Origin of the sequence: Clostridium sp. UBA1056, assembly GCA_002316385.1 — a bacterium.
GTDB lineage: Bacteria > Bacillota > Clostridia > Clostridiales > Clostridiaceae > Clostridium_J.
Genome location: DCDL01000054.1, coordinates 27039 through 116027, shown reverse-complemented (window position 1 = coordinate 116027; position 88989 = coordinate 27039). Strand labels below are relative to the sequence as shown.

Sequence of the window (88989 nt, the reverse complement as noted above, 5' to 3'; positions counted from 1 at the left end):
GCTTTAGTAAATCAATATTCCAAAACGGCTGAGCGTTAATAATATAAGTGCTTATTCAATATTTATTTAGATTAGCTTTTTTGCGAAAGCCCCTCTTATTTATAAATATACCTACTCTAGATTATTTATATATATTTTTTTATTTCTTCAACTTTATTTAATTGCTCCCATGGTAAATTTAAGTCATTTCTTCCAAAGTGTCCATAAGCAGCAGTTTGTTTGTATATAGGTCTTCTCAAGTCTAGCTCTCTTATAATAGCTGATGGTCTTAAATCAAAGACTTTATTAACTATATCAACTATCTTATCTTCTGAAAGCTTTCCAGTTCCAAAAGTATCGATCCCTATAGATACTGGTCTAGCAACGCCTATAGCATATGCAAGTTGTATTTCTAATTTATCAGCAACACCAGCAGCTACTAAGTTTTTAGCTACCCATCTTGATGCATAAGCGGCAGATCTATCTACTTTTGTTGGATCTTTTCCTGAAAAGGCTCCACCACCATGTCTACCATATCCTCCGTAAGTGTCTACTATTATTTTTCTACCTGTAAGGCCTGAATCTCCTTGAGGTCCTCCAATAACAAATCTACCTGTAGGATTTATATAGTATTTTGTGCTTTCATCTAATAAATCAGAAGGTACTACAGCAGCTATAACATTTTCTTTTAGATCTTTTTCAATTTGTTCTCTTGTAACATCTGGACAATGTTGAGTTGAAATTACTATAGTATCTATTCTAACCGGCTTATTGTCTTCGTATTCTACAGTTACTTGAGTTTTTCCATCTGGTCTTAAGTAAGATAAAGTTTCATTTTTTCTTACTTCTGTTAATCTTCTTGATAATTTGTGAGCCATAGCAATTGGAAGTGGCATATACTCTTCTGTTTCATTTGTAGCAAATCCAAACATCATACCTTGGTCTCCAGCACCTATAGCCTCATCATTATTCATTTGACCAGCTTTACTTTCTAATGCTTCATCAACACCCATAGCAATATCACCTGATTGCTCATCAATACATGTTAATACTGAACATGTATTGTAATCAAATCCATATTTTGCTCTAGTGTATCCAATTTCTTTAACTGCATTTCTAACAACCTTTTGGAAGTCTACATAACAGTTTGTACTTATCTCTCCCATCACAATAACCATACCTGTAGTAGTTGCTGTTTCACAAGCTACTCTAGCATTTGGGTCTTTTTCTAATATAGCATCTAGTATTGAATCCGATATCTGGTCACACATTTTATCTGGATGTCCTTCAGTTACTGATTCTGACGTAAATAATCTTTTCATTATAATTTCCTCCTTAAATATTCTAATATTACCGGCACTTAAAATTAAAACCTCTTCTTGTCTGACAAGAAGAGGTTAGTATATTTCAAACTAAGCTTTCTTATCTTGCAAAAATATTGCAGGAATTGGCACCATTGCTTTTAATAGCCGGTTGCTGGGTTTCATTGGGCCTTTCTCCCTCCACCACTCTTGATAAGAGTTATATCATTAATTTATACCTAGATGATAGCATAGGAGAATATAACTGTCAACACATCTAAGAATTAATAAAAAATATTAGTTATTTAACAATTTTCTTAATATTCTATTAGAAAAAAATAAGATACTAAATTAATTTAGTATCTTATATGGTGGAGGAGGACGGATTCGAACCATCGAAACGAAACGTAACAGATTTACAGTCTGCCCCCTTTGGCCACTCGGGAACTCCTCCACTTTATGGAGCTGGCAATAGGAATCGAACCTACAACCTGCTGATTACAAATCAGCTGCTCTACCGTTGAGCCATGCCAGCATATTATAGTTTAGTTAATTTTTAATGTATTTCTTAAAATCCATTTGAATTAAAATGGTGGTCGCAACAGGGATCGAACCTGTGACCCCCTGCTTGTAAGGCAGGTGCTCTCCCAGCTGAGCTATGCGACCCTATGGTGGAGGAGGACGGATTCGAACCATCGAAACGAAACGTAACAGATTTACAGTCTGCCCCCTTTGGCCACTCGGGAACTCCTCCATAATTGTAATAAAATCAGAAGTTCACATTAGCTTGACCTTAGCTAATCTCTAATCTTTTACACAAATAAAAATGTCACTAAACTGACAAGACTTAGTATACAATTATATTGATTATTTTTCAACCCCTTTTTCAATATTTTTTTAAAATTTTATTGTTTTTCTTCTGTTTAACCTTAAACTCTTAATTTTAAGTATCCTATTAATTAAATTTAACTTATTATGCTTCTTTAAATAGTCATATATTTAGTTTCCTTCAACCTTATTCATATCTATATATTTGGAAAATATTCCCTTTAATTCCTCAACTCCAGCTTCATCTACCTTACTTTCTACTACATTAAGAGTTCTTAGCACCGCTAATCTCTCGTTTTTATAGGTGAGAAATTCATTTATTTCTGAATAATCATTAGCATCTAATCTTTTGCATATACTCATTATTTTTGCTTTTTCTGATATTGTTAGCTTATTAATTATCTCTTCTGCTGGCACCTTCATTACTTTATTTTTTTCTCTAATTTCCTTATTGTATTTATTGAAATCTATTTCATCTACATTAACTATCCCTATATCAGTCTCATAAATTTCATTTGATTGGTTCTGCCTTTTTCTATTTACCTCTGTTCTTTTTTTATCTAAATCTTTAGTTGTCACACATTCATCTTCAATTTTATCCTTTCTACTTGACTCCTCAGAACTATTAGTCTCTTTATACTTTTCTTCTGTATTCAAAGAACTATCTTTATTATTATAAACCTCATTTTCTTCATTATTTTTAGATATAGCATTATTAACATCTTTATACTTTAAATTATCATTATTTATATTAAAGCTTACTAAAGCTGTTATATTTATTATTGTATATAAGATTACTACCACAGAATATACCTTTTTATTCATAACATATCCTCCATTAAATAAAAACTATTTAAATTATTCCATGTTTTTTAGAATTTATACCAAAGTCGCTTCATATAAATTCTTATGGAGGTGTTTCTGTGAGCAAAGTTAAGATTCATTACAAAGATCCATTAGGTTATTATTCCTTATCCAATTTTTTAAAAGATGAATTAAATGCAGATACAATAATTGTCTGTATCGGAACTGATAGATGTATTGGAGACTGCTTAGGTCCTCTTATCGGTAGTATGTTAGAAGAAAAATTTTTCCCTTTGCCTATTTATGGTACTGTATCTAATCCTATACATGCATTAAATTTAGATAGAAAACTGTCTGATATAAAATTAAAACACCCAAATTCTAAAATTATTGGTATAGATGCTTGTCTTGGTCCTCCTAGTAAAGTTGGTGAGATACAAGTTCGAAATTACCCCATTAATCCTGGCAAAGGTGTTGGTAAATGCCTTTCCCCTGTAGGTGACATATCTATAATAGGCATTGTTGATTCTAGCGATATTGATGAACCATTCACTAGTAGAAACATAAGATTAAATCTAATTTTAGAAATATCTAAAGTTATAGCTCAAGGGCTTATTCATGGGTATTATCTTAATTCTTTATGTGATTCCTAGTTAGGATTTTTTATTCTTAACGTTATATAAATTTATAAAATAAACTCTATACTTATTTTATATTTACAATCAGAATAAATTAAAAACTCCTTACCTAAAATACACTTATAGTTATTTTTAATATTAAATAACTATAAAATAAAATATACCTAGTATACAAATATTATCCGTATACTAGGTATATCTAATGACTTTTTAAATCTATATTTATATAACCTTTATTTTTAACTTCTATTGTTATACATAAACTAACATATCATTACTGATGAAGTATAAACTTATTTAAACAATTTAAAATATAGGTTTAATATTCTAACTTGTACATCTTAACCATTTATTGAAACATTATATCCTGTAAAAGAATCATCTAGTTTATCTACATAATCTAACATCTTTCCTGTTCCAATAGCTACACAAGACACGGAATCCTCAGCTACATATACTGGCACATGGGTAACTTCTTCAATAAGTTTATCTAAACCATCTAATAAAGCACCTCCACCAGTCATTATTATGCCTTTGTCAGCTATGTCAGCAGCGAGTTCCGGTGGTGTTTTTTCTAGTACAGAATGTGCACATTCAGCTATAGAAGTAACCGCTTCTTTTAAAGCTTCTTTCATTTCACTAGAACAAACTGTAATATTTTTAGGTAGTCCAGTTATAAGATCCCTTCCCCTTATCTCTGTTTTTATTTCCTCTTCTTTAGGATACGCGCATCCAATATTTATTTTCAGTTCCTCTGCTGTTCTTTCTCCAATCATTAATTTATGCTTTTTCCTTATGTAACGAATTATAGCATCATCAAAATCGTCTCCAGCAACTTTAATAGATTCTCTTACAACCATTCCTCCTAGAGAAATCACTGCTATGTCTGTGGTACCTCCACCTATGTCAATAACCATATTACCGCTAGCCTTAGTTATATCTAATCCTGCTCCTATGGCCGCTGCTAAAGGTTCCTCTATTAATAAAACCTTTTTAGCTCCCGCATTCCTTGCAGCATCTTCAACAGCTCTTCTTTCTACTTCTGTAGCCTCACAAGGTACGCACATTACAACTCTTGGAGTTGACATCTTTCTCTTACCACAAGCTTTTTTTATAAAATGCTCTAGCATCTTTTCTGTAACATCATAATCTGATATTACACCATCTCTAAGTGGACGAATTGCAACAATATTGCCTGGCGTCCTACCTATCATTTTTCTAGCTTCTTCGCCTACTGCTAAGACCTTATTAGCACTTTTATCTATCGCTACAACCGAAGGTTCTTTTAGCATTATCCCCTTCCCATTCATGTAAACAAGTACCGTAGCCGTACCCAGGTCTATTCCCATATCTGTTCCTACTCTAAAAAACATCTTAAAATTCACTCCTGCTCTTTAGTATTTTCATCATATTGAAATACTATACAATATTTACTAAAATAATATACACCTATTATATTACTATTCTAACTAACCTTCAATTGTTTTATATTTCATTTTAGTAGCTTTTCCACCTCTAATGTGTCTTTCAGCTTTATTTAAATCTAAGATGTTCTTCGCTTCTTCTGCTATTTGAGCATTTATTTTAGGTAATCTTTCAGTCATATCCTTATGAATTGTACTCTTACTTACGCCAAATACCGATGCTGTCTTTCTTATTGTAGCCTCGGACTCTATTATATATTTTGCTACTTCTAGTACTCTATCTTCAATATAGTCTTTCAAAGTGTTACCTCCTTAACCCTTCTATAATTATAAATATGCTAACTTCCTTATTTAAATTACATTCTTGCTAGCCTTTTACCTTAAAGTTTAAAAAGCCAGCAAGAAAGTTAATTTTATTTTAGTTATTTCTCATAACTAACATATTTAGCTGGGTCTACTTCTTTTCCATCTTGTAATACTTGGAAATGAAGATAATCTCCATACTCCTCATATGCAAGGTTTGTAGTCTTACCTACAGCGCCTATTTCTTGACCAGCTGTAACCTTATCTCCAGCTTTAACTGAGACCTGTTCTTTTAGGTTTCCATATACTGTAGTTAGTCCATTTTGATGGTCTATCTCTACATAGGTACCCTCTGTACTTACATCTACTTTTTTAACCACACCAGCACTTACTGCTACAACTGCTGTTCCTTCTGTAGCTTTAACATCCATAGCTAAGTGATTTTTATAACTATTAGTTGTTGCCCAATATACTGGATCTTCAGAATATGATCTACCCAAAGTACCTTCTACTGGATTTTTAAAACTAACTTCAGTTTGAGATGAAACTGCTGCAGTATCATCATCATTCTGAACTGTAGGTACAGGTTCAAGATTTTCTTGAACTTGTAACGAGTTTTCAGGTTTTTCTGGTTGAGTTACAACTTCTTTTTCTGTTTGTTCTAATGCTACGTTATCTTCTTCAGAACTTTTACTGTTATTTCTTCCAGCTGTTACAGCTGCAACTGTGGCAACAGCACATAGACAAACAAATAAAATTACATAGAAGCCTTCTTTTTTTAAGAACTGCTTCACTTTATTAAGTTTATTGTTCATAAAAACACCTCCATCAGTATTGTGGACGTATATTGGGAAATTAATACACTATAAGAAAAATTTTTTCTTATATATTTTATTTTTTGCTTATTTTTTTACTTTTAAACAAAAAAAATAGAGCCAAAGCTCTATTTTTTATTTATTTTTCATTAATATTTTTTATTTCAATACCTGTATAATAGTGTTTTAGAATTTCTTCACACATTTTACCTTCATTGGCCATTACATTGGCACCCCACTGACTCATGCCTACTCCATGTCCAAAACCATTGCAATTTATTACTATCTGATTATTCAAAAACTCTAAAGAAAAGTTAGCAGAATTTAATCCAAATAACTGTCTAAACTTAACTCCTGTTATGGTAACATTCCCAAGGGTTATTTCTTTTACTGAGCCACCATCTGTATAGTTATTTATTTTAATTTCATTCTCTAGGTTAGCCGGTGACAACTTTGCATCACTATAACCATTATTCACTATTTGTGCAAATCTATTTACGTCTATAGTTTCCGTACTTTTATATCTTGGGGCAATGTCTTCTCCTAAACTTTCAACACTCCTAAGATAAGGTAGCGCTGTTGAAAATACATCTTCAACATTTTCAGTTTTTCCACTACTTGTAGAAAAATAATATGCTCCCGTTACTAATTCATTATTATATGTTAATACCATGCCTTTAGTTTCATCTACAACTTCTTCAACTAACTTCCATTTATTTTCTCCATCTACACCCAATTGAGCTATTTTTTCTTCCTTTGGCGTGTATACCTGACAATGGACCGTATCACATAAATCTGCTCCTTTGCCATTAGCACATCCACTAGATACAGCTTTGGTATGAGCTAAGGTGTAAGTCCTTGCTGCTATGGATTGAGCCTTTAAAGCCTCTTTATTAAAGTTTAATGGCATTTCGCTACATACTACCCCTTTAATGTATTCTTCTAAATGTACATCAATAGTCCTATTCTCCTTTGTCAAATAAACCTTTATGCTATCTACATCGATATTAAATGGAACGCTATTATTTGATGTCACAGATGCCTCCTCATTAGATTTCATTGTTTCTACAGCTTCCAATGAATCATTTCCTTTTTGAGATACCTGGCTATTTCCACCTAATATTAATTTATAAGATAATATTAAAAAGCCTAACAACAATGATGAGTATATAACTATTGTCAATATAGGTTTAACAATGATTAATACCTTGTCATAGTTTAAATTAAATTTCACCCTTCCATAGTACTTCACTTTTCTTCCTCCTAATAAATAAACTTATCTGCTGTACTCGATATAGTTATATTTATTATTGAATTTATAGTAATATGCATATAATTTTCTATAAGTCACTTTAAGGCATGTGAAAATAAATAATAGACCAAAGATTCGAAGTATATTTGTCATGAGACAAGGAGTTAAAATCCNNAAATAGGCGAGAAAACTGATCTATTATTTATTTGATAGTGCCTAAAATAAAAATGCCCAGCTTTTCTTTAAAAGCTGAGCTATATGAAATACTATTATATTCTAGTTATATCTGCACCTAACGCAGTAAGCTTATCCTCTATAGTCACATACCCTCTATCTATATGATATATATGATCTATTATGGTCTCACCCTTAGCACATAATCCTGCTAAAATCAGTCCTGCTCCGGCTCTTAAGTCTGGCGCTACCACTTCTGCTCCTGTGAGTTCTCCCACACCTTCTATTGTAGCAATCCTTCCATTGACATTAATATTTGCACCCATTCTTCTTAATTCGGCTACTTGCATAAATCTATTTTCAAATATAGTCTCTGTGACACTGCTTCTACCTGGAGTAATGCTTAATAATGTCATCATTTGAGATTGCATATCTGTTGGAAATCCTGGATAAGGCATGGTCATAATATCTGTAGGTTTTAATTCTACATCTCCATCCACAATCATTTTATTTCCTGATACCTCAATCTTAACACCCATTTCACATAATTTAACTATCACTGGCTTTAAATGCTCCTCATCAACTCCCTCTATAGTTATCTTACTTTTTGTAATAGGTGCTGCTATTATAAATGTTCCAGCTTCTATCCTATCAAATATAGGAGTATATGAAACTCCATTTAATTTTTTTACTCCTTTTATGCATATCTTTCCACTTCCTGCACCTTCAACCTTTGCTCCCATCCTGTTTAAGAAATTGGCTAAATCTACTATCTCAGGCTCTTTAGCTGCATTTTCTATATAAGTATCCCCTTTTGCAAGGGTAGCAGCCATCATCAAATTCTCTGTAGCTCCTACAGATGGAAAATCTAAATAAATTGTATTACCTATTAATTTGTCTGCAATTACTTCAACATATCCATGCTCTTCTTTAATAGTAGCCCCTAAAGCCTTTAATCCTTTTAAATGCAAATCTATAGGTCTAGATCCTATTCTACATCCTCCTGGTAAAGAAATTTTAGCCTTTCCAAATCTAGCTACCATAGCACCTATAACTAAGAAAGATGCCCTCATTTTCCTCACTAAATCATTATCTATACCTTCGTATTTCAAGTTTCTTGTATTAATATTAATTCTATTATTATTCCTATCTATATTGACCTCTGCTGAAAGGGATTTTAATACCTCACATAGTACAAATACATCTTCTAACATAGGTGATCCATTTATAGTTGATACACTGTCTGTTAGTATAGTCGATACTAGTATTGGTAATACAGCGTTCTTAGATGAACTTATGTTTACACTTCCTTTTAATCTACGGTTTCCATTTATATAAAACTTACTCATGTTAATCCTCCATTTTAAATGCTATTTCTTAGTATGTTACCCCGATAACAGGTGTCCCCATTATTAAATAGCATCCTGAGGAATATCTAACTATAGCACAGTTAAAATCTATTTCCTTACCTAGTATTATTTGTTTATCATACAAGTTTGTATTACCTATAATACTATATCCATTATTTATTTTTACTTCATCAATATTTTGTGCTTTATTCAAATTCAATTGCTTTAAAACCACATCTCTTGTTTCATCCATTGTACCACTTAAGATTTTACTTTTTACGTATAGTGAGTATTCCACATTACTATTAATTGGGGATAAAATCTCTTTAATCTCGTTTCTTATAGACTCTTCCTCTTTAATGTCTAAATTAGGTTTACAAATAGAAATTCTTAGTATAACATTATATCCTTCAGCATAATCCGCTATTGAGATACTACCATCATACTCTCCTTGGTTATAATATATTTTAAAGCTTAAATCCTCATTAACTTCTTGATAAACTTGTCCCATAGTCTTCTCTATGTTAGCAACTATTCTTTTATATATATCTTTTTTACTGTCTTGACTATAAAACCTTCCCTCTACTACATATTCTTCAGTAGAGACATTTACATTATCTAATATTCCACTAAACATATCTTCTTTAATATTTCCATAAAAGGTTTCGTCTCTTATAACTAATATGCTTAATGTGAACATAATCATAATTAATAACTTACTATATAACTTCATACATATACCACCTTAATATAAGAATAAATTACTTAGTATAGATTATTGACTTATTTACTTTTTTTATTCCTATTTGAATATAATGTAATAAAGAATATTTGTATTTATACTAATAATATATAATAACTTTCAAAATGTGTTCATAGAAAACTATATTACTTATTAAAAATTATTATCATTAAAACTTTAAAAACTAAATTTAAAAAAGATAATTCATGTTCAATACATAAATCATCTTTTTAGCTTCATATTATATCTTAAATTATTTTTATGCCAGCATACTTATAAAACTGCTCTATTAAACCAACATAAAGTTCTCTTCATTTATAATATAACTTTTTAACTCTTCCTTTAGTTCCTTAACCTCTAATGCCTCTTTAAATGCTAAACTAAAAGGCTTTCTCGAATAGCATAAAGTATATAGAATTTTCACTATGAAACTATATAAAAAGTTAGCATTTTATATAGCTTACATTTTAAAAAGTTATCTTTTTTCCTATAAATCTATTCAAAAAGTTAACATTTTAAATATTTAACCTTTTGCACAATTGTCACATTGATGTAAGCCTTGATATATTTATCATTTAATTTTGAATAGTGTCATTAAATACCTTGTAAAGTATGAAGTACTCATAGTAGTAGTATCTATGACCCTTAATTAGCATAGCCAAATTATTTTCTTATTGATTTATATTTAAAAGGAGTACATCAAATAATTTATAGATTATTTAATGTACTCCTTTTAGATTATACAAATATTTGAAATATATGGTACCCGAAATTTATTCTGCCCACTGTGCTGTAGTACAAAGCATACTAACACTATTTTTTCTTACCTTTAAAATTCCATCTGAAGTATTAACTTTGTGCTTCTTGCCATCAGCATCCTCAAAGGTAGTTATTGTTGGTACAAGTCCTGCAATAACAGCAGAATGGTCTGGAAGAATTCCTAATCTTCCTTCTGTAGTTTCACAGTTTAAAGAAACTACATCTCCTTTAAAAAACTCACTCTCTGGAGTTATTATCATAAGCTTAAAGACCTTTTTCATATTTTATCACATCCAAAATAGTATTAGCCCAAAGCCTTAGCCTTCTCTATAACATCATCTATTGTTCCTGCAAACAAGAATGCTGACTCTGGTAAATTATCATATTTACCCTCTAATATTTCCTTGAATCCTCTTATCGTTTCTTTTATAGGAACATATTTACCCTTAAATCCAGTGAATTGCTCTCCTACTGTAAAAGGTTGAGATAAGAATCTTTGAACTCTTCTTGCTCTATTAACAAGAACTTTATCTTCATCTGATAATTCATCTACACCTAATATAGCTATAATATCTTGAAGTTCTTTATATCTTTCAAGAATATATTTTACTTGAGTAGCTATTTCATAATGTTCTTCTCCAACAATTCTAGGGTCTAGTACTCTTGAACTTGATTCTAGAGGATCAACAGCTGGATATATTCCAAGTTCTACTATAGATCTAGATAAAACTGTAGTAGCATCAAGGTGAGTAAATGTAGTAGCTGGTGCTGGGTCTGTAAGGTCATCGGCAGGAACATATACTGCTTGAACAGAAGTAATTGAACCACTGTTAGTAGATGTTATACGTTCTTGTAATGCACCCATCTCTGTTGCTAGAGTTGGCTGATATCCTACCGCACTTGGTATTCTACCTAATAATGCAGAAACCTCTGAACCAGCCTGAGTGAATCTAAATATATTATCTATAAATAATAATACGTCTTGACCTTGATCTCTGAAGTGCTCAGACATAGTAAGTCCTGTAAGTGCAACTCTCATTCTAGCTCCCGGAGATTCATTCATTTGACCAAATACTAAGGCGGTTTTATTAATAACACCTGACTCTACCATTTCATTATATAAGTCATTTCCTTCTCTTGTACGTTCTCCTACACCAGTAAATACTGATAATCCACCATGTTCTTTAGCTATATTGTTAATCAATTCCTGTATAAGTACAGTCTTACCAACTCCGGCACCACCGAAAAGTCCAATCTTTCCACCCTTTTGATATGGTGCTATTAAATCTATAACCTTTATACCAGTCTCAAACATTTCTGGCTCTACTGATTGTTCTGCAAAACTTGGAGCTGGTCTATGAATTGTGTAATATTTATTAGTTTCAAGAGGACCTTTTTCATCTTTAGGTTGACCTAATACATTAAATAATCTTCCAAGTACCTGTTCTCCTACAGGTACTTCAATAGGTCTTCCTGTATCTATAGCCTTAACTCCACGCTTAAGTCCATCTGTTGACTCCATAGATATAGTTCTAACTATATCATCTCCTATATGTTGTTCAACTTCAGCAACTATAACTCTACCATCCATCTTTATTTGGATAGCATTATAAATGTTAGGCAATGAATCTGTATCAAATTTTATATCTATTACTGGTCCAATAATTTGAACTACCTTACCAATACGTTGTGCCATATTAATCTGCTACATATAACTATGTTACAATACAAGTTAAATGTAACTCCTCCTATCTATACTTTTTATAATATCAAGTGAAACTAAGCTTTTAGATGGAGTTTGATCCCCTTCTGAAGTTTAGTTGAACTTATCTAGGGTCTAATCACTGTAACACTTCCATCTTAATAAAAGTCAGAAGTGTTACAGTAACTAGACATCAGATAAATTATTTAGGCTATTATATAATAACTTATTAACTTTGTGCTTCTGCTCCACCAATAATTTCAGAAATTTCTTGAGTAATAGCACCTTGTCTAACCCTATTATATTTTAACCTTAAAGAAGCTATTAAGTCGTCTGCATTTTGAGTCGCACTATTCATTGTTTCCATTCTATTTCCCTGCTCTGATGCTTTAGAATTTATCATTGCATTAAGTATCATTGCGTTACAATAGGATGGAACTATTGACTCTATAAGCTCTTCCTTATTCCCTTCTATATCAAATTCATCTTCACCAATATGGTCTTGTTCACTTTCTTCAAAAGCAAGAGGTAGTAATCTATATTCTTTAGGTTCCTTTACTATCGGATTTTTAAACCAAGTATAAAGTATAATTACTTCTCCTACTTTTTCTTCTCTAAACATATTGAAGCTATATTCAAAGATACTCTTAGCTTCACTAGATGTAGGTACATCAGAAATAGTTTGATTATACTCATCTAATGTTTTAAGTCCATGTCTTTTAACTAAGCTTTTACCTTTTTCACCAATAACTGCTATTAAATAATCTTCTTCATGGCCTTTAGTTATTTCTTCAAGCTTATCTATAACATTATTATTATAGGCACCGCACATCCCCATATCTGAAGTTATAACTATAATTAATTTCTTTTCACTTCCATTAGATTGCATATATCTATTTTCCTTTGGTAGTGACGGAATTATTTCGTTCATAACTTCTTTATAGTTTCTAAAATATGTGTCATTTGTATATAACGATACTCTTACCTTTTTTAGCTTAGATGTTGCTACTAAAGCCATAGCCTTAGTAAGCTTTTTCGTATTCTCTATAGATTTTATTCTCTTTTTTAAAATAACTAATCCTGCAACGCCCATATTGTCACCTCCTAAAAATTTAGGTGATATCTCTAAATTCCAGCCAAAAATACCTTTTTAAATTCAGCTATGGCCATATTAAGTTTTTCTTCTATTTCTGAATCTAATTCTTTTTTTTCTTTTATAGCATTGGGAATATCCCTATGATGAGTATATATATATTCTAAGAATTCCTTCTCAAAAGCTTTAACCTTATGAACTGGAACGTCACTTAAGAAATCATTTACTCCACAGTAGATTATTATTACCTGCTTCTCTACATCCATAGGAGCATATTGCTCTTGCTTTAATATCTCTATAAGTCTCTTACCTTTTTCAAGTCTCTTAACTGTTTCCTTATCCAAATCTGATCCGAATTGAGTAAAGTTTACAAGCTCCCTATATTGTGCAAGTTCTATTCTAAGAGTTGATGATACTTGCTTCATAGCTTTAATTTGCGCATTTCCTCCAACCCTAGATACTGAAATACCAGCATTTACTGCTGGTCTTTGACCTGCATGGAATAAGTCAGCTTCTAAGAAAATTTGACCATCTGTTATTGATATTACGTTTGTAGGGATATATGCTGTAACATCTCCTGCTAAAGTTTCTATTATCGGAAGAGCAGTTAATGATCCTCCTCCTAAGCTGTCAGAAAGCTTTGCAGCTCTTTCTAGAAGTCTTGAATGAAGATAGAATACATCTCCTGGATAAGCTTCTCTTCCTGGTGGTCTACGAAGTAATAATGACATGGTTCTATAAGCAACAGCATGCTTAGACAAATCATCATATACTATAAGAGCGTCTCCACCTTTATACATGAAATATTCAGCCATTGAACATCCGGCAAAAGGTGCTAAATATTGAAGTGATGCAGATTGTGATGCTGTTGCAGCTACAACTATTGTATAGTCCATAGCACCCTCTGCTTTTAGTGTATTAACTATATTAGCAACAGTTGATTGCTTTTGACCTATAGCTACATAAACACAAGTTACATTCTTACCCTTTTGGTTTATGATAGCATCTATAGCTATTGCACTTTTACCTGTCTGCCTATCTCCTACAATTAACTCTCTTTGACCTTTTCCAATTGGAATCATAGAATCTATAGCTTTAATTCCTGTTTGCATAGGACTTTTTACTGATTGTCTTTCTATAACTCCTGGAGCTTCTATTTCTACAGCCCTATACTCTGAAGCTACTATCGCTCCGTCACCATCGATAGGATTTCCTAGAGAATCTACAACTCTTCCTACAAGAGCTTCTCCAACAGGTACTTCTACAACTCTACCTGTTCTTTTTACTATATCTCCTTCTCTTATCCCTTCTTCGGAACCTAATAATACACATCCAACGTTATCTTGCTCTAAGTTTAGGGCAATTCCATATACATTATTAGGGAACTCTAGTAGCTCGCCTCCTAAACAATTATCTAATCCATAAATTCTAGCTATACCATCTCCAATTTGAATGATGGTTCCAGAATCTATAGTGTTAATATGACTTTCATATCTATCTAATTCTCTTTTTATAATAGACGTTATCTCACCTGGTTTAATATGCATGATTCCACCTCTATTCTTACCACGATTTAAAGCTTCTACTCCATGTCATTTGTAACATATCTAAGCTTACTTTTTAATGTTCCATCAGTAATATCATTTCCTATTTTGACTAATACTCCACCAACTATACTATCGTCTATCTCTTCATGGATTACTATTTTTCTATCATAGAACTTCTCGAGTCCCTCTTTTAACTTAATTCTTTCTTTTTCAGTTAGAGGGATTACCGTTCTAACTGTAGCATTAAGTATCTTACCCTTTTCCTCTAAGTCTATAATACAATCTTCTGGTCTTACTCTTTTTATTTTAGTTCCTTCACTATTAACTATCTCATCAATTGTAGCTTTTGTAGTTACATCTTCACCTATGACAATTTTGATGCCATCCTTATAAGATTCATCTACTATGTTATCTATAATGATTTCCCTGTCATAAAATTCTATTAACCAGCCTCTTATTTTTTTTAGTTCCTCTTCATTCAGAGGTTTGTTTGTTATAACATCTGCTAATAATTGTTTATTAAGCTCATTGAAATTATATCTACTTACATTACCTTCTGATATATTCTTAAGGTCCATAAGTTTAGTCTTAATAGTTCCATCAATTGTCTCATCTCCTACATTGATGAGTAATCCACCTATGAGAGTTCTATCTATTTCTTCTTCTATTATTATTTTCTTTTCATAGTGTTTTTCTAATTTATTTCTGATAGCTTCTCTCTCTGTATCATTTAATGGAATTACAGACTTAATTTTAGCTACAACAGTATTATTATTCTTAAGGTAAATTATTCTAAATTGAACATACTTTTCTTTTAAATAAAGGATTCTTCCCTTATCTATAAGTAATAGTAAAAAGCTTAAAAGCTCATCCTCTATCTTACCCTTAAATAACTCTTCGAATATTCTCTTTTTATTATGTTTATTAATTTGAGGATTTCTAATAATTTTTTTAAGTCCTTCATTATTATCTAATTCCTCAACTATTTCACCTAACTCTTCTAAAACAGTTTCTACATTGCCTGCTTCTTTACATGTTTCATAAAGTGCTAGAGCGTATCTCCTATCTAAAAATTCATACATTTTTAAATACCTACCTTAGTTATAAACTTATCAATTAATTCCCTATGATTTTCTTCGTCGATTTCTTTTTCTAAAGTCTTCTCAGCAAGTTTCATTGATAGGTCTATAATCTCTTGTTTAATCTCTTTGTTAGCTTTTTCTCTTTCTCTTTTGATTTCCTTAGTAGCTCGCTCTTTTATGTTAACTACTTCTCTTTGTGAATCTTCAATTACCTCAGCATAGATTTTATCAGCCTTTCGCTTATAACTCTCTACTAATTCCAAGCCATCATTTCTATATCTTACAACATCTTCGTCGTATTTTTGCTTTAATAATTCTGCTCTTTTTTCTTCATCTCTAGCCTTTTTAAAAGCACTTTCTACTTCTTCTTTTCTAGAATTGATAACTGCCAAAGTTTTATTAAATACAAACTTTCTTAGTATTAAATAAAATATAAAGAAATTGATGGTTGCTGGTATTATCATACCTAAATCAATCTTCATAAAATTCATTCCACCCTATTTCATTAATCATTAATATAATAAAATTTAAACAAGCTTAATGCCTTATACTATTAAAAATATTAACTAATTAAGATATGGAATCTCACCCTCCTTCTCAATATTTTTTACTAAGATATTAGCCTTTTACTCCGAATAATATTAATAATAATCCAAGTAAAAATCCATATATAGCTGTAGCTTCTGATAGAGCTCCCCCTACTATTAAAGCACTCATTATCTTACTGCTTGCTTCTGGTTGTTTAGCTATACTTTCTACTGCTTTACCAGTAGCATTTCCTGTTCCTAATCCTCCACCTATAACTGCAAGAGCTGCTATACCTGCTCCTATTGCTGACATACCTGCTATAAAAGCTGCTGAATCCATTTGTAATTCCTCCTTAAACGTAAATATTGTATATACTTATAATAATTAAATCTTAACTATTTATACTAGTATTTAGATAAAATTAAATTTAAAACTTTAGTGTTCCGCTGTAATTTTAATATTAATCATTGTTAACATTACAAAAATAATCATTTGTATAGTTCCATCAAATATATCAAAATAGAAATGGAACGGTATCGGTAAGCCTATTGCAGCAATAAAGTTTATTCCTGTAAGAGCGCCATACAAAAGTTCCATGATCATTGTTGCTGCAAATATATTTCCAAAAAGTCTCAGACTCAATGATATTGGAAGCATAAATCTCTCCATTATGTTTATTGGTAGCAATAATGGCACAGGAGATGCATATCCTTTGAAATAACCCGAAAGTCCTAGCTTCTTTATAGTGTATCCCTGAATTACAAAAAAAGTTGTAAGTGCAATTCCCAAAGTTACACTGTAATCTGAAGTAGGCGGTTTTATTCCAAATAGTCCTACCATATTTAATAAAAATAAATAAATTCCTAAGGATCCAATGTAAGGAATAAAGGCGCTTGACTCTGGCCCCATATTGTCTTTGACTACGTTAGATAAAAATTCTATTCCCATTTCTACAACACTTTGTATTTTCCCAGGAATTCTTTTAACTTTCCTACTATATAGAATAGATAAAACCAATGCAATTGCAATGACTACCCATTGGATAAATAATGCAGACGTAACTTGATATTCATACCCAAATAGATTAAGTGCAAACAAAGGCGCCATCTCCTCCATAACATCACACTCCTTCCTGGCTCTTTAAGCTAAATCCATAGCATAACACAGCTAATAGCTGAGCCGTATATCCTGCAATAAAAATAAAAAAGCTCACCTCACTTTCTTTAATGATAGCGAGAGATATTCCACATACAAGTCCTATCCTAACAACATAAGATAAAAGTATTAATAGGCCTTTAAATCTCTTATCCCTCATAATAATCATTTGAGTTGTAAATGAATTAACAATAAAATTTACAAAACTACAAACTATCCCTAATAGAAAAAACCAGGATATCCCCCCGAAGAATAGCATTAAAATTAATGAAACTATAATTCCTATAATAAAGTCAAATAAACCAACAAGTTTGGTAATATCTAAGCATTCTTTATTCATTGGATTGGATCACCTCGCTTTTTTCATATATGCTATTATACATCTATGTGGACATCTTCTAAAACCTAAATTTTCACCGAATTAGGGCAAATTACTCCTAAACAGATAAATATTCAATAATAGTGCAAGCTATCTCTGCTTTACTACATTTTTTGAGCTTTTGTAATAAAAGGATTATAAACAATGACTTTTATTCATTTTTCTGTTAAGACTGAAAATTTACAATAAGCAATCAAAAGAATTTAAAGTATCATTTTTTTTCTTAATTAAAAGAATTGTAAACAAAACAAGCCTTAGTAGATCCTAATAATTCTACTAAAGTCCATTAACTATAATTTATAGTAATAAAAATACATTAATATACACATATTGTATACATAAACTATTTATCGTATACAACTTTCTTTTAATATGGACTCTTATGAAAATAACTATCTACGCTAATATTACTCGATATTGATTAAATTAATATTTATTCATTCAAAATTCTAACTAATAAGAGCCATTACCATATATAGAATCATTATTTTCTATATAATTTTCTATTTTTATTCATTTAAACTTGTTTTTAGTGTACCTTATTACTAAGTTTTCTATACTTAAATTAATTACAAATGTTTTGCATAGCATTGTATATTTTATCATTTATACATCTACTATATAGTATGCTTTCTCTAATATATTATCTTATTATTTATATGATAGTACTTTACTATTCATGTATTAGTTTGCTTAACTTACATCAATGACACTATTACAAAGCCACCACCAAAGGTAAATGCACTGAGGGAAAAAGTTGACTTAAATAGTTACCATAATACTTTTGAATATTTTTTTGACGCATTTTCCATGATCTTAAATCTCCTATCTTTATTTTTCGTTATTGTACGAATTGTTCTCTCACTTTTATTCTAAATAGGAATAATGTATTTGTAAAATATATATATATTATCATTATGATAGGTATTTTATTATATATAATGAGAAAAAATAAAATTTAAATTAAAGATGTATGATTTAAAATAAAAATGCAGTAAGCCTTAATTAGAAAAACAAAGGATTACTACATTTAACTATGATAAACAATTAAAAGCTTTATTTAATTTACTTATACTAAATTTTCTTTTTATGTCTCTGCTATATTTAAGATCTCTATTTTATAGCTTTGCTCATCAACACAACTAAATCTTGCTTTTATCACTATTGTGTATACCCATAGAAATTCCTTCTTCATTCTTAAGAATGATAACTCATGAGTTTTTAAGTATACTTATTATTATATGTACCTATAAATATAAAACCAGTAATTATTTTATACCTATTTATAATATTCTTTTTCTTCTAACTTTGATACACACAATCCTCTTCAATATCAAATTCTTGTAATTTAAATATATAAATCTTAATTATGTAAATAAACCTTTGAAATCGATATCTATATTCTATGTAAGTTTGAACTTTATATTAAAATACCGCATATACTGTGGCATTAATACAACTATATAATATAATAATCTTATAGTGTTTTTCATTGCTCTTAAAAAAATATTAAAAAATAATAATTTTCTATTGATAATTATTATTTAATAGTATATAATGAGTTCATAAGATAAATACAGCAAGAGAAATACAATAAAAATTAATATAATAAAAGATTTAAGGAGGAAATATTTATGAAAAAATTTGTATGTACAGTTTGTGGTTATATTCACGAGGGAGCTTCAGCTCCAGAGGTTTGTCCAGTATGTAAGGCAGGAGCTGATAAATTCGTAGAAAAATCAGAAGGAAACCTTGCTTGGGCTGATGAACACAAAATCGGAGTTGCATCAGAAGTTGATCCAGAAGTAATCGAAGGATTAAGAGCTAACTTTACTGGAGAATGTACAGAAGTTGGAATGTACTTAGCAATGAGCCGTCAAGCAGATAGAGAAGGATATCCTGAAGTAGCTGAGGCTTATAAGAGAATAGCTTTTGAAGAAGCTGAGCACGCAGCTAAATTTGCTGAATTATTAGGAGAAGTAGTTGTGGCTGATACAAAAACTAACTTACAAATGAGAGTTGATGCTGAGCACGGTGCTTGCCAAGGTAAGAAAGATCTTGCTACATTAGCTAAAAAATTAAACTTAGATGCAATCCATGACACAGTTCATGAAATGTGTAAAGATGAAGCTAGACATGGTGCTGCTTTCAATGGTTTATTACAAAGATATTTTGGTAAATAACATCCCTTTCCCCCAATATAATAAAAAATTTACCTACTTATATAAAAACAAGCTCTAGTAATTGCTAGAGCTTGTTTTATTTATACAAGAAAGCACCCTGAATAGAAATTTAAATCTAATCAGGGTTCTACTATAAGCTTAATAATATACTATTTAGTTCCGAATAAACGGTCTCCAGCATCACCAAGTCCAGGAACAATATATCCATGTTCATTTAATTTTTCATCAATTGATGCTAAATATATATCTACATCTGGATGAGCTTCCATAACAGCTTTTATTCCTTCTGGAGCTCCAACAAGACACATAAGTCTTATATTTTTAGCTCCTCTTTTCTTAAGAGCATTTATTGCATCTATAGCTGAGCCTCCAGTCGCAAGCATTGGATCAGTTACTATAATATCTCTCTCTTCTATATCTTGAGGTAACTTACAGAAGTATTCTACTGGCATTAAAGTTTCCTCATCTCTATACATACCTATGTGTCCAACTTTAGCTGCTGGTATAAGCTTAAGCATTCCATCAACCATTCCAAGTCCTGCTCTTAATATAGGTACTATAGCTAATTTTTTCCCTGCAAGAACTTTACATTTTGTAAGGCCTATAGGAGTTTCAATTTCAACTTCTTCTAGTTGCATATCTCTAGTAACCTCATATGCCATAAGCATAGCAACTTCCTCTACCAACTCTCTAAAGTCCTTAGACCCCGTATTTTTATCTCTCATAAATGATAATTTATGTAGTATTAATGGGTGGGCAATTTGTGTAACTTTACTCATATGTTCCTCATCCTCCTAAGATTATTTATTATATTTTTTTTCTATTTCCATTATCTTGTTAACCCTATTTTCGTGTCTTCCACCTTCAAAGGTTGAACCAAGAAATGCATCAACTATATCTAAGGCGAGACCTATTCCTACAACTCTTTCTCCCATGGCTAATATATTTGCATTATTATGCTCTCTGGTTGCATGTGCACTAAAAGTATCACTGCAAAGGGCAGCTCTTACCCCTGGTATTTTATTGGCTGATATACTTATACCAATCCCTGTACCACATATTAGAATTCCATAATCATACTCCTTAGCCACTACAGCTTCGCTTACTTTTTCTGCAAAATCTGGATAGTCACAAGAATTCTCTGTGTATGTACCATAGTCCTTAACTTCTATGTTCTTTTTCTCTAGGTGTTTAATCACTTCTTTTTTTAGTCTTAATCCACCATGATCACTGCCAATTGCTATTTTCATATTCTTACCTCCAATTACACATTTAATATATTAAATCCTGCACTTTTTTTAAGCCTATTCATAACAGCTGTGCCTACTCCGATTTCTTCAAAAGCTTCGCAAAGAATTATATCAATATCTAAGCTATCAAAACCTCTTAAAACTCTAAATAAATTTTTACCTACATCTTCTATGTCACATCTTGCGCCAACAGAAACAACAGCTCCTCTATTATACATATTCTTTGTTTCATCAGTAGCAATAATTCCAACATTTTTACCCTGCTCAATATAATTTAATACCATTTCATTAATTTTTGCAACTACCTTATCTATATCACCATCTACTATCTTCACTGGTGCTTTTGGTGCATAATGCCTGTATTTCATTCCAGGTGCCTTAGGCTTAAAGTCTTTTGTCGGCTTTGATAATATAGATGGATCTATGTAAACCTGATCCTCTATTTCTCTTAACATCTCTAAAGTTATAGCTCCAGGCCTCAATATACATATAGGAGAAACTGTACAATCTACTATGGTTGATTCTACACCAACAATACTATTCTCTCCACCTAATATGTAATCTACCTTCCCTTCTAAATCCTCAACACAACTTTCCATATCTGTAGGACTAGGTCTACCAGATATATTAGCTGAAGGTGCTGCTATAGGTACTCCAGCCGCTTTTATTAAATTTATAGCAATACTATTTTGTGGCATTCTAATTCCTATTGTAGACAGGTTTGCACTAGTAACCTCAGGAATTAAATCAGTTTTTTCAAGTATTATAGTTATTGGTCCTGGCCAAAACTTATTCATTATTTTCTTTGCTACAGTTGGTATATTTTTAACGTATGGATTTATATTATAATCTCCCACATGGATTATAAGCGGATTGTCCTGTGGCCTACCCTTAGCTTCAAAAATTTTAGCTACAGCTTCTCTATCCAATGCATTAGCACCTAAGCCATATACAGTTTCTGTAGGGAAGGCTACAAGTCCACCATCTCTTATAACTTTTCCTGCTTCCTTTATTACATTCTCATCTGGAGCTTTCTCACTTAACATCACAACTTTTGTTTTCATCCCTATTAACACCTACTTCAATAATACCTTAAAATAAATTTATCATTACAAATCCAAATATGATTCCCAATATAATCCACATGGCATTTGTATAACTGCTATGCAATTCATTACTTTCTGGAAGCATCTGTCCAAAGGCTACATAAAGCATAATTCCACTGGCAAAAGCAATACTATAGCCTAAGAATGCAGATGATATAGAATTCACTAATATACCTATCCAAGCTCCTATAATAGTTGGAAAAGCTACTAAAAAACTGTACCACAGAACTTTAAAGCGACTCTTCCCAGCAGCTATTAATGGAGCAGCCATGGCAATTCCTTCTGGTACATCGTGAATAGATATTAATATACTCATTTTTATACCTAATCCTGACCCCTTAACAAATCCAAATCCCATTATAATGCCTTCTGGAAAATTATGCATCATTAAGCCCAGAGCCATAAGTATTGCAACCTTGGTATGATTTATCATATTAGGATTTCTATTATCTCTATTGCTACTTACTTTAATTAAACAGTCTATGGAATATATAACTATTATTCCAATAATTATAACTATGAGAGTTTTAATAAAGCCTATCTTGTCAATTGACTCTGGTATAAGTTCTAAAAAAATTATAGATATAATTATACCTGTAGCAATTGCTAATAAAATTCCTAATAACTTGTCAGTAGGATTTTCTAAGGACACTCCAATTAATGCACCAACCATAGTTCCTATTAAAGATATTACAGCAGAAAAAATTCCTATTATAAATATAGTACTATTCATAATTCCTCCTGGAAAATTATTGATAGTAAAATATATTTATAAATCCTATATTTTATTCTGTTTTCTATATTCTTTTATATGCATTATAGCATTTTCAGTAAAAACAGCACTTACACAATACTTAAAAATAAGATCTAATAGCATATATTTCTTTATGCCACCTCTTTTTACCACAAAATAATAATAATCGCCATCATTAGGCATTTTTACTTTAGTATAGTGTTTTCCTATGTCTGGAAATCTATCTAACACCTTATTAGTAACAATTCTCAACCTTTTATTTCTGAACTTAGACTTTGTTATTATTAATATATCAAAGTATTTTTCTTGAGGTATAGTATGAATAATTACCACTTTATTACAATGGATTTTATATTTTATTCTACCACCTAAAATAGCTATGACCATTTTATCTTCATACACTTCAAATTTTAAATACTCTTCATTATATCTTATTACTACAGAAACGAATATTAGCCCTTCAACAATACAAAGATAAATAATGAAAAATATATTTATCTGTCTAGTTATAAACAATACTGTGGGCAATACTATAAAAATAAAGCCCATAGATAGCATAAACCTTTTGTAAGATTTTTTTTGCTTCTTTAGGACTTTATCTATATCCATCAAGTAATCCTCCACCTTACAGAATTTAAGACCTAAATACTATTTCCCATAGCTTTCATTTTCTCAGCTTGATCAGCAGTTATTAAAGCATCTAGCATTTCATCTATCTCTCCATCTAGGAAAGCTTCAAGTTTATAAAGAGTTAATCCTATTCTATGGTCTGAAACTCTTCCTTGAGGATAGTTATAGGTTCTGATTCTTTCACTTCTATCACCAGTTCCAACTTGGCTCTTTCTGTCATCAGCAATTCCCTTAGCTCTTTCTGCTTCTGCTGCTTCATATAGTCTAGCTCTCAATATCTTCATAGCTTTTTCTTTATTTTTAAGCTGTGATTTTTCATCTTGACATGAAACCACAAGGCCTGTTGGTAAGTGAGTCATTCTTACTGCTGAATCTGTTGTATTAACGCATTGTCCTCCATTTCCTGAAGCTCTAAATACATCTATTTTTATATCATTCATATTAATATCTATATCTACGTCTTCAACTTCTGGAAGTACTGCAACAGTGGATGTAGAGGTGTGGATTCTACCACTAGATTCTGTGTCTGGTACTCTTTGAACTCTGTGTACTCCACTTTCATATTTTAATTTGCTATAGGCTTTATCACCCTTAACCATAAATACTACTTCTTTAAATCCACCGATATCAGTTTCATTAGCACTCATTATTTCAACTTTCCATCTGTTACGCTCTGCATATCTTGTATACATTCTAAATAAGTTTGCAGCAAATAGAGCAGCTTCGTCTCCACCAGCTCCACCTCTTATTTCTATAAATACGTTTTTATCATCATTAGGATCTTTAGGTAGTAATAATATTCTTATTTCTTCCTTAGCCTTCTCACACTGCTCTGCTAATGCTTTTATGTCCTCTTGAATCATCTCTCTCATTTCTCTGTCTGATTCTTCATTTAACATTTCTTTATTTTCAGCTAATGAATTTTCAGCATCTCTGTACTCTCTGTACTTTCCTACTATTAGCTCTAACTCTGCATGCTCTTTACAAAGCTTTTGCCATTCCTTTTGATTAGCCATCACGCTAGGATCACTAATTTTATTTGACAATTCATCATATTTGTTCTCTAAAAAATCTAATCTCTCTAACATATATATAACACTCTCCGTAATCTAATCATAAATCTACATTTTTTACATCATAATATTATATCATAAAAATATGACTTATGGTAATTTTCCTATAACCACACGATAGTTTTGACTCAAGTCCTTTAAACTATATATATCAATAAATCCTTCATTTTCCATGATATATTTTACTTCTTTTTCTTGGTCATGCCCTATTTCAAAGCATAAATATCCACTAGGGTATAATACACTCTTACCCTCTCTACATATTCTTTTATAAAAGTCAAGACCATCCTTTCCTCCTGAAAGAGCTAAATGCGGTTCATAATCCTTAACGTCTTCCATAAGTGTAGGAATTACTTCTTCCTTAATATATGGTGGATTCGATACTATCATATTAAACTTTAAGCCTTCTCTTATTGGTAATTGAAATAAATCACTCTTATTTACATTGGTATTTTCTCCTAAATCTAGATTAGAAACATTTTTTTCAGTTACATGCAATGCTACTTCACTTATGTCATATAGCCACAATTTACTATCTTCTACATAATGCCCTACAGAAATTCCAATAGCCCCACTTCCACAACACATATCACATATTAAATTTAAGTTATTTTTCTTTATTATAGAAATGCACTCTTCTACTAGAATTTCTGTATCTGGCCTTGGTATCAGTACCCCTTCTTTTATATAAAAATCAATACCCATGAATTCAACTTGCTCTAAAATATATGCCATAGGTCTCTTCTGACTTCTTAAATTCACAAATCTAAAGAACTCTTGCTCCTTATCAGGAGCTAACTCCTCAGACCTATTTATAATTATATACAATTTTTCTACATTTAAAACTTTACACAATAGAAGTTGTGAATCTATCATGTATGATTCGATATCATTGCTCTTTAATATATCATATGCTTTTATTAATGCTTCATTTATATTCATATTATTCCTCATTCACTATAATTCATTCTAAGCCCTCAGCCGCCTTCAATGAAGTTATTGCAACTTCTAGCATAGATTCATCTGGTTCTTTTGTTGTTATTTTCTGTAAAAGCAGTCCTGGCCACGCAACGATTTTAGCTATTTTACTCTCACTCTTTCCAAGCCATTTTATAACCTCATAAGTTACTCCAGATACTACAGGTAATAATAATACTCTTGAAACTATTCTTCCACCTATAGATTGCCATCCTGTGAATGAAAATATAACTATACTAATAACCATAACTAAAAATAGAAAATTAGTTCCACATCTTGGATGGAGTCTACCAAATTTTTTAGCATTCTCTGGTGTTAATTCTATACCACTCTCATAACAGAATATAGTTTTATGTTCTGCTCCATGGTATTGATACACTCTTTTTATATCCTCTAATTTTCCAACAAGAAAGATATACGCTAGAAATATTATAACTCTTATTATTCCTTCTACAACATTTAACACAATAACATTAGATGTTATTTTTATCTTCACCAAACTAGTTAATGCTGTTGGTAAAATGAAAAATAATAATACAGCAAAGGTTAAGGAAATTACTAATGATATACCCATAAGCACACTACTACCTTTATCTTTAAAAGTTTTATCAAACCACTTATCAAATTTAGATTCTGATTCTTCATCATCCTCAAAAAAGGATGCTGAGAATTCCAAGCTTTTTATCCCTATAATTAAAGATTCTATAAGAGATATAAAGCCTCTAATTATAGGAAGTCCAAAAAATTTGTTTTTCTTAGTTAAGCTTTTACTTGATTCTTTCTTTACCTCAATGTGACCATTTGGAAGTCTTACCGCAGTAGCAAGACCCTTAGAGCCTCTCATCATTACTCCTTCTATAACCGCCTGTCCGCCAACCGTTGTCTTTTTCTCCATTCTAACACCTACCTTCTGCTTTATTTTTAATTTCTTAATATTGTTTTGTTATAAGTAATCTATTATTCTAGCTATTGCTTACTCCTTGATGCTTCTTCTTGATATTTAATATAGCATTGTGGACAAAGAGATTCATACTCTACATTATCTTCATTATCAATAGCAACTTGGTTTCCTTCAAAGACAAATTTTCCATTAATCTTTCTTCCGTTCAATATAGCCTTTTTACCACACTTACAAATTGTTTTCAGCTCCTCTAAACTATGAGCAATTAATAAAAGCCTTTCACTTCCTTCAAACCCCTCCATTTGAAAATCAGTTCTTAATCCATAACATATCACAGGTATATTTAATTTAACTGCTATCATAAACATTTCATCAATTTGATTTCTTGTAAAAAATTGAACTTCGTCTGCCAATATGCAATGAACTTGTCCATTTTCTTCTATATAACTTTCTACAGTAGTAAAAATATTTTCGCCTTTATTAAAGCTTAAATCTACTTCCTTTGTAACCCCAAGTCTAGATACAATTTTGTTGCCACCTTTTGTATCCGTCTTAGGTTTAATTATTATCGCTTTCATTCCTCTTTCTTCATAGTTATAAGCTACTTGAAGAAGGTTAGTAGATTTCCCACAATTCATTGCTCCATACCTAAAATACAGTTTACTCATAGTAATATTCCTCCAAAGTCCATCAATTAATCATATAATATTATTTTATTAGAAAAAACTCCATTAATCAAATTAATATTGTGAGTATATTTTTTTAAATATTATATATAGTATAATATTGATAATTAATTTAGAATGAATAGAATACTGGTATTTTGCCTGAAATAAATTCTTAATTTAACACCATTATAAAACCTTGATATAATTGTATTAAAATTAAATTTTAGACAAATAATTTATATATTAATACAATTAATAATCATATTGACCTTATACTATCTCTATGTTATAATCTAATAGTTGATAATACGGGTATATATGTTATATCGAAAGAGGTGAAATGAAATGCAAGAAGGAATACATCCAAACTATAACAGCGAAGCTGTAGTTAAATGTGCTTGTGGAAATACTTTTGTAACAGGTTCTGTTAAGCCAGAATTAAAAGTTGATATTTGTTCAAAATGTCATCCATTCTTTACAGGTAAACAAAAGAATGTTGACGTTGGTGGAAGAGTTGACAAGTTTATGAAAAAATTCAACCTTAAAAGCGAATAATCATATATATTTTTATGTAGGAGAAGATTACTTCTCCTATTTTTTTATATTTCAGGCACGTGAAAATAAATAATAGACCAAAGATTCGAAGTATATTTGTCACGAGACAAGGAGTTAAAATCATGTCATAGTGGCGATGACATGATTTTAACGGCGCAGTATTCGTGGCAAATAGGCGAGAAAACTGATCTATTATTTATTTGATAGTGCCTTAAAGGGTCTGTCTCAAAATAAGCTCAACCTTCTATAAAGTTTGGTGAATTATTTTGAAACAGACCCTTTATATAATTTACTTTAATATGTCTTGATTTTTAGATACAGTTTCAAAAAACTCTTCATTATTATTAGTTTTTGATAATATACCTATAAGCTTTTCAGTAACTGCTTGAGGGTTACCTGTTTTATACATAATTTTTCTTATGCTATAACTAACTTCAAGCTGTGACTTTGTAAGAAGTAAATCTTCTCTACGAGTTCCTGATTTATATATATCTATAGCTGGGAATATTCTTCTCTCTTGTAACTGTCTATCAAGATGTACTTCCATGTTACCAGTACCCTTAAACTCTTCAAAAATCATGTCATCCATTCTGCTTCCAGTTTCAACTAGAGCTGTAGCAAGAATTGTTAAACTTCCACCTTCCTCAACGTTTCTAGCTGCACCAAAGAACTTTTTAGGCATAAGTAAAGCTCCTGTATCTAATCCCCCTGATAATGTTCTACCAGTTCTAGTTATCGTCAAGTTATAAGCTCTGGCTAATCTTGTTAAACTATCTAAAAGAATTATTACATCTTGTCCTTGTTCCACCATTCTTTTCGCTCTTTCAAGTACCATATATGCAACCTTAGCATGATGTTCTGGTTCTTCATCAAAGGTTGAATATATTACATCACCCTGAATAGATCTCTGCATGTCTGTAACTTCCTCTGGTCTTTCATCAATAAGAAGTACTATAACCTTAACTTCTGGATGATTAGCTGCTATGCTGTGGGCTATTTTCTTTAAAATAGAAGTTTTTCCCGCTTTAGGTGGAGCAACTATTACACCTCTTTGACCTTTTCCTATAGGCGCTAATATATCCATTAATCTCGTAGATAAATCTTTAGAGTCCTCAGTTTCTAATTTTAATCTCTCTGTAGGATATATAGGTGTTAACTTTTCAAAAGCTGCCCTGCCAACAGCTCTCTCTGGATTTTCACCATTTATTTTTATTACCTGTAGAAGAGCTTTGTATTTTTCCCCTTCTTTAGACATCCTTACTTTACCTTCTACTTCATCACCAGTCTTAAGATTAAATCTTCTAACTTGAGATATTGAAACATATATATCATCATTGCTACTTAAATAGTTATTCATTCTAAGCAATCCAAAGTTAGCATTATCGCTTAATTCAAATACCCCTTTAGCTGTTTCTGATTCACTTATTAAACTTTTTAATCTTTCACGTTTTTCTTCTATACTATCAATTTTTTCTTCCATTACAATTTCCTTAATTTCATTTAATTCTTCACTATCTAGATTCTTGTTTGCAGATTCATTGTAGATTTTCTTAGTATAACCATTATCTTCTTTAGTTAATGGTCTATTATTTTCATAAATATTAACTCCTTCTGCTACCTCTCTCTTAGTGAGTTTCTCCTTAAGAATTACACCTTCCTTTTCTATTTGAGCAGGTTGTACTTTTTCATTAGCCTTATGGCTATCTTCTCCATTTTTAATCTCATTAGATTTTGAAGATACTCTTTTAATTTCTTCAATTAATTCACTCTTTTTAAACTTAGCAATATTTTTTATTCCTAATTCCTTTGCAATACCCTTCAATTCTATAACATTCATGCTATGTAAATTTTCACTATTCAAAGGATCACCTCCTAATCATATATTTCATTTAATCGTAACTTTGGAAATAATATTTATATGCTTAATGTAGGTTGTTATTATTAATAAATGATAGAAGTTTTATACTTCCTCTTAAAATGTATTAATATTGTTATATTGTTGTTAAAGTTTTTCATTTAATTATTTGTATAATTATGGATATATTCTTATTTTGTTATAGTATATATTTTACTATATTAAGTATACACCATATTTTTTAAAAATCTATTACTAAGTAAAAATATTTATTTTTATAGCTATAGGGGTGTAATATCAAATAATCCCTGCCCATTAATTTCTATATTAACCACATACTCTATATTTATACATAACTTTAAATATTTGATAAGGTCAACTATAAACATAAAAAGTAGAAATTTTAGAAAAGCCATATTTTATATCGGAGTTACTTTCTTTATTCTATCATTACTCTTTTCATCTAAACTTCCTTATGAAGGTGTATTTTTTCTTATAGGTATATTACTTATGTGTTGTTATCCCATTAATGATATTAAAAGAAAAAAACTATAACTATAGACTTTAAACTACTTCTCACTATCTATTAAATCCATTATGTTGTATTTAGATATTTTATATTGAAGAGTTTGTCTTGGTATATCTAAAAACTTGCTTGCCTTACTTACATTATTACCATGAATAATTAAAGCTTCTTTTATGTACTTAATTTCCATACTTTCAAGTCTTTCCTTAAGAGATAAATTTTCAATAGTCCTTTTTAACTGTAAATCTGAGGTTTCTATAATTCCATGTCTTTTATAGTTTAAAGCCCCTTCGATTATATGTTCTAGCTCCCTTACATTACCATCATAATCTTTTTTCATTAAAAGTTCCAATGCATAGCTATCTATACCACTTATGCTAGTACCTAGCCTTTCATTGTGCTTTTCTATAAACATTTCTACTAATAAAGGTATATCTTCTTTCCTAGCATTTAATTCTGGCATGTTAATTCTTATAACATTAAGCCTGTAATATAAATCCTTTCTTAACTTATTACTCTTAACTAAAAAATCAGGATCTTCATTTACTGATGCTATTATCCTTATATCTGTCTTCCTAGTATTAGTTTCACCTATTCTTCTAAATTCACCTTCTTGAATTACTCTTAAAAATTTACCTTGAAAAATTATATCCATAGAATTTAACTCATCTAGGTATAAAGTGCCACCATTAGCCGCTTCAAATAAGCCTTCTGATTCTATAGCTCCAGTAAAACCCCCTTTACCTACTCCAAAAAAAATACTTTCCAATAGATTATCTGGAATTGCTGCACAGTTCTGAGCTATAAAAGTTTTTTTCTTTCTCCTAGAGCTATTGTGTATAGCTTGTACTATCAATTCTTTTCCTGTACCTGTATCACCATAAACAAAAATTGGAGATTTTGAATTACATACCTTCATAGCTAATTCTTTAACTTTGTTTATTTCTTTACTATTTCCAATTATATCTTCAAAGCTATACAAAATTTACATCTCCCTTAAAAATAGAAGCTATGCATTATAATTCTGCATAGCTTCTAAGTAAAATCCCTTTAATCTTATAATACACATATTTGTCTTAAATTAATATAAAGATCTATATACTATAAATTTTCATATTTATTTAACATCAATGGTAGCTACAAGCTTAGTATTAATAACTTGGTCCTTAGCTATTATAACATCATAGTCAACTTTAACTTTTCCACCATCTTCATTTATGTCTATGTGTACATCATTAGTTTTAATTTTAATACATAATCCACCATGAGGAGTATTATATAGAATAGATGAACTACTTCCATTTTTAAACTCCATATTGGTATTTACGTCACCTTCTCTTATAAGGTTAAAGTAATTTTTTCCTATTCTAAAGGTTGTCAATGTATCCCCTAGGCCTGAAAGTTCTGTTTCCTCATAAGTAGCTACATACTCATCCTCTTCTTTTAAAAACGATCCTGGACTAACAATTTCAATACGTTCATCCTCATCATTATTCTGTATACTACTCACTCTAATTACAGCATCCTTATCCATAATACTTCCCTCTATTCTTCCTTAGAATCTTATTAAAAATATACTTCAATTCTAAGATTAATATAAAATTTCTTAAAAACAATATATTATTTTTAATTTATCCTACTAAAAATTCTTCTATATTTATATAAGATAAGAATTTATTTCTTCATCAGTTGCACAAGTCTCTTCTATAATCTTGTGTTCTTTACTACCAAATTCTGAATATCTAACTGTAGCTTTTGGTTCATCTTTTCCTTTACTATATCTTATAGCAATTTTAGCTGCTGCAGATATTACTTCATCTGAAGCTTCTCCTATAATCACTATCATAGAACCATTAAAATCTTGAACTAGAAGTATTGTGTCTCCTTCTTTAAGAAGCTCTTTAATCATTTCTCCCTCATCCTGAGTTCTTGTAGATATAACCTTAGCCTTAGGAGTAATTCTGAAATGACGTCCTATTCTAAGTAATGCAAGTTCTCTCTCCTCTGGATTTTGGTTGTGAGATAAAAGCTCTTTAAGTCTAACTGAATAGTTTGGCTCTGTTAACTTACATCCACCTGCTGGTGATGGATATTCCTTTATTCCCCATTCTTCAGCAAGTTCCATTTGGATTTTTCTTGATCTACCTTGGATATTTAAAAGTTTTTCTCTATCTACAAGTCCGTTTTCTTCCATCTCCGTTGGTTTAAGGTTTTTAGCACAAAGAGGACGAAGAATTTTACTTCCTATTCCACTTTCATTTTTAACCTTATCTAAAGCACTTCTATTTTGAGACATAGGTCTTTGATTTAAAACTTCCCCAGTGATAATAAAATCTGCATTTAACTTTTCTAAAAGCTCTCCACAGTACTTCATCATCATAGCATGGCAATCAATACAAGGATTCATATTCTTTCCATATCCATGCTTAGGATTCTTAACCATCTCAAAATGGTCTTTTCTAAAGTCTACTACCTCTAAAGGTATTCCTATTTGTTTTGTCATTCTTCTTGCATTTTCTTCATTAAAGAAATGAGATTTAAAACATATTCCTATAACCTCAATTCCTTGATCTTTAATTAATCTCGCTGCAAGAATACTATCTAATCCACCTGAAACCATAGCTAATGCTCTTGTCATTTTCTTCTTCACCTAACTCTCTTAGTATTCCTTATCCTGTATCTTTTACTTTAATCTATAGTATATTAATCTACTTATATCACATTAACTTATAGAAATATTTAAAATAATATATATGATAATTTTACTATTTTCTTTTATTACTATCAACTTAAAAGTAATGGTTAATAATAAATTTTATTTATTAACCTCTCTCAACCGATAATTCAATTAATTCATCTATAAGATTACTATATGGTAGCCCTGTAGCTTCCCACATCTTAGGATACATACTTATACTTGTAAATCCTGGTATAGTATTCACTTCATTTAAATATACTTCTCCACTTTCCTTATCCACTAAAAAGTCCACTCTAGCCATACCTGCGCAATCTAACTTTTTATAAATCTTAATAGATAAATTTCTTATAACATCCATTTCTTCGTCATTTAAATTAGCTGGAATTAGAAGTTTAGACTCTGCATTAGCATACTTAGCTTCATAATCATAAAATTCTTTAGCTGGAATTATCTCTCCTGGAATTGATGCTTTAGGGTCATCATTTCCAAGTACTGCAACTTCAATCTCTCTAGCATTTAATCCTTCTTCTACAAGAATCTTTCTATCATGCTTTAAAGCTTCCACTAATCCATTTTTAAGACTTTCTCTATCATGAGCTTTAGTTATCCCTACAGAAGATCCACTATTTGCTGGTTTTACAAAGCAAGGATATCCTAATTTCTCTTCAATTTTATTTATAAACTTTTCACTATCATTTTTATAATCAAAAGCATTTACAACCACATATGCTGCTTGTTTTATACCTTCATGTTCAAGAAGATATTTTGTATAAACCTTATCCATACATACAGCTGAACTCATAACTGAAGGTCCTACGCATGGTAATTTCATTAATTTACATAGACCTTGAATAGTACCATCTTCACCGTACATACCATGAAGCACAGGAAATACTAAATCTACCTCTTTATTTAATAATAATTTAATTCCATCTTCAACTTTATTATTATAATCTTCTTCCCATTTTCCAGTTCCTATGTTATCTATATCACCTTTATAAAGAAACCATTTTCCCTCTTTAGTTATGCCTATTGGAAATATGTTATATTTTTCTTTATCTATATGATTTAAAACAGAAGTTGCCGATACCCTAGATACCTCATGCTCTGTTGATTGTCCTCCAAATAGTATTGCCACTTTCTTCACATCTATCACTCCTAACAATAATTTTATCCTTTGTACAATCTATTCACTATAAAAATAAATAGTGAACATAAATAAATTATACTCTTTATATTTTATATATGTTCACTACTATATTCAATATTATTTAAATAGTTTTTTAAATATATCCCCTATTTTAAATTTTATTACTATATTGTTATCCTTAGTATTATCAACTATATTACCACTATTATCTTTATTTTCTTCCACTTTCTTAGCATTTATATCTTTTGAATGAGTATTATCAACCATATTAAATTCTTTATCATCAAGAACTCTCTTCATTTCTTCTTCAGTTTCTTCATATGCAATTTCTCCTTTAGTTATATCCACAAAACATATTGGAGGGAACATAACACACCACCAATTTTGCCCTTCTCCAGTACCAATCATTATTCTATATGCTTCATACTCACCTTGAGGTAAAGTAATATTGCCATAGGTTTTAACTGGGAAGTACTCTTTGCTTAAAGTAGATTCTACTGAATAATTATATCCATTTTCTTTTATAACTTCTCTAGCTATTTCAAGAATTTTTCCATCTTCTCTTTTCAAGATCTCTCTAGACTCTTCTATATCTTTACTATCCTTTAAAAGCGGTTGTATATATTCCAAAACCTTATCCCTAACTTTAAGCTTTAGATTTTGATCCTTCTCATTATCACTATTTGCAATAACATGAAATCTAATTAATTTACTTGATATATCTTCTACTGAAACCTGCTCATATATATTTTTTCCATTATCAATATTAATTGCCTCAACACCTTGTACCTTACCTAAAAGCATAAATAAAATAAACATGGTAACAACTATAGATATAATTTTTTTCATTGTTTTCTCCTCCTAAAACTTAAAATCATATCTTAATTGTTACCATATGGACAAGTTATATTCACTTTAATTCGTATTTTTTATCTTTTTTATATTCTTATTTATCGCATTAGCTAATATATTTATAAATGACACTATCAAAGGCTCTATATTTTACCGTTAGTCTGAATGATAAATTTCCTCTCTTCCATGGAGCGCAACATTTTAAAATGTTAAAATGTTAGAATGTTAAGATGTTAAATATTTAAATAGTTCCCTTATATAACTTTTTAAAATGTTAAAATGCTTACATGTTTAAGTGTATATCTAATGGTATTTTCACTTTAATTAATAATTAGTTTGATAACCCTATATTCCTTATATCATTATTCACCTTAATTGATATCTCTGCAGTCCGTAGTGCTTCTGGCCAATTATTTTCTACTTCACTCCAAATTCCCCTATGAAATCTTCGAATATCACTTCCAATATCTATAACATCCAATTTTAAACTATTACTAGTAAAGTTTATGATTTCTTCAAAGTCTTTTTTCATAGATTCATCAAATTGTTTCTCAATTTCTTCTATAATCCCACTGTCTAATCTCTCGGCTTCAGTATAATATCCTTTTAAAGTTCCCTCTGTGTTAATTACATATTCTAACTGTAGTTTATTATTTTCATAACCTATATGTAAACTTTTATCTACATTTTTTAAATAATAATCTATATTATGCCCATCTCTATTTATAGCTTTCCTACATGCTCCAATATCTCCTCTAAGTATTTGAATATCTGTTATTTGATTATTATTTAAATAATCCTTAATAGTGAAGTCTTTTATAACAGCCATACCTTTAAGTTCTATGTCCTTTTCATTTTCAAGAGAAAATACTGGTAACATGCTTATATCATAAGATTTAAGCATATCAATATATTTTGTTAAGGTTATAGGTGCTACTGTACCATTCTTGCTACTATTTCCCATAAGACTAGTTATGTAATTATGAATGTTTTCTTCCATTTCAGGTTTAACTTTTGCATAATCTTTTGCTTTTCCTTTAACTATGATCATTGTAACACTTCTATTTAAACTTGGTTCTCTTTCAATATAATCCATTATTTCTTTCAAAATTTCAGGGTATTGAAATAACTCATCACTTAAAAGCAAAAGTTTACTATGCCCAAAGTGTAGTGTTCTACTACTCTTCCCAATAGCTTTAAAGTATGCGTCTGTCATAGAATATCCATCCACTGTTATCGCAAGTTCTGAGGCAGTTCCCTTTTTAGCGTTCATATTTCTAACATCTGGAAATCCATAGGTTACCTTTAAAGTATTATTATTCTCAATGCTCTTTTCCGATGTACTCTCTTTAGAATTTATCATTTTGCTTCTAACATCAATATCATCACCTATATCTATTCCTATGGTGGATACAAATGCTTTTCTATCAATTTCTACGCTATCCCAGCATCCAGTAAGAAGTAAAGATATCATCATTACAGGAATAAGTTTTATTATCTTATTCTTCACTTTGTATCCTCCTTTTCTTTATATAGCTTAATAGTAGGGTTATTCCTATTACAATAATAATTGTTGCAATAAATCCAATTCTTAAATATCTAAATTTTAAATTTCTAACTTCTATGATGCTTTTAGGAATCATTGCTGCCAAGTATACTATAGGTACATATATCATGGATGCTGTTCTAATATCCTCTAAGTTAAACGCATCTTTTAATATAGAAGATGTAAAGTAGTATATATTGGCAAAAGATGTAAAATAAAATATTACCCATAATGCCATAACCAAACCATCCCATTTTTCTAGAAATCCACTTCTGGAACTTACAGATTGTAGCATAGTTATAGTTGGAAATATACTTTCAGCAGTCTGTGCTGATGATAAAGTAGCTGATACTAGAATAAATATTATTACATAGAATAGACCTACAAAAATACTGCTTCTTCTTATTATTGAAGGAATCTTTCCGTTTTCTCTCACATAAGGTATTAAAATAAATGCCATAGAAAAACCATTAAACAAAAATAACATTTCAAAACTAGATGTAAAGTAATTTTTAATAGGAGCAGATCCTATTGGTAAGAGATTTTTAAAATTTGCTTCTGGTAAAGTTAATAATAAAATGATGGCTAGAGGTAAAAACATAACCCAGAAAGCTATTTCGTTAAAATGCACCACATTAGCAAGCCCACCCCTGCTTAAATACATTCCTACAAATACAAAGGTTATTATAATTACTTCAGTTGGCGTATTAACTAAAAGATACATAGTTATAACCTCAGAAAATATTCTAAGAGAAAATGATAATACAATTACTATTACCAATGAATATATCAATGAAATAATTGTACCTAAAATTCCTCCATAAGTATCTTTTAATATTGGAGTAATATCTTTATATCTATTTAATTTTATTGTTTTATATATGCAAAGAAGAATTAACCAGATTGCGATTCCAGATATTATTGCAGATATCCAGCTATCTGCTCCTACATATTTAGCCACAATAGCGGGAGCATAAAAAATACCTACTCCTATCATGGATACTGATAAGCTGGCAAAGAGTGCAAATTCTTCAATAAAGCCGTTTTCTTTCATATCTTAACCTCCCTACTTTAGTACTATGTTATTCAGTACCCTTTTGTCTTTCAGTTTTCTGCCTTACTTGATTTCGTGGTTTTAAGAAATGAGGTCTGTCTTTAAATACCTTAAGTGGCATTCTTACATATAAATCTTTTAAGTCACTCCAAATTAAATCTACAGCTGGTGCAAGATAAGGTATCCCAAAACTTTTTATTCTTGTTAGGTGGATTATTAATAATATGATACCTAACATTATTCCATACAAACCAAAAATTGCAGCCAAAATAATAATCATTAGTCTAAAGTAAGTAAAAGCCGAAGTCACCGTATAGTTAGGTATTAAAAATGTTGTTATAGCTGTAAGTCCTAAGATTATTACCATTATAGGACTCACCAATCCTGCTTCCACAGCAGATTGCCCTATTATAAGACCTCCAACTATACCAATGGTAGATCCAACGGGCTTTGGTAGTTTTATAATAGCTTCAATTAAAAAGGCTAAACTTGCCTCCATGAGCAATACTTCTACATATGCAGCAAAAGGGACTCCTTCTCTAGACGAAGCTATCGCATAGGCTAATTTTATAGGAATTAAATCCGTATGAAAGGTGGTTACTGCCACATATAAAGCTGGCAAAATTAAAGATACCATTATTCCAGCAACTCTAAGAAATCTTACCATACTTCCACTTATCCAGCTTGTATAATAATCATCTGGCGATTGAAAGAAATCTACCAATACTGCTGGAACAATTAATGCAAATGGTGATCCATCTACAAGTATTCCTATCCTTCCTTCATATAAAGCAGCGGCCACAACATCTGGTCTTTCTGTACTTTGTACTTGAGGAAAGGGTGTTTTATCATTATCTTCAATAAATTGTTCAATATATCCACTATCTAAAATTGCATCAATATCAATTCTGTCTAATCTACTCTTAAGCTCTTCTAGCACCTCAGTATTTACTATATCATCTATATATACTATGGCCATATCAGTTTTAGATCTAGTACCACATTGCCTTGCTTCAATTTTAAGCCCTACATCTCTAATTCTTCTTCTTAGAAGTGCTGTATTAAATCTTATAGTTTCTGTGAATCCTTCTCTTGAACCACGTATTACAGTTTCTCCTGAAGGTTCTCCAACTCCACGATTAGGCCAAGCCCTATTAGCTACTGTTAAAGCTCCTGATAAATTATCTATTAAAACTAAGCTTTCCCCTGATAGTATTGCATTGATTCCATCACTTAGTTTATCAATTGACTTCATGTCAGATATAGCTATAATTCTATCTTTTATTTCTTCAGGGTCTGTTACCTCCCCACTCATCTTCATCATAGGCTCAAGCAAAAAGTCATTTAATAACTCCTTATCCGCCATAGCATCTATATAGACGACTCCACAAAGAATATCTCCAAACTTAAATTCCCTAAATACCATATCTGATGTATCTTTAAACAATCCCTTAAGATAATCCATGTTCTCTCTTGTACTCTTAGAAATGTTTTCACGAACCTGTCCCTTCATATAGCTATCTCCTTCCCTTTAAGCTAATATAATTTGAGTTTCTACAATTTCTACATTTATTTTCTAGATTAAAATTCCCCTTAGAATATATAACCCAACAACAATTACCATCATAGTTATTCCTATGGCTAAACTTTGTTTTTTTGCTCTATGCTTATCTTGTCTTGAAAAATATCTTATATCACCACTTACCATCATATATCCAGATACTAATACCAATATCACTAGGTATATATCAGATCTTTCAATTAAAACCCTCATCATAAATTATCATCCTTCAAATTCATATTTTAGTTTTTATATACTTTCCTGCTAACCTAGTTTTACCTTTGTATGAGTTTTATATGCATAAATTTATTCCTAACCTTTATCTCAGCACACTAAAAAATAAGAGTGCAATTTACATTTAAATTGCACTCTTATTTCCTATCATTTCTTCTATAATAATATATTAAACTAACCCTAGATAGTCTTTGTAACAAAAACTTCCTTATACTTATCTCTTAACTTATCTGCACAGTGATTTGCTTTATCAATATCATTAAAAAAGCTGAAAACCGTAGGTCCACTTCCGCTCATCATTGCTCCTAGAGCACCTTCCCTGCGCATAAATTCTTTTATATCTTTAATCTCCCTATACTCTTTTATTGTTACAAGCTCTAGTAAATTCATCATATTATCAGCTACATACTGAATATCATCCTTTGACATAGCTTCTATAATATTATCTATCTTTGGATGTTCCTTTACATCATTGAGATTAAAACTTTTATAGGTCTTTACTGTAGATACCCCAAAATTAGGCTTTACTACCACCATTAGTTTATCTTTAAAACTCTTGAGTGGTGTTATAACTTCTCCAATCCCTTCACAAAGAGCCGTTCCCCCTTCTATGCAATATGGTACATCTGCTCCTAATTTAACACCTAATAATCTAAGTTCATCATTACTAATATCTGGTCTATATAAATCCCTCATTGCCCTTAAAGCTGCTGCCGCATCAGTACTTCCACCTGCCATCCCTGCTTCCACAGGAATATTTTTTTCTATATGGACCTCTACTTCTCTTTTTATATCATAGGTATCACAAAATAAGTCTATTGCTTTATACACAAGATTTTTATCATCTGTAGGAACAAAATCTTTATTACTTGTAATATGTATACCTTCTTCTCCTTTTTTAAAGGTTAATTCATCATATATGTTAACAGTCTGCATAATCATTTTTAAAAGATGATATCCATCTTCTCTTTTTCCTATAACATCAAGGGCTATATTTACTTTGCTATAAGCTTTTATTTTCATATATTCATACACCTCACTACAAATGAGAATAATCCTTTTCCCTCTCTACGTCAAGAAGTTTAGTTGAACTTGATAATTCTATCAACAGCCCTCACCTTTATATAAAATAAAATGCCATATCAGACAGTATAAATTACTATCCTCCATGGCATATTTACTTAATCCAAAGATACTACATTTTAATCTATTTAATCTCAAGCCTCTAAACTATAGCTCTTCCTGGTATAATTAACTTTTGAGAAGCTTTAACTTCTTCCCCATCAGATAATTCATTAATATTCATAATTTCTTCAACTGTAGTCAAGTACTTCTTTGCTATACTCCAAAGAGTATCCTCTGGCTGAACTACATATATTATTACACTTGCTTTTTTCTTCGGAATTTCTCCATCATCGATAGCCATATTAACAACAAATTTATTTTTTATGCTGTAATATACCTTGCAGTGAACTTTCACAACTGCTCTAATAGATATATTTCCTGCCTCTAAACTGCCTTCTACCATCTCTAGAGATACCTTAGCATTAGATTGCATATTTGGTTTTGTTCCAGCTATATCAACCTTGCAGCTGAAAGGAATTTCATCATTTACAGTAGATAAATACCTCTCCTCATCCTCAGTTGAATATAGCACATTAACCTTTAATAGTCCCTCAATTTCTGTTTTATCATTTTTAATATTTTTATCTGTAATACAAACGGTTCCTGTAGTCATTATAACTTTATTAGGTTTTAGTTGTTCATCTTTTACATCAATATCACCCTTAACTAAGCTTTCATTATATCCGTGACCTTGTATCACATTAATATTATTTTCTTTAATATCCATGTTTAATAGTTTTGTAGGACAATATACATCTTGTATTACTTCAACTTCTTCTTTATACATTACCTGAGTAATGGCCTTAACTACAAAATCTACATCAATTATCCTACTTTCACCCATGTCATCTTGTCTAACGTCATGTTCAAAGGATTGTACTTCAAAATTAGTGAAATATTCCATATTGGGCTTTAACTCATCAACGGTAACCTCTTTATATAATGGCACATTTTCTGATATACAGAATAAGTCCCTTCCATTTTTACCTTTATATAATATAGATACATTAGCCATAGATTCTATTTTAAGTCCACCATCATATACTCTTACATCTTTTTTACCAATAGTAACATTATATTTTATAACCTTTAAACACTCATTTTTGTCCATATCAATTTTAACTTCTGCTTTTCCAGCTAACTCAGTCTCAATTGGCTCCATAACCTTATCTACAGTCATAGGATTCTTCAAGAACTGAATATTCTTTCCTTCATGTACATCCTTAACTATTTCAAAGGAATTTATATTATATCCATTGCACTTACATATAATAAATCCTTGAATAGCTATTTTTCTTTCATTAATAATAACACAATCCATATGTTCAATATTTAACTCTATATCGCAATACATGTTTGATTGGGCACCAACCATATCAATAGACTCAGAAATATTGCCATTGTATACTACTGAATGAGCCTCAGTAGCTCCCCCATCCCTAGCCATATAAAGGATAGTATACTGAAGTTGACCCTCTAAATTCACTCTATCTGTTCCAACTTCTCTATTAGTTATCATAGGTTTTACATCTAACATTAGTATATTATCCACATCTGGTAGCGTATCAGGTATAACATATTCTTCCTTTATGAACACTTTTGTGTCATTTTCAGCTATTGATTGCTCATATTCTATATAGTCCTTTATCAAATCCAAATCCATAACTTTCCCTCCTAAAATACCTACTAATAATGTATATATGAGAATGTTATGAAATATAACTATTTATACTAAATTTTCCCTAAAGCAAAGATGATTTATTTGCATAATAAAAGAGGCATTCTTAAAAGAATGCCTCTTTATCAGATGACTACCAGCTCTAATACTCNNTTCTAAGTATCAAAAATACTGATACTAAGAATTCTGTTAGTAAGCTTCATAGAAGCTAAGAACTCTGTTTATATTACCCTGCGAATACTAGCTGAACGGTTTTTGTTAGTACATCACTATAGCTGTAGCTAACAGTACGTTGCGAACTACTATCAAGCCTAATTACAAATATACTGTCATATGTTTTTTCTAAAACACCGTCATTTACTACTACTTTACGTCTTCCTCCATTTGCCCTTAATGTCACTTTTTCGCCAACATGACTTTCGATATCTTTTTTTATCGTAGTCAATACATTTCCCATTTTCACAGTAGACACCCTCTTTCTAATATTTCCATAAAGGCTTCCAACTATATTGTAACAGTTATCCACTCTCATGTCAAGCAAACTAAATATTTTACAACATTTTATTAACATTTGTCAATGTTAAATATTCGTTAATTTTTTATGTATTACTTTGATTTTTTAAATATTATGTCGTTTATTTAGCTAAAATGAACGTAAATCAACTTGACATTAGTATGTGTATTAATTGTTTAGAATATTCACATATAAATATATAATTTTATATTTTCGAAGAAAGAGGCTTTCGCAAAATATATTACTAATCTTATATAAAATATTGAAGATGCACTTTAATATTATTACGAAAGCCCCCTAAACTTATCTACGACATAAAAATAGGATGCCAAAATAAATTTTACTATTTTGAAACATCCTTTAACTATTTATTTTATATACTGTGATTTAGGATATCCTGTTCTGTATTTACCTCTAGTTTGTAATCCTCCTACCCCTTTAATACCTGTAATTGTATTCTGAATTACATCTTCAATATTTACTATATCGTCTATATTGGTATAAGCTACCTTTTCACATATAAGCACAGGATCTAAACAATGAATCAACACTCTGCTGGGAGATGATGCAAAATTAGCACCCGCATCTAGTAAAGCTTCATAATTTGATTGACATGCTCCTGCAAAAATAACTAAATCATCATAATTGGAATTATAGCTTCGCAGTAAGGAAACGCACTCTACAAAATATCTTGAATTTCTATAATTACCCAAATCCATATAGTCTGAAATATTCTTACTCATTCCATCATGTCCTGTGATTACAACTATATCCGGATTTACTTCCTTCACTAAATCTAATATTACCGAGGGTTGGTCCTTTTCTGCTATTACTTTACCTACGGCCTCAATAGATAGTTGCTTGTATGTTTTTAAACAAATATCTAAATATTGAGGATCACCATCAATATGGAGTATTTTACCCGGTCTTCCAAAAAACAATTCACTATTTTTAATAGATGAACTCTTTTTTTCTTTTCTACTAACTTCATTATCTATAACCCTTAATGTAGCTGAATTTCCTCCTGGAACTGATCTTGTCAACAAAACTTTCTTTAGCGCGGTATTTACTTTTTTATTAAATACCTTATCCTTCTCTCCTACAACTTCATTGTCGATAATTTCCAAATCCTCCTCTACACTATCTGCCTCAATTCTTATATTTAAACCTTTTAGTAAATACTTTTTAACACCGTCCTCATCAATTTCTATATCTATTATTTTAAAGACTATATCTTTATTATAAGACTTTCTGACTACTCTATCGCCTATATTCATGTATACATCCCCTTATGATTTCCTATTTATATAATATGAACTTTATTTAGTAATTGTGAAATATTAGCGTTATTGTATAAGTATAAAATTTTGATAAAATTTTAACGAAATATCTTGAATTTTTATTTTTTCGCGTTATAATATAATTAGTTAAATAAATAACAAAGTTTGGGGGTATATTATAAAATGTCTACTGAAAACATTACTGTAAAACCTATTAATAAGTCTAGTTCTACAACTGATTCAAACTCATATTCACCAACGGATATTATATCTACTGTAGATTCTGAAATTAATGAGCTTGTTAAAAATGCTCGTTGTGCCTATGAAGATTTTTTGACTTTTGACCAAACTTCTATAGATAATATAGTTAAAAAAATGACAATATCAGCTCTAAATAAGCATCGCGAACTAGCTAAAATGGCTATAGACGAAACACAAATGGGCGTATATGAAGATAAAATAACAAAAAATATATTTGCTTCTGAATATGTATATAACAGTATAAAGAATTTAAAAACTGTAGGTATTGTAAATGAAGAAGAAGACTATATGGAGGTTGCGGAACCTATCGGAGTGGTAGCTGGAGTTACTCCAGTTACAAACCCAACCTCAACTACAATATTTAAATCACTAATAGCTATAAAAACTAAAAATCCTATAATATTTAGTTTTCATCCTAAAGCTCAAAAATGCAGTATAGCTGCTGCTCAACTACTTTTAGATGCGGCCATTGAAGCAGGTGCTCCTAAAAACTGCATTCAGTGGATAAACAAACCTTCTATTGAAGCTTCTCAGAAACTTATGCTACATCCTGATGTGGATATTATTCTTGCCACTGGTGGACCTGGAATGGTTAAATCAGCTTATTCTACTGGAAAACCGGCCCTTGGAGTTGGAGCTGGAAATGTTCCTTGTTATATAGAAAAAACAGCTAACATTAAAAGATCTGTCAATGATTTGGTCCTTTCAAAGTCCTTTGATAATGGTACAATCTGCGCATCAGAACAAGCCGTAATTATAGATAGAGAAATTAGTGATGAAGTAATATCTATATTAAAAGAACGTAATTGTTATTTCCTTAATAAAGAAGAGATGTTAAAACTTCAAAAGATTGCTATAGATGAAAAAAGACATAGCATGAATCCAGATATCGTAGGTCAAGATGCTAAAAAAATTGCAGATATGGCTGATATTAAGGTTCCAGAAGGAACTAAAATCTTAGTCTGTGAACCAGGGGGAATTGGAATTGATTATCCTCTTTCAAGAGAAAAGCTTAGCCCTATTCTTTCAATGTTTATAGTTGATAGTACTGAAGATGGAATAAAAGCTTGTGAAGATATGATTAATTTTGGTGGCTTAGGCCACTCTGCAGTTCTTCATTCTACTAATGATGAAGTTATTCAAGAATTCTCTAGAAGAGTTAAAGTTGGAAGGATAATAATAAACTCACCTTCATCTCAAGGAGCTATTGGAGATATTTATAATGTGAATATCCCATCTTTAACTCTAGGTTGTGGAACTATGGGAAGAAATTCAACTACTCAAAATGTTAGTGCAAACAACCTAATAAATATCAAACGTGTAGCTAAAAGGAGAGTTAATATGCAATGGTTTAGAGTTCCTGAAAGAATTTTCTTTGAGCCTGGCTCTCTTTCATATCTTGAAAAATTACAAGGAAAAAGAGCCTTCATTGTAGCAGATAAATTTATGGATAGACTTGGTTATGTATCTAAGGTAATGCAGCATCTAAAAAAAGCTAACTTTGACATAAATGTATTTTTAGATGTAGAGCCAGACCCATCTACAGAAACAGTCATGAGGGGAACTGCACAAATGAATAGTTTTGAACCGGATGTTATAATAGCCCTTGGTGGTGGCTCGGCTATGGATGCTGCTAAAGGTATGTGGCTTTTCTACGAAAATCCTGATATAGATTTTAACGGTCTTAAACTTAGATTTATGGATATCAGAAAAAGAGCTTTTAAATTTCCTCATCTAGGTAAAAAGTCTAAATTAGTAGCTATCCCAACAACTTCTGGGACTGGTTCTGAGGTTACCTCCTTTGCTGTTATAACTGATAAAGAAAATAATATAAAATATCCTTTAGCTGATTATGAACTTACTCCTGATATTGCTATAATAGACTCTCAATTGGTTATGACTGTGCCTCCATCAGTTACAGCTGATACTGGATTAGATGTTTTAACCCATGCTATAGAAGCTTATGTATCTGTTATGGCTTCTGACTATACTGATGCTTTAGCCCTTAAGGCTATTGAAATTGTATTTAAATACCTACCTATAGCCTACAAGGATGGTAGCAATGCTCTTGCTAGAGAAAAAATGCACAATGCTTCTTGTATAGCTGGTATGGCATTTACTAATGCCTTCTTAGGTGTTAACCATAGTATAGCTCATAAATTAGGTTCAGAATTCCATATACCTCACGGAAGAGCAAACGCTATTATGCTTCCACATGTTATAAAATATAATGGAAGTAATCCAAGTAAACTAGTATCTTTCCCTAAATATGAATATTATAAAGCACCTGAGAAGTTTAAAGAAATAGCTAAATTCCTAGGCTTAAATCACTCTACCTGCGAAGAAGCTGTAGATAGCTTGGTAGAGGCGGTTAGAAACCTTATGATAGAGCTAAATATCCCAACTACCCTTAGTCAATGTGGTGTCACTAAGGAGCATCTGGACTCTATATTATATTCATTAGCAGATGAAGCCTTTGAAGATCAATGTACTACAGCAAATCCTAGACTACCTCTTGTTTCTGAAATTGCAGATCTGATAAAGGATGCATTCTAATCTAAAATTTAAGATAAAAAGTTGTGGGTACAATGTATTCCACAACTTTTTTATCTCATCAAGGAAATCTCCTTAAATATTATATGCTTCTTTGAATTGTTTCATAAACTTCTCAAAGTTTTCTCTCTCCTGTATAAGCTCTTCCATTTTCTTATTAAAAGTATTTTGTACCCAGTTAACTTCATTATAATAATACCTATTGCATATTCTCCAATACCTTTGAGGGAACATTAAAAAAGCATATAATACCATATATTCATCCTCTTCTAATGGAGATATCTCATTATAGTTGTTAATAATAAGTTTTGCTATCTCAAAATCCCAATCTCTTCTCTTCAAAACCTTAATCATGAAATTGGATAGATCAAAGGCTCTAACCTCTCTCTTACAATAGTCAAAATCTATTATGCTTACTTCATTCTTTTCATCTATTATTATATTATGATAAGTAAAATCGTGGTGGCAGAAACTCTTTTCTTCCTCGGATATTCTACAAATATTATAATAATTAGATTGATTTAAAGTTTCCAAGGCTCTTTGCCCCAAATTTTTATAATAATCCATGGATTTCATATAATTTAAATCAAACTCGGTTTTATGATTTTTCTTCTTTCTAACCATTTCCTTCATTTTATCAAAGGATTTTATTCTTTTTTCCATTAAATGAGGCCATCTACCTAAGTCTGATTTTAATTTACTATTCTCAGATGGTTCATATCCCTTTGACGCTAAATGAAAATTAGCTAAAGCTTTAGATGCCAATATTAAATCGTCATCTCTATGAAAATCACACTCTCTCCCTTCTATCCATTGCGATAAAGTATAAATATCTTCATTTACTAAAGCATATGGCTTCTCTTCTGTATTAAGATAATATCTATCTATGTTCTTAAACCCATTATAGTATAGATGTTCTTTAGCACCATATACAAAGAGTAACTTTTGGGTACCATAACTTATCTTCTTTAAGCACCTGACACCTTTATTTGTTTTTAATTGATATACACCCTTATTGGGTTTAATAATTTCAATTTTAATATCAAACTGACGTTCAATTTCAAACTCTCTCATCATAATTCCGCACCCCCTCTATAATTTATATGTATTAGTATCATAATTTAGAATAGTTCATAACATATTTGAGTTTAATTGAATAGTATAGATTATAATAACCTATTATAAAGGAGTATTTGTATGAATATTGGTATCGACATCAGAGCTGCCAAATGGTATAGAGGTACTGGTATAGGGACCTATGCATATCAACTTATAAATGCCATTAATAAAGTTGATTCTGTAAATAAGTACACTCTATTTAATGATGGTAACTCTACGCCTATTAACTTTAACTCTAATTTTAAAATTTCTTCTATTTTTAATAACAATACTGATAACTTTTGGGAAAGTGTTAGTCTCCCTATAAACTTAAATAATGAAGATTTAAACATATATCATGTACCTCAAAATGGTATTGGCTTACCTTTAGACCACAAACTCCCTTTTGTTATTACTCTTCACGATACAATACCAACTCATATGCCTGAAACCGTTGGTGATAAATATCTTAACCTTTTTAATAAGGAAATGGAGAATATAGTAAGTAGATGTGACGGTATAATTACTGTTTCTAATTTCTCAAAGGAAGATATTTCAAAGGACTTTAATTTTCCTAAAGAAAAAATATACGTTACCTACTTAGCTAGTGAAGATATTTATAAACCCCTTGATAAAATTCTATGCAGCACTATAATGAAAAAATACTATTCTCTACCTAAAAATTATATTTTATATACAGGAGGATTTAGTCCTAGAAAGAACATTTCTGGTCTTATTGAATCCTTTAGCAGGATGCATAACAAGCTTCCTAATGATATGAAATTAGTTATAGCAGGAACTAAGGGTAAATCTTATAGCATTTATAAAGGCCTTTGTGAAAAGCTAAAGATTGATGACAAGGTTATATTTCCTGGATTTATAGCTATGGAACATATGCCTTACCTATATAATAATGCAGCTCTCTTAGTATATCCCTCCTTCTATGAAGGCTTTGGACTTCCACCTATAGAAGCTATGGCATGTGGTATACCTGTAGTTGCATCTAATGTAACTTCCATACCTGAAATTTTAGGTGACAGCGCTATGCTTTGCTCACCCTATGACATAAATGAACTTACAGAAAGTATTTTAACAACACTACTAGATAATGAAGTTCGAGATGATTTAATTCATAAAGGCTTTATAAAGGTAACCTCCTTATCTTGGGAAAATACTGCAATAAATACTTTGGAAAGTTATAAAAAAATAGTTTCATCATAGGGTAAATAGAAACTACATCATTTTGTATAATAAATAATTCAACTTCATATTTCCATAAAAGAAAGGGTCTGTTGCACCTAATGCAACAAACCCTTTTCTGCTACACTCTAGGGGGGACTAGGTTGTAGCTAACACGTAAACATTTTTGAAGCTTTCTACCATCTCTTGTCTTTCTTCTATATCTTGCACTCTTTTTTCAATTTTATACAGGTAACTATCATATTTCCAAAGTTTTTTTCTATAAAAATAATCTCTTGATATAGAATAGAAACTTTCTGGGAATAAAAGCATTCCATACAACACTTGATACTCTTCCTTTAATAGCGGAATTTCCTTATTATATTCATCCATAATTTGCTTTAATACATTAAAATCATAGCAACTGTGCTTTGTAGTTTTATTTATAAAATTACATATATCATGTATTCTTAAATCTATTATAGAGTAGTCAAAATCTATAAAATATCCTTTATTATCTTTTATTAAAATATTATGATAAGCTAAATCATGATGACAAAGAATAAAATTTTCTTTATCCTTACATAACTCCATATAACGGGAATTTTCTAATACATCTATACTATTCCTCATTCTTTCAAGGAAGTAATCTGCATGTTTAAGAAATATTTCATGAAACTCATTTTTATTCTTATAGCTTAAAGCTATAGCTTTCATTTTTTCCAAATCCTTAAGCTTTTCCTTATAACTATCTATAAGTTTAAACCCTCTAAACCTGTCACCTTCCTTGCAAAACCCTATTCCTTTTGATGCTTTATGCATATCTGCTAAACTATTAGTTGCTATATTAATATCCAAAGGATTATTATATTCACACTCTCTTCCTTCTATCAAATCCATAACTACATAGGTACTTTCTTTCCACTTTGTGGTGATATGTCCCATATTATTTCGATAAAAATTTATGATTCTATCAAATCCATTGTTTATTAAATAATTTATTCCATATACTATAAAATATAAATCTTTCTTAGCATAATCTACTTTTTTTAATATTTTATTTCCCTTATCTGTTACAAGAATAAATACCTTTCTTAAGGGAATTATATCTGTTACTAAAAAATCATAGTTATCAAAAAACCTTATGTCTAAATAGTACTTACTCAGCCATTCTTTATAAGAAAATCTATTTTCCATAGCCTTTAAGCCCACCTCCTTATATTAAAGACATCTCATCCTCCTTAATGCCATTTAATAACCTTCTTATATATTCCTCTTCATTCCAATTCTTTTTATTCTTTTTGTACTTCTCATATATTTTAATAAATTCATAAGGATAAGATAAAAGTGCTTTAATGAAAATTTTACTATTCTCTTCTAATCCTTCTAGTTTACAAAATTCATCTATACATCTATTAAAATCTACCTTAAATCCCTTTCTCTTAAGTTTTACTAAGAAATAGTAACAATCCATTTCTACCATGTTATATGCTATATCATCGAAATTTACAATTTCTATAGTTTCACCTTTTCCTAGATTATCAAAATCTACATCAGTTAAACATATCTCCACATTATCCATACTTCTTGCAACTAAGTCCATGTATCCATTGTTCATTATGGTATCAATAACATTCTCACCTCTAGCTAAAATCTTGTATCCTCTTTCTAGAACTATTTCTTCTATTCTATCTGCTGGTCCATTTTCCTCAATCTTCTCTAAGCTTCTTCTGAGCTTATTAAGTTGAATTTTATCATCTTCTATTAATTTACAAGTATGATTATTTATTCTCTTTCTTAGATATCCATTAAATCCACAAGATAGTTTATGGACTTCATTTATAATATGAATCTGGTCTAGTACCTTTCCCTCTAGTATTCGCCTGTTTAATGTTTCATTATTTTTAAGCATAAAATTTACTTTTTTAACGCCCATAGTAGTTAAATATTGCTGGAAGCTATCATAAAAAAATCTATTCATTTTATCACCTCTACTTGTGTTTATTCTTTTCCACTTTATTTATCTTCTTGAGTATTTCTTCCTTCTCCATTTGAAGCTCCATCATCTTCTTTTTTCTTTTCTTAATCTTTTTTAACTCTTTAATATAAGCCTCCATATCTTCTAATCTTTTATCGTAATCTTCTAAGCTTTTTATTTCTTCCATATTTTCTATATATTCATCGTAATTTTTATTTTCATTCTTACTCACATAATCCCCTCCCTAAAGATTATTCAACTTAAATTGTCTAAACTCATTTATAAATTCCTGTCTTTCATCTCTATCATCAGCATAGGACTTTAGTTTTCTTAAAAAGAATTCCTCGCCCCACATTTTTTTCTCCCAGTAGTATTGAATACCCCGTTGCCAATAATCTTGAGGAAACTCCATAAAAGCAGCCATGATTTTAATATCATCTTGCTCTAATTTATGAGCTGATTTGTAATCCCTTAAAATGATTCTTACTCTTTCTTTATTCCATCTACCATATTTCATCGCCCTAATTAATAGACTTGCTAAATCATGCAAATGAGTATCTAAAATGCAGTAATCAAAATCAATGATATTTATTTTATTGTCATCACCTATAAGCACATTATGATGGGCGTAGTCATGATGACAAAAACCTCCTAATCTTATCTCATCAAGCATTTTACTTTCATATTTTGTATTACAAAGATTATCTATAGCCCTATCACACCTTTGAATCTCATCTTTCATCATACTCAAATAATATAAATCTACCTCTGTCTTTTGAGGGTTTCTATCTATTATATCTTTGAAACTCAATATTTCTCCCTTTCTTGTCCTATATACTTCTATCCACTTAAACCATCCCACTCTAGGTTTCATATCTTTACTTATTACAAATCCTTCACTAGATTTATGAAGCTGACCTAGTTTTTTAGCAGCTATAGAAAGTTCAATTGGATTCTCATAAGAACTTTCCCTTCCATTAATCCACAATGTTACATAGGCAAAATTCTCATCAAATTTTATATAATCGCTCCCTCTTGTTGTTTTTATTATGTTTGGTACATATTCAAATCCATTATTATTTAGATGTTTCATAGCTCCTAATATGAATAAAAAATGTGGAAGTTCATATTTTATTATCTTTAAGCAGTATATCTGTTCATTTGTCTCTACTCTATAAACACTTTTTATTTTTTCTATAGAAGTTACTAAAATGTTATATTCTTTTTTTAATATTTCTGCTATCTCTAAATTTTCCAAAAAAACCTCCTCCATGAACCTTCTATAGGTAATATATGATAGTTGGAATAAATGTGTGTTTAGTTTTCAAGTATTTGTAACACTTATTTATTCCCTGATTAATATGTAATATATGGTTTTTAAAGGAGTGAAAATTATGAAATTAGCCATAGATGGTAGAGGTATAAACTGGTATAACGGCAGTGGTATTGGAACATATACAGAAAACCTTTTGAAAAATTTACTTAACATAGATAGAAATAACTTTTACCAAATTTATTGGTCTGGTGAAAACTATCAAAGCTATCAAAAGGAAAATACAAATTTAGTTATGTGCTCAAAAAAATATCAAAGATTCTTCCAAGATAGCTTTTTCCCAGAAGATTTAAAGAGAGAAAATATAGATTTATATCATATCCCGCAAAACGGTATAGGATTGACATCTGAAGTCAATTGTAAAAAAATAGTTACAATTCACGATTTAATTCCTTATATAATGCCTGAAACTGTAGGTAAAGGATACTTGCTTAAATTCTTAAAGGAAATGCCTTTTATAATAGAATCAAGCAATGGAATTATTACAGTATCTGAATACTCAAAACAAGACATCCTTAGATTTTTCCCAGTGGACGAAAATAAGGTCTTTGTTACTCCACTAGCTGCTGATAAAAAATATAGACCTTTAGATAAAGAGCAATGTAGAAATATAATAGAAGAAAAATATGGAGTAGATAAACCTTTTATCCTTTATCTTGGAGGCTTTAGCAAGCGTAAAAATGTATACTCTCTAATAACCTCCTTTAGTAAGTTAGTGAAGCATATGCATAAGGAATATAACTTAGTAATTGTAGGTTCTTATAGAGATGAATCCCAAGAACTTGTAAAATTAGTTGATAAACTTAATATGAGTAGATATATAAAATTTACAGGTTTTGCTCCTGATGAAGATTTGCCTATTTATTATAATGCTTGTGAATGCTTTGTATATCCTTCACTTTATGAAGGCTTTGGTTTACCACCACTTGAAGCAATGAGTTGTGGAACTCCTGTAATTTCTTCTAATACTACCTCTATTCCAGAGGTAGTCGGTCATAGCGGGATTTTAATCGATCCTCATAGTGATAAATCTCTTTTAGATTCTATGGAACTTATGCTTGGTAGCGAAACTCTTCGCGATGAATTTAGCAAAATTGCTCTACTAAGAGCAAAAGAATTTTCTTGGGAAAACACTGCTAGAAAAACCTTAGATATATACAATGATATATATTTAAGAACTATAGAGGAAAGCTAATGATATAGATATATATCCTATTATGCCTAGTTAAACATAGAGCCTTTTATTAATAACATCCCGTCAAATAATGCATTATATGAAATTTTCTCTATATAAATATATAAAAAGTTATATAGGGAACTTTCCGTATATTTAACTACTTTAAAAAGTTAACTATTTAAATAGTTAGTCTCTTTATAGGAATTTGAGGATATCTATTATTTAATAGTGTAATTAATGTCCTAATAAAGCTTGATATATTAGTAGGCCTACTATTACCTTTAATTACTATAACAAGTAAATACACATTTCAACTCTTCCTCAAAATATAAAAACTCACTGTATAATAAAACAGTGAGTTTTTTATATATTAGAAAATAGTTTTATAAATTGCTAGTAAAGCTTATATAGAATTCTAACTTATCTAAAAGCTACTATTATTACTTCTAAGATATATCAATATATGGTTCTCATCCCCTATGAATATGGGAGTTAATATTATCACACTCCTATGAATTTTTAACTAAGCTTTATTGAAAAATTAAACTTTTTATAAAGCTTAATTTCACTTAATATTACAGGAATTCCTCTAGTCCTTTCCTTTCCTTCATTTCATTAATTAGATGCTTTAATTCCTGATCTTTACTTTTATCCATTACTAGAATAACATCCCCTGCATCTACAATAACTAAATCTTTAATACCAAACCCTATAATTAGATTTTTCTGTCCAAATATTGCACAATTTTCACTAGAATCTAAGTATGCAGAACCAATTACCTTATTACCATTATATTCATCTAGGAATCTCGTTAAGGATGCAAAACTTCCAATATCATCCCACTGGAATTCACTTTCTATTACATATCCCTTTCTAGTTTTCTGCATTATTCCAAAATCAACTGAAATACCATCTATTCTCCTATATTCTTTCTCTATAACTTCTTCTTCATCCTCTTCTCCAACATGCTTATAGATTTCACTAATGGAGATATACATCTTGGGCAAATATTTTTGCATCTCCCTCATAAATACATCTGCTCTCCAGACAAACATTCCGGAATTCCATAGATAGGTACCTTTTAAAATAAAATCCTTAGCTACATCTATATTAGGTTTTTCTGTAAATCTAGCTACCTTATAAGTCTTCATAGAGCTTGTTACTGGATCTCCCATTTCAATGTATCCATATCCTGTCTCTGGCCTAGTAGGTTCAATGCCTATAGTTATAAGTCCCCTCCTTTTTTCTGCTAACTCTACGGCATTTTTTAAAGTATCTAAAAATGCTTTTTCCCCATCTATATAATGATCAGATGGTAACACTACCATAACAGCATCTTTATCTCTCTTTAACAGCTTGGCTGCTGCAAGACCTATACACGTAGCAGTCTCTTTTTAGACGATATGGTTCTTTTTCACAAAATTTAATAAACTATTGCCCCATTTCTTTTAATTTCTTCTGACTTACTATGCTTAAAAAATAAACTACTAGAAATTTTACATGCAAATGAATCTACTTATTTTGTTCTAACTTCATCAATAGTATATTAAATACACTATACTTTATATTGTAATTTAAGCTTCTCTATAATTATATTTATTTATGAAATTTAAAATATACCTGTACATTTTTTTCCTTTGTATTTTCATCTTCTATTATAACAATTTTATCAATTAGGGTTTCTACTAATTTTCTGTCAATTGTTTTTCCACTTAGCAAAGCATCCATTTCATGTTTATATTTCTTTAGCATCTCTTTTACATCGCCATTATTAGCGTTTAAACTTTTTAGTTCATCTCTTTTTTTTATAAGTTTATCTTGCTTTATTTGAATCTCATTCAACATAAACTTAAAATTTCTTTCGTTTATTGTTTCTTCTAATTTATCTTCATATAACTTTTTAAACTGATTATCCAGAAATTTTAGTTTCTTTTCTACTAACTCCAAATTATTTAGAACATTATTTTTCAATTTTAAATTATTATACTTATTATAGATTTCTTCTTTATCACTTTTTTGTTCCACCATATTTTTTATTTCGTTTGAGACAATCTCTATAAGCTTGCTTTCCTTAATACTGTGAGGAGAACATCTTTTAGCCCCTTGCTGACTATTTGTACACTTATATCCTTCATAGCTTTTTCTATAAGTCATACTGCCACTACACTTTCCACACTTTAGTACTGTAGAAAATGGATGAACTATTCCATTCCTATACCTGTAATTATTAGTAGAACGGTTTTTTATCATTTCTTGTGTACGATTAAAAATTTCTTTAGTGACTATACCCTCAAATTCCCCTCCATAAATCCACTGTTCTTTGGGCATAACATTAATTTTTTTTACCTTATAACTTACTTTCTTATATCTTCCTTGTACCATATAACCACCATACTTAGGATTTCTAAGTATACTCATTATTGTATTGTTACTCCATTTACCAAGTTTTTTTCTAGCAAAATTCTTAACCTTATTTGATGGTGGTTCAATTTCATTTTTATTTAGATAAGAGGCTATCTTACCTGCTCCCCATCCTGATAGATATTTATTAAATATATCTTTTACTACTTCTGTACTCTCATCATTTGCTGGATCTAAAGATATTGTTTTTAAATTTCCTTCATAAGTTTCTGTAAATTTATACCCATATGGTGGTTTACTTGCAATACTGCTTCCTCTTTCCATTCTTGTCTTAAGTGCAGAACGGACTCTTTTGCTACAGTCTTTTATATACATTTCATTAATAATGTTCTTGAAAGGGATAATATCATTGTCAAATTCCTGTTCTGTATCTACACTATCAAGCACAGATACAAATCTAATGTTGTTTACTTTAAAGTAATCTTCTAAATAATATCCAGCAAGAATATAGTTTCTAGAAAATCTAGATAAGTCTCTGGTAACTATCATATTTATTTTATTACTTTCTATATCTTCTTTCATTCTAATAAAAGATTCTCTTTCAAAGTTAGAACCAGAACTACCTTGATCTTCATAGATATCTATTAAGTTATATAGGGAATCTACATCTTCCTTAGACTTATCTAGTATCCATTTCTTTAGATTTTCAACCTGCATTGGAATAGACTCTGACTGCTCTTTTTTATCTGTAGAAACTCTTGCATAAATCGCTATATTCCATATTTTATTCATTTACATCCATCTCTTCACTTGTGGATGAATAGCATTTATCAATTCTATTATTTCGCTCATTCTTAATATTTTCTTCTATACTTCTCATTTTATCTTCTACTAATTGATTAAATAGCTTTGTAAAATCTTCTATGCCATAAAATAAAGTAATTGGTATATCTTTTTTCATAAAGATTTCCTCCCATTTATATCTATTACTATATTTAATAGAAATTTTTATTTTTATTACCAAACCAGGAAATCTTACAATTGGTAGTAAACTTCATTTTTATCTATATTTATAACATATCTTGATTTTCATATTTTTTAGATTTCACAAAAAAGCTGTATAAAATTAAGCTTAAAACTCAATTTTATACAGCTAATCATATTTAATAAATTTCCTGCTAACAATTCATAATATTCTGTTATGACACTTCGGCGGAGCACACTAACTGTCACATAACCGAAGGATCGATTTTAAATGTGCACAGTTAGTGTCGCGGAGCTAAATTGCGCATAACTTAATGATGTATATCTGACAAATTACAACCATAGCGCAACACTACAGCAAAAAGGCCAGGAAATTTATTTTTTTATAAATTTAACGTAAACTATGTAATAATTATATCATATTTTGACTATTTTGGCTAGTATAAAGCATTATTTTAATAAATTTTCACTTCCATCTATTATCTTGGAATATTTCTCTTTATTTACACATGCAAGCCATGATGTCATTCCCTTTATTTCATTTACAACACTCTGTGGTATATTTGAACCACATTCTTTAAGTTTTGATGCATTGTGTATGGCTGCCCTTAGGTTTTTAACCCACTTTTTAGGAACTCCTATTTCATCATTATTGATTACTATACCAGTTATAGCCTGCCTGTTGTTTTCCCTTAAGAATTTAGTTTTCTCAGAATTTATACTAAATCCTTCTTCTCTTATAATTTTAGAAATTATTCCAAGAACTTTTCCTACATTAATGTCCTCTTCATTAGATAATATTATGTTGTCTTTATTAAAGCTAAAACTCATATCATCTGCGTATCTTGAATAGGTAAAGTCATATTTCAAAGCAAGACCATTAAGACGCTTGTCTAGCTTGTTACAGATAATATTTGTGATCATAGGACTTGCAGGTGATCCTTGTGGAAGTATTCTATCACTAGTTTTTACATATACAGTTTCACCTTTAATTTCCATATCCATACGTTCACAATAAGTACATATCATAGCTAACAATGAAGCTACATATCCACTATAACCAAAGTTTTGAAACATTCCTCTTACTCTTTCAAATGTTATTGTAGGAAAGAATTTTTCTAAATCTATGTTGATTAAAAGTTCAGATTTAGCATGATTTTTATGATCCTTTGCACCCGATACAACAGATTTTCCTTTTATAAATCCATGAGCACATCCACTTACTTCTATTTTAGAAAGGATTTCTTCTAATATCGTTCTCTGAACATTTTTAAGTGTTTTTTTAGGAGCTGCAATATTACGTACTCCCCCTTTTTTCTTAGGAATAGTGTATCTTGTATAATTATCAAATTTCACTACATCTCTATGATATGTTAAAAATCTAAGTTGTTTATACTCAATATTAAGAAATTCTGCCAACTCTTTATCATCTTTTATAATAGGGATTCCTAACTTTGTTAGCTTTTCCTCATTTGTTTCTTTTAAAAATAAAGCTTTTGAATATCCTTTTCCAATATAAACTATATTTTCACTTTTGTGTTTCTTCCATGCCTCAGATTTAGCTTTCTGTTCAAGCTTCCTTTGTTCTTTTATTTCTTTACGTCTTTCAATGGATTCCTTCATTATAGCTTGTGAAACATCTTTTCTTATTTTCTCATAGTCCCATGTATCATCGTACTTATCTCTAAGCTCTTTTAATTTATTATTGATTTCATCTTTCTCTTTATAAAGATCATTAATGTCATTTATAACTTCTTCATATTTTTCTAACAGTTCTTTTCTTTTTAGATATTCTTCTGGTGTTTCGTTTACTTGTCTTTCATAAGGTGTAGGAAGGTCTTTAGGCCAAAATCCATATTCCTGCATCTTAATTAATGTAAATTCCTTTTTCCCCATTGTGTTTACAGCATTTCTGTAACTTTGTCTATTATCTATATTACTTCCATAGTTCTCCATCATAACAATTTCTCCATAATATCATTAATTTTGTATTCTTTTTTAGGTTCAAGCTTAACCTTCAAAAATTTTATAGAAATCATATATAAAGCAAGAATATGTTCACATGGTTCTGAAATGTTTCTTGCACCTTTTTTGAATTCTTTGCAGTCACATCTAACATAAGTTATAGCACCATCTTCATCTATTCTAATTTCTGTATCTGTATAATCATATTCGCGGTCAAAATCTGGAGTTCTATAATATTTCCACTTACCCTTTTTAGGATTTGGAGTTTTCATTGAATGTTTAAACACATATTCTCCTTCATCATTTACACTTACAATAAAGTTGTCCATCCCTTCATTAATATGCTCCTGAACATTCAATTCAGTTTCTGTAGTTTTGTACATCTCCTCTGGAAGGGGTTCACTTATTAATCTTCTAAATCTAACTTTATCGTTAATAGGATCATAATATCCTTCACCTTTTTTTAGAAGCATTCCTATTCCTGCTTTACATGCAGATTTTGAATCTTCTTTTAGTTCATTGAAGATTTCATCCATAGATAATGCTCTCTTCTCCTTAAGAAGCTCATATACCTTATTATAATTTCCTTCTCCAATAAATCCTCCCATTATATTAAATGCAGTTCCTTTAACCCAGTCATTAGAAGACCATGATGTAAGTCCAACTGTCATTTTCATACTTCCCATATCAGCTATAATAAACTGTGGCATTCCAAAGCCTAACAATCTTATTTTAAAGGAATTGGCTAGTGGAATTACTTTCTCCATAACAAGCCATCTTCTTCTTCCCCAGATTTTTTCTTCTCTTTTCTTTTCACCATTGTATATTGATTTTAAAGTAAGAACTTCTTTAAAAGGCTCAAAAAGGATTTTTATATTTTTACCTGGCTCTAATATCCATTTCATATATCTTGGGCTTTCCTTAGCTTTGTGCCTTCTTAAATAAGAGCATATATCATACATATCAGTCTTATTAATTGTAACATCAATGCCTCCAAGGCTGGCTGCTGCTGATACCTGGTTAAAGCCTTTTATCCATGTTTCAGGAAGATCTATTTTCTTTTCAACATATTCAGGCATTACACCACTTTCAACTGAAAAGCCTTCTGGATTTACAGATAAATTCACTTCATTGTAGGTTCTAAATCTCTCAATTTCTTTTGCAAGCTTATAACTAAAATCTATATTAGTAGTACCAAGCTTAGGTTCTTGAAGAAGTTCAAATTCATTAATATCTATAGATAAACATCCATAAGTAGATTCATCTATTGAAAAGGCTTCAAAGGAAACTTCATCTTTATGGACTGTAATTACTGGATCTAATACAAGCCATAAATCGTAGTCTCTATCTCTTAAGAATTTCCAAAAATTTCTTTCAAGGTTATTATAATCTCTCCAAATATCCTGTTTATCTATTTCTCCTTTTATTTTATTTCTTAATTTATAGAGTTTTTCTATTTCACTGTCTTTCTCCCCAATTTGAGAAATTAACTCATTCATATTATCATTAAGCTCTTCTCTGACCTGTGGCATATATTGTTCATGCTTAACTATTCTTCTTTCAATTTCACCTTCAAGCCATGCAAAAAAGTCAACTCTTTCTTTCTTTTTAATACTTGTATCTGAAATTACTATTTCTCTAAGCATAAGCATTGCATCCCTAAAAATAAGAGGGTGCTTAAGTTTCCCTAAAAATGATACTTTTTCTTCTCTGGTTAAATCAGGACTAAGACCAAGTGTAGTTTCATTTCCATTGCCAGTGCACATGGAAGGACTTGCATAATTATATTTTACTTTCATTATATAGCTGCCTCCTTTCTTATTTTAGCTAAAGTAACAAGAGCTTTCTCTGAATCCTTTATTATATTTGATCCTCCCATATCTAGTAAAAGATTTTCCACTTCTTCTTTTCTATCTTTATATTTAAGTGCAAATTTATATAGTGCATCATATACACTGTCTTTATTCTTACGTACTTTATTAGGAAGTAATAAAAGAGTTTTTACATAATACATAAACAAATCTTCATTATCTTCTCCAAGACTGTTTAAAATATTGTCTGCCTTATTGGAAATATATACTTTAACTTCTGCTGATGTATGTTCAAGCATATGTAAAATAAAATCTTCTGGAACAAATTCTCCATATATCTCTTTAAGTTTTTGTATTCCAAATGAATAAACCTTTTTAACTGGTGAGTCTATTATTATTTTATGCATCTTCACCCTGTACTCTTCATTCATCTCATTAAAGATTTCTATGGATTTTTTATTCAACATCTCAACATCACTTTCAAAGAAAATAAGCATTGTTGAATATCTTTCAATAAGTTCATCTTCATTTATATTAATAATTTCAAATAATGTTTTTAGCATTTTAGATGTACCCGTTTCTAAAATTCCAATTATTGCACTATCTGAAGGTATTCTATTATTCATAATTGAGCCTATTAAGTTTATTATCATATTATTTCTACTGCTCAATTTTTTGTCTTTATAATTAAATTCAAAGTCTTTCAATATTTCTCTAAGCTCTGAATATGAAAGTGCAAAAATAACCTCTTCTAAATAGCTTTCAATAAAACTTTCCATAGATCCTTTTTCTAAAATTGAATTTATTACACTTTTAATCAATTCACTCTTTTGTCTTTCTGTAATTTCTGTAATTTTATTTACAGATAATGAAAGGGTATCTGCTATTTCTTTAGGAAGCTTAACAGAAGAATTTTTAAATCTATCATCTGCATTAATCAGCGCTTTAACAAAGCCATCATAATTATTTAGTCCTATAGAGCTAATATTAGAATTAATATACTCTATCCATTTTTCTAGATTATCTAAAAACATTAACTCTACAATATTATTGCATGTAAGGCATCCGTTGGTTCTGTTAAAGTAATTTACTCCAAGTTCATTAATATCTTCATTTTCATTATTTATTAAAGCTAACATTATATTAAAGTCAAAAGTCTCTTCATTATTTAATTTATCTTCAAGAACCTCCATAAACATCTGAGCTAATGGTTCGTACGTTGTCATTGTTAATTTTATAAGCTCTTCATAATTCATTTTTTCTATTAACTTACTAGTTCTTTCTGATTCTTTTAAAATAAAATAACATGCTTTAAATATCGTATTTATATGAGCATTAGAAGCAATATACAAAACATCTTCCAAATGGTTGTCCCAAATTTCCTTTTTAACCTCATATCTTCCCCGAAGTTCTGCAAGCTGATCATTTGTCATCCACTCACTTCTTTCACTCCAGTTATCCCATCCTGTAGGAGGCTTTTCCTTAAAATCACAATATAATAAGTTCTTAATAAAATAGTTAAACTGGAAATTCCCTTTAAATTTGCATAAGAAGTCGTCTTCTGTATAGCTTGTTAAGAGGCACTTCATAGCTTCCATAAATCTTTCGTGATCTTTTTCACCATAATGCTCTATAATTCTTCTTACATATTTTTTATGATAATTTAATTCTCTGTTTAAACTGTTTCCTTTAAAATAGTAATGTAATCTAGGTGCATCGAGGTAATAGGCTATCTTACCTATAACGTCTGCCATATTATATGCTTCTGCCTCTTGAAGTATATTTTTAAATGCTTTAAGGTCAAATACAACTCCATCATTAAAAGGCCCTTTTTTATATCTATCTTTTACTCTGGTCTTTACATATTCCCATCGACCATTATTACCACTTTCATAATGACCTTCATACTCAAGAAGCTTTCCTTGAAGAGATAGCTTTCTGTATTTTGCACCATTTAAAGTCTTGCCTTTTGGAACTTCTTTATTATCAATTTTTATTATATTAAGATCAATTTTTTCTAAATTGTCATATATCCATTTTTCTCTTTCTTTTCTTCTTTCCTTTATAACTGCATTTAAATATATTTCTGCACACCTTTTTAATCCTTCTACATAAGAATCATCAGCATAGTGTATATCCTCTTTGCAAATATACTCCGCTTCATCTATAAATGAGTCTATATTTCTCTTTGCACACTCTAAAAACAATCCACTTATTAGTTCTGTACTACCTAGTTTAAAGATATATTTATAAATTTCCTCATCTGCATCACATTCTAATAATTGTGTTAGGCTTTTCTTCCTTACATATAAATTTTTATCACTCATCATTACACATAATAATTCATAATATTCTTTTAGATTTTCAGTAAGTTTAATAATTTCATTTGGATTTTCTGCAAATCTAAAATTCTCAAAAGTAATATTAGAGTTAATAACTTTTCTAACTAATTCTAAATATGATATCTCATCAAAATATGGTATTGTAATTCCATATCCATCATCAAATTTTCTATATTCTTTGACAAGTCCTTCATTATTTAAATTTCTGCTCCATCCATTTGCTCTTGAATCTTTCTTATAATACATTTTAGGAAATTCATCCTGAATATTTCGATTGTAGTAGCCACCATCTTCAACTATGTTTACTGCTTCAAAAGATGGGAGATGTCCATCTCTTCCATTAAATACAGCATAACTTGTATAAGTTACATCATCACATAACACGTTTTCAAATCTTTCAATATCACTATTGTCTACACAATAACTTTTTTCTTCTTTAAACTTATGAATCCCATAAAGTATTAAGAAACTTGGCTCATTTTCATTATTCCATCCCCAGAAAACTAAACTTCTGTATGGATTATTTTCCTGTTTCCATATTCTCTTAGGTTCATTAGTACATCTTCCTTTAATTTTGTCACACATAAACTAACCCCCTTATCGATTTTTATTTATCCATATTTTAAAAAGCAATTTCATATATGTCGTAATTATACATATTAATTATAATTTTATCATAATATTTTATATTCATACAATTATTTCTTATACTTCGACAAAATATAATAAATACTAAAAAAGCTCTGGATATTTTTTGTGAAATCAGTTCATAATATCCATATATACAAGCAAATAGTAGTTGTGATGCTTTTCCTATAAATCATTTTTATTTTGTTGCAGCTTAAATGATGAAAAATGCTGATATTGATGTTTCTTCTTTTGTTCCTGATGTCAGTAATACTTTAGACTCTATGTCTCATATGGAAAGGTTAAAGGAATTTGTTAAAAAGCTTAATATTGAATAACCTGACTCATTCCATGATCAACTTTTAGATTTTGTGATTCTTTTAAGAAAAGGCTTGTTCAATATGACCTCTATCGTCTACAAAGCAGTCTCCTTATTACTAGGCTCTACAAATATATTTTCTTTATTTACTTGAGATAATTCCCCATGAATCTTATCAATATATTCTTTATTAGTAACTACAAATATATTCTCTTTATTTATTAAAGGTTCTATCCTTTTAACTGTGTTAGTTAAAAAGCTATCTTCATTAAAAACTTTTAAGAACTGCTTAGGATTATTAGATCGTGACAGCGGATAAAGTCTTGTACCTTTTCCCCCTGCCAAAATTAATGCGTATAACACAAGTATCACCTTTTATATTGCTTATTCCCATAATATGAGATTTAAGAGAAATTTGTGAAGGATAAAAAACTTCTTTTAATATACCATTATAAGAATTTTTATCGTATAATTATAGAATAGTTTACATACTAGCCTCTAATTACTAAATTAGCTTTATTTATTTTTGCTTAATGTTGTAATAACTTTGTAATCTATCTATTATAAATAGTTGTTAATATGTAATTGATGCATAGTATAGAAAATAATTAGAAAGGGTGCTTTATCTTGGATAATGACAAAACTTCTATTAACAGAAGAACCACTAGCAATCAAAAAAAATCTTTGGATGCTAAAAAAAGAAAGTTAAAGAAAAAAAGAGCAAAGCAACGTAAACGAAGAAAAATTATATCTATTACAATAATTTCACTAATAATATTACTCATTGTATTTTTAGTAAGTATTTATTCTACTCTAGATAAAATGAAACGCACTACAATTGATAATAAAAATTTAGAAATTAGTGATAAATTTAAAAATAACCATGAAAATATAAAAGAATATAATGATATTGTAAATATAGCATTATTTGGACTAGATGAAAAAGTGGATAATATTCAACGTTCTGATGCTATAATGATTGGAACACTTGATCCTATTAATAATAAAATTAAAATTACATCATTAATGAGAGACACATATGTTAATATACCTGGTTATGGCTATGATAAACTTAATCATGCCTATGCCTATGGTGGTGCTGAACTATCTATAAGAACTATAAACAAAAATTTTGACCTTAACATTACTGATTATATTGCTGTTGATTTTACAGAACTTGAGGATATTATTGATTCAATAGGCGGAATTGATATGAAAATGTCTCAAACTGAATTGGAGAATGTTAATGACTATCTTGATACTGTATACACAGCAGCGGGTAAAACTCCAAAGCATGTATCCTTTAGTAAAGATGGTACGGTCCATATGACAGGCTATGAAGCGCTTGGATATACACGAATTCGAGGAACTTCTGGTGGGGATTTTGATAGAACTGAAAGGCAAAGAAAAATAATGAATGAGATGTTTAACAAGATAGCGGATTCTGGATATGCTAAGCTTGCTATTACAATGAATAAGCTTCTTCCATTTGTAGAAACTACTCTGTCAAATTCTGAAATATTCTCATTAGGCACTCAAGTTTTATCTATGAATACTAGAGAGCTAGAACAAGCTAGATTTCCTAGAGACGAGTATAGTGAAAATTCTTTAATTAATGAAATCTTTTATCTTACTTTTGATGAGGATATTGCAAGAAAAGAAATTTCTGAATATCTATTTAAAGATAATAAAATCTGGGAAAATGTAAATTCCAATAATGTTTCATCTCCTTAGGATATATTAATTATTCCTATATATTAACGTATTGTATTAGTTAAAATTACCATGTAAAAAAACTCTAACAAAATATCCACCCTACTAATAGAAACACAACTAACCATCTATGGTGGATATACATGTTAGAGTTTACTAATTATTTTATCTAAGAAAATTGAGAATTTAAAAGATTTTTTACGGTTTTTCTTCCTATTATTGTCAATACTTATAAATACTTGATTCCCGATAAAATTAAAAACGGGAAAAATGCAACTAGTAATAATCTTTTAGGCTCCGTAATTATATATCAAAAATAAGACTCAGAATTGAAGCATCATTTTAACAACTTGCTTCACAATTTAACATAAATAATATCTTAGCTAAATAAAAGTTAAGTTTTATGACTAGAATTACATTAAAAATGTTAGCTCATAATCTATGTTATTTTATAAATTCACAATGTGGTAATATTGATACTATAGAAAAATTAGGCACTTTATTTTTGGATAAATACATAAAATACTTTTGTTTTTAGTAGATTTTTTTGTTTTAAATCGTATTGCATTTATTTCGCTATCATTTGGCTAGCATAACAAGTTATCGTACAAATATATTGTAATATTTATGTAAAAATTCTTATAATGCCTACTTTATTTTTATGTATATATTATAATAAAGTATACATTATTTTATACACATATTAGTTTTAAAATCGATTTTACCATAAAAATAATAAGTTTTAGGATGTGATTGTATTGGGAAATTCTAACAAGAATTCAAATGAAAGAAAAAGAAAAAAACGAAACTCTAAAATAACGATAGCTATTATTTGCATTATTACGCTTATATGTATACTTTCTATTGCGTGGATTTATGGAAATAATCTATTATCTAAAATGAAAAGAGTTGAGATTGACGAAAGCGATCTAGGTATTAAAGAAGAAGTTACTGAAAAAATTGAAACTAGTGAGATTAAAGATATAGTAAATATAGCAATCTTAGGTGTAGATGAAAATGAAGCTGAAGATGATGTAGGTCGTTCTGATGCTACTATGATAGCAACCTTTGATCCTGTCCATAAAAAATTAAAAATTACTTCTATAATGAGGGATACATATATAGATATACCTGATCATGATAAGGATAAGCTTAACCATGCCTATGCCTATGGTGGACATCAACTTACAATAAAAACTTTAAATCAGAACTTTGGGCTTAATATTAAGGATTATGTAAAAATTAATTTTCAAGAACTTGAGGAACTTGTAGATGCTATCGGTGGTATAGATATCGAATTATCAGATGAAGAAATTACAGAAGTAGATAATTATATTGTATTAGTTTCAGAAGCTCTAAATATACCTACTGAAAAATTAATTAAAGATGAAACAACAGGAAAAGTTCACTTAAATGGTTTTCAAACTTTAGGTTATTGTAGAATTAGAAGTACTGCTGGAGGAGACTTTGATAGAACTGAAAGACATCGTAAAATTATGACAGAGATGTTTAATAAGATCTCTAGCGCAGGTACATCACAACTTGCCTCTATGGCAACTAAGCTCTTACCTTATGTAGAAACTAGTTTATCTAATAAAGAAATACTTAATCTAGCAGCTAATGTACTTAATTTAGGAACTAAGGATATAGAACAAGAAAGATTCCCTAGAGATGAATATTCTCATAACTCTAATATTAATGATTTATTCTACCTATGTTACGATGAAGCTTATACAGAGGAACAAGTGCATGAATATATATTTAATGATAGAAAAATGTGGCTAGAGCCTAATCAAAAGGTATATAACCACGATGCTGAACATTTTCACGGTAATTAAGTTTCAAATTATAACTCCAAATACAGATGCTGAGACAGAGGTTTCTACTCCAGATACTAATAATGTAAATAATTCTACAGATGAATTAAAACAGAATAATTCTAATAGTAATTATAAAACTCAAGGTGGAGAAATCTCTACAGGTACTACAGTTAAATCACCTACAGAGGGCACTGGGACAACACCAAAACCTTAATAGGAGGAAAAGCTTTCATGAGTAAAGATAAAAAAGTAAAATCTAAAAAGAGATCTAAGAAATTAACTACTGGCAAAAAGGCACTTATTATAATTTCAACTATTTTAATATTTTCTCTAGCCGCCTTAGGTAGCTATTTCTTATCTATAGTTGGTAAGTTAAATAGCGTAAGTATAAATGATTCAGACTTAGCAATAGACGATTCCAAGAATACATCATCTAAAATTAAAAATATAGCTTTATTGGGTATTGATCAAACTGATGGAGATGTTGGACGTTCAGATGCAATAATTATTGCTACAGTAGATTCTCTTCATAAAAAGTTGAAGTTAACCTCTCTATCTAGAGATAGCTATGTTAATATAGAAGGTCATGGTTATGATAAGTTAAATCATGCCTATGCCTTTGGTCAAGAAGAACTTACTTTAAAAACCATTAATCAAACTTTTGGTTTAGATATTACAGACTATGCTAAAGTTAACTTTAATAATCTTAAGGACATCATAGATATTATAGGTGGTATAGATATTACTGTAGAAGACTATGAACTAGCTGATTTAAATGGAGTAATATCAACCGCGGGTAGACAACACGTAAATGGAACTCAAGCCTTAGCATATTCTAGAATAAGATATAATAGTGGCGGAGATGATAAAAGAACGGAGAGACAAAGAATTGTACTTACAGAAATTTTTAATAAAATATCTACCGTAGGTATTCTTAAGCTTCCTTCATTGGTTAATGATATATTACCTCATGTTCAAACTAGCCTTTCAACTTCTGAAGTTTTAAGTCTAGGAACTAAAGTATTAACCTCTGGAATAACTAATATAGAACAACTAAGATTTCCTCTTCCAGAACATAGTAAAGGTGATAAAATAAACGGTATATATTATACTACCTTTGATGAAGAAGTCACTAAGGAACAAATACAAAAATATATATATGAAGATATAAAACCTGAATAAAATAAGAGCTACATGAATTAAATCATGTAGCTCTCTTTTATTTTGGTAAAAACGCTTTTATGCTATTTAAGACTGCTTCCTCTAAATATAATAAACTCTTGTCTGAACTATCGTTATTTTCACTAGTTACTCCTAAGTATATTTTCATTTTAGGCTCAGTTCCTGAAGGTCTTACCACAAAATAGCATCCATTGCAGAAAATAAATTTAATAACATTTGACTTAGGTAAATTTATATCTTCCCTACTGGAATTTTTTATATTAGTTCTACAACTTAATTTATAATCTTCTTTAATAGAAACCTCATAGTCCCCGAAACTTCTTATATCTTCACTTCTAAAGTACTCAATTATCTCTTTGATTTTCTCTTGACCTTCTTTTCCTTTTAACTCTACAGATATTAACTTCTCTTTATAGTATCCATACTCTTCATATAAATCCAATAATCCTTCGTATAAAGTTTTACCTATAGACTTATAATAGAGAGTCATTTCACATATTAAAGCTGCTGCTATAACAGCATCCTTATCCCTAACAAAGTCTCCTGCTAAATACCCGTAGCTTTCTTCAAAGCCTAGTAAAAATTTATTATCTCCTGGAGCTTCTTCAAAGTTTCTAATGAGTTCTCCTATATATTTAAATCCAGTTAAAACTTCTTTAACTTGAACATCAAACTCCTTGCATATAGGTTTTATCATATCTGTAGAAACTATAGTTTTAATTATAGTTTCATTATTGTTTAAATTCCCAAATTCCTTCAAAGATAATATTATATAGTTCGTTAATAGTACACCTACTTGATTACCAGTAAGAACTTTATATTCACCTTTATTATCTTTTACTACAGCACCTATTCTATCACAATCTGGATCTGTACCAAGAATTATATCAGGATTAAAGTCCTCGGCCATTTCTAAAGCTAGTTTAAACACCTTACTGTCCTCTGGATTTGGATATGGGGCTGTTGGGAAAGCTCCATCTGGAAGTTCTTGTTCTTTAACCACAGCTACATTTTTATAGGAAAGTTCATCTAATACTCTTCTTACAGGAATGTTCCCAGTTCCATGAATAGGTGTATATATTATTTTAAGGTCCTTACCATGATTTCTTACTAAATCTTTTCTTATAGTAAGTTCCTTTACTTTCTCTATATAAGAAGTATATAATTCTTCTCCTATATAGTTAACTAACTTTTTATCAACAGCTTCTTTTATATCTATTACTTTAACTTGATTAAAGGCATCAATCCTATTTACAAAGGTTATAATTTCATTAGCTGAGGCATCTGTAACTTGACATCCATCACTTCCATAAACCTTATAGCCATTATATTCTTTAGGATTATGTGAAGCTGTTAATACAATTCCACCTTGGCAATTTAACTCTCTTACCGCATAAGAAAGCATTGGTGTCGGTGTAAGCTTGTCGTACAAATATACTTTTATCTCATTACCAGCTAGAACTCTAGCAGCATACTCTGAAAACTCCTTAGACATGTGGCGAGAATCATACGCTATAGTAACCTTAGGAGAAGTATATTTATCTTTTAAGTAATTAGCAAAACCTTGTGTGGCTTTCCCTACAGTGTATATATTTAATCTATTGCTTCCAGCTCCAATTATTCCCCTTAGTCCTCCTGTTCCAAATTCTAGATCTTTATAGAATCTGTCTTCTAGATCAGTTTCATCAGCAATGCTTTTTAACTCAGCTTTAGTTTCCTCATCAATTTCTGGCGAGTTAATCCATAGCTCATACTTATTTCTATAATCCAATTTTATCCCTCCTATTAGTTACACTTGTCTTAAATTATATTGATTTATTAAAATGTAGTAATAATATTTATTACTGTAAATATTATTAGGATAAGTTATTTATATTTGTATATTATTTTTGTTCAACATTTTTAATACTCTTAGCTTTAGATATCATACTTTTAATAGTATTTCTATATAGGAATAAAACTATTAATATAACTATAGCTCCAATGATTACTGTAATCATAGAAAACTCTCTAAAGCTTGAATATAGAGCAAGAACTAATATAGCTACTATAGCTATTGTAGTTCTACCTATATGATAATCTACTTTATAAAGCCTTGTAGATATTAAAGTTCTTGCATAATAAAATACGATATATGCAAGTCCCGTAGAAATACCAGCTCCCTTTGATCCTAAAATTGGTACTAAAATGCTATTTCCCGCAACATTAAATAAGCAAGCCAAAGATGCTATTATTACATGGTACTTAGGTTTCTTTTTAAAGTTTATACCTACAACAGATACCTCTGACATAGTATATAGTACTGGCATAAACACTAAAAATGGCATTATGTAAGATGCAACTCTATACTTTTCTCCCAAAAGCAGTACAATTATATCTTTAAATAATATTAAACCAATTCCTACTCCAAACATCAAAAAACTTACTATATCGTTTATGTTTGAGAAAAACTTTGTATCCTCTGGACTTTTTTCATACTTTTCAAAAGCCACTGGTAGCCAAAAATTTGCAAATGATGCCTGTAGTATATTTAAAATGGCTATTATATTATTAGCTGAATTATAGATTCCTACTTCATAGTCACCATAATAAGCTTTAATGGCCATTTTATCGGCTGATTGAAATAACCAAGTAACTAATACTGTAAAAATTAAAGGTATGCCATATTTTAAAATGTCGATTTGAGAGTTTTTAAGTTTTTTTCCTTTAATGTCTCTAAAATTCCAACTATCTCTTTCAGTAAATACAGATACGACAACTAGTACTAGATTTGAAACTAAAGTTGCGTAGGCAAGGGTCAAAAAGCTATTATTATATATCATGAAGAATAATCCTATAGACATAAGATAACTAATTTTTTGCATCACTTGAAGCATAGAATATAGTCTACCCTTTTGCTTCATTCTTACTGTCAGCAGAGAAAATCTATTTATAGATGATAAACTTATATTTAATATAAGTAATATTATAAAGCTTAAATTATAATCAGATATTACATACTGTGATATCGGCACTTTAAATATAATAATTATACATGCTACTATTACATTTAATATAAGAGGAATCTTTACACTTTCAAATAATAACCTATTTCTATTTTGTTCTTCCTCCTCATAAAAGAATCTAACATAAGATTGATCTAATCCGCAGGTTATAATTAACATAACTATATTAACATACATGGTAAATAATCCAAACTTACCATACTCAGCTGGATCTATTATTCTTGTTATAAGAGGTGCTGATATAAGTCCTATGACTAAAACCAGCCAATTTCCTACGGAAAAAGATAAAAATTTTCTAAGTAAGGAATTACGCCCCAACGCATTTAATTTAGAATTTAAATTACTCATATATTTATACTTGCTTATTGATTTTCTAGAAGTTGATCTTCTGGTACATCTTTTAAAACCTTTGCCGGGCTTCCAATTACTACTTTTCTAGCGGGTATATCCTTTGTTACCAAAGATCCTGCAGCTGCAAATCCTTCTTCTCCTACAACTTTACCAGGAAGTACTACAGCCCCAGCTCCTAGTCTACCACCACTTTTTATAGTAATACCTTTAAACTTTCCAAATCTCTCTTTTGATCTAGCTGCATAGTTATCATTTGAAGTTACAACGCAAGGTGCTATAAATACATGATCTTCTACAGTAGAGTATGCAGTTAAATATACGTTAGTTTGAATCTTACAATTTGAGCCTACTGTACAGAAATTCTCTACTGTTGAGCCTCTACCTATAACAGTTTTTTCTCCTATAGTTACATTTTCTCTTATAGTTGCCATATCTGCAATTAATGTTTTATCTCCTATGACTGCACCCCTATATATTATGGTTGTAGCTCCAATTAAACATCCTTCTCCTATAGTACAGTTTGGTAACTTTTCTTCATCTTTAAATATACTATTTACCCCTCTCATTGGAGTTTTACCTATAACCGTATTGTCATCTATTCTAACATTATCTTTTATTATAGTATCCTCATGTATAACTACATTATGACCAATAATGCAATTATCTCCTATAATAACGTTATCTTCAATAACTGTGAATCTTCCAACCTTCACATTGTTACCTATAATAGCTTTTTCTGATATATAATTCATATGTACACTTCCTTTTTATCTTTTAATTGATTAATATTTATATTATTTTATGTGTTATAAACTTTCATATAAATCCATATATAATCTACTTTGTAGTCTATTCTTTACTAATTTCTACTAGATACATTATATCCTATTTGATACATATCTTCTATAGAAATAAAAAGAGAATGCTATTTTTAGTGTGCTAGCATTCTCCTTACTAAAATTTAATTTTATATTCTACTACTTAAAAAAGCAATTAAATTGTTTGCTGTAGCCATATCCGTTCTTTCTAGATCCGTTGGTTGAAGCTTAATACCAAATACCTCTTCTATTTTTAGTAACACTTCTATAATTCCTAATGAATCTAATAATCCAGCCTCAAATAAATCTAAGTCTAAATCCTCTCTTATTTCATCAGTTCCAGTTACTTCCTCAAATATATCTAATACTTTTTCTTTCATTTAATTTTCCTCCTAAAACTTAATTTATCTAATTTTATTATACATTCTATATATTATATATTTATCAATACTATTTAAATTTTTTAGCTTTATTTATGAGTAAATAAATACCCTGAGAATAACAATAATCCAAAACAAGCTACATGAAAATTAATTAAAATCTGAACTCTTTGAAACCATTTCTCTTTTTTATGTTTTTTATAAAACTTAGATTTTCTTTGTACTATATCTGTAAGTACCAAAACACTACCTTGATATATTCCATATATTATATAGAATACTTCTAATCCATGCCAAACTCCCATTGTAAGCATAGTTATCATTTGAGCAAAATGAGATGCCCTAAATCTATCTTTAAATCTTTTCTTTCTCATAGAGCTTAAAAGAATTCTAGAGTATAGATAATCTCCAAACCACCTTGAAAGAGATATATGCCATCTTGTCCAAAATTCCTTCATATCCTTACTAAGAAATGGTTTGTCAAAATTCTCTGGTGTTTTAATACCAATAATATAGCTTGTACCTACTGCAAAAGAGCTATATCCAGCAAAATCAAAGAATAAATATAAACTATAAGCATACATATAGTTCAAACTATTTAAGAATGTTATATCCGTTGGAATTTTACTCATCCATAGAGTATTTATAATATACGCTATTACAAACTTATATCCTACTCCCTTAATTATTTTTTTTAATCCTTCAAATAAGTAATTATTTATATAATCCTCTTTCTCTATTTTAGTATTTAGATTTTCTTCAAACCTTCTATACCTATCAATAGGACCTGAACTTAGAGTTGGAAAAAATATGATGAAATATACTAAAGTAGAAAACTTAATTTCTTTTATAGTTCCATCATATATCTCTATAATTATCTGTATAGACTTAAAGTTTAAATAGGATAATCCAATAAATCCTATAGGCCCATAGATCGATTTAGCTGATACCTTTGTTATTATTATGGGTAACATTGATAAAAATAGTGCTAAGTAATATATAAATTTATTATCTGTTCTATCACGTATCTCTAAGTATGAATTGATTAATATGATTTCTCCTAGTAAAAACATTATAAATAATACAATTCCTACTGACTTTACCCCTATAATCACTCCTACCATAAATATAGATAATACTATACCATAGGGTTTTATATTTTTTCCCTTTATACCCAACACTATAGCTGGAATAAGTGATAATAATAGTATATACAGATAGAAATAATCTCCATACTGTGTTAATTTTATCATTTTATTTCCTCCATAAGTCTTTTTCTATCTATCTTTCCATTGGTGTTTATAGGAAATTGCTTTATTATCTTAATATTTCTCGGAATCATATAAGATGGTATATACTGCTTTAATTCATCTTTTATTAATATAGAATTTTTAAGATTACTTAATCCGTTATCTTCATTTAGTGTAATTACACCCATTATATGAGATATCTTATCATCTTTATATATAGGAAATACTGCACAGTTATTAACAATATTTACTCTTCTTAAATTATTCTCTATATCTTCAAGCTCTATTCTGAATCCATTTAGTTTTATTTGGAAATCCTTTCTTCCACAATAATAAATCATATTACCATCATAGTAAGCTAAATCTCCAGTTCTATAACCGCTAAGTAGTTTACCTTCTATATTTTCATTAAAAAATACCTTTTTAGTGATTTCCTCATTATTAAAATATCCCTTACTTATGCTATTGCCAATAGCTAGTAATTCTCCTTTTTCTCCTTCTGGCATAGTATTGCCACTTTCATCTACAATTTTAAGAATAGCACCATCCATTGGATATCCTATTGGTATCTCTCTACTATCTTCAATCATTTCTTCACTCACATCAACCGCTGATAATAATACTGTCCCCTCAGTTGGACCATATCCATTTATTATCCTAACTCCAGGAAATCTTAACATAAGTTCTTTTACTAACTTCTTAGATAATACCTCTCCAGCAAATACGAATGTGTTTAGCTTAGGCATTAATTCCTTATTAAAATTACTGTCTCTAATGCACATTTCAGCTAATGCAGGTGTAGAAACCCATGTCTTTATGTTTGAAATCTTTAAAGCATTAAATAATCGTTTAAAGTCCTCTAATGTATCTTTTGATAAGCTAAATAATGTTTTACCACAAATTAGCCCTAAATAAATTGGTATTACTGATACATCAAATGAATAGGATACTTGATTCATAATCACATCATTCTCTTTATTTATTCTAAGAAATTTTTCAAACCAATTTGTAAAAGAGTCTATATTATTTTTAGTTATTTGCACTCCTTTTGGTAATCCTGTACTACCTGATGTAAATAATATATAGGCATTCTCATTTTCTTTTAGCCAATTATCCTGAGATACTATAGCTCCCTTATATCTTTTTATTTCTGTTAACATTTCTTCTTTGCTAAAAACATTATCATTATCTATAAGATTATTTGTAAAATTTACTATAACTTTAGGATTCACCTCGTTTATTACCTGATTAACTCTTTCTATAGGAAATGTTACATCTAACGGAACATATGCTCTACCAGATTTTAATGCTCCTACAATTAATACTAGTATAAGATTATCCTTATTACCGTAAATAACAATAGGTGACTTATCATATTTATACTTTTCTATCATATATGCTGCAAATTCATCAGAAAGCTTGTCCAGTTCTTCATATGTAAGCTTTTCTTCATCACAAATAACTGCCATTCTTTTATCTATTGAATACTCTCTTATTTTAAGTAATAAATTCACTTTTGTTACCACCTTTATATTAATCTTTAAAATGATTACTCATTTCTTCTGATACATTTAGCCAGCCTTTCCATCCTAAATGCATGACATCAGTTAAATAATACTTTTCATATTCATACTTTTGTAAGTTTAATACATCAAAATTATTATCTTTAGCTATACTTTCTAATTTATTATAAAACTGTGTTCTTTCCTCCTCTAAAACTCCTGTATAATCGTAATACCAACCATTTACATTCATTAAAATTATATATGGTTTAATGCCTAAATCCTTACATACACTTAGTAAAAACTTAAAATCTTCAAATTCCGCTGAATCTAAAATATTTATATCCTTATATGTATTTTTAAGACTCGATTCTATGTCTTTTAAATATTTATTGTAATATTCATCAGATACATTAAACATATTATCAGAAACCTTCTCCATACCTTGGCTCTCAGCAAGTTTATATTGCTCCTTAAAGTCTATTGATTTTACAGTATTAACATTAGACTTATCTGGTAGAGATTTCATCTCTTTTAAAAGAGCAACCTTATCTCTAGTTTCAAGTAACTTCTGTTTTGTTTTAAAATAAGGTAGAAGACAATTATATTTTACCTTATCAATGAAAGTTTCTCCTATAAATAATTCTGCATAGACTCTCTCCTCTTGAAATATATCAGAATCTTTTAGCAAAGTAGCAACTCTCTTTGCTAAATATGTTTTATTTTCCTTTGATATTTTAGAATTATTTAGAAACTGATAAAATTGCAAATCAGAAAATAGTGGAATAAAATTTTCACTACTTATGCCATCCTTATTCCAGAACCATTGTAGTGAAGCTACCAATGCTACCTTAGAATTATTATAATTGTCACCTCCACCTAGCATAATTGCATGCTGAAGATCTTGAACATATGCAGTTCCAAATATACTTATGTCATATTTGCTATCATTAAACGGAAATAAATTAACTGGATTTTGTGGAACAGGATTACTTAATTCTGATGATCCCAATAGCATTAAATCATTGTTTTCTAAAGATACATCTCTAAATTCAACTCCATTTTTCTTAACATCTCCACCGTAAGCATGTTTGATGGTTGTTAAATCTTTACTACTTTTTAATTGTTCAATTTCTTTGTTTACTATTAAATTAAATATAGAAATAAATATTATTGCTAATATTATTGGTATACCTATAATAAATGATTTTTTCATAATTTCCTCCCTACTAAAACTGATTGTAAATGAATGGTATTTCTTTAGTCTTTTGAAGTACATAAAGTAAATATGCACTAACTAAAAATAAAGTTAACATAATCATTGCTAAAACCTCACCTTTATTTAATTTATACTTCTTAAAAAACTTCTTCATATAATTTATCTCCTAATCTCCTACTTAAAACTAATTAATAATTTTAATATATAAGTTCTAACAAATAAAATTCATTAATATTCCTTAGTATAATCTAAGATTATAAGTAAATTTAATGTAGAAACTTTAATAAAACTTATATAACATATTAACCTAGTTTACTTATACTTTTACTTTATTAATTCTTAACAACTATACATTTAGTATTTTACTACAATATGTAGAAAATAATCAATATAGTTAATCTTTTGCATTTTATTGTAAACAAATTAGTAATAATATTCATATTAATTTTACATATTAAATAGAATTTTAATATGTATATATAAGAGAAGGCCTAAGACTAAAAGTCTCAGGTCTTTTTAACTACACACTGGATTCGTGCAGATATGATGATACTTTGGAATTAGAAGTTAATCTTATAAATCTCTTACCGATTTATATCCTACCACTTCTCTCACCATATATTTATTATCTAGTTCATACTCTTTACATGCATCTAGCACTTTTAGTCTTTCACTGTTATCATCTGCAACACTTTCTATTAACTCGATTCTAGAAATTCTTAAAATTTTATCTTCTCTAGCAAAAAACTACAACCTTTGATAATTCCATTTATATTTAATTTCTAGCTTATCTATTGCTGACTTAAACTTATTACCTCTTAAATAAATCTTTTTCTGATATTTAATATTTCTATATATTTCACAATTAAATACATTAGACCCACTTCCATCTATAATAAGAACAATTAGTATCTTTTTATATTGAAGTTCCCAAAGATTATCAATTTTACAATGCATGTGGCTTTCTCAAAATATATTACTAATCTTATATAAAACGTTGAAGATGTACTTTAAGTACTTATTCAATATTTATTTAGATTAGTTTTTTTGCGAAAGCCTCTTATTATAATTTCTCTATGATAATTAATACGATTTAACAATAAAAATGAAAATACTTAAATTTAAATATTTTGTCCTTTATTTTATGCTATTACTTCACTACTATCTTTAACATTTTCCATAGTTTCTTCAAATTTAAACTGCCCATAAGTAAATCCTCTAAGCATTTCAAAAGTTAATTCACTTCCCTTATGACTCTCCTCAAGCCAACTAGTGAATAATTTAAAAGGCTCTTCACTAAAGTATTTTGAATTTATACGTGGGAATCCTTCTAATGCGTTAAATCCTTCTTCCATGGCCTTTTTTACTTTCTCTGGATTATATTTAAAATAATATCTATGATCACTATTTAATATCTCACCTATCACAAAACTATTATCATTACTTCTCCATATAAGATTAATTTTATTATCCATTATAATTTCCTCCTTAATTTAGTATTCTTATAATTAAAGTCTCACTGTATCATAAATTTTTCTTTAGAACCTCACATATGTATTCTAAGCATTTTATCCTAGCATTATATTTTGAATCTCCATCAATAATAATCCAAGGATTATGGCTTTTGGAAGTTGTAGCTATACATGTACTTATAGCTTCTTTATATTTATCCCACTTCGCTCTATTCCTCCAGTCTTCATTAGTTATTTTATAGGCTTTAAAAGGATTATTCATCCTTTTATTAAATCTTTTTAGTTGTTCATACTTTGATATATTTATAAATATCTTTATAAGTATACATCTATTCTCTATTAGGAAATCTTCTAGCATATTAATTTCATCATAAGCCTTCTCTATTTTCCATGGATCAGTTAGCCTCTCTACGTTTTCTACTAAAACTCTTCCATACCAAGACCTATCAAATATAGTAACTTCACCAGGTAATGGAATATGCCTCCAAAACCTTCTCATATAATGATATTTCTGTTCATCTTCGGTTGGTGCTGATATTGGCACAACTTTATATCCTGTAGGATCTAATCTTTTAACAACTCTCTTTATATTACCACCTTTTCCAGCAGCATCCCAACCTTCGTACAAAATAATTAAAGATTTTTTTTCATTTAATAGTTTCTTTTGCTGACTTGATAGTAATAATTGCAGTTCCTTCATTCTATCCTTGTATAAATTTTTAGATACACTTCCACAATTAACCTTTATACCGGATACATCTCCATTAGAGTTTCTTTTCATACTATCCAAAGACTCTAAAGTAATTTTATTCTTTATTTCTAAGCTAGCTTTATCAACTTCTTTTATATTACTACACTCTTCATATTCACAGAATGCAGTTTCTAAGTTTGGTTTATTCTCTTTTAATTTATTTACGACTTCAGTTAATTCCATAATAAGTTTTTCGTAGAAATCTATATATTTATCTTTGCTGTCTAAATTTATTTCATTCCAACTTACTACACCTTCACTACTCATGCTCCTTTTTAATTCTATGTTTTTATTATAAGATTTATTTCCATTTTCAATAAAAATAAACTTTATTATTATATATCCTTCATCTATTAAAGATTGCTGAAATATTTGCAAATATACCTTTTCATTATCATCCAGTAAATCATGGTATTTTTTCGTATAAAATATTGTGGTGTTACCTTTGCAAGGGATATTATCCCATAGTAGCTTTGCTCTTAATAAGCAATTATCTTTATCAGTATTATATACTTCTTTATCAGTATATAGCGATGTGCCCTTATATTCAAATATACTAAGTAAAGAATTAATTAACTTTTTCTCCTTATCAGTATATTTTCCCTGCAAAACAATTATTAAAGGCAAATTTTCTTTCATAGCATCTCTATGTAATTGTCCTAGTTTTATAGCTAATCTATCTTTTGTCTTCTTTAACTCACTATTCATACATACTTACCATCCGTATTATATTTTGTATTATTTAATCTATTCTTACCAATATATTCTTACCAAACTTTTATTTTTAAATGCTTATCCCTATTGAATAATAATTAAATGGTGTTATAATTAGATTTGGTTAAAAAATTAACAATATGACGGAATTAAGGAGGATCATAATGTTTACTTTTGATACAGCACTAAAAAAAATTAAACATGAGGTACTAAAGCAGATAGTTCTTCTATCTATTAATGATAATTTAAATACTAAAGAGATATTTAATATCCATAAATTTATAGTTGATAAGGATGCACCAACTTATAGATGTTGTATATTTAAAGAACGTGCCATAGTAAATCAAAGAGCTAAATTGGCCGCTGGATATATGCCTATAGAGGATGAATATAGCGATCTTATTGACATTAAAAATAATGAGCAAATTATGTATGTAATAGAAGCTGCCTGTGACAGATGTCCTATAAACAAATATACAGTAACTGAAGCTTGCAGAGGATGCCTTACTCATAAATGTAAAGAAGTGTGCCCTGCTAATGCTATGATGACCGTAGGTGGAAAGTCATATATAAATCAAGAATTATGTAAAGAATGCGGACTTTGTAAAAAGATATGCCCTTACAATGCCATATCTGAAGTTCTTCGTCCATGTAAAACTGCATGTCCAACCGGGGCTCTTAAAGTAGGCGAACTTGACAGACGTGCCGTTATAAATGAGGATGATTGCATTCAATGTGGAGCCTGTATGACTGCGTGTCCTTTTGGTGCTATATCTGATAAAAGCTTAGTGGCTCCTGTAGCTAAAAGATTATATCATAAAAAGCACAATATGATTGCAATTGTAGCTCCATCAATATCAGGACAAATGGGCAATAATGTTTCCATAGGAAAAGTTAAATCTGCATTAAAAACTCTTGGCTTCTCTAATGTATTTGAGGCATCCTGTGGTGCAGATATGGTGACTATTCATGAAGCTAAAGAATTTGTAGAGAGAATGGAAGATGGACATACTTATATGACTAACTCTTGTTGTCCAGGTTTCTTTAGCTATATTGAGAAAAAGTTTCCTACCGAGGTTTCTCATATATCCAATACTGTCTCTCCAATGATAGCTATGGGACGTGCTATAAAAGCTGAAGACCCTGATGCTAAAATTGTATTCATCGGTCCATGTACAGCAAAAAAAGCTGAAGCTAGAAGACCAGATGTAGCTGGAGTTATAGATTATGTACTAACCTTTGAGGAACTTTGTGCTATGTTAGATGCCTTTAACATAGATCCTGAAACTTGTGATGAAGAAAAACTCGAAGATGGCTCTGTCCTAGGTAGAGGTTTTGGTATGGCTGGTGGTCTTACTGCAGCTATAGAAAATTATATTAGTACAGAAAATATTTCTATAGAATTTAAGCCAGTGAAAGTTTCTGGACCTGTAGAAATAAAAAAAGCCTTAAGCATGGCAAAAATAAATAAGTTGCAAGGTAACTTTATAGAGGGTATGATGTGTATTGGTGGATGTATAAATGGTGCTGGAGTTTTCTCTGACCCTATCTCTACTAGAGGAAAATTTATTAAAGAAGGAAAAGATTCCTCTATCAAAAATGTATGTGATAATAAAACTAGTAAGGTTATGAACGATGTATCCTTAGATAGATAATAAATAATAAAAAGTGGATTTNNAAATCCACTTTTTATTATTTATAAAATTATTTTGTATCTAAATTTCTTTATTTTTTACAAGAATCTCTTTCAACTATATCATATGGTAATCTGTAATAGCTCTCTTCTATTGGTATTTTATTTACAAGCTTTATAAGAAGTCTCATTCCTACAGAACCCATATCATACAAAGGACGAGATACTGTAGTAAGCTTAGGATAAAATATTGCTGATAGTGCTATATTATCAAATCCTATAACATTTATATCTTCTGGTACCTTAATTCCTTTTTCTCTCAAAGCATTTATAACTCCAAGAGCTGATTGATCACTTCCACATAAAACTGCATCAATCTTATTGTCTTTTATTATATGATTAATTCCTTCAAATCCATCTTCATACTTTAGACTTCCAAGATAAACTAATTTCTCATTGAAGCAGTTCTCTTCCTCCATAGCATCTTTATATCCATGATATATTTTTTTATATTCAGTTGCATTTTCTTTGTTATACCCTATATATGCTATGTTTTTATTATTTTTTGAGAATAAATAATTTACAGCATCATAAGCGGCAGTATAGCTATCTATTCCTATACTAGGAACATCTCCTTCTTCATCCATAGCACCTATTGATACTACTGGAGTTCCAACAGACTTTATAGCTTCTTTTATCTCTTTATCCAGACGGTCACCCATATATATTATACCGTCTACCATCTTTTCTCTTAATATATTAAAGCTTTCCTTTTCCCTACTTTTATCTAGGTCAGTATTACATAGCATAATATTGTAATTATAAATACTTGCTAAGTCTTCTGCACCTCTTACAATTTCCGGAAAAAGGGAATTTGATATATCTGGTATTATTATACCAATCGTACTTGATTTCTGTGTTTTTAAGCTTCTTGCTAAAATATTTGGTCTATAGTCTAATTTCTCTATTGCATCCAAAACCCTTTGTTTTGTCTCTTGATTAACTACATCTATATCATTTAATACTCTTGAAACTGTGGCAATAGAAACATTTGCTTCTTTTGCTACATCTTTAATTGACGCTGCCACTATATATCACCTCTCTTATTATTCTGTATATTTTTTAATACAACTATACCTTATTTAGTTAAACCTTAATCCAATATAATTATAAGGTTTAGATAGAGCAATATACTTTCATTATAAACTCCATCTAAACCAATTATTATTTAATAAATTTAGATATATCAGCTACTAAACTCTTTCCACTTGTAGAAGTAACTTTTCTCCATTAATTTTTACTTCATTAGTAGCCTTTTCGCTATTATAAGATACTGTTAAAGCTAAAGTATCTTTCTTTATTTGGTTTTCAAATTTTCTTATTACATTTTCTAAAGTTTCATTTTCAGCAAAGTATAAGTTTATTTTATCTGAAACTTCAAAACCATTTTCTTTTCTCATGTTTTGTATTTTACTTAGAACTTCCCTTATATGCCCTTCTTCTCTAAGCTCTTCTGAAATATTTGTATCTAATACTACTCCTATTTCTCCTTCACCAGCAAAAGCAAATCCTTCTAGACCTTGCATTGTTACAAGTAGATTTTCTTTATTTAACTCTATTTCAGTTCCATCTACATTTATTGTAACCACTTCACCATTATTTACTCTTTGTGCAAGATCCATTTGACTCATAGACGCTATGCCTTTTCTGATTCCTGGAATCATTTTTCCATAAGCCTTTCCTAACACTGGAAGATTAGGCTTTATTTCAAAGTTAACATATTTAGAAAGATCTGCACCTAGCTCTACTTGTTTAATATTAAGCTCATCCCTTACTATATCTCCATAGTATTCTGGAAGTGAAGCTACAGATACAAGCATTTTACCAAGCGGCTGTCTATTCTTAATGTTAGCTCCATTTCTTGCACTTCTTCCAAGTTTAACTATCTTATATGCCTTATCCATCTCATCTTCTAGCGCCTTATCTACTTCAGCTTCAACATACTCTGGCCATTTGCATAGGTGAACACTTTCTTCTGCATCTTTATCAAAAGCAACAACAAGACTTTGATATAATTCTTCTGTTATGAATGGTATAAATGGTGCTGCTATCTTTGAGAATGTTACAAGCACTCTATATAAAGTCATATATGCACCTATTTTATCCTCTGTAAGCTCTTCACCCCAGAATCTTACTCTATTTCTTCTTACATACCAGTTAGATAATTCATCTACAAAGTCCTCTAAATCTTTAGCCCCTTGAGTTATTCTATAGTTTTCTAGATGCTCATCAGTAGTTTTAACTAAGGTATTTAGTTTAGACATCATCCACTTATCCATTATATTTTCTGATTTAAAATCTTTATATTCTATTGGATTGAAGCTATCTAAATCTGCATATAGAACATAGAAAGAATATACATTCCATAGAGTTCCTATAAATTTTCTTTGAGCTTCTATAACAGCATCTTCATAGAATCTTGATGGAAGCCATGGAGCACTACCAGTATAGAAATACCATCTTAAAGCATCTGCTCCTTCGTTTTCAAGTACTGTAAATGGACTAAGTACATTTCCTTTGTGCTTAGACATCTTAAGTCCATCTTTATCTAGAACATGACCTAGTACTATACAGTTTTCAAATGGATTCTTTTCAAATACAGTTGTAGAAATAGCAAGTAGTGTATAGAACCATCCTCTTGTTTGATCTACAGCTTCTGAAATAAACTGAGCTGGGAAGTTTGCTTCAAATAACTCTTTATTTTCAAATGGATAGTGATATTGAGCAAAAGGCATTGAGCCTGAATCAAACCAACAGTCTATAACTTCTTCAACTCTTGTCATTTCCTTTTGACAGTGTGGACAATTTAGTTTAACTCTATCAATATATGGCTTATGAAGTTCTATTCCATCTGGTACATTTGTTCCCTTTTCCTTAAGTTCTTCTACACTTCCTATTAATTCTCTATGACCGCATTCGCATTCCCAGATTGGAAGTGGAGTTCCCCAGTATCTATTTCTTGAAATTCCCCAATCTATTACATTTTCAAGGAATTTACCCATTCTACCTGTTCTTATATTGTCAGGCATCCAATTTATATTGTTATTATTTTCAAGAAGTTCATCTCTTACTGAAGACATTTTTACAAACCAACTTTCTCTTGGATAATAAAGAAGTGGTGTATCACATCTCCAGCAGTGTGGGTATGAGTGTAGGAATTTCTCACTCTTGTAAAGTATATTATTCTCTTTTAAGAAAGCTAATATCTTCTCGTCTGCTTTTTTTACAAATATTCCAGCCCATGGAGTTACTTCAGGAACAAACTTTCCTTCTCCATCTACTAAATTAATCATAGGAAGGCCATATTTCTTACCTATTTGGTTATCATCATCTCCATAAGCAGGAGCTATATGAACTATTCCAGTGCCGTCTGTTAAAGTAACGAAATCACCATGAACTATATAGAAGGCTTTTTCTTCTGGCACTTCAAATTTGAACATTTGCTCATATTCTTTTCCAAGTAAGGCTTCTCCCTTAAATTCAGATACTACTTCATATTCTCCTTGAAGTTTATTTAAAAGAGTTCTTGATAAAATTAAATGCTCACCTTCATGTAAGACTTCTACATAGTCATAAGCTTTATTTACAGCAAGAGCAACGTTACTTGGTAATGTCCAAGGGGTTGTTGTCCATACTAAAATACATTTATCTTCACCTTTTAATTTAAACTTTACATAAGCTGAACTATCTTTTACATCTTTATATCCCTGAGCTACTTCATGAGATGATAAGGTAGTTCCACATCTTGGACAGTAAGGCATTACCTTATGACCTTTATATAATAAATCCTTATTCCACATTTGCTTTAAAGCCCACCATACTGATTCTATATAATCATTATGATAAGTTACATATGGATTCTCCATGTCAACCCAATAACCAAGTCTCTCGGACATCTCTCTCCACATTTCAACGTAAGAGAATACACTATCTTTACATTGAGTAACGAACTCTTCTACTCCATACTTTTCAATTTCAGGCTTCCCGGAAATTCCAAGTTTTTTCTCGATTTCAAGCTCTACTGGAAGACCATGAGTATCCCATCCAGCTTTCCTTAAAACCTTATATCCTTTCATAACTTTATATCTTGGAATTATATCTTTCATAACCCTAGTTATAACGTGACCTATGTGTGGCTTACCGTTAGCTGTTGGTGGACCATCATAGAACGTAAAATATTCACCTTCATCATTTAAGTCAAAGTTTTTTTGTATTACATCTTTTTCTTCCCAAAGTTTTAGCACATCTTGTTCAATATCCATAAAAGACTTCGTGCTATCAATTTTCTTGTACATATATTTTCCTCCTTATATAGTTTATATGGCACAATTTCTGTTTATCTCATAGGAATATGTTTAAAATATTAAGTGCTATAACATAATTTAATAATAGCTTCATCTTAATTTTATCCATAGTATACATTAACTAATCTACAATCACTAATGCTCACTTATATACTTTCCTTAATAAAATTAAAACTCCGCCCTACTAAGGACGAAGTTGCTTCGCTATACCACCTACAGTGTTATTAAATTTCAGATACTAACATATCCTATTCCTTAACGCAGAAATACGGAAAGACTTACTAAATTTCAGCCCTCAGCTCCTAGGTGATTTTTCTCTAATTATTCACTATGGGCTCTCACCTACCCCCACTCTCTTTAAGCTACCTTTTAGAGTACTGTCCTATTCTTAGCTTTTAACTGTACTATTTTACAAGTTAATTTTACAACTATTATATTATATAAAATTTTTAATGTAAAGTTCTTTTTATATGTAATCGTATATTTATAATTAAATCTTATCTACTATGGTTATTTAGAACGTTATTACGGCTTATCTCATTAGATATAATTAATATATTCGCCTTCTTTATTATGATATGTCTTTTATCTATATAAGCATAAATTAAAGAAATATGTTAATAATTAAAATAAAACTAGACAATTAATTTTGCTTAATTAAGAGGTGATAATTATGATAATTACTTGGTTTGGACATTCTTGTTTTCTCCTTGAAAATTCTTGTGGAGAAAAAGTTTTAATGGACCCTTTTAATAAATGTTTAGGTGGAACTCCCTATAAAGGTTCTGTAGATATAGTTACTATAAGTCATGACCATTTTGATCATAATTATACTGACCTGATAAACCCTGGTGCTATGATTATAAATACCCCTTGCTTATACGAAAGCTCTTCTATTAAAATCCAAGGGATTCCATCATATCATGATAATATAAAAGGTGCTAAACGTGGTAATAATATAATTTACATAATAGAAACTGATAATTTAAGACTATGCCATCTTGGTGACATTGGACATATGCTATCAGATAAAGAACTAGATTTATTAGGTACTCTAGATATACTATTCATACCTGTAGGAGGTAATTTTACTATTAACCCTGAAATTGCGGCTAAACTTTGTAGTAAAATTCAAAGTAAATTAGTTATTCCAATGCATTATAAAGTTCCACATATAGATTTTCCCGTTTATGGAATAGAAAAATTCATAGCATTCATGAAAAATGCTATGAATTTAAAATCTCATACACTAACTATAGATACCCCTTTAGAAGGCGTAAATATGGTTAAGATTTTTGAACTCTAATTACTAACAAAATTAGAGTTTTATAATGTCTTTTCAAGCTTCTCACCTATGTATTTCCATGAAAGCTTAAGCATAATCACTTCTATAGGTATCATAATTATAGCTTTAATGATTCTGGTACTAGCCAAAACAATAAAGCCTTTATTATAGAGAATCATAAGCCAAACTGTATTTAGTGTTATATTAACTATTACAGCTATAAGCGTGTTTGCAACTATAAATCTTCCTGTTGTTTTAGGCTTCTTGTATAAGATTAATCCATATATTATTCCTACAAGAGCTGCACTTAATGTGAAGCCTGGGAAAAATGGTCCCTTAGGAAACAATATGGCTCCTATTAAATCCTCTATTCCTGCTACTAATCCACCATATATTGGTCCAAAAATCATAGCAGCTAAAGCTATTGGTATAAATGAAAAAGTAATTTTTAAAATTTCTAGCTGTATTGCAAAAAATCTAGATAAGATAGATGTTATTGCAATAAATACAGCCATATATACTATTTTTTTAACTGTACTAATATTTTTATGTCCCCCTACTTGTGGCAATTTATTTTCTTGCTCTTTTTTTAAACTCTCCATGACCATCATCCCCTCTTCATACAAGATTATAATTTGTTTTAGTATATAAATTTTCATAATCATTATAGATTATCAAATTAACCTATTCAATAATTTTATCTAGCTTTGATGAATTTAGTTACATAATAAATCAATACTTGAAGAAATATATACTTATTTACTGTTATTTGTTGTTATATACCATTATTTATCTTATAATTTAAATAATAATGTTAAATATATCCTAAGGAAAATATTATCGGAGAAAGGATTGTAAATTAATGAATAGTAAAGCACTAAAAGTTTTATGTACACTGGCAACAAGCACAGCTCTTGCTACCTCTATGCAAGTTATAGCTATAGCCGATTCAACTCAAATTTCAAATTCTTCATATAGCTCTATAGTTACAGGAACCATAACTGCAGATGTATTAAATATAAGATCTAATCCTAATACCAGTAGCAGTGTTATTGGTAAATTAAATTATAATACTAAAGTGTCAATTATAGAGATATCCAATGGATGGTATAAAGTTAGCTATAATAACACTATAGGTTGGATTTCTGGACAATATGTAAATTTAGATAATAATTCTACAGGACAAGCATCTACAACTGGAGTTGTTACTGCTGACGCTCTAAATGTTCGCTCTGGTGCTAGTACTAGTAATAGCATAATCGGTTCCTTAAATGAAAGTGCTACGGTTCAAATAATATCTACAAGTAATGGCTGGCATAAAATTAAATTTAATAATACTACTGGATTTGTTAGTGCGGAATATATTAATACTTCTTCTGGTAATTCAGATTCTGGAAATAGCAACAATAATACTGGAAATAGTGATTCTTCTACAGAAGATACGGTTATATCTACAGGGATTGTTAATGCCGATACTTTAAATGTTCGTTCTGGAGCTAGTACTAGTAATAGTATAA

78 protein-coding genes, 4 tRNA genes, 1 pseudogene, 1 riboswitch and 1 other annotated feature are annotated in these 88989 nt (G+C 29.8%); of the genes and pseudogenes, 13 read left to right on the top strand and 70 right to left on the bottom strand.

All coding sequences use genetic code 11. From position 1 onward, the window contains the following. Positions 1 to 125 precede the first annotated feature (125 nt). The 6 genes from metK to B3W71_RS13705 form a co-directional block, all read right to left on the bottom strand. Complete coding sequence (gene metK / locus B3W71_RS13730) at positions 126 to 1301, bottom strand: methionine adenosyltransferase (RefSeq protein ID WP_346889495.1); 1176 nt, start codon at positions 1299 to 1301, stop codon at positions 126 to 128. Positions 1302 to 1398: 97 nt separating this feature from the next. Beyond that, positions 1399 to 1500: riboswitch (SAM riboswitch) on the bottom strand. Between the two features lie 149 nt (positions 1501 to 1649). Further along, positions 1650 to 1734, bottom strand: a tRNA-Tyr gene (locus B3W71_RS13725). 6 nt (positions 1735 to 1740) lie between these two features. Then, a tRNA-Thr gene (locus B3W71_RS13720) sits at positions 1741 to 1815 on the bottom strand. Between the two features lie 55 nt (positions 1816 to 1870). Next, positions 1871 to 1946, bottom strand: a tRNA-Val gene (locus B3W71_RS13715). Positions 1947 to 1949: 3 nt separating this feature from the next. Beyond that, positions 1950 to 2034: transfer RNA gene (locus B3W71_RS13710), tRNA-Tyr, on the bottom strand. Positions 2035 to 2279: 245 nt separating this feature from the next. Continuing rightward, complete coding sequence (locus B3W71_RS13705) at positions 2280 to 2933, bottom strand: hypothetical protein (protein WP_346889494.1); 654 nt, start codon at positions 2931 to 2933, stop codon at positions 2280 to 2282. Positions 2934 to 3031: 98 nt separating this feature from the next. Between B3W71_RS13705 and yyaC the strand changes: the two genes are divergently transcribed. Next, positions 3032 to 3565: a spore protease YyaC gene (gene yyaC / locus B3W71_RS13700; protein WP_346889493.1), complete on the top strand. Its 534-nt coding sequence runs from the start codon at positions 3032 to 3034 to the stop codon at positions 3563 to 3565. A gap of 326 nt (positions 3566 to 3891) precedes the next feature. On the opposite strand, the gene B3W71_RS13695 is transcribed toward yyaC, so the two are convergent. The 15 genes from B3W71_RS13695 to B3W71_RS13625 form a co-directional block, all read right to left on the bottom strand. Next, complete coding sequence (locus B3W71_RS13695; RefSeq protein ID WP_346889492.1) at positions 3892 to 4923, bottom strand: rod shape-determining protein; 1032 nt, start codon at positions 4921 to 4923, stop codon at positions 3892 to 3894. Between the two features lie 96 nt (positions 4924 to 5019). Then, on the bottom strand, positions 5020 to 5274 hold the full coding sequence (spoIIID, locus tag B3W71_RS13690; protein ID WP_035135408.1) for a sporulation transcriptional regulator SpoIIID: 255 nt from the start codon (positions 5272 to 5274) through the stop codon (positions 5020 to 5022). 122 nt (positions 5275 to 5396) lie between these two features. After that, positions 5397 to 6092 (bottom strand): M23 family metallopeptidase, encoded by a 696-nt coding sequence (locus tag B3W71_RS13685; RefSeq protein WP_346889491.1) that lies wholly within the window; start codon positions 6090 to 6092, stop codon positions 5397 to 5399. A gap of 139 nt (positions 6093 to 6231) precedes the next feature. Then, a complete protein-coding gene (spoIID, locus tag B3W71_RS13680) occupies positions 6232 to 7344 on the bottom strand; it encodes a stage II sporulation protein D (RefSeq protein ID WP_346889490.1) in 1113 nt (370 codons plus the stop codon). 269 nt (positions 7345 to 7613) lie between these two features. Then, the gene (murA, locus tag B3W71_RS13675; protein WP_346889489.1) at positions 7614 to 8867 is read right to left on the bottom strand and encodes a UDP-N-acetylglucosamine 1-carboxyvinyltransferase; all 1254 of its coding nucleotides are present in this window, start codon (positions 8865 to 8867) and stop codon (positions 7614 to 7616) included. 28 nt (positions 8868 to 8895) lie between these two features. Beyond that, the gene (locus B3W71_RS13670) at positions 8896 to 9600 is read right to left on the bottom strand and encodes a hypothetical protein (RefSeq protein WP_346889488.1); all 705 of its coding nucleotides are present in this window, start codon (positions 9598 to 9600) and stop codon (positions 8896 to 8898) included. A gap of 782 nt (positions 9601 to 10382) precedes the next feature. After that, positions 10383 to 10649: a hypothetical protein gene (locus B3W71_RS13665; protein ID WP_346889487.1), complete on the bottom strand. Its 267-nt coding sequence runs from the start codon at positions 10647 to 10649 to the stop codon at positions 10383 to 10385. A gap of 23 nt (positions 10650 to 10672) precedes the next feature. Then, complete coding sequence (gene atpD / locus B3W71_RS13660; protein ID WP_346889486.1) at positions 10673 to 12064, bottom strand: F0F1 ATP synthase subunit beta; 1392 nt, start codon at positions 12062 to 12064, stop codon at positions 10673 to 10675. Between the two features lie 235 nt (positions 12065 to 12299). Beyond that, positions 12300 to 13163: an ATP synthase F1 subunit gamma gene (gene atpG, locus B3W71_RS13655; RefSeq protein WP_346889485.1), complete on the bottom strand. Its 864-nt coding sequence runs from the start codon at positions 13161 to 13163 to the stop codon at positions 12300 to 12302. A 32-nt stretch (positions 13164 to 13195) separates the two neighbouring features. After that, positions 13196 to 14710 carry a F0F1 ATP synthase subunit alpha gene (atpA, locus tag B3W71_RS13650; RefSeq protein ID WP_346889484.1) on the bottom strand — a complete coding sequence of 505 codons (1515 nt, stop codon included), beginning with the start codon at positions 14708 to 14710 and terminating at the stop codon, positions 13196 to 13198. Positions 14711 to 14745: 35 nt separating this feature from the next. Next, the gene (locus B3W71_RS13645) at positions 14746 to 15792 is read right to left on the bottom strand and encodes a F0F1 ATP synthase subunit delta (RefSeq protein ID WP_346889483.1); all 1047 of its coding nucleotides are present in this window, start codon (positions 15790 to 15792) and stop codon (positions 14746 to 14748) included. Positions 15793 to 15794: 2 nt separating this feature from the next. Next, on the bottom strand, positions 15795 to 16274 hold the full coding sequence (locus B3W71_RS13640; RefSeq protein WP_346889482.1) for a F0F1 ATP synthase subunit B: 480 nt from the start codon (positions 16272 to 16274) through the stop codon (positions 15795 to 15797). A gap of 136 nt (positions 16275 to 16410) precedes the next feature. Next, on the bottom strand, positions 16411 to 16659 hold the full coding sequence (atpE, locus tag B3W71_RS13635; RefSeq protein ID WP_346889481.1) for an ATP synthase F0 subunit C: 249 nt from the start codon (positions 16657 to 16659) through the stop codon (positions 16411 to 16413). A 96-nt stretch (positions 16660 to 16755) separates the two neighbouring features. Then, positions 16756 to 17436 (bottom strand): F0F1 ATP synthase subunit A, encoded by a 681-nt coding sequence (locus tag B3W71_RS13630; protein WP_346889480.1) that lies wholly within the window; start codon positions 17434 to 17436, stop codon positions 16756 to 16758. A gap of 4 nt (positions 17437 to 17440) precedes the next feature. Beyond that, positions 17441 to 17815 (bottom strand): ATP synthase subunit I, encoded by a 375-nt coding sequence (locus tag B3W71_RS13625; protein WP_346889479.1) that lies wholly within the window; start codon positions 17813 to 17815, stop codon positions 17441 to 17443. Positions 17816 to 19488: 1673 nt separating this feature from the next. Between B3W71_RS13625 and B3W71_RS13620 the strand changes: the two genes are divergently transcribed. After that, a complete protein-coding gene (locus B3W71_RS13620; protein WP_346889478.1) occupies positions 19489 to 20037 on the top strand; it encodes an NADH peroxidase in 549 nt (182 codons plus the stop codon). Between the two features lie 149 nt (positions 20038 to 20186). On the opposite strand, the gene upp is transcribed toward B3W71_RS13620, so the two are convergent. The 9 genes from upp to B3W71_RS13575 form a co-directional block, all read right to left on the bottom strand. Beyond that, complete coding sequence (gene upp, locus B3W71_RS13615) at positions 20187 to 20816, bottom strand: uracil phosphoribosyltransferase (RefSeq protein ID WP_346889477.1); 630 nt, start codon at positions 20814 to 20816, stop codon at positions 20187 to 20189. A 21-nt stretch (positions 20817 to 20837) separates the two neighbouring features. Next, on the bottom strand, positions 20838 to 21287 hold the full coding sequence (gene rpiB / locus B3W71_RS13610) for a ribose 5-phosphate isomerase B (RefSeq protein WP_346889476.1): 450 nt from the start codon (positions 21285 to 21287) through the stop codon (positions 20838 to 20840). A gap of 14 nt (positions 21288 to 21301) precedes the next feature. After that, positions 21302 to 22351 (bottom strand): L-threonylcarbamoyladenylate synthase, encoded by a 1050-nt coding sequence (locus tag B3W71_RS13605; protein ID WP_346889475.1) that lies wholly within the window; start codon positions 22349 to 22351, stop codon positions 21302 to 21304. Between the two features lie 28 nt (positions 22352 to 22379). Further along, on the bottom strand, positions 22380 to 23126 hold the full coding sequence (locus B3W71_RS13600; protein WP_346889474.1) for a ZIP family metal transporter: 747 nt from the start codon (positions 23124 to 23126) through the stop codon (positions 22380 to 22382). A 45-nt stretch (positions 23127 to 23171) separates the two neighbouring features. After that, the gene (locus tag B3W71_RS13595) at positions 23172 to 23756 is read right to left on the bottom strand and encodes a hypothetical protein (protein WP_346889473.1); all 585 of its coding nucleotides are present in this window, start codon (positions 23754 to 23756) and stop codon (positions 23172 to 23174) included. A 32-nt stretch (positions 23757 to 23788) separates the two neighbouring features. Continuing rightward, entirely contained in the window at positions 23789 to 24865 is a 1077-nt protein-coding gene (prfA, locus tag B3W71_RS13590; RefSeq protein ID WP_346889472.1) for a peptide chain release factor 1, read from the bottom strand. A 75-nt stretch (positions 24866 to 24940) separates the two neighbouring features. Then, on the bottom strand, positions 24941 to 25792 hold the full coding sequence (gene prmC, locus B3W71_RS13585) for a peptide chain release factor N(5)-glutamine methyltransferase (RefSeq protein ID WP_346889471.1): 852 nt from the start codon (positions 25790 to 25792) through the stop codon (positions 24941 to 24943). A 22-nt stretch (positions 25793 to 25814) separates the two neighbouring features. Further along, positions 25815 to 26723 carry a DUF1385 domain-containing protein gene (locus B3W71_RS13580; protein ID WP_346889470.1) on the bottom strand — a complete coding sequence of 303 codons (909 nt, stop codon included), beginning with the start codon at positions 26721 to 26723 and terminating at the stop codon, positions 25815 to 25817. 71 nt (positions 26724 to 26794) lie between these two features. Then, the gene (locus B3W71_RS13575; RefSeq protein WP_346889469.1) at positions 26795 to 27397 is read right to left on the bottom strand and encodes a thymidine kinase; all 603 of its coding nucleotides are present in this window, start codon (positions 27395 to 27397) and stop codon (positions 26795 to 26797) included. A gap of 345 nt (positions 27398 to 27742) precedes the next feature. On the opposite strand from B3W71_RS13575, the gene rpmE reads away from it, so the two are divergent. After that, positions 27743 to 27952 (top strand): 50S ribosomal protein L31, encoded by a 210-nt coding sequence (gene rpmE, locus B3W71_RS13570; RefSeq protein WP_346889468.1) that lies wholly within the window; start codon positions 27743 to 27745, stop codon positions 27950 to 27952. A gap of 289 nt (positions 27953 to 28241) precedes the next feature. On the opposite strand, the gene rho is transcribed toward rpmE, so the two are convergent. From rho to yabG, 14 genes are all read right to left on the bottom strand, one after another. Continuing rightward, positions 28242 to 29789, bottom strand: coding sequence for a transcription termination factor Rho (gene rho / locus B3W71_RS13565; RefSeq protein ID WP_414632037.1), 1548 nt, complete (start codon positions 29787 to 29789; stop codon positions 28242 to 28244). 587 nt (positions 29790 to 30376) lie between these two features. Beyond that, complete coding sequence (locus B3W71_RS13560) at positions 30377 to 31315, bottom strand: sigma-54 interaction domain-containing protein (protein WP_346889466.1); 939 nt, start codon at positions 31313 to 31315, stop codon at positions 30377 to 30379. A gap of 135 nt (positions 31316 to 31450) precedes the next feature. Further along, positions 31451 to 31867: a DUF1934 domain-containing protein gene (locus B3W71_RS13555; RefSeq protein ID WP_346889465.1), complete on the bottom strand. Its 417-nt coding sequence runs from the start codon at positions 31865 to 31867 to the stop codon at positions 31451 to 31453. A 123-nt stretch (positions 31868 to 31990) separates the two neighbouring features. After that, positions 31991 to 32971: a tRNA 4-thiouridine(8) synthase ThiI gene (locus tag B3W71_RS13550; protein ID WP_346889464.1), complete on the bottom strand. Its 981-nt coding sequence runs from the start codon at positions 32969 to 32971 to the stop codon at positions 31991 to 31993. A gap of 184 nt (positions 32972 to 33155) precedes the next feature. Continuing rightward, positions 33156 to 34184, bottom strand: a complete 1029-nt coding sequence (locus tag B3W71_RS13545; RefSeq protein WP_414632036.1) for a D-alanine--D-alanine ligase family protein — start codon at positions 34182 to 34184, stop codon at positions 33156 to 33158. Between the two features lie 114 nt (positions 34185 to 34298). Continuing rightward, on the bottom strand, positions 34299 to 35030 hold the full coding sequence (gene spoIIR / locus B3W71_RS13540; protein WP_346889463.1) for a stage II sporulation protein R: 732 nt from the start codon (positions 35028 to 35030) through the stop codon (positions 34299 to 34301). 334 nt (positions 35031 to 35364) lie between these two features. Further along, a complete protein-coding gene (locus B3W71_RS13535; RefSeq protein WP_346889462.1) occupies positions 35365 to 36543 on the bottom strand; it encodes a Ger(x)C family spore germination protein in 1179 nt (392 codons plus the stop codon). Beyond that, entirely contained in the window at positions 36533 to 37633 is a 1101-nt protein-coding gene (locus B3W71_RS13530) for an endospore germination permease (RefSeq protein ID WP_346889461.1), read from the bottom strand. Before B3W71_RS13530 ends, B3W71_RS13535 begins: the two co-directional genes overlap by 11 nt. Before the next feature lie 28 nt (positions 37634 to 37661). Then, the gene (locus tag B3W71_RS13525) at positions 37662 to 39146 is read right to left on the bottom strand and encodes a spore germination protein (protein ID WP_346889460.1); all 1485 of its coding nucleotides are present in this window, start codon (positions 39144 to 39146) and stop codon (positions 37662 to 37664) included. Positions 39147 to 39209: 63 nt separating this feature from the next. Further along, positions 39210 to 39410 carry a CLC_0170 family protein gene (locus B3W71_RS13520; protein ID WP_346889459.1) on the bottom strand — a complete coding sequence of 67 codons (201 nt, stop codon included), beginning with the start codon at positions 39408 to 39410 and terminating at the stop codon, positions 39210 to 39212. 198 nt (positions 39411 to 39608) lie between these two features. Continuing rightward, positions 39609 to 40451 (bottom strand): 4-(cytidine 5'-diphospho)-2-C-methyl-D-erythritol kinase, encoded by an 843-nt coding sequence (gene ispE / locus B3W71_RS13515; protein WP_346889458.1) that lies wholly within the window; start codon positions 40449 to 40451, stop codon positions 39609 to 39611. Positions 40452 to 40653: 202 nt separating this feature from the next. After that, positions 40654 to 42216, bottom strand: a complete 1563-nt coding sequence (locus B3W71_RS13510) for a DUF3794 and LysM peptidoglycan-binding domain-containing protein (RefSeq protein WP_346889457.1) — start codon at positions 42214 to 42216, stop codon at positions 40654 to 40656. Between the two features lie 241 nt (positions 42217 to 42457). Next, on the bottom strand, positions 42458 to 42688 hold the full coding sequence (locus tag B3W71_RS13505) for a Veg family protein (RefSeq protein ID WP_147521636.1): 231 nt from the start codon (positions 42686 to 42688) through the stop codon (positions 42458 to 42460). A gap of 425 nt (positions 42689 to 43113) precedes the next feature. Beyond that, positions 43114 to 44022 carry a sporulation peptidase YabG gene (yabG, locus tag B3W71_RS13500; protein ID WP_346889456.1) on the bottom strand — a complete coding sequence of 303 codons (909 nt, stop codon included), beginning with the start codon at positions 44020 to 44022 and terminating at the stop codon, positions 43114 to 43116. Positions 44023 to 44208: 186 nt separating this feature from the next. Here yabG and adhE point away from each other — a divergent pair, with 186 nt between their 5' ends. Beyond that, complete coding sequence (gene adhE / locus B3W71_RS13495; protein WP_346889455.1) at positions 44209 to 46842, top strand: bifunctional acetaldehyde-CoA/alcohol dehydrogenase; 2634 nt, start codon at positions 44209 to 44211, stop codon at positions 46840 to 46842. Positions 46843 to 46914: 72 nt separating this feature from the next. Here the strand turns inward: adhE and B3W71_RS13490 are convergent, their stop codons facing one another. Then, positions 46915 to 47916 carry a CotS family spore coat protein gene (locus tag B3W71_RS13490; RefSeq protein ID WP_346889454.1) on the bottom strand — a complete coding sequence of 334 codons (1002 nt, stop codon included), beginning with the start codon at positions 47914 to 47916 and terminating at the stop codon, positions 46915 to 46917. Between the two features lie 120 nt (positions 47917 to 48036). On the opposite strand from B3W71_RS13490, the gene B3W71_RS13485 reads away from it, so the two are divergent. Further along, on the top strand, positions 48037 to 49158 hold the full coding sequence (locus B3W71_RS13485; RefSeq protein ID WP_346889453.1) for a glycosyltransferase family 1 protein: 1122 nt from the start codon (positions 48037 to 48039) through the stop codon (positions 49156 to 49158). 117 nt (positions 49159 to 49275) lie between these two features. Here B3W71_RS13485 and B3W71_RS13480 read toward each other — a convergent pair whose 3' ends face one another. From B3W71_RS13480 to B3W71_RS13465, 4 genes are read right to left on the bottom strand one after another with little or no spacing between them, the layout of a single operon-like run. Continuing rightward, a complete protein-coding gene (locus B3W71_RS13480) occupies positions 49276 to 50313 on the bottom strand; it encodes a CotS family spore coat protein (RefSeq protein WP_346889452.1) in 1038 nt (345 codons plus the stop codon). Between the two features lie 19 nt (positions 50314 to 50332). Beyond that, entirely contained in the window at positions 50333 to 51097 is a 765-nt protein-coding gene (locus B3W71_RS13475) for a hypothetical protein (RefSeq protein WP_346889451.1), read from the bottom strand. Positions 51098 to 51107: 10 nt separating this feature from the next. Next, positions 51108 to 51326, bottom strand: coding sequence for a hypothetical protein (locus B3W71_RS13470; RefSeq protein ID WP_346889450.1), 219 nt, complete (start codon positions 51324 to 51326; stop codon positions 51108 to 51110). 12 nt (positions 51327 to 51338) lie between these two features. Next, positions 51339 to 52352 (bottom strand): CotS family spore coat protein, encoded by a 1014-nt coding sequence (locus B3W71_RS13465; RefSeq protein ID WP_346889449.1) that lies wholly within the window; start codon positions 52350 to 52352, stop codon positions 51339 to 51341. 136 nt (positions 52353 to 52488) lie between these two features. On the opposite strand from B3W71_RS13465, the gene B3W71_RS13460 reads away from it, so the two are divergent. Next, a complete protein-coding gene (locus B3W71_RS13460) occupies positions 52489 to 53622 on the top strand; it encodes a glycosyltransferase family 1 protein (RefSeq protein ID WP_346889448.1) in 1134 nt (377 codons plus the stop codon). A gap of 557 nt (positions 53623 to 54179) precedes the next feature. Here B3W71_RS13460 and B3W71_RS13455 read toward each other — a convergent pair. From B3W71_RS13455 to B3W71_RS13425, 7 genes and pseudogenes are all read right to left on the bottom strand, one after another. Then, positions 54180 to 54998, bottom strand: a pseudogene (locus tag B3W71_RS13455) (mannose-1-phosphate guanylyltransferase); the annotation flags it as partial. 202 nt (positions 54999 to 55200) lie between these two features. After that, positions 55201 to 56757, bottom strand: a complete 1557-nt coding sequence (locus tag B3W71_RS13450; protein ID WP_346889447.1) for a recombinase family protein — start codon at positions 56755 to 56757, stop codon at positions 55201 to 55203. Continuing rightward, a complete protein-coding gene (locus tag B3W71_RS13445) occupies positions 56750 to 56926 on the bottom strand; it encodes a hypothetical protein (RefSeq protein WP_346889446.1) in 177 nt (58 codons plus the stop codon). The genes B3W71_RS13450 and B3W71_RS13445 overlap by 8 nt, the downstream gene beginning before the upstream one ends. Before the next feature lie 473 nt (positions 56927 to 57399). Further along, the gene (locus B3W71_RS13440; protein WP_346889445.1) at positions 57400 to 58908 is read right to left on the bottom strand and encodes a reverse transcriptase family protein; all 1509 of its coding nucleotides are present in this window, start codon (positions 58906 to 58908) and stop codon (positions 57400 to 57402) included. Next, complete coding sequence (locus B3W71_RS13435) at positions 58905 to 60713, bottom strand: hypothetical protein (protein ID WP_346889444.1); 1809 nt, start codon at positions 60711 to 60713, stop codon at positions 58905 to 58907. The genes B3W71_RS13440 and B3W71_RS13435 overlap by 4 nt, the downstream gene beginning before the upstream one ends. Then, on the bottom strand, positions 60713 to 63652 hold the full coding sequence (locus B3W71_RS13430; protein ID WP_346889443.1) for a hypothetical protein: 2940 nt from the start codon (positions 63650 to 63652) through the stop codon (positions 60713 to 60715). Before B3W71_RS13430 ends, B3W71_RS13435 begins: the two co-directional genes overlap by 1 nt. Before the next feature lie 457 nt (positions 63653 to 64109). Beyond that, a complete protein-coding gene (locus tag B3W71_RS13425; RefSeq protein ID WP_346889442.1) occupies positions 64110 to 64376 on the bottom strand; it encodes a sugar phosphate nucleotidyltransferase in 267 nt (88 codons plus the stop codon). Positions 64377 to 64640: 264 nt separating this feature from the next. On the opposite strand from B3W71_RS13425, the gene B3W71_RS13420 reads away from it, so the two are divergent. The 4 genes from B3W71_RS13420 (at position 64641) to B3W71_RS13405 (ending at position 68728) form a co-directional block, all read left to right on the top strand. Beyond that, positions 64641 to 65747, top strand: a complete 1107-nt coding sequence (locus tag B3W71_RS13420) for an LCP family protein (protein ID WP_346889441.1) — start codon at positions 64641 to 64643, stop codon at positions 65745 to 65747. Between the two features lie 737 nt (positions 65748 to 66484). Beyond that, positions 66485 to 67564, top strand: coding sequence for an LCP family protein (locus tag B3W71_RS13415; protein ID WP_346889440.1), 1080 nt, complete (start codon positions 66485 to 66487; stop codon positions 67562 to 67564). Then, the gene (locus B3W71_RS13410) at positions 67539 to 67760 is read left to right on the top strand and encodes a hypothetical protein (RefSeq protein WP_346889439.1); all 222 of its coding nucleotides are present in this window, start codon (positions 67539 to 67541) and stop codon (positions 67758 to 67760) included. The genes B3W71_RS13415 and B3W71_RS13410 overlap by 26 nt, the downstream gene beginning before the upstream one ends. Before the next feature lie 17 nt (positions 67761 to 67777). After that, positions 67778 to 68728, top strand: a complete 951-nt coding sequence (locus B3W71_RS13405) for an LCP family protein (protein ID WP_346889438.1) — start codon at positions 67778 to 67780, stop codon at positions 68726 to 68728. A gap of 37 nt (positions 68729 to 68765) precedes the next feature. On the opposite strand, the gene B3W71_RS13400 is transcribed toward B3W71_RS13405, so the two are convergent. The 11 genes from B3W71_RS13400 to B3W71_RS13350 form a co-directional block, all read right to left on the bottom strand. Beyond that, on the bottom strand, positions 68766 to 70499 hold the full coding sequence (locus B3W71_RS13400) for a phospho-sugar mutase (RefSeq protein ID WP_346889437.1): 1734 nt from the start codon (positions 70497 to 70499) through the stop codon (positions 68766 to 68768). A gap of 112 nt (positions 70500 to 70611) precedes the next feature. Beyond that, positions 70612 to 72081 carry a lipopolysaccharide biosynthesis protein gene (locus B3W71_RS13395; RefSeq protein ID WP_346889436.1) on the bottom strand — a complete coding sequence of 490 codons (1470 nt, stop codon included), beginning with the start codon at positions 72079 to 72081 and terminating at the stop codon, positions 70612 to 70614. A 14-nt stretch (positions 72082 to 72095) separates the two neighbouring features. Further along, positions 72096 to 72836 (bottom strand): N-acetyltransferase, encoded by a 741-nt coding sequence (locus tag B3W71_RS13390; RefSeq protein WP_346889435.1) that lies wholly within the window; start codon positions 72834 to 72836, stop codon positions 72096 to 72098. 215 nt (positions 72837 to 73051) lie between these two features. Continuing rightward, complete coding sequence (dltC, locus tag B3W71_RS13385; protein ID WP_346889434.1) at positions 73052 to 73282, bottom strand: D-alanine--poly(phosphoribitol) ligase subunit DltC; 231 nt, start codon at positions 73280 to 73282, stop codon at positions 73052 to 73054. A gap of 89 nt (positions 73283 to 73371) precedes the next feature. Next, positions 73372 to 74532, bottom strand: coding sequence for a D-alanyl-lipoteichoic acid biosynthesis protein DltB (dltB, locus tag B3W71_RS13380; RefSeq protein WP_346889559.1), 1161 nt, complete (start codon positions 74530 to 74532; stop codon positions 73372 to 73374). Further along, positions 74532 to 76046, bottom strand: a complete 1515-nt coding sequence (gene dltA, locus B3W71_RS13375; protein WP_346889433.1) for a D-alanine--poly(phosphoribitol) ligase subunit DltA — start codon at positions 76044 to 76046, stop codon at positions 74532 to 74534. The genes dltB and dltA overlap by 1 nt, the downstream gene beginning before the upstream one ends. Before the next feature lie 19 nt (positions 76047 to 76065). Continuing rightward, a complete protein-coding gene (gene dltD, locus B3W71_RS13370; protein WP_346889432.1) occupies positions 76066 to 77250 on the bottom strand; it encodes a D-alanyl-lipoteichoic acid biosynthesis protein DltD in 1185 nt (394 codons plus the stop codon). Positions 77251 to 77263: 13 nt separating this feature from the next. Continuing rightward, a complete protein-coding gene (locus B3W71_RS13365) occupies positions 77264 to 77407 on the bottom strand; it encodes a hypothetical protein (protein WP_346889431.1) in 144 nt (47 codons plus the stop codon). 593 nt (positions 77408 to 78000) lie between these two features. Continuing rightward, the gene (locus B3W71_RS13360) at positions 78001 to 78210 is read right to left on the bottom strand and encodes a hypothetical protein (protein WP_346889430.1); all 210 of its coding nucleotides are present in this window, start codon (positions 78208 to 78210) and stop codon (positions 78001 to 78003) included. 185 nt (positions 78211 to 78395) lie between these two features. After that, complete coding sequence (locus B3W71_RS13355) at positions 78396 to 78728, bottom strand: hypothetical protein (RefSeq protein ID WP_346889429.1); 333 nt, start codon at positions 78726 to 78728, stop codon at positions 78396 to 78398. 49 nt (positions 78729 to 78777) lie between these two features. Beyond that, the gene (locus B3W71_RS13350; protein WP_346889428.1) at positions 78778 to 80184 is read right to left on the bottom strand and encodes a hypothetical protein; all 1407 of its coding nucleotides are present in this window, start codon (positions 80182 to 80184) and stop codon (positions 78778 to 78780) included. A 170-nt stretch (positions 80185 to 80354) separates the two neighbouring features. Here B3W71_RS13350 and B3W71_RS13345 point away from each other — a divergent pair, with 170 nt between their 5' ends. Next, positions 80355 to 81845 (top strand): 4Fe-4S dicluster domain-containing protein, encoded by a 1491-nt coding sequence (locus B3W71_RS13345; RefSeq protein WP_346889427.1) that lies wholly within the window; start codon positions 80355 to 80357, stop codon positions 81843 to 81845. Positions 81846 to 81915: 70 nt separating this feature from the next. Here B3W71_RS13345 and B3W71_RS13340 read toward each other — a convergent pair whose 3' ends face one another. Both B3W71_RS13340 and ileS read right to left on the bottom strand, forming a co-directional pair. Then, positions 81916 to 82911 carry a LacI family DNA-binding transcriptional regulator gene (locus B3W71_RS13340; RefSeq protein WP_346889426.1) on the bottom strand — a complete coding sequence of 332 codons (996 nt, stop codon included), beginning with the start codon at positions 82909 to 82911 and terminating at the stop codon, positions 81916 to 81918. A 165-nt stretch (positions 82912 to 83076) separates the two neighbouring features. Continuing rightward, entirely contained in the window at positions 83077 to 86178 is a 3102-nt protein-coding gene (ileS, locus tag B3W71_RS13335; protein ID WP_346889425.1) for an isoleucine--tRNA ligase, read from the bottom strand. Between the two features lie 192 nt (positions 86179 to 86370). Further along, positions 86371 to 86586 (bottom strand) — a binding site (T-box leader). Between the two features lie 274 nt (positions 86587 to 86860). Here ileS and B3W71_RS13330 point away from each other — a divergent pair. After that, positions 86861 to 87493, top strand: coding sequence for an MBL fold metallo-hydrolase (locus tag B3W71_RS13330; protein ID WP_346889424.1), 633 nt, complete (start codon positions 86861 to 86863; stop codon positions 87491 to 87493). A 20-nt stretch (positions 87494 to 87513) separates the two neighbouring features. Here the strand turns inward: B3W71_RS13330 and B3W71_RS13325 are convergent, their stop codons facing one another. Beyond that, complete coding sequence (locus tag B3W71_RS13325; protein WP_346889423.1) at positions 87514 to 88074, bottom strand: folate family ECF transporter S component; 561 nt, start codon at positions 88072 to 88074, stop codon at positions 87514 to 87516. A gap of 260 nt (positions 88075 to 88334) precedes the next feature. On the opposite strand from B3W71_RS13325, the gene B3W71_RS13320 reads away from it, so the two are divergent. Next, positions 88335 to 88989 (top strand): SH3 domain-containing protein (locus B3W71_RS13320; RefSeq protein WP_346889422.1); only part of this gene is annotated, 655 nt, incomplete at its 3' end.

What these genes read in the sequence shown, in the direction of transcription:
- B3W71_RS13350 (WP_346889428.1), bottom strand. Translation starts at nt 80,184, where the DNA reads ATGAATAGTGAGTTAAAGAAGACAAAAGATAGATTAGCTATAAAACTA.
- spoIIR (WP_346889463.1), bottom strand. Translation starts at nt 35,030, where the DNA reads ATGAAAAAAATTATATCTATAGTTGTTACCATGTTTATTTTATTTATG.
- B3W71_RS13410 (WP_346889439.1), top strand. Translation starts at nt 67,539, where the DNA reads ATGCTGAACATTTTCACGGTAATTAAGTTTCAAATTATAACTCCAAAT.
- B3W71_RS13530 (WP_346889461.1), bottom strand. Translation starts at nt 37,633, where the DNA reads ATGAAAGAAAACGGCTTTATTGAAGAATTTGCACTCTTTGCCAGCTTA.
- B3W71_RS13520 (WP_346889459.1), bottom strand. Translation starts at nt 39,410, where the DNA reads ATGATGAGGGTTTTAATTGAAAGATCTGATATATACCTAGTGATATTG.
- atpD (WP_346889486.1), bottom strand. Translation starts at nt 12,064, where the DNA reads ATGGCACAACGTATTGGTAAGGTAGTTCAAATTATTGGACCAGTAATA.
- B3W71_RS13510 (WP_346889457.1), bottom strand. Translation starts at nt 42,216, where the DNA reads ATGGATTTGGATTTGATAAAGGACTATATAGAATATGAGCAATCAATA.
- B3W71_RS13490 (WP_346889454.1), bottom strand. Translation starts at nt 47,916, where the DNA reads ATGATGAGAGAGTTTGAAATTGAACGTCAGTTTGATATTAAAATTGAA.
- atpA (WP_346889484.1), bottom strand. Translation starts at nt 14,710, where the DNA reads ATGCATATTAAACCAGGTGAGATAACGTCTATTATAAAAAGAGAATTA.
- B3W71_RS13525 (WP_346889460.1), bottom strand. Translation starts at nt 39,146, where the DNA reads ATGAAGGGACAGGTTCGTGAAAACATTTCTAAGAGTACAAGAGAGAAC.
- dltD (WP_346889432.1), bottom strand. Translation starts at nt 77,250, where the DNA reads ATGAAAAAATCATTTATTATAGGTATACCAATAATATTAGCAATAATA.
- B3W71_RS13665 (WP_346889487.1), bottom strand. Translation starts at nt 10,649, where the DNA reads ATGAAAAAGGTCTTTAAGCTTATGATAATAACTCCAGAGAGTGAGTTT.
- B3W71_RS13620 (WP_346889478.1), top strand. Translation starts at nt 19,489, where the DNA reads ATGAAAAAATTTGTATGTACAGTTTGTGGTTATATTCACGAGGGAGCT.
- rho (WP_414632037.1), bottom strand. Translation starts at nt 29,789, where the DNA reads ATGAATGTTATAGAATTGAAGGGTATTGCAAAGGAATTAGGAATAAAA.
- B3W71_RS13595 (WP_346889473.1), bottom strand. Translation starts at nt 23,756, where the DNA reads ATGGATATAGATAAAGTCCTAAAGAAGCAAAAAAAATCTTACAAAAGG.
- B3W71_RS13580 (WP_346889470.1), bottom strand. Translation starts at nt 26,723, where the DNA reads ATGGAGAAAAAGACAACGGTTGGCGGACAGGCGGTTATAGAAGGAGTA.
- B3W71_RS13575 (WP_346889469.1), bottom strand. Translation starts at nt 27,397, where the DNA reads ATGAGTAAACTGTATTTTAGGTATGGAGCAATGAATTGTGGGAAATCT.
- rpmE (WP_346889468.1), top strand. Translation starts at nt 27,743, where the DNA reads ATGCAAGAAGGAATACATCCAAACTATAACAGCGAAGCTGTAGTTAAA.
- B3W71_RS13445 (WP_346889446.1), bottom strand. Translation starts at nt 56,926, where the DNA reads ATGAAAAAAGATATACCAATTACTTTATTTTATGGCATAGAAGATTTT.
- prmC (WP_346889471.1), bottom strand. Translation starts at nt 25,792, where the DNA reads ATGAATATAAATGAAGCATTAATAAAAGCATATGATATATTAAAGAGC.
- B3W71_RS13695 (WP_346889492.1), bottom strand. Translation starts at nt 4,923, where the DNA reads ATGTTTTTTAGAGTAGGAACAGATATGGGAATAGACCTGGGTACGGCT.
- B3W71_RS13670 (WP_346889488.1), bottom strand. Translation starts at nt 9,600, where the DNA reads ATGAAGTTATATAGTAAGTTATTAATTATGATTATGTTCACATTAAGC.
- B3W71_RS13705 (WP_346889494.1), bottom strand. Translation starts at nt 2,933, where the DNA reads ATGAATAAAAAGGTATATTCTGTGGTAGTAATCTTATATACAATAATA.
- B3W71_RS13505 (WP_147521636.1), bottom strand. Translation starts at nt 42,688, where the DNA reads ATGGGAAATGTATTGACTACGATAAAAAAAGATATCGAAAGTCATGTT.
- B3W71_RS13555 (WP_346889465.1), bottom strand. Translation starts at nt 31,867, where the DNA reads ATGGATAAGGATGCTGTAATTAGAGTGAGTAGTATACAGAATAATGAT.
- B3W71_RS13395 (WP_346889436.1), bottom strand. Translation starts at nt 72,081, where the DNA reads ATGAGTAATTTAAATTCTAAATTAAATGCGTTGGGGCGTAATTCCTTA.
- metK (WP_346889495.1), bottom strand. Translation starts at nt 1,301, where the DNA reads ATGAAAAGATTATTTACGTCAGAATCAGTAACTGAAGGACATCCAGAT.
- murA (WP_346889489.1), bottom strand. Translation starts at nt 8,867, where the DNA reads ATGAGTAAGTTTTATATAAATGGAAACCGTAGATTAAAAGGAAGTGTA.
- B3W71_RS13440 (WP_346889445.1), bottom strand. Translation starts at nt 58,908, where the DNA reads ATGATGGAGAACTATGGAAGTAATATAGATAATAGACAAAGTTACAGA.
- B3W71_RS13600 (WP_346889474.1), bottom strand. Translation starts at nt 23,126, where the DNA reads ATGAATAGTACTATATTTATAATAGGAATTTTTTCTGCTGTAATATCT.
- adhE (WP_346889455.1), top strand. Translation starts at nt 44,209, where the DNA reads ATGTCTACTGAAAACATTACTGTAAAACCTATTAATAAGTCTAGTTCT.
- rpiB (WP_346889476.1), bottom strand. Translation starts at nt 21,287, where the DNA reads ATGAAAATAGCAATTGGCAGTGATCATGGTGGATTAAGACTAAAAAAA.
- B3W71_RS13360 (WP_346889430.1), bottom strand. Translation starts at nt 78,210, where the DNA reads ATGCATTGTAAAATTGATAATCTTTGGGAACTTCAATATAAAAAGATA.
- dltC (WP_346889434.1), bottom strand. Translation starts at nt 73,282, where the DNA reads ATGAAAGAAAAAGTATTAGATATATTTGAGGAAGTAACTGGAACTGAT.
- ispE (WP_346889458.1), bottom strand. Translation starts at nt 40,451, where the DNA reads ATGAAAATAAAAGCTTATAGCAAAGTAAATATAGCCCTTGATGTTATA.
- B3W71_RS13405 (WP_346889438.1), top strand. Translation starts at nt 67,778, where the DNA reads ATGAGTAAAGATAAAAAAGTAAAATCTAAAAAGAGATCTAAGAAATTA.
- atpG (WP_346889485.1), bottom strand. Translation starts at nt 13,163, where the DNA reads ATGGGCGTTGCAGGATTAGTTATTTTAAAAAAGAGAATAAAATCTATA.
- B3W71_RS13345 (WP_346889427.1), top strand. Translation starts at nt 80,355, where the DNA reads ATGTTTACTTTTGATACAGCACTAAAAAAAATTAAACATGAGGTACTA.
- B3W71_RS13330 (WP_346889424.1), top strand. Translation starts at nt 86,861, where the DNA reads ATGATAATTACTTGGTTTGGACATTCTTGTTTTCTCCTTGAAAATTCT.
- B3W71_RS13365 (WP_346889431.1), bottom strand. Translation starts at nt 77,407, where the DNA reads ATGAAGAAGTTTTTTAAGAAGTATAAATTAAATAAAGGTGAGGTTTTA.
- B3W71_RS13435 (WP_346889444.1), bottom strand. Translation starts at nt 60,713, where the DNA reads ATGAAAGTAAAATATAATTATGCAAGTCCTTCCATGTGCACTGGCAAT.
- upp (WP_346889477.1), bottom strand. Translation starts at nt 20,816, where the DNA reads ATGAGTAAAGTTACACAAATTGCCCACCCATTAATACTACATAAATTA.
- ileS (WP_346889425.1), bottom strand. Translation starts at nt 86,178, where the DNA reads ATGTACAAGAAAATTGATAGCACGAAGTCTTTTATGGATATTGAACAA.
- B3W71_RS13460 (WP_346889448.1), top strand. Translation starts at nt 52,489, where the DNA reads ATGAAATTAGCCATAGATGGTAGAGGTATAAACTGGTATAACGGCAGT.
- B3W71_RS13685 (WP_346889491.1), bottom strand. Translation starts at nt 6,092, where the DNA reads ATGAACAATAAACTTAATAAAGTGAAGCAGTTCTTAAAAAAAGAAGGC.
- B3W71_RS13450 (WP_346889447.1), bottom strand. Translation starts at nt 56,757, where the DNA reads ATGAATAAAATATGGAATATAGCGATTTATGCAAGAGTTTCTACAGAT.
- yabG (WP_346889456.1), bottom strand. Translation starts at nt 44,022, where the DNA reads ATGAATATAGGCGATAGAGTAGTCAGAAAGTCTTATAATAAAGATATA.
- B3W71_RS13485 (WP_346889453.1), top strand. Translation starts at nt 48,037, where the DNA reads ATGAATATTGGTATCGACATCAGAGCTGCCAAATGGTATAGAGGTACT.
- B3W71_RS13355 (WP_346889429.1), bottom strand. Translation starts at nt 78,728, where the DNA reads ATGGATAATAAAATTAATCTTATATGGAGAAGTAATGATAATAGTTTT.
- B3W71_RS13325 (WP_346889423.1), bottom strand. Translation starts at nt 88,074, where the DNA reads ATGGAGAGTTTAAAAAAAGAGCAAGAAAATAAATTGCCACAAGTAGGG.
- B3W71_RS13475 (WP_346889451.1), bottom strand. Translation starts at nt 51,097, where the DNA reads ATGAATAGATTTTTTTATGATAGCTTCCAGCAATATTTAACTACTATG.
- B3W71_RS13480 (WP_346889452.1), bottom strand. Translation starts at nt 50,313, where the DNA reads ATGGAAAATAGATTTTCTTATAAAGAATGGCTGAGTAAGTACTATTTA.
- B3W71_RS13630 (WP_346889480.1), bottom strand. Translation starts at nt 17,436, where the DNA reads ATGGAGGAGATGGCGCCTTTGTTTGCACTTAATCTATTTGGGTATGAA.
- B3W71_RS13625 (WP_346889479.1), bottom strand. Translation starts at nt 17,815, where the DNA reads ATGAATAAAGAATGCTTAGATATTACCAAACTTGTTGGTTTATTTGAC.
- B3W71_RS13605 (WP_346889475.1), bottom strand. Translation starts at nt 22,351, where the DNA reads ATGAAAACAAAAGTTGTGATGTTAAGTGAGAAAGCTCCAGATGAGAAT.
- atpE (WP_346889481.1), bottom strand. Translation starts at nt 16,659, where the DNA reads ATGGATTCAGCAGCTTTTATAGCAGGTATGTCAGCAATAGGAGCAGGT.
- B3W71_RS13430 (WP_346889443.1), bottom strand. Translation starts at nt 63,652, where the DNA reads ATGTGTGACAAAATTAAAGGAAGATGTACTAATGAACCTAAGAGAATA.
- B3W71_RS13550 (WP_346889464.1), bottom strand. Translation starts at nt 32,971, where the DNA reads ATGACAAGAGCATTAGCTATGGTTTCAGGTGGATTAGATAGTATTCTT.
- prfA (WP_346889472.1), bottom strand. Translation starts at nt 24,865, where the DNA reads ATGTTAGAGAGATTAGATTTTTTAGAGAACAAATATGATGAATTGTCA.
- B3W71_RS13390 (WP_346889435.1), bottom strand. Translation starts at nt 72,836, where the DNA reads ATGAATTATATATCAGAAAAAGCTATTATAGGTAACAATGTGAAGGTT.
- B3W71_RS13640 (WP_346889482.1), bottom strand. Translation starts at nt 16,274, where the DNA reads ATGAAGATTGATTTAGGTATGATAATACCAGCAACCATCAATTTCTTT.
- B3W71_RS13645 (WP_346889483.1), bottom strand. Translation starts at nt 15,792, where the DNA reads ATGTATGAATTTTTAGATAGGAGATACGCTCTAGCACTTTATGAAACA.